General features: G+C 53.9%; 106 protein-coding genes, 1 tRNA gene and 8 pseudogenes (1 of these 115 cut by a window edge). 68 read left to right on the top strand and 47 right to left on the bottom strand.

Going from position 1 to position 115,343, the window contains the following annotated elements:
- The 4 genes from V2S86_RS16655 to V2S86_RS16640 form a co-directional block, all read left to right on the top strand.
- On the top strand, positions 1-167 hold the 3' end of the coding sequence (locus V2S86_RS16655) for an amino acid adenylation domain-containing protein (protein ID WP_330763354.1). It extends 5,212 nt beyond the left edge of the window; the window shows 167 of its 5,379 coding nt (coding positions 5,213-5,379); its start codon lies beyond the left edge, outside the window; it ends in the stop codon at positions 165-167.
- Positions 154-966 (top strand): cyclase family protein, encoded by an 813-nt coding sequence (locus V2S86_RS16650; RefSeq protein WP_330763353.1) that lies wholly within the window; start codon positions 154-156, stop codon positions 964-966. Before V2S86_RS16655 ends, V2S86_RS16650 begins: the two co-directional genes overlap by 14 nt.
- Positions 963-1,700 (top strand): tryptophan 2,3-dioxygenase family protein, encoded by a 738-nt coding sequence (locus V2S86_RS16645; protein WP_330763352.1) that lies wholly within the window; start codon positions 963-965, stop codon positions 1,698-1,700. The genes V2S86_RS16650 and V2S86_RS16645 overlap by 4 nt, the downstream gene beginning before the upstream one ends.
- Before the next feature lie 70 nt (positions 1,701-1,770).
- A complete protein-coding gene (locus V2S86_RS16640) occupies positions 1,771-2,541 on the top strand; it encodes a thioesterase II family protein (RefSeq protein WP_330763351.1) in 771 nt (256 codons plus the stop codon).
- A gap of 3 nt (positions 2,542-2,544) precedes the next feature.
- Here the strand turns inward: V2S86_RS16640 and V2S86_RS16635 are convergent, their stop codons facing one another.
- The gene (locus V2S86_RS16635) at positions 2,545-3,714 is read right to left on the bottom strand and encodes an MFS transporter (RefSeq protein ID WP_330763350.1); all 1,170 of its coding nucleotides are present in this window, start codon (positions 3,712-3,714) and stop codon (positions 2,545-2,547) included.
- A 104-nt stretch (positions 3,715-3,818) separates the two neighbouring features.
- On the opposite strand from V2S86_RS16635, the gene V2S86_RS16630 reads away from it, so the two are divergent.
- Complete coding sequence (locus tag V2S86_RS16630) at positions 3,819-4,586, top strand: AraC family transcriptional regulator (RefSeq protein WP_330763349.1); 768 nt, start codon at positions 3,819-3,821, stop codon at positions 4,584-4,586.
- On the opposite strand, the gene V2S86_RS16625 is transcribed toward V2S86_RS16630, so the two are convergent.
- A complete protein-coding gene (locus V2S86_RS16625) occupies positions 4,583-5,617 on the bottom strand; it encodes a LacI family DNA-binding transcriptional regulator (RefSeq protein WP_330763348.1) in 1,035 nt (344 codons plus the stop codon). The genes V2S86_RS16630 and V2S86_RS16625 overlap by 4 nt on opposite strands.
- A gap of 285 nt (positions 5,618-5,902) precedes the next feature.
- On the opposite strand from V2S86_RS16625, the gene ascF reads away from it, so the two are divergent.
- From ascF to V2S86_RS16600, 5 genes and pseudogenes are all read left to right on the top strand, one after another.
- The gene (gene ascF / locus V2S86_RS16620; protein WP_119804566.1) at positions 5,903-7,348 is read left to right on the top strand and encodes a PTS cellobiose/arbutin/salicin transporter subunit IIBC; all 1,446 of its coding nucleotides are present in this window, start codon (positions 5,903-5,905) and stop codon (positions 7,346-7,348) included.
- Between the two features lie 150 nt (positions 7,349-7,498).
- Positions 7,499-8,929, top strand: coding sequence for a 6-phospho-beta-glucosidase (locus V2S86_RS16615; protein ID WP_330763347.1), 1,431 nt, complete (start codon positions 7,499-7,501; stop codon positions 8,927-8,929).
- Between the two features lie 218 nt (positions 8,930-9,147).
- Positions 9,148-9,198: pseudogene (locus V2S86_RS16610) on the top strand (hypothetical protein); the annotation flags it as partial.
- An 84-nt stretch (positions 9,199-9,282) separates the two neighbouring features.
- Positions 9,283-9,600: a hypothetical protein gene (locus V2S86_RS16605; protein ID WP_041416718.1), complete on the top strand. Its 318-nt coding sequence runs from the start codon at positions 9,283-9,285 to the stop codon at positions 9,598-9,600.
- Between the two features lie 257 nt (positions 9,601-9,857).
- The gene (locus V2S86_RS16600) at positions 9,858-10,973 is read left to right on the top strand and encodes an HNH endonuclease (RefSeq protein WP_330763346.1); all 1,116 of its coding nucleotides are present in this window, start codon (positions 9,858-9,860) and stop codon (positions 10,971-10,973) included.
- A 70-nt stretch (positions 10,974-11,043) separates the two neighbouring features.
- Here the strand turns inward: V2S86_RS16600 and V2S86_RS16595 are convergent, their stop codons facing one another.
- The 5 genes from V2S86_RS16595 to V2S86_RS16575 form a co-directional block, all read right to left on the bottom strand.
- The gene (locus V2S86_RS16595; protein WP_330763345.1) at positions 11,044-12,018 is read right to left on the bottom strand and encodes a hypothetical protein; all 975 of its coding nucleotides are present in this window, start codon (positions 12,016-12,018) and stop codon (positions 11,044-11,046) included.
- Positions 12,008-13,774, bottom strand: a complete 1,767-nt coding sequence (locus V2S86_RS16590) for an ORC-CDC6 family AAA ATPase (RefSeq protein ID WP_330763344.1) — start codon at positions 13,772-13,774, stop codon at positions 12,008-12,010. The genes V2S86_RS16595 and V2S86_RS16590 overlap by 11 nt, the downstream gene beginning before the upstream one ends.
- A gap of 4 nt (positions 13,775-13,778) precedes the next feature.
- Positions 13,779-15,011: a metallophosphoesterase family protein gene (locus V2S86_RS16585; protein ID WP_330763343.1), complete on the bottom strand. Its 1,233-nt coding sequence runs from the start codon at positions 15,009-15,011 to the stop codon at positions 13,779-13,781.
- Between the two features lie 569 nt (positions 15,012-15,580).
- Positions 15,581-16,879: a type II toxin-antitoxin system HipA family toxin gene (locus tag V2S86_RS16580; RefSeq protein WP_330763342.1), complete on the bottom strand. Its 1,299-nt coding sequence runs from the start codon at positions 16,877-16,879 to the stop codon at positions 15,581-15,583.
- Positions 16,880-16,881: 2 nt separating this feature from the next.
- Complete coding sequence (locus V2S86_RS16575; protein ID WP_004953056.1) at positions 16,882-17,130, bottom strand: helix-turn-helix domain-containing protein; 249 nt, start codon at positions 17,128-17,130, stop codon at positions 16,882-16,884.
- Positions 17,131-17,424: 294 nt separating this feature from the next.
- Between V2S86_RS16575 and V2S86_RS16570 the strand changes: the two genes are divergently transcribed.
- Positions 17,425-18,126, top strand: a complete 702-nt coding sequence (locus V2S86_RS16570) for a hypothetical protein (protein ID WP_330763341.1) — start codon at positions 17,425-17,427, stop codon at positions 18,124-18,126.
- Between the two features lie 41 nt (positions 18,127-18,167).
- On the opposite strand, the gene V2S86_RS16565 is transcribed toward V2S86_RS16570, so the two are convergent.
- The 5 genes and pseudogenes from V2S86_RS16565 to V2S86_RS16545 all read right to left on the bottom strand — a co-directional run.
- On the bottom strand, positions 18,168-18,935 hold the full coding sequence (locus V2S86_RS16565) for a hypothetical protein (RefSeq protein ID WP_330763340.1): 768 nt from the start codon (positions 18,933-18,935) through the stop codon (positions 18,168-18,170).
- A gap of 473 nt (positions 18,936-19,408) precedes the next feature.
- Positions 19,409-20,044 (bottom strand): carbonic anhydrase, encoded by a 636-nt coding sequence (locus V2S86_RS16560; RefSeq protein ID WP_330763339.1) that lies wholly within the window; start codon positions 20,042-20,044, stop codon positions 19,409-19,411.
- Between the two features lie 217 nt (positions 20,045-20,261).
- Entirely contained in the window at positions 20,262-20,537 is a 276-nt protein-coding gene (locus tag V2S86_RS16555) for a type II toxin-antitoxin system RelE/ParE family toxin (protein WP_330763338.1), read from the bottom strand.
- A 3-nt stretch (positions 20,538-20,540) separates the two neighbouring features.
- Positions 20,541-20,789 (bottom strand): CopG family ribbon-helix-helix protein, encoded by a 249-nt coding sequence (locus V2S86_RS16550; protein ID WP_330763559.1) that lies wholly within the window; start codon positions 20,787-20,789, stop codon positions 20,541-20,543.
- 99 nt (positions 20,790-20,888) lie between these two features.
- A pseudogene (locus tag V2S86_RS16545) lies at positions 20,889-21,054 on the bottom strand (tyrosine-type recombinase/integrase); the annotation flags it as partial.
- Between V2S86_RS16545 and V2S86_RS16540 the strand changes: the two are divergent.
- Complete coding sequence (locus tag V2S86_RS16540) at positions 21,028-21,465, top strand: YagK/YfjJ domain-containing protein (protein WP_330763558.1); 438 nt, start codon at positions 21,028-21,030, stop codon at positions 21,463-21,465. The pseudogene V2S86_RS16545 and the gene V2S86_RS16540 sit on opposite strands and share 27 nt — an antisense overlap.
- A 457-nt stretch (positions 21,466-21,922) precedes the next feature.
- Here the strand turns inward: V2S86_RS16540 and V2S86_RS16535 are convergent, their stop codons facing one another.
- Together V2S86_RS16535 and V2S86_RS16530 are read right to left on the bottom strand one after the other, a co-directional pair.
- Positions 21,923-22,231, bottom strand: a complete 309-nt coding sequence (locus V2S86_RS16535) for a hypothetical protein (RefSeq protein ID WP_330763337.1) — start codon at positions 22,229-22,231, stop codon at positions 21,923-21,925.
- 76 nt (positions 22,232-22,307) lie between these two features.
- Complete coding sequence (locus V2S86_RS16530; RefSeq protein WP_270101188.1) at positions 22,308-23,285, bottom strand: toll/interleukin-1 receptor domain-containing protein; 978 nt, start codon at positions 23,283-23,285, stop codon at positions 22,308-22,310.
- 214 nt (positions 23,286-23,499) lie between these two features.
- On the opposite strand from V2S86_RS16530, the gene V2S86_RS16525 reads away from it, so the two are divergent.
- The 7 genes and pseudogenes from V2S86_RS16525 (at position 23,500) to V2S86_RS16495 (ending at position 34,599) form a co-directional block, all read left to right on the top strand.
- Positions 23,500-25,206 carry a class I SAM-dependent DNA methyltransferase gene (locus V2S86_RS16525; protein ID WP_330763336.1) on the top strand — a complete coding sequence of 569 codons (1,707 nt, stop codon included), beginning with the start codon at positions 23,500-23,502 and terminating at the stop codon, positions 25,204-25,206.
- Positions 25,196-26,578 carry a restriction endonuclease subunit S gene (locus V2S86_RS16520; protein WP_330763335.1) on the top strand — a complete coding sequence of 461 codons (1,383 nt, stop codon included), beginning with the start codon at positions 25,196-25,198 and terminating at the stop codon, positions 26,576-26,578. The genes V2S86_RS16525 and V2S86_RS16520 overlap by 11 nt, the downstream gene beginning before the upstream one ends.
- Positions 26,571-27,767, top strand: coding sequence for a DUF4268 domain-containing protein (locus V2S86_RS16515; RefSeq protein ID WP_330763334.1), 1,197 nt, complete (start codon positions 26,571-26,573; stop codon positions 27,765-27,767). The genes V2S86_RS16520 and V2S86_RS16515 overlap by 8 nt, the downstream gene beginning before the upstream one ends.
- Positions 27,768-27,782: 15 nt before the next feature.
- Positions 27,783-30,917, top strand: coding sequence for a type I restriction endonuclease subunit R (locus tag V2S86_RS16510; RefSeq protein WP_330763332.1), 3,135 nt, complete (start codon positions 27,783-27,785; stop codon positions 30,915-30,917).
- Positions 30,918-30,962: 45 nt separating this feature from the next.
- On the top strand, positions 30,963-33,419 hold the full coding sequence (locus tag V2S86_RS16505) for a nuclease-related domain-containing DEAD/DEAH box helicase (RefSeq protein WP_330763331.1): 2,457 nt from the start codon (positions 30,963-30,965) through the stop codon (positions 33,417-33,419).
- A gap of 47 nt (positions 33,420-33,466) precedes the next feature.
- Positions 33,467-33,562: pseudogene (locus V2S86_RS16500) on the top strand (5'-nucleotidase); the annotation flags it as partial.
- Positions 33,563-33,855: 293 nt separating this feature from the next.
- Positions 33,856-34,599: a hypothetical protein gene (locus tag V2S86_RS16495; protein WP_330763330.1), complete on the top strand. Its 744-nt coding sequence runs from the start codon at positions 33,856-33,858 to the stop codon at positions 34,597-34,599.
- Between the two features lie 178 nt (positions 34,600-34,777).
- Here V2S86_RS16495 and V2S86_RS16490 read toward each other — a convergent pair.
- From V2S86_RS16490 to lptF, 7 genes and pseudogenes are all read right to left on the bottom strand, one after another.
- Positions 34,778-35,342 (bottom strand): annotated as a pseudogene (locus V2S86_RS16490) (tyrosine-type recombinase/integrase).
- Between the two features lie 351 nt (positions 35,343-35,693).
- Entirely contained in the window at positions 35,694-36,194 is a 501-nt protein-coding gene (locus V2S86_RS16485) for a hypothetical protein (RefSeq protein ID WP_330763329.1), read from the bottom strand.
- A gap of 376 nt (positions 36,195-36,570) precedes the next feature.
- The gene (locus V2S86_RS16480; RefSeq protein ID WP_330763328.1) at positions 36,571-37,446 is read right to left on the bottom strand and encodes a phosphorothioated DNA-binding restriction endonuclease; all 876 of its coding nucleotides are present in this window, start codon (positions 37,444-37,446) and stop codon (positions 36,571-36,573) included.
- Positions 37,447-37,661: 215 nt separating this feature from the next.
- Positions 37,662-38,870, bottom strand: a pseudogene (locus V2S86_RS16475) (tyrosine-type recombinase/integrase).
- A 247-nt stretch (positions 38,871-39,117) separates the two neighbouring features.
- Positions 39,118-39,202: transfer RNA gene (locus tag V2S86_RS16470), tRNA-Leu, on the bottom strand.
- Between the two features lie 250 nt (positions 39,203-39,452).
- The gene (gene lptG / locus V2S86_RS16465) at positions 39,453-40,523 is read right to left on the bottom strand and encodes an LPS export ABC transporter permease LptG (protein WP_311994165.1); all 1,071 of its coding nucleotides are present in this window, start codon (positions 40,521-40,523) and stop codon (positions 39,453-39,455) included.
- Complete coding sequence (gene lptF / locus V2S86_RS16460; protein ID WP_330763327.1) at positions 40,523-41,617, bottom strand: LPS export ABC transporter permease LptF; 1,095 nt, start codon at positions 41,615-41,617, stop codon at positions 40,523-40,525. The genes lptG and lptF overlap by 1 nt, the downstream gene beginning before the upstream one ends.
- A gap of 282 nt (positions 41,618-41,899) precedes the next feature.
- Between lptF and pepA the strand changes: the two genes are divergently transcribed.
- From pepA to V2S86_RS16440, 4 genes are all read left to right on the top strand, one after another.
- Entirely contained in the window at positions 41,900-43,411 is a 1,512-nt protein-coding gene (gene pepA / locus V2S86_RS16455; protein WP_062869416.1) for a leucyl aminopeptidase, read from the top strand.
- A gap of 210 nt (positions 43,412-43,621) precedes the next feature.
- Entirely contained in the window at positions 43,622-44,071 is a 450-nt protein-coding gene (locus V2S86_RS16450; RefSeq protein WP_199637974.1) for a DNA polymerase III subunit chi, read from the top strand.
- A gap of 13 nt (positions 44,072-44,084) precedes the next feature.
- The gene (locus V2S86_RS16445) at positions 44,085-46,961 is read left to right on the top strand and encodes a valine--tRNA ligase (protein ID WP_330763326.1); all 2,877 of its coding nucleotides are present in this window, start codon (positions 44,085-44,087) and stop codon (positions 46,959-46,961) included.
- A 328-nt stretch (positions 46,962-47,289) separates the two neighbouring features.
- Positions 47,290-47,793 (top strand): GNAT family N-acetyltransferase, encoded by a 504-nt coding sequence (locus V2S86_RS16440; RefSeq protein WP_330763325.1) that lies wholly within the window; start codon positions 47,290-47,292, stop codon positions 47,791-47,793.
- A 110-nt stretch (positions 47,794-47,903) separates the two neighbouring features.
- Here the strand turns inward: V2S86_RS16440 and V2S86_RS16435 are convergent, their stop codons facing one another.
- Positions 47,904-48,926, bottom strand: a complete 1,023-nt coding sequence (locus V2S86_RS16435; RefSeq protein ID WP_330763324.1) for an acyltransferase family protein — start codon at positions 48,924-48,926, stop codon at positions 47,904-47,906.
- Between the two features lie 402 nt (positions 48,927-49,328).
- Here V2S86_RS16435 and V2S86_RS16430 point away from each other — a divergent pair, with 402 nt between their 5' ends.
- Positions 49,329-50,936, top strand: coding sequence for a GMC family oxidoreductase (locus V2S86_RS16430; protein WP_330763323.1), 1,608 nt, complete (start codon positions 49,329-49,331; stop codon positions 50,934-50,936).
- Between the two features lie 15 nt (positions 50,937-50,951).
- On the opposite strand, the gene miaE is transcribed toward V2S86_RS16430, so the two are convergent.
- Both miaE and rraB read right to left on the bottom strand, forming a co-directional pair.
- A complete protein-coding gene (gene miaE, locus V2S86_RS16425; protein WP_330763322.1) occupies positions 50,952-51,716 on the bottom strand; it encodes a tRNA isopentenyl-2-thiomethyl-A-37 hydroxylase MiaE in 765 nt (254 codons plus the stop codon).
- Between the two features lie 49 nt (positions 51,717-51,765).
- Positions 51,766-52,194, bottom strand: a complete 429-nt coding sequence (rraB, locus tag V2S86_RS16420; protein WP_330763321.1) for a ribonuclease E inhibitor RraB — start codon at positions 52,192-52,194, stop codon at positions 51,766-51,768.
- Positions 52,195-52,357: 163 nt separating this feature from the next.
- On the opposite strand from rraB, the gene argF reads away from it, so the two are divergent.
- From argF to V2S86_RS16365, 11 genes are all read left to right on the top strand, one after another.
- The gene (argF, locus tag V2S86_RS16415; RefSeq protein WP_330763320.1) at positions 52,358-53,377 is read left to right on the top strand and encodes an ornithine carbamoyltransferase; all 1,020 of its coding nucleotides are present in this window, start codon (positions 52,358-52,360) and stop codon (positions 53,375-53,377) included.
- A 238-nt stretch (positions 53,378-53,615) separates the two neighbouring features.
- Positions 53,616-55,184, top strand: a complete 1,569-nt coding sequence (locus V2S86_RS16410) for an ABC transporter substrate-binding protein (protein ID WP_330763319.1) — start codon at positions 53,616-53,618, stop codon at positions 55,182-55,184.
- Positions 55,185-55,598: 414 nt separating this feature from the next.
- A complete protein-coding gene (gene pyrB, locus V2S86_RS16405) occupies positions 55,599-56,534 on the top strand; it encodes an aspartate carbamoyltransferase (protein WP_330763318.1) in 936 nt (311 codons plus the stop codon).
- 12 nt (positions 56,535-56,546) lie between these two features.
- Positions 56,547-57,011: an aspartate carbamoyltransferase regulatory subunit gene (gene pyrI / locus V2S86_RS16400; protein WP_330763317.1), complete on the top strand. Its 465-nt coding sequence runs from the start codon at positions 56,547-56,549 to the stop codon at positions 57,009-57,011.
- 222 nt (positions 57,012-57,233) lie between these two features.
- Entirely contained in the window at positions 57,234-57,620 is a 387-nt protein-coding gene (gene ridA, locus V2S86_RS16395) for a 2-iminobutanoate/2-iminopropanoate deaminase (RefSeq protein WP_004953012.1), read from the top strand.
- 274 nt (positions 57,621-57,894) lie between these two features.
- Positions 57,895-59,331 carry a circularly permuted type 2 ATP-grasp protein gene (locus V2S86_RS16390; RefSeq protein WP_311994173.1) on the top strand — a complete coding sequence of 479 codons (1,437 nt, stop codon included), beginning with the start codon at positions 57,895-57,897 and terminating at the stop codon, positions 59,329-59,331.
- Entirely contained in the window at positions 59,325-60,254 is a 930-nt protein-coding gene (locus V2S86_RS16385; RefSeq protein WP_330763316.1) for an alpha-E domain-containing protein, read from the top strand. Before V2S86_RS16390 ends, V2S86_RS16385 begins: the two co-directional genes overlap by 7 nt.
- Positions 60,251-61,057 carry a transglutaminase family protein gene (locus V2S86_RS16380; RefSeq protein WP_330763315.1) on the top strand — a complete coding sequence of 269 codons (807 nt, stop codon included), beginning with the start codon at positions 60,251-60,253 and terminating at the stop codon, positions 61,055-61,057. Before V2S86_RS16385 ends, V2S86_RS16380 begins: the two co-directional genes overlap by 4 nt.
- Positions 61,058-61,153: 96 nt before the next feature.
- Complete coding sequence (locus tag V2S86_RS16375) at positions 61,154-61,882, top strand: proteasome-type protease (RefSeq protein ID WP_004953000.1); 729 nt, start codon at positions 61,154-61,156, stop codon at positions 61,880-61,882.
- Between the two features lie 288 nt (positions 61,883-62,170).
- Positions 62,171-62,872, top strand: a complete 702-nt coding sequence (locus V2S86_RS16370) for a hypothetical protein (protein WP_330763314.1) — start codon at positions 62,171-62,173, stop codon at positions 62,870-62,872.
- Positions 62,865-63,341 (top strand): hypothetical protein, encoded by a 477-nt coding sequence (locus V2S86_RS16365; RefSeq protein WP_330763313.1) that lies wholly within the window; start codon positions 62,865-62,867, stop codon positions 63,339-63,341. Before V2S86_RS16370 ends, V2S86_RS16365 begins: the two co-directional genes overlap by 8 nt.
- 62 nt (positions 63,342-63,403) lie before the next feature.
- Here V2S86_RS16365 and mgtA read toward each other — a convergent pair whose 3' ends face one another.
- Positions 63,404-66,112, bottom strand: a complete 2,709-nt coding sequence (gene mgtA, locus V2S86_RS16360; RefSeq protein ID WP_330763312.1) for a magnesium-translocating P-type ATPase — start codon at positions 66,110-66,112, stop codon at positions 63,404-63,406.
- A 417-nt stretch (positions 66,113-66,529) separates the two neighbouring features.
- Between mgtA and treR the strand changes: the two genes are divergently transcribed.
- The 8 genes and pseudogenes from treR (at position 66,530) to V2S86_RS16320 (ending at position 73,373) form a co-directional block, all read left to right on the top strand.
- Positions 66,530-67,477, top strand: a complete 948-nt coding sequence (gene treR / locus V2S86_RS16355; protein ID WP_330763311.1) for a trehalose operon repressor TreR — start codon at positions 66,530-66,532, stop codon at positions 67,475-67,477.
- Between the two features lie 294 nt (positions 67,478-67,771).
- The gene (locus V2S86_RS16350; RefSeq protein ID WP_330763310.1) at positions 67,772-68,905 is read left to right on the top strand and encodes a tail fiber domain-containing protein; all 1,134 of its coding nucleotides are present in this window, start codon (positions 67,772-67,774) and stop codon (positions 68,903-68,905) included.
- 103 nt (positions 68,906-69,008) lie between these two features.
- Positions 69,009-71,135, top strand: coding sequence for an S-type pyocin domain-containing protein (locus V2S86_RS16345; RefSeq protein WP_330763309.1), 2,127 nt, complete (start codon positions 69,009-69,011; stop codon positions 71,133-71,135).
- 1 nt (position 71,136) lies between these two features.
- Positions 71,137-71,394 (top strand): bacteriocin immunity protein, encoded by a 258-nt coding sequence (locus V2S86_RS16340; RefSeq protein WP_004952985.1) that lies wholly within the window; start codon positions 71,137-71,139, stop codon positions 71,392-71,394.
- A gap of 143 nt (positions 71,395-71,537) precedes the next feature.
- A pseudogene (locus tag V2S86_RS16335) lies at positions 71,538-72,062 on the top strand (colicin E3/pyocin S6 family cytotoxin); the annotation flags it as partial.
- A 12-nt stretch (positions 72,063-72,074) separates the two neighbouring features.
- Positions 72,075-72,332 (top strand): colicin E3-like toxin immunity protein, encoded by a 258-nt coding sequence (locus tag V2S86_RS16330; RefSeq protein ID WP_062869385.1) that lies wholly within the window; start codon positions 72,075-72,077, stop codon positions 72,330-72,332.
- A gap of 238 nt (positions 72,333-72,570) precedes the next feature.
- Positions 72,571-73,110: an S-type pyocin domain-containing protein gene (locus tag V2S86_RS16325; RefSeq protein WP_330763308.1), complete on the top strand. Its 540-nt coding sequence runs from the start codon at positions 72,571-72,573 to the stop codon at positions 73,108-73,110.
- On the top strand, positions 73,107-73,373 hold the full coding sequence (locus V2S86_RS16320; protein ID WP_330763307.1) for a colicin immunity domain-containing protein: 267 nt from the start codon (positions 73,107-73,109) through the stop codon (positions 73,371-73,373). The genes V2S86_RS16325 and V2S86_RS16320 overlap by 4 nt, the downstream gene beginning before the upstream one ends.
- Before the next feature lie 109 nt (positions 73,374-73,482).
- Here V2S86_RS16320 and V2S86_RS16315 read toward each other — a convergent pair whose 3' ends face one another.
- A complete protein-coding gene (locus tag V2S86_RS16315) occupies positions 73,483-73,896 on the bottom strand; it encodes an Exc2 family lipoprotein (protein WP_073439998.1) in 414 nt (137 codons plus the stop codon).
- Between the two features lie 521 nt (positions 73,897-74,417).
- Between V2S86_RS16315 and treB the strand changes: the two genes are divergently transcribed.
- Together treB and treC are read left to right on the top strand one after the other, a co-directional pair.
- Positions 74,418-75,833, top strand: a complete 1,416-nt coding sequence (gene treB / locus V2S86_RS16310) for a PTS trehalose transporter subunit IIBC (RefSeq protein WP_006323319.1) — start codon at positions 74,418-74,420, stop codon at positions 75,831-75,833.
- Positions 75,834-75,944: 111 nt separating this feature from the next.
- The gene (treC, locus tag V2S86_RS16305) at positions 75,945-77,609 is read left to right on the top strand and encodes an alpha,alpha-phosphotrehalase (protein WP_330763306.1); all 1,665 of its coding nucleotides are present in this window, start codon (positions 75,945-75,947) and stop codon (positions 77,607-77,609) included.
- 198 nt (positions 77,610-77,807) lie between these two features.
- Here treC and V2S86_RS16300 read toward each other — a convergent pair whose 3' ends face one another.
- On the bottom strand, positions 77,808-78,332 hold the full coding sequence (locus V2S86_RS16300; RefSeq protein WP_330763305.1) for an NAD(P)H-dependent oxidoreductase: 525 nt from the start codon (positions 78,330-78,332) through the stop codon (positions 77,808-77,810).
- 104 nt (positions 78,333-78,436) lie between these two features.
- On the opposite strand from V2S86_RS16300, the gene V2S86_RS16295 reads away from it, so the two are divergent.
- The 3 genes from V2S86_RS16295 (at position 78,437) to nrdG (ending at position 82,328) form a co-directional block, all read left to right on the top strand.
- Entirely contained in the window at positions 78,437-79,342 is a 906-nt protein-coding gene (locus V2S86_RS16295; RefSeq protein ID WP_330763304.1) for a LysR family transcriptional regulator, read from the top strand.
- A 214-nt stretch (positions 79,343-79,556) separates the two neighbouring features.
- Complete coding sequence (gene nrdD, locus V2S86_RS16290) at positions 79,557-81,695, top strand: anaerobic ribonucleoside-triphosphate reductase (protein WP_330763303.1); 2,139 nt, start codon at positions 79,557-79,559, stop codon at positions 81,693-81,695.
- Between the two features lie 168 nt (positions 81,696-81,863).
- On the top strand, positions 81,864-82,328 hold the full coding sequence (gene nrdG, locus V2S86_RS16285) for an anaerobic ribonucleoside-triphosphate reductase-activating protein (protein WP_126527414.1): 465 nt from the start codon (positions 81,864-81,866) through the stop codon (positions 82,326-82,328).
- A gap of 46 nt (positions 82,329-82,374) precedes the next feature.
- Here the strand turns inward: nrdG and V2S86_RS16280 are convergent, their stop codons facing one another.
- On the bottom strand, positions 82,375-83,433 hold the full coding sequence (locus V2S86_RS16280; RefSeq protein WP_330763302.1) for a permease: 1,059 nt from the start codon (positions 83,431-83,433) through the stop codon (positions 82,375-82,377).
- 361 nt (positions 83,434-83,794) lie between these two features.
- Here V2S86_RS16280 and phnF point away from each other — a divergent pair, with 361 nt between their 5' ends.
- The 11 genes from phnF to phnP all read left to right on the top strand — a co-directional run bounded on the left by phnF (position 83,795) and on the right by phnP (position 92,232).
- Positions 83,795-84,520, top strand: coding sequence for a phosphonate metabolism transcriptional regulator PhnF (phnF, locus tag V2S86_RS16275; protein ID WP_330763557.1), 726 nt, complete (start codon positions 83,795-83,797; stop codon positions 84,518-84,520).
- The gene (gene phnG, locus V2S86_RS16270; protein WP_330763301.1) at positions 84,521-84,964 is read left to right on the top strand and encodes a phosphonate C-P lyase system protein PhnG; all 444 of its coding nucleotides are present in this window, start codon (positions 84,521-84,523) and stop codon (positions 84,962-84,964) included.
- A 3-nt stretch (positions 84,965-84,967) separates the two neighbouring features.
- Complete coding sequence (phnH, locus tag V2S86_RS16265) at positions 84,968-85,549, top strand: phosphonate C-P lyase system protein PhnH (RefSeq protein ID WP_330763300.1); 582 nt, start codon at positions 84,968-84,970, stop codon at positions 85,547-85,549.
- Entirely contained in the window at positions 85,549-86,634 is a 1,086-nt protein-coding gene (locus V2S86_RS16260) for a carbon-phosphorus lyase complex subunit PhnI (RefSeq protein WP_330763299.1), read from the top strand. The genes phnH and V2S86_RS16260 overlap by 1 nt, the downstream gene beginning before the upstream one ends.
- Entirely contained in the window at positions 86,627-87,487 is an 861-nt protein-coding gene (locus V2S86_RS16255) for an alpha-D-ribose 1-methylphosphonate 5-phosphate C-P-lyase PhnJ (RefSeq protein ID WP_004952938.1), read from the top strand. The genes V2S86_RS16260 and V2S86_RS16255 overlap by 8 nt, the downstream gene beginning before the upstream one ends.
- Positions 87,487-88,275 (top strand): phosphonate C-P lyase system protein PhnK, encoded by a 789-nt coding sequence (gene phnK / locus V2S86_RS16250; protein WP_330763298.1) that lies wholly within the window; start codon positions 87,487-87,489, stop codon positions 88,273-88,275. Before V2S86_RS16255 ends, phnK begins: the two co-directional genes overlap by 1 nt.
- 15 nt (positions 88,276-88,290) lie before the next feature.
- A complete protein-coding gene (gene phnL / locus V2S86_RS16245) occupies positions 88,291-88,995 on the top strand; it encodes a phosphonate C-P lyase system protein PhnL (protein WP_330763297.1) in 705 nt (234 codons plus the stop codon).
- Positions 88,995-90,131: an alpha-D-ribose 1-methylphosphonate 5-triphosphate diphosphatase gene (gene phnM, locus V2S86_RS16240; protein WP_330763296.1), complete on the top strand. Its 1,137-nt coding sequence runs from the start codon at positions 88,995-88,997 to the stop codon at positions 90,129-90,131. Before phnL ends, phnM begins: the two co-directional genes overlap by 1 nt.
- Positions 90,131-90,700, top strand: coding sequence for a ribose 1,5-bisphosphokinase (gene phnN, locus V2S86_RS16235; protein ID WP_330763295.1), 570 nt, complete (start codon positions 90,131-90,133; stop codon positions 90,698-90,700). Before phnM ends, phnN begins: the two co-directional genes overlap by 1 nt.
- Positions 90,697-91,299, top strand: coding sequence for a DapH/DapD/GlmU-related protein (locus tag V2S86_RS16230; RefSeq protein WP_330763294.1), 603 nt, complete (start codon positions 90,697-90,699; stop codon positions 91,297-91,299). Before phnN ends, V2S86_RS16230 begins: the two co-directional genes overlap by 4 nt.
- Positions 91,300-91,449: 150 nt before the next feature.
- Positions 91,450-92,232: a phosphonate metabolism protein PhnP gene (gene phnP, locus V2S86_RS16225; protein WP_330763293.1), complete on the top strand. Its 783-nt coding sequence runs from the start codon at positions 91,450-91,452 to the stop codon at positions 92,230-92,232.
- Here phnP and V2S86_RS16220 read toward each other — a convergent pair.
- From V2S86_RS16220 to V2S86_RS16210, 3 genes are all read right to left on the bottom strand, one after another.
- Positions 92,183-92,821: an NAD(P)H-binding protein gene (locus V2S86_RS16220; RefSeq protein ID WP_330763292.1), complete on the bottom strand. Its 639-nt coding sequence runs from the start codon at positions 92,819-92,821 to the stop codon at positions 92,183-92,185. The genes phnP and V2S86_RS16220 overlap by 50 nt on opposite strands.
- A 48-nt stretch (positions 92,822-92,869) precedes the next feature.
- Positions 92,870-93,304: a YhbP family protein gene (locus V2S86_RS16215; RefSeq protein ID WP_330763291.1), complete on the bottom strand. Its 435-nt coding sequence runs from the start codon at positions 93,302-93,304 to the stop codon at positions 92,870-92,872.
- 173 nt (positions 93,305-93,477) lie between these two features.
- Positions 93,478-93,636 carry a hypothetical protein gene (locus V2S86_RS16210; protein ID WP_330763290.1) on the bottom strand — a complete coding sequence of 53 codons (159 nt, stop codon included), beginning with the start codon at positions 93,634-93,636 and terminating at the stop codon, positions 93,478-93,480.
- Between the two features lie 449 nt (positions 93,637-94,085).
- Here V2S86_RS16210 and V2S86_RS25490 point away from each other — a divergent pair.
- Together V2S86_RS25490 and V2S86_RS25485 are read left to right on the top strand one after the other, a co-directional pair.
- Positions 94,086-94,314 (top strand): annotated as a pseudogene (locus tag V2S86_RS25490) (hypothetical protein); the annotation flags it as partial.
- 4 nt (positions 94,315-94,318) lie between these two features.
- Positions 94,319-94,366: pseudogene (locus tag V2S86_RS25485) on the top strand (DUF1493 family protein); the annotation flags it as partial.
- 109 nt (positions 94,367-94,475) lie between these two features.
- Here the strand turns inward: V2S86_RS25485 and V2S86_RS16200 are convergent.
- On the bottom strand, positions 94,476-94,640 hold the full coding sequence (locus V2S86_RS16200; RefSeq protein WP_330763288.1) for a pyocin knob domain-containing protein: 165 nt from the start codon (positions 94,638-94,640) through the stop codon (positions 94,476-94,478).
- A 407-nt stretch (positions 94,641-95,047) separates the two neighbouring features.
- Here V2S86_RS16200 and V2S86_RS16195 point away from each other — a divergent pair, with 407 nt between their 5' ends.
- Entirely contained in the window at positions 95,048-95,350 is a 303-nt protein-coding gene (locus V2S86_RS16195; protein WP_330763556.1) for a GIY-YIG nuclease family protein, read from the top strand.
- Here V2S86_RS16195 and V2S86_RS16190 read toward each other — a convergent pair.
- Both V2S86_RS16190 and ubiT read right to left on the bottom strand, forming a co-directional pair.
- The gene (locus V2S86_RS16190; RefSeq protein ID WP_062869342.1) at positions 95,337-95,840 is read right to left on the bottom strand and encodes a GNAT family N-acetyltransferase; all 504 of its coding nucleotides are present in this window, start codon (positions 95,838-95,840) and stop codon (positions 95,337-95,339) included. The two genes, V2S86_RS16195 and V2S86_RS16190, sit on opposite strands and share 14 nt — an antisense overlap.
- Positions 95,834-96,355: a ubiquinone anaerobic biosynthesis accessory factor UbiT gene (ubiT, locus tag V2S86_RS16185; protein WP_004952907.1), complete on the bottom strand. Its 522-nt coding sequence runs from the start codon at positions 96,353-96,355 to the stop codon at positions 95,834-95,836. Before ubiT ends, V2S86_RS16190 begins: the two co-directional genes overlap by 7 nt.
- A gap of 227 nt (positions 96,356-96,582) precedes the next feature.
- Between ubiT and ubiU the strand changes: the two genes are divergently transcribed.
- The gene (gene ubiU / locus V2S86_RS16180) at positions 96,583-97,578 is read left to right on the top strand and encodes a ubiquinone anaerobic biosynthesis protein UbiU (RefSeq protein ID WP_330763287.1); all 996 of its coding nucleotides are present in this window, start codon (positions 96,583-96,585) and stop codon (positions 97,576-97,578) included.
- Positions 97,579-97,589: 11 nt separating this feature from the next.
- On the top strand, positions 97,590-98,468 hold the full coding sequence (locus tag V2S86_RS16175; RefSeq protein ID WP_330763286.1) for a U32 family peptidase: 879 nt from the start codon (positions 97,590-97,592) through the stop codon (positions 98,466-98,468).
- Positions 98,469-98,537: 69 nt separating this feature from the next.
- On the opposite strand, the gene V2S86_RS16170 is transcribed toward V2S86_RS16175, so the two are convergent.
- From V2S86_RS16170 to V2S86_RS16160, 3 genes are all read right to left on the bottom strand, one after another.
- On the bottom strand, positions 98,538-98,741 hold the full coding sequence (locus tag V2S86_RS16170; protein WP_330763285.1) for a hypothetical protein: 204 nt from the start codon (positions 98,739-98,741) through the stop codon (positions 98,538-98,540).
- 47 nt (positions 98,742-98,788) lie between these two features.
- Complete coding sequence (locus V2S86_RS16165; protein WP_330763284.1) at positions 98,789-99,112, bottom strand: hypothetical protein; 324 nt, start codon at positions 99,110-99,112, stop codon at positions 98,789-98,791.
- A 918-nt stretch (positions 99,113-100,030) separates the two neighbouring features.
- Complete coding sequence (locus V2S86_RS16160) at positions 100,031-100,165, bottom strand: hypothetical protein (protein ID WP_330763283.1); 135 nt, start codon at positions 100,163-100,165, stop codon at positions 100,031-100,033.
- A 57-nt stretch (positions 100,166-100,222) separates the two neighbouring features.
- On the opposite strand from V2S86_RS16160, the gene V2S86_RS16155 reads away from it, so the two are divergent.
- The gene (locus V2S86_RS16155) at positions 100,223-100,687 is read left to right on the top strand and encodes an STM2901 family protein (protein ID WP_330763282.1); all 465 of its coding nucleotides are present in this window, start codon (positions 100,223-100,225) and stop codon (positions 100,685-100,687) included.
- A complete protein-coding gene (locus V2S86_RS16150; RefSeq protein ID WP_330763281.1) occupies positions 100,684-100,995 on the top strand; it encodes a DUF1493 family protein in 312 nt (103 codons plus the stop codon). The genes V2S86_RS16155 and V2S86_RS16150 overlap by 4 nt, the downstream gene beginning before the upstream one ends.
- Before the next feature lie 238 nt (positions 100,996-101,233).
- On the opposite strand, the gene V2S86_RS16145 is transcribed toward V2S86_RS16150, so the two are convergent.
- The 3 genes from V2S86_RS16145 to V2S86_RS16135 are packed head-to-tail and all read right to left on the bottom strand — an operon-like array spanning position 101,234 to position 104,477.
- Positions 101,234-102,373 (bottom strand): ABC transporter permease, encoded by a 1,140-nt coding sequence (locus V2S86_RS16145; RefSeq protein WP_330763280.1) that lies wholly within the window; start codon positions 102,371-102,373, stop codon positions 101,234-101,236.
- On the bottom strand, positions 102,370-103,524 hold the full coding sequence (locus V2S86_RS16140) for an ABC transporter permease (RefSeq protein ID WP_330763279.1): 1,155 nt from the start codon (positions 103,522-103,524) through the stop codon (positions 102,370-102,372). Before V2S86_RS16140 ends, V2S86_RS16145 begins: the two co-directional genes overlap by 4 nt.
- Positions 103,506-104,477, bottom strand: a complete 972-nt coding sequence (locus V2S86_RS16135; protein WP_330763278.1) for an HlyD family secretion protein — start codon at positions 104,475-104,477, stop codon at positions 103,506-103,508. Before V2S86_RS16135 ends, V2S86_RS16140 begins: the two co-directional genes overlap by 19 nt.
- 224 nt (positions 104,478-104,701) lie before the next feature.
- On the opposite strand from V2S86_RS16135, the gene V2S86_RS16130 reads away from it, so the two are divergent.
- On the top strand, positions 104,702-105,715 hold the full coding sequence (locus tag V2S86_RS16130) for a luciferase-like monooxygenase (protein ID WP_330763277.1): 1,014 nt from the start codon (positions 104,702-104,704) through the stop codon (positions 105,713-105,715).
- A gap of 44 nt (positions 105,716-105,759) precedes the next feature.
- Here the strand turns inward: V2S86_RS16130 and V2S86_RS16125 are convergent, their stop codons facing one another.
- Positions 105,760-107,202 carry an MFS transporter gene (locus tag V2S86_RS16125; protein ID WP_330763276.1) on the bottom strand — a complete coding sequence of 481 codons (1,443 nt, stop codon included), beginning with the start codon at positions 107,200-107,202 and terminating at the stop codon, positions 105,760-105,762.
- A gap of 121 nt (positions 107,203-107,323) precedes the next feature.
- Between V2S86_RS16125 and V2S86_RS16120 the strand changes: the two genes are divergently transcribed.
- Positions 107,324-108,190, top strand: coding sequence for a helix-turn-helix transcriptional regulator (locus V2S86_RS16120; RefSeq protein ID WP_330763275.1), 867 nt, complete (start codon positions 107,324-107,326; stop codon positions 108,188-108,190).
- A 27-nt stretch (positions 108,191-108,217) separates the two neighbouring features.
- Here V2S86_RS16120 and yedF read toward each other — a convergent pair whose 3' ends face one another.
- The 6 genes from yedF to pnp all read right to left on the bottom strand — a co-directional run bounded on the left by yedF (position 108,218) and on the right by pnp (position 115,103).
- Entirely contained in the window at positions 108,218-108,457 is a 240-nt protein-coding gene (yedF, locus tag V2S86_RS16115; RefSeq protein WP_004952879.1) for a sulfurtransferase-like selenium metabolism protein YedF, read from the bottom strand.
- Positions 108,454-109,668 carry a selenium metabolism membrane protein YedE/FdhT gene (yedE, locus tag V2S86_RS16110; protein WP_330763274.1) on the bottom strand — a complete coding sequence of 405 codons (1,215 nt, stop codon included), beginning with the start codon at positions 109,666-109,668 and terminating at the stop codon, positions 108,454-108,456. The genes yedF and yedE overlap by 4 nt, the downstream gene beginning before the upstream one ends.
- Before the next feature lie 147 nt (positions 109,669-109,815).
- Entirely contained in the window at positions 109,816-111,780 is a 1,965-nt protein-coding gene (locus V2S86_RS16105) for a DEAD/DEAH family ATP-dependent RNA helicase (RefSeq protein WP_330763273.1), read from the bottom strand.
- Complete coding sequence (gene yrbN, locus V2S86_RS25480; protein ID WP_223499600.1) at positions 111,770-111,844, bottom strand: protein YrbN; 75 nt, start codon at positions 111,842-111,844, stop codon at positions 111,770-111,772. Before yrbN ends, V2S86_RS16105 begins: the two co-directional genes overlap by 11 nt.
- Before the next feature lie 122 nt (positions 111,845-111,966).
- The gene (gene nlpI / locus V2S86_RS16100; protein ID WP_065505782.1) at positions 111,967-112,851 is read right to left on the bottom strand and encodes a lipoprotein NlpI; all 885 of its coding nucleotides are present in this window, start codon (positions 112,849-112,851) and stop codon (positions 111,967-111,969) included.
- Between the two features lie 128 nt (positions 112,852-112,979).
- Positions 112,980-115,103 carry a polyribonucleotide nucleotidyltransferase gene (gene pnp, locus V2S86_RS16095; protein WP_330763272.1) on the bottom strand — a complete coding sequence of 708 codons (2,124 nt, stop codon included), beginning with the start codon at positions 115,101-115,103 and terminating at the stop codon, positions 112,980-112,982.
- Positions 115,104-115,343 lie beyond the last annotated feature (240 nt).

Below are 115,343 nucleotides of genomic sequence, written 5' to 3'. Positions count from 1 at the left end.
TCAGCCTGGGCGGCAACTCGCTGCAGATCCCACGGCTATTGCACGCCATTCGCCAAGCGATGCACATTTCCCTCACTATTCGCGAATTCATCCTGCACAGCCAAATTCGCGAGCTGACCGCGCTGGCGCTCACCAAAACCAGGGAGGAAGCGGATGGAGTGCATTGAGGTGACCTACCGCGGCCGGCGGCACCGGGTGCATCACCATGAGCGGATCCCGCTGTCCGCCATGCTGAAATTGGGCGACAACCCAACCAATATCTACGGCGTGGCACCGGCGAGCGCAGCACCCTTGCGCTACGGCGATTCGCTGGCCAGCGTAGAGCATGGGGGGGCGTGCAATGCCTCCCGCATCTCTTTGGTGCCGCATTGTCACGGCACCCACACGGAGTGCGCCGGGCACATCATGCCTGGCGAACATAACGTGGCAGAGTTGGTTTTCGAGCCATTCATTGCCGCCACGCTGATTCGGGTGCCGCTGCAAAGGGCGGGCGAGATGTCGGAAACTTATAATGCGAGCGCCCGGGGAACGGACCTGATCATTACCCGCGCGGCGATCGACGATGCCTTGTCGCAGGTGGCGCCGCATTATCTTCAGGCGTTGGTGATCGCCGCCAAAGCGCCGAGCTGGCGGCTGGCGGATGAAATACCGCCTTATTTCAGCCACCAGGCGATGGCGCGCATCGTCGAGCTTGGCGTACATCACCTGTTGGTTGATGTGCCTTCGATTGACCGATTGCACGATGGCGGCAGGATGGACAACCACCGCCGCTTTTGGGGAATGGGCCTGCCGACGGCGGAGGCGCGCGCAAGATTGCGCTGCTCCGTAACGGAAATGGCGCAGGTTTCGCCGGCAACCCCGGCCGGCAGCTATTTCCTGTCATTGCATTTGCCGGATTGTTCGGGCGACGCCCTCCCCAGCAAACCCATTTTGTTTCCGTTCTCCCGAGGGAATGACGCAGCATGAATTACTCACGTTATTTGCAGTTAAATCAGCTACTCGCTTTGCAGCAACCGGCCTCGCCGCCGAGCGAACACCGCAACGAGAACCTCTTCATCATTACGCATCAGACGTATGAACTGTGGTTCAAACAGCTGATCGATGAGCTCCACTGCCTTATCGATCTGATAGAAAACGGAGACATAGCCGCCGCCAACAACGGGCTGATCCGCATCAACGCCATCACGAAAACCGTGGTGAACCAGATTGAGGTGATTTTCACGCTGAAATTCCATGAGTTCCAAAGATTTCGCGGTTACCTCGGTTCTGCCAGCGGATTTCAGTCCTACCAATTTGCGGGCATTGAGGCGCTGTTGGGTAAAGCGAACGGTAAAAAGTTGCAGCAGTACGGTGAAGATCCGGCCATTCAGAAAATGCTTGGCGCGATCATTCGCCCCATCTCGCTCTGGCAAGCGGTTCAGCGCCACCTGCTGCTGCTCAACGATCGCCAGGGACAGCAAGCCGAGTCCTTCAAGGCCATCATAAAAACCGTGCTGGAGGAAGCTTCCAGCGAGTCGCTGTTGCTGAATCAGTTGCTGGATCTGGACTCGCTGCTGCAGGAATGGCGCTATCGGCACGTCAAGCTGGTAGAAAGAACCATCGGCCAACGTAAAGGCACCGGCGGCTCCGCCGGTTCCGATTACCTGAAATCCACGCTGTTTACGCCGATCTTTGACGAACTGTGGGAGGCGATCAACTGATCGCCTTAGCCGAGAACCCGGGGATCGCGCGATCCCCTTCCCCTTCATCCTGAACGGCGATTAACCTGCCATGCACACCATACCCTTCCGGGGAGCCGAGCGATGCCTGAAAGCGCTGACTCCCACACGCCAGGGCAAATTGCGGCTGATTTGCTTTCCTCATGCCGGCGGCAGCGCCGGCACCTTCCGCGCCTGGAGCGGTTTGCTGCACCCGGACATCGAGCTGTTCGCCATGCAATATCCCGGGCGTGAAGAGCGGGCGGACGAAGCGCCGGCGTGCCAGCACCGCAGGCTGGTGGCCGAACTGCAGCAGGCGTTGGCCCCCCTGCAGGACAAACCCTGCGTCTTTTTCGGCCACAGCCTTGGCGGCCGGTTGGCCCTGGCGACCGCACTCTCAGCCCGGCTGCCGCCCATAGGGTTGATCGTGTCCGCCTGCTCCACACCCTACGCGGCAAAGCACGGTCATTTGCTGCGCCTGACGCGCAGCGCGCTGATTGAAACACTTCACGAGTCCGGGCAAACGGCTGAAATCACCGACGAAAGCGCCGACCTGCTTGACGCCTATTTACCGCTGATCCGCGCCGATCTCCTGCTTGCCAGCCAGCTTATTTTCCCACGGGAAACACATTTGCCGATCCCGCTGGCGGTTTTTTATGGCGAGGACGATCTTTGGGTCGACAGGCAGGATCTGGCGGATTGGCGGTTGCTGGCCGGGGGCGAAATGCATGAACGACGCTTCCCCGGCAGGCACCTCTTTTTGAACGAACAGCGCAATGCGGTGATAGAGGCGCTTCATGCCTGGCTGGCGGGCCCGCTGACCGCCCCGCCAACTCCCCGCTGAGGGTTACGCCTGCTCGCTATGGCGTTTACCCAATGTGGCGGTGCGTTCGCCGCGCACCACGGTCCACGCCAGCAGCAGCGCGCAGGCGCTGCTCGCCATCAGCACGATGCCCGGCCGCTGCGCCAACCCGGCCAGCACCAGCCCCGCCGCCAGCATCAGGTAATACATCAGGCCAAGGATTGCGCCCGCAGTGCCCATGCAATCCTTATAATTCCGCAGCGCCCGCGCCAGAATATTGGGGATCGCGATACCGTAGGCCATCACCACCAGCATCATCGGCAGCACGAACCACAGCTTATCCTCCAACAGGAACACCAGGCCGCCGCCGATCAGCGCCAATACGCAGGCCAGTATCAGCAACGGCGTAAACAGCCACTGTTTGGCGATGAGAAACTTGTTGATGGCCGCGCCGATCCCGACGCCGGCGGCCAGCACCAACCCGGTATAGCCAAACCACTGCGGCGGAATGCCCAGCGCGTCAAACCGAAACGGCGCCAGTTGGTAATAGCTGAACATGCAGACGTTGAACAGGGCCACCAGCCATGCGCTGCGCCAGATATCGCCGTCTTTCGCCATGCGGCCAAACGTGCCGAAGAAAGAACTTTTCACCACCTGCGCCGGGCGCGTTTCCGGCAACTGCCATGCGGCATAGGCCAGCAGCAAGGCGGCCAACGCCGCCAACCCGGCGAACACCCCCTGATAGCCCCAGTAATGGGTCAACAGGGCGCCGCTCAACACCCCCACCGCGGGGCTGACCGCCATCGCAATCCCCATCACGGAAAACACCCGCGCCAGCTCATAGCCGTCGAACCGGTCGCGAATGGCGGTCTGAGTGCCTACGGAGCCCACCGCCGCGCCAAACGCCGCCAGCACCCTGGCCGCCAACAGCAGGGTAAAGCTGGTGCTGAAGATGGCGATGATCGACGCCAGCAGATACAGCGCCAAACCGGCCAAAATGGTGGGACGCCGGCCGATCACGTCACACAAACGGCCCCAAACGACGACCCCGAATGCAAAAGCGAAAAAGTAACAGGACAGGGTTTGCGCCGCGACCTCCGCGCTGACGTGAAAACCGTCGGCAATGTGCGTGAGCGCCGGGCTATAGATCGTTTCCACAATCTGGGGAAACATCATCATCAGTGTCGCCAGGGTGAGGGTCAGTCTGCGTTGCATGGTACATCCCGTATCCAAAAAGAAAGTAGGCCACAAAGTAGCACCTTCCCCGCCCCGACCATTACAATATAAAAGACAAAAAACTTATAAAATCGGACACACTTATGGCATGGCTCAGCGCACAGGACGAATTTGATCCCGATGCGATCAACAATAGCGTGTTAGGCATTGCGGCCGAGCTGGCGCAGCATGATTCCGGGCCGCACTGGCACCACATGGGGCAGTTGCTGTTCAGCCAACGGGGCTGTATGCGCATCACGCTCAATGAAAGCATTTGCCTCCTGCCGCCGGCACGCATTGCCTGGATCCCGCCAAAGGTGGTGCACCGCGTTCAGGTTACCGGCGTGGCGGGCTATCGCTCGGTTTATCTCGACAACCTGCGCTACCCCGGCCTTTCGCCCCATCTGGAAGTGCTGTCGGCCTCTTCTTTGCTGCGGGAAGTGCTGGAGCGGATCGCCCTCGCCGACTTTGCCACCCAGTGGGAAAGCGGCCCCAGCGCCAATCTTCTTGCCGTATGCCTGGACGAAATACGGCATGCGCAGCGCGAGCTGACCTTATTGCCGCTGCCCAAGGACCGCCGCTTACGACAACTGGCCGGCATGGAGGAGGTGCCGCCGCTCAATGAGCTGGCGCGCTACAGCGGCGCTTCGGAGAAAACCATCAGCCGCATCTTTCGCAAGGAGACCGGATTGAGCTACCAGCAGTGGCGCCAGCAATGGCGTTTGATCAAAGCCATCGAGCTGCTGGCGGAGGGATACGGCCTGTCGGATATCGCCGGTAAGCTTGAATTCTCCAGCGACAGCGCCTTCTCAACCTTCTTTAAAAATATGACCGGCAGCTCGCCGCGCGCCTATATGCTGATCCGCCGTTAACGGCACGCCTTTTCTGCCGACAAATGCGGCCCCGCCGCCACCGAATCGCGCAGGATCAGGCTCGCCGGGAAAGTCGGGCGTTTGCTCAGTTCGCCGCCGTCCAGCATCGACACCAGGCGGTTGATGGTTTCCTTAATCATCTCGGTCACCGGCATTTTCATGCTGGAGAGCGAGGGAATGGTGTAAGGCGCCAGCGGGATATCGTCGAACCCGATCACCGACACGGCGGACGGCACCGGGATTTGGCATTCCGCCAGCCGCTTCATGGCGCCGATGGCCATTTCGTCGTTGCTGGCGACGATGGCGCTGAACGCGTGGCCGCCGGCCAGCAGCGCATCGACCGCCGCCATGCCGCTTTGCGCATTCCACTTCCCTTCGGCAATCAATGCGTTATTGACCGCAATGCCCTGCTCCGCCAACGCAGCTTTGTAGCCGGAGAGCCGCTCCAGCCCGGTGGGCGAATCCAGCGAGCCGGTGATGAACGCAATATCGCGGTGCCCAAGTTGGATGAGGTGCGCCACCGCCGCGGCACTGGTGGCGTGCTGATCGCTGAAAATGCAGTAGCTGTCGTTCAGCCTTAAGCGGCGGTTGATGACCAGGATCGGCTGTTTGTGTTGGGAGATGATCTCGTCCATTTGCGCGATAGAGAGAAAACGCGGGTAGATGATCACCCCGTCGCAGCGCAGATCCAGCAGGAATTGAATGGCGGCCATTTCTTCTTCTGCGGTGTGCTTGCCGTCCGCCAGGATCAGCTGTCGGCCGTTTTCTTCCATGATGCGGGCGGACTGGGACATCAGTTCGCTGAAGTAGTTACCGCTGTACAGCGTGTTGGTGACCACCAGCCCGATGGTCTGGGTGGTTTTGGTCGCCAGATTGCGCGCCAGCAGGTTGGGCCGATAACCCGTCTCGGCGATGGCTTTATCCACCAGCTCGCGCTTCTCCGGGCTGACATAGCCGCTGCCGGACAACACGCGGGACACCGTCGCCTTAGAAACGCCGGCCTTTTTAGCCACCTCAAGTATTGTTGCCATCTGTGCGCCGTCAAAATCCATTGGATGAGCGCAGTCTACCCAAGACGCCCCCCGTTTGAAATGTTTTCACGCCCGCCGGCGCGAGCGCCCTTGATCTAAAAGTGACCAACCTCACGAAACGAAAAACCAAAAAATCATAATTCTTGCCAACAATAAAATACATCTTCATGATTTTGTGAAACCGGTTTCTTGTGGGCGTTTCATTGAGATGGAACGGCGGATCGCCCAGGCAGTAAAAATTCGCCTTTGGGCAATCCAAATTCATATCTTAAGAGACGATATTTCATGCCGAAGAACTACACAGAGATCTCGCAGGCAATCGTGAATGCGGTGGGCGGCCTCGGCAACATCGAAGCCGTGACGCACTGCATGACCCGCCTGAGATTCGTTGTCAAAGACAAGGCGCTGATCGACACCCCGGCGCTCAAAGCGATTAATGGCGTGCTGGGCGTGGTGCACAGCGGCGAACAGTGCCAGGTGATCATCGGCAACGAGGTATCGAAAGCCTACCAGGCGGTGCTGGCGCTCGGCCTGCCGGGTAACCCCCCTGCCGCCGCGCCCGCAAAACGCAAAATCACCCTGAAAGGCATCGGCGCCGGCATTCTCGATGCGCTGGTGGGCACCATGTCGCCGTTGATCCCCGCCATTATCGGCGGCTCGATGGTGAAGCTGCTGGCGATGATGCTGGATATGGCCGGCCTGTTCGAAAAAGGCTCCTCGACCCTGATCATCCTGAACGTGATCGGCGACGGCGCGTTCTTCTTCCTGCCGGTGATGGTCGCAGCTTCAGCGGCGCTGAAGTTCAAAACAAACATGTCGCTGGCGATCGCCATTGCCGGCGTGCTGCTGCACCCCAACTTTATCGATCTGATGGCCAAGGCGGCGCAGGGCCAGGCCGTGGAGTTCGCCTACATCCCGGTGACGGCGGTGAAATACACCTATACGGTGATCCCGGCGCTGGTGATGACCTGGATCCTGTCGTATATCGAACGATGGGTTGATCGCATCACCCCGGCGGTGACCAAGAACTTCCTCAAGCCGATGCTGATTGTGCTGATTGCCGCGCCGATCGCGATCGTGTTTATCGGCCCGCTCGGCATCTGGATCGGCAGCGGTATCTCCGCGCTGGTGTACACCGTGCACGGCTATTTGGGCTGGCTTTCCGTCGCCATTATGGGCGCCATCTGGCCGCTGCTGGTGATGACCGGCATGCACCGCGTGTTCACCCCGACCATTATTCAGACCATCGCCGAAACCGGCAAAGAAGGCATGGTGATGCCTTCGGAGATTGGCGCCAACCTGTCGCTCGGCGGCTCTTCGCTGGCCGTAGCGTTCAAAACCAAAAACCGCGAACTGCGCCAGACCGCGCTGGCCGCTGCCGCCTCCGCCATCGTGGCGGGGATTTCCGAACCGGCGCTGTATGGCGTGGCGGTGCGGCTTAAACGGCCGTTAATCGCCAGCCTGATCAGCGGCTTCGTCTGCGGCGCCGTCGCCGGTATCGGCGGGTTGGCGAGCCATTCGATGGCCTCGCCCGGCCTGTTCACCAGCGTGCAGTTTTTTGACCCGACGAACCCGATGAGCATTGTCTGGGTGGGCGGCGTGATGGTGCTTTCCGTGGTGCTGTCTTTCGTGCTCACGCTGATTTTGGGCTTCGAAGACATTCCGGAAAGCGAAGCAACCAGCCCGGCGGCCACTGCGCCTGCAGCGAATACCGCTAACGCGACCCATTAACGCACTATTTTTTACCCTAAATAATTAGAGTTGCATCACGACGGCAAGGCCGTACATCCCCAGGAGCTTAGTCAGCTAAGTGACTGGGGTGTGCGGGCGCAGCCAACACAGAGGCAGCTTCAAGTATGACGGGTAATTATTGAGGATTGCATGTCTGACTTAACATTCCCGCAAGGGTTTTTATGGGGCGGCGCCTTGGCCGCCAACCAGTCTGAAGGTGGTTATCTGGAGGGCGGGAAAGGGCTGACCACGGTCGACATGATCCCGCATGGCGCCAACCGCATGCCGGTGAAGCTGGGCCTGGAGAAGCGCTTTACCCTGCGTGAAGACGAGTTTTACCCGAGCCACGACGCGATCGATTTTTATCATCGCTACCGCGACGACATCGCGCTGATGGCGGAGATGGGCTTTAGCGTATTCCGCACCTCCATCGCCTGGAGCCGGCTTTACCCGAACGGCGACGAGCTGACGCCCAACCCGCAGGGCATTGCGTTCTATCGCAGCCTGTTCGAAGAGTGCCGCAAATACGGCATCGAGCCGCTGGTCACCCTGTGCCATTTCGACGTGCCGATGCACCTGGTGACCGAATACGGCTCCTGGCGCAACCGCAAAATGGTGGAGTTTTTCACCCGCTATGCCCGCACCTGCTTCGAAGCCTTCGACGGGTTGGTGAAATACTGGCTCACCTTCAATGAAATCAACATTCTGCTGCACAGCCCGTTCTCCGGCGCCGGGCTGGTGTTCGAGGCCGACGAAAACCCCGAGCAGGTGAAATACCAGGCCGCGCACCACGAACTGGTGGCCAGCGCGCTGGCGACCCGCATCGCGCATGAGGTGAACCCCGCCAACCAGGTGGGCTGCATGCTGGCGGGCGGCAATTTCTATCCGTGGTCCAGCAAGCCGGAAGACGTGTGGGCCGCGCTGGAGAAAGACCGCGAGAACCTGTTCTTTATCGACGTGCAGGCCCGTGGCGCCTACCCTTCTTACTCTGCCAGGGTGTTCCGCGAGAAAGGCGTTAACATCGCGATGGAGGAAGGCGACACCGAGATCCTGAAGAACACGGTCGATTTCGTCTCCTTCAGTTATTACGCCTCGCGCTGCGCCTCTGCCGATATGAACGACAACAACAGCAGCGCCGCCAATGTGGTGAAATCGCTGCCGAACCCGCACGTGCCGCGCAGCGACTGGGGCTGGGGCATCGACCCGCTGGGTTTGCGCATCACCATGAACATGATGTACGACCGCTACCAAAAACCGCTGTTCCTGGTGGAAAACGGCCTGGGCGCACACGATGAGTTCAATGCCGCAGGCGAGATTGAAGACGATTACCGCATCAGCTACCTGCGGGAGCACATCCGCGCCATGGCCGACGCCATCGCCGACGGCGTACCGGTGATCGGCTACACCACCTGGGGCTGCATTGACCTGGTGGCGGCCTCGACCGGGGAAATGAGCAAGCGCTACGGCTTTGTTTACGTCGACCGCGACGACCACGGCAACGGCACCCTCGCCCGCACGCGCAAGAAATCCTTCTGGTGGTACAAGAAGGTGATTGCGAGCAATGGGGGGGATTTGGGGTAATGGGGCTCGCGGCGGCAAGGGCCGCTGAAGGTGATTGTTGCGAGCTGGATTCCAGATTAAGTAGTAAGCCCCTGTAATTCCATACAGGCTATTTTTTCACCTTTCTGCCAGCGCTATAGTCTCCTGGCTGCGGCACAATCCGCAGCCGGAGTTAGCGTTCCGAACATACACTGAGCAGCATTATGTATATAATGCTGGGGCTTTGAACATCCAGAATCATGGTGGCCCAGGCGGAGGCTTCGCAAGAAGCGCCGGTTTCCTTAGTGTCCGGTAACGCTAACTCCGTTTGGGCTACCACCATGGGTTTAGCGTCTCACGTGGTAGCAACGCACCACACTAAGGAGAACAGCCACATGGAAAACATTTCCACCTCACAATCCGCCACAAGTACCCTCACCCTCTATCGCGAACTGTTCAACCAGCTCGATCTCAGCACCTTAGACTCGTCACAGCTCTTAGATTTAGCCGCACTCTCCGCCGAGCAGGCCGAAGGGTTATGTCATGGCCTGATGCTGTTCGGTGAGCTTATGCAAAAGAACCCGCAGCCCGACGACACCCAGTGGGAACAGCTGAATCACTACCTCAATGCTACAGCTCACTTGGTGCCCGCCCTGTGCAACCTTTATGGCCGTGCACTTCGGGAGATGGAGTGCCAGGAGCTGGCAGGTTAAAAAAAGATAAAAATGAAAATAATAAGGACGGTATTAGTTTGGTGCCGTTCTTATCCTCTCCAGAGAATCCCATAGATTTCGATTACATATCAAGATAAATACATTCACCAAGGTAGGCATTTTCCCCCTAGCCTGGCATAGTTAACGCATTCGATAAATCGATGAGCTAACTGCTGGATGACTACGTATGGCCACCGCCTACTGGCAGTAAGCCCACGCATTGCCCAGAACCTATTCTGCAATGAGAGGGGGATGTTTTGACTATTAAGATAGAGACGTTATCTTCAAAAGAGGCTGTTTTAAAGGCTATTGAAGAATATAAAGCACTGGGTTGTGATGCTCTTCTGGAAAAATATAACGTCAAACGAATTAAAAAATGCGTACTTCGTTATAATAATGAAAGTTACGACATCAGAGTCATCGTCGCGGCCGCTTATATTTATCAGTTTGGAAAGCCACTAGAAAAAATAAAAACTAATAGCGGTCCTAAGATAGCTATTCAAGCACTTAAAAATCTCGGTTTCGATATAGTAGAAACGCCACACCCTATTGAACACTTAGTAAAGGGTAAACTGTACACGCGTAAAGAACTCATCGACCTCTATGGTGGGCAACTCCAGGGCGGCATCTGGACGCCGACAGAGTTCCCCGTCATCTTCATTTTCACTGGTGAAAGTGGTGAGGCTTATGGGTACAAGGATGGATGGTCTGCTGATGGCAGTTTCTCCTACACAGGAGAGGGCCAAAAAGATGATATGAAGTTTATTAGAGGTAATAAGGCCATCCGTGACCACAAAGAGAATGGCGAAGACATATTCCTCTTTGAAGATAATAAGAAAGATAAAGGTGTAAGATTCGTTGGAATGTTTGAATGTGATACTTGGGATTACATTGACTGCCTGGACTATAAAAAAGATAAAATGAGGAAAGGGATAGTTTTTAATCTATTCCCGGTATCTTCTGCTCGAGAAGTTGATAATGATACTTCAGAAGTAGTCCCGAAGAAAGAAACGCTCGAACAGCTACGTGCCAAGGCGATAAAATCATCAATGATGACGGGCCAGCGCCAGCAGGGCGACAGTAAGAAATCTTGGTTCAAGCGCAGTGAGGACGTGAAAAAATACGTTCTGCAACGTGCGAATGGCATCTGTGAGTCGTGCGATCAGCCTGCGCCGTTCAAGAAAAACAACGGTGAGCCGTACTTAGAACCCCACCACACAAAACGACTGGCCGATGAAGGCCCCGACCACCCGCAGTGGGTAGGCGCTATCTGCCCTACCTGCCACCGTCGGATCCATAGTGGGGCTGATGGGATGGACGTTAACAAGAATCTTATGGTGAAGTTGGAATTGAAAGAGGCTGATTTTAAATAGATATCTTTCTCCTTGGCTGGAGGATTTACATTAATGATTTCTATTTCATTTACATCCTCACTTCCAAAAATCAAGTGGATTGAGGATCAGCGGAGCCATTATCAGATATTATTCTAGAAATAACCAACTCCCCACTGTGTACTACATCGAAAGGTTTTGATCTATTATATTCGCTATAAATACAGCTGACATTTTCAAAGTAAATTCCAGCCAAAGTAGATGATACTATATGTGGCTTAGGACCAAATTGGATTATTGAAATGTTATAGTCATCTCTAAGCGGTTGGATTAACTGGCATAAACTCTCAAAAGTAATCGCGACACTTGAAATCGGTAATGTAAGTAAGTTTTTCCCCTCAAACAGTTGATGATCTATAAAGTCCCTATTTATACTAAAAGCCATTTTTTCATAATCTGGTAATGCTCCTGGGGACGCGATAACGCCAAAACTCAACTCAGGTTCTAAAAGATTAAAGAAGCTTTGCGGTCCTAGATTATCAAATCCTAACATGAAAATAGCACATTTCTTTTTCTTAGTAATTGATGATCCTTCGCAGCCAGGTAGAATTTTTATATCACCTAGTTCAAAATCTAAAAACTCATCATTCTTAGGGTACTCAGCTGTAGAATAAACCAAGTCAATTATTACTTTTCTGGGATAAAACTTAATGATGTAATTAAGCATAGCTGAGTACCAATTTCTCGACATAGAGCTATAGTCAATTAGTATGTGTATACACTCCTTTTTTATTGTATCAAAATGGATATTTAACGCCCCGTACACTTCTTTAACGCTAGAGTGTTCAAGTTCTAAGATATGTATTTTATTCTTCCATTTTTTTAAAAATGACTCATAACTTACCATCCTATTATCATTACTATTGCTTTCAATGAATGAAAAAGTAATGATACTACTTACTTTATTTTTTTCAATTATGTTTGAGACATAAGTGCATCTAGGCTCATAGCCTAAACCAAAGAAAGCAATGTCATATTCAGAGTTTAACATTTCCGCTCTAGATATATCAACTATCTTAATTTTCATTATCAAAAAGCTCCATTTGTTCTTCTTTAGAATATGCTCTTGTATTTTTCAATATATGTTCAAAATTCACTGATCTGCCGACCCTAGGAAAAAGATTAAAATTCGGAGCCAAGCAATTAGCTAACGTGAATCTCCCCTCTTTGGAAGGGAATAGTGATTTGGCATTTCTATCCTTTCTTACATATGGGTAAATTAAGCCTAAATCTACAGCTGTCTTTATACTATTCCAATGCTCATCAGAAACTGTATTATCTACAGTAAAAGATTGGGGCGTGTCCGTACCTATTTTATCCACTAAACTTTTATCCCTAAAATACCCCCCTATTTTATTTATAAATTCAAAGGCCTTTAGACCATCCTTTTCGAATTTTATAACCTCTAGTTCTCTATATGAATAACTTTTTAATCGTTCACTTTGACTTGAGTCAGCAATTCTTTTTTTCTGATCTTTCAAGTTACTCATGAGATGATTAAATAACCGAAACAACCGCCTAGGGTTACCATCGGAACATCTAGATATAATTGCAACGCCAGAATATAATGTAGAAGACGAGTTCCCTGATTTATTATTATATTCATCTCTCAATAACAATAATCCACGCAGTTTTCTAACAATTGCGTCATCAAATTTTTCTTTATTTTTCTCATAAAGTCCCTTTGCTCTTTTTACTGTTTCTTCATTGCAATGTATATTTATCAGGTTTATAACATAATCTAACTCAGCAATATTTGGTGTCGATTGACTAAGAATAGATTTCCCTACAAGATCTTCGAGGGAAACTTCATTTTTTCCATGGAACTTCAATCTATTCAAAAATAGCTTTTCTGCAAAATCCTGTATTACTGAGTCGGAAGTTTGTTGATTAAGATGGGAGGTTCCAAGCTTATCAATATAAACATACTCTAAATCATGGCCTATATTAATGTTAGCGTCAACATCAGTATCCAGTGTATGGTGTCTATATGGCATTGTAGTAATCTTAAAAACAAGTTCACTGGCAGAACGCATAAAAGTATTTAATGTTCTATGATGCGATTTAGCCAAAAACTCTGCTTCATCGATACAGATAATCCATTTGCTTTCCTGCGGTAAATTTAATATTCTTTTTGCAACTCTAGCAGCAAATTCAAATGGTTTAAATAATGTAGTATGAAAGCTTTCACCGATTTTCTTTTCAGAAATTGATAATTCAATATTCATTGATTCTTTATTAAAACATAAATTTTTCTTATATTCAATATTCTCAAGCTCATCTCTTATAGAGTTCAAGTTATTAAATATATTATCGGAAAACCACAGCTCAGAAATTTTTTTACATATATTTTTTTCAACAACTAATTGATGATACTCATCTGATATATAACAATCTATACAACTTCTTATTGTATCAAGAAGTTTAGCACACAGGGATAAATTGAGGCTCCAAACAAAATACTCTTCTTTTTTATCCTCAAAATTATTTAAAGAATTTACCCATTCAACTCTCAATGGTACATAGGTTGCAATAAATGTCCTGGAGTCAATTATTTCTTTAGCCTTAGGATAGTTGTCAGCTAGTTGGCTCAAATTATCATGCGAAAGCATTTTAATCAGAGCTGTTTTACCAGATCCTCTGGAACCTAGAATAACTTGGTTTTGGCTTGAAAAAAGAAAGTCAAATGACTCTGTCCATATAAACTCACTCGCAAGCTGTTTGGTATTCAAACTTCTGGCGTTTGAGTTTTCAAAAATCGTACTGAGATCATTATAATTCATAATACTATTCCGCCCATAATAGAACAAAGTCATCATTCCTACTTGGCATCACTTCATACTTTAGCTCTTCAGATAGATCATCAATTGCTATAGATAATAGCCTTCTATTACAGTACATTAAGTTCGGTTCCTTTAAAACCAAATCATTGAATTTAACGTAATTTTTTATAGATTTAAATTCACAAATAACATTTCTTAAAGTGGATTTCAACTTACTTTTAGATACTACGTTACCAAAATACTCTACATGACTAATATAATCGCGATCATATTGTGAACGTTTCCATTTATGATTTGTAAAATATGACCATGAAATCAACTTACCTCTAGAGTAATTATTCTCAGGACAAAAATCATGATGTTCAATTAAGTGAAAAAAATTAGCCACTCCATTATGCCAGTCCTTTAGCTGTGCACTAAAGCTTCCAGCACTAAGTATATTAACGGAATAGCCATCAGAATCCATTTGATAATTAAAACGAGGGATATGCTTGTGACCATGAACAATAAAATCAAATTCATTTCTGCTAGCAAAATGTAGGAAATCTTCTGCATTCTTCATCTGACTTAGATCTGCATCAGGAAATGTTCTATCTGTATATATTTTCGGATGGTGATGAGTGAGTAATACTTTAAATCGACGATCATTACTACTTTTTATTTCAATTAGTTTTTTCTCTAATGCCTCTAAGCACTTAAGATCAACCTCACCAAACTTTACTTTTTTATCACAACTATCATAGGCTGAAGAATTAACACCTACAACAATTATTTCTTTACTCTCCCATATAGCAGAGAATGGATCTTTATAATAAGACGAGAACTTTGAGTTATCTAAAACAGATGAGAAAAAATCATTATTCTTTATATTTGTATACTTTGCAGCTCGAGATTTTTCTATCCCATCTCCCCTGCTAGTAGATTCTCTCTCATGATCCCAATTACCATCGTGATTACCAGGAACAAAGAATACATTTTTAACATCAATATCCAAAATGGTTATTATTTCTTTTATTCTTTCAGCTGCAATCTCGAACTCAAGAGTCTCTCCCGAATTTGTAATATCACCTGCTATTAATAAATGCGTTGCATTAATCTTCTCATTCTCCACCAGCTCTCTAAAATCATCTATAAAATTTTCAGTTATTGCCGAGGACGCATTACCATTCAACGTACAAAAGTCCTTGGCACGGGCAGTAGTTCCTACATGTAAGTCACTGATTATTAATATTTTCATAAATTTACATGATTTTTCCATTTTCTTATACTTTATCATTATCTTTCATATTATCAACAAGAATATATTGAAATAAAAAAATATTTATTTAAGTAGTAGAAAGTTGGAATTAGCTACAATTAAACCATGTATATTAATTCACATTTAAATTATATGATGCGAAATATTAAAAAACCATGGCGCGTGAGATAATATCCATTCAAGTGAAAGTCATTCCATATATTTAATAACCCTTACTGAAATTATGAATCTCATATGTAAGTAAATATTTTAGCGCTCGGTATGTGGACCTATTTTATCAACAAATGCTAAATCGATGACGCCCATGTGGTCGAACGGCAAAACCCATTCCCGTTAAAATCAAAGTTCAATGTATGTTATTTTTCCCTGCTAGAAATTAGCTAATAGACAAACAACCAATTTCTGAAGATGCAGGAAGGTCGCATTTATTTTTCATAACTGTTTCATCACCTGTTTTTTATTTTATGACGAAAACCTAAATCGCAGAGATAAAAAGACACCTAACATGGTGTCTTGATTTTTACGCCATTCAATAACAAACACTCCCCCTACCCCACCAACCTCTCAGCCTGCCGCCGAACCCCAGAGAAAATCGCATCACTCACAGAACGGGGAAAATCGTCCGGCAGCATCGCTTCCACATTGGCGAGAACCTGCTCTGTTTGCGCTTTTAGCTCAGCCATCACCTGCAGCGTTTTCTCTTCAGAATACCCTACGGCTCTCGCGGTAGAGATAAAGTGCCGAGGCAAGATCTGGCTCCAACGGTAATGGCGACTCTGCCCCAATACGGCCATGGCCATTTTTGCTTTCTGCGGCGCGATGCCACGGGCATGCATAAAGGGGTAACCCGAGAGCACATCATAAAGCGGAGTCATTCGATAGGCCGTTTCCTGCTCAATGAACAGGCTAAAGTTTTTGGCATGCCCATCAATGGCCGCCAGCATCCAGAATACGATTTGGCTTTTAAAGAAGGTGTCGCGATCGGGTAATGGCTGCTGAGAACCCATTAGCAGTTGCATCGCAGCCGCAATACCGGGCCCGCCATCAGCCTCATATTTTAGCGCAGGGGCAATGCCCAAAGCCTGGCAGAAATCCTCCTGCGGCAAACGAATCAGCCAACTGTTATCCCGCGCCCAACGCCGGTCAAAACGCTCAACGATCAAAGCCTTTTGTTCACCAAAATGCGCCAACTCAGCCTGCGCTACCGGCAGGCCAAACTGTTCTGCAATGCGCAAACATAACCACTCGTTCTCACAGCTTTCGCTGAGATCCAGATTGTTATGCGCGATATGGCCAATGGGCAGTTTTATGATGTGGCTGGTTGGCGTACTCCCCTGTGGCCGACACCACTGATTGCCGAACCAAAGCAGCGCGGTCTTTTCCTGCGCACCGGCCAGAGAAATACGGAAATCATCACTATCAGGCCCCATGCCCAACGGCGCCTCGCGGTACCCCAGCAGAAGTTGCTCTATTTCTGCGTCACTGACAGGCACGGCATTCACTTGCTTTACCGAAGCCACATCGGCATGTTCAGGGTAAAGCTGGATCGCACCCACGCAGTCGCCGCCAATGCTGGAAAGCAGATCAAAAGGCTGTTTGGTTTCCGTTCTAAAACGCGCCTGTAGGCGGCTGCGAATAAGCTCGCTGTCCGGCAGCAGGTTGTCGAAAAAGTTATACACCACGTCACCGCGGAACGGTTCTGGTTGTAGCGGCAGGGATAACGATATGGCGCGCGCGCCAGCTTGTGCCAGCCACTCTTCGTGGTAAACAAACGACATCGCGCCGCCCGCGTGTTTTTCCAGCGTCCCAACAAGGGTACCATTCAGCGCCACACGTAGCTTTTCCATGCTCACCACTCCTGATCCCAGGTTTTGGGATCGACCGGCTTACCGCGCGGGGTCACTTGTAGCTCTAAGTCCAGCGCAGCAAGCAGTTTGAACAATGTTTCCAGCCGCGTGCCGTCCGGGTTGTTTTCAAACGCGGAAACTGTGGCCTGTTTTAACCCAATGCTGTCAGCAGTTTTACTTTGGCTTTGGTTACGCTTTTTACGTTCATTGCGTAGCGCATGCGCCAACATCTTTGCCGAGGTGATTTTCATTTTATCCTCCCAAGCGGATGAAATGAGTATTATCCTCTATAGCGGATAAAGCAAATGTTATCCCCTATAGGGGATAAAAATGACCATATCCTCTATCGCGGATAACTAAGCTTAATATATTGAATATAAATAGATAAAATTTTTAATATACCGAATTACGGGGGGGAAAGATCGTCCCGCACCAATTTCTTGTATCTGCTGCTTTCCAAACCAATATCCGCGCTATAATCCAGGCACACACACTAAGCGTCTTTCCCCTTATCAACCTATCTTTTTGAAAAGGAAGCACACGGAATGGCTCACATGAAAAGGTTATGGCTAGTTGTCCCCTTTATATCGTGGTTTTCAGGCGCTGAAGCAGGCTTGCTCTCCACTGCCGAGATTGATCAGTCCATTTTCGCCGGCGACAGCGGCTTTTCAGGTCAGTTTTATTTCAAAGGGCCGGGAAACGCACAGCTCAAGGCCACTTCCTGTGCAGACTTTTACCAAAAATACCAACAGTTCGGGGCTCCGGTTGAGCAAACCGAAAATGCGATGGATTTTAATACGCTCAATCAGTATCTGGGGGCCTGCCTGATCAACCACAGCCTGCGCGCTGGCTCATTCACTACCGGCCCAAAAGGGTTGGTTATCGGTACGCCAGCAAGCTTGCCGGAACGTTTGCCCGCTTTGATGTACCAGGCAATTAGCAACGAAGCTGTCGAGCTCAGAGCTAAACAGGTCAGTGCAGGAAAATCATTGAAGGCTGTCGATGGCTCCATCCATTTTGTGGATGAAAAAGACGGAGCCTTTAATCTGGCCGATAACAGTGACGGCAATTATGCGATTGATTTCTTGGGCGTGGGCCGGGCCAGCACTAACGGGAAAAACGTTTATGTCGTTCAGCAGAACTTCAGCGTGCAGAATGCGACCTATCGCAGTACGCGTTATTTTTTGCTGAAGCCGGAAAAAGACGGGCGCTACAGCGTAGAAACTGAAGCCATTGTCTTCCCATAAAAATACCGCCCTGGGAGGGGCGGTATCGTCAGTAAGTCACATCAGCGTTCGGACCGACGGGCAGCTCGATCACGTTGCCATTCGGCGGCATCTTTTACTGCCTGGGCATCCGTGAATGCTTTTTTAGTCGCATCATTGCGCGCTTTATTGGCATCTTTGCGATTCGACTCATCGGCCGCTTTAGTCCAATTTTTGTCGTTCACCGCTTTATTAAAAGTGGCGTATTTACCCAAACCGGCACTCCCTAACTGATAGACCATATCGTGCAGGGCAACCTGGATCCCCAGGCTAAAATCGTAGAAGTCACTATAGCGGTTGTGCAGCGAAATACGGTCGGCATCCACATGCGTACGTACAAGTTCTTTAATGGTGTCTTCTGTTAACGTCAAAGATGTTGGAGAGTGATATGCGGTTGCCGCTTTATTCTTGGTAAATGCCCTTTGGACCCGCTCGAACTCAGCTTTGATTTCCGCAGCAGTCGCACGTACCCCACTGGGCTTATTAAAAGCCAAACGTTGTGCATCAGCAACGGATGGCAACATTGTGCCAATTCCAACCGTCACATGCCCATTGGTATCGACATACATGTAAGGGATCTTGGCTTCATAAGTTTCCAAGTCGGCATAGATAGAAGCAAACTCGGTATCATTGGTTTTATCGTTGCGATTGATGGTGCCAGAGTTACTATCGCGGCCATTATCTGCACCACCATGAGTGGTATCGCCGAAATTGCCACCACCACTACGATCTCCTCTTACGGTGATAGAATCTTCATTGCGCTCGCATAAAACGTACTTAAGAATTTTCATGCTTTTCCCTGCCTTCTTCCTGATTGGCGATAGGCCTATCCTATGCCATGGCTGTATATAAACACAGCAATACGCATAGATGGCCAGCAGCTTGTTGTTGGGTTAACAGCACAACATCGGATGAAATATATCCTTTATAAAACAGCGTGATAAGGCAAATAGGATTTAAACAGAAAAGAGGGACGACCAGATTACAGGCACAAAAAAACCACCTTTCGGTGGCTTCTTGTTCGCACTTTACGAATTCAGCCATCAGCCGGTACTCTTCCGGCGTCAGGTTATTCAGGGACTAATGAGATCGCTCACTGTTCTATTGTATTCATTCAACCTGAGATCGGCTATCTCCCGTGCTTCATTCAGCATTCTGAACAGATAAAGAACATTATTAATTACATTCAACTAATTAGGCCTATCCATAAAAAAATCCACGCCGGAGCGTGGATTCAATATCATCGCCAAGACCAGGCATCACGTTATTCGAAGTGAACGTCGGGGTTATCCGCCAGCGAAACGAAATTCTTGGTATTTTTATCCAGCGTGCGGATCTCGCCACTTTCGATGTCGTACACCCAGCCGTGCAGACGCAGGCCGTTGTTGCGCAGACCAACGGCAACGGACGGGTGAGTCTTAATATTATTTAGCTGGGCTATTACGTTCTCTTCAACCATAGCGTTAACTTTGTCAGTTTCGCTATCCCAGGTTTTCTTCTCTACCACCGCTTTTGCCGCGTCCGCATAGTGCAGCCAGTGGGCAACAGCAGGCATCGGGTCAAGGCACTGGCAAGACGCTATCGCCTTCATGGCGCCGCAGTTCGAGTGGCCGCAAATCACGATATCCGTAACGCCCAGTGCCACCACCGCGTATTCGATGGTCGCCGACACCCCGCCCGGCTCCGGACCAAAGGAAGGAACGATGTTGCCTGCGTTGCGGATAACGAAAAGCTGCCCCGGCTCTTGCTGGGTCACAAGCTCCGGCACCAGGCGGCTGTCAGAACACGAAATAAACAACGCTTTAGGGTTCTGGCTGGAGGCAAGGCTGCGGAAGAGCTCCTGACGCTGAGGGAAAATCTCTTTCTGGAAGCTGAGGAAACCTTCAATGATATGTTGCATAGCACGCTCTCTGGATCTGTAGTCTCGATAACATGATAAGCATCACTTCCCGTTAGTCCAGCACCTCGTTGGCAAAAAAGCGCGTTTCAAGGGCCTGGGGGACCAGCCTGCCAAGTTACAAGGTGCAGTAATCCGTTGATGAAGATAAGTCTGGGTAAGATGAGGGAACTCGCGGGGCAGAATCGCAGGCAATACTCGTTATCGAAAAATTACCCCTTCATCGTTCTTCTTTTGTATGCCAGAGATCCACGATGTAGATGGCAACATCGCGTAGTTCGTAGTGAACCTCGTAGTCATCGAATAACACTTTTCGAACTTCCCGAGGTTCATATCGAGTCTGCTGTATGCCGATTGCCGGGTGCGCCGTAAGGCCAGCGCTGCCGATTATCAAACGGTCTAAAACATCATCGGCATGCTGGCGACTGTACTGCAGGGCAAAACGGTAGATACGTTCCAGGTCATCCTGAGCTTTAAGCGTCCAGTAAATTTCCATTTATCAGGTTTTCTTTAAACGATTGGCAAAATCCACCATGTCCGAATGACTCACTACACGGCCGGCATCCACATCAGCAAGACCGGCCTGGATGCTCTGGTGATGCCGTTCACTTTCGGCCAGCATACGGGTCAAGGCTTCCTTGATAATCCAGCTTTTAGAACGATCCAACTCAATAGCCAGATTTTCGACAGCAACAGCCAACTCAACGGGTATCTGTGCACTGATGGTTTGTTTAGTAAGCGAACCCATAGGGATAACCTCGTTTAATAACATTTAATAACTCCTATTAACTTTAACATAGTTCTGCTTATAAAATCATCACCTTGACTTTTGCCGGCATCATCCCAAGATAGTGATGCGCGTCATCAAGCGACCACGATAAGCGGCAAGCCGTGAAAGAAACTCAGGAAAACGATGAAGGGGTAATGCTGGAGAGTGCCGGGCCTTGGTCGTTGCCAATGCCCGGCCATGTCGCTGGCAGGACAGAATCAATATAGGTGGCCGTAACGCGCTGTTAGTCGCTTACCGACAAAGAAAAGCCAGGGAAGGTAAACGCTGCCATCGCTCTTCAGTTCGCTACGTCTGGGTGCTGAAGCAACCAGAACTGGGCGGCAAGAAGCATTATCACATGGCCCTCTTCGTCAACACAGACACGTTCAATGCTCTGGGAAGCTACGACGAACAGGGGAAAGGTCTGGGCTCTCTTGTTCAGAACGCATGGCTAAGTGCAATGAAGAAGCGTGACTGGCCTGAGTATCTGACGCTGGTGCACTTTGTTGGTAACCCTCTGGCTTTCTTGGATCTCAATAAACCGGAGTTTAGGGACAAACTAGATGCACTGACTTTCCGTCTGAGCTACATGGCAAAGCATCGAACTAAACGCTATAGCAGTGCTGAACGCTCATTCGGCTGTAGTCAGGACTGAGATTCCATACATCGTTTTTTGCTGATGGCGATTTATTTACGCCACAACTTCATAGTGTGACAACCGCACCGCGATACCCTTCTCGATCCTTTTAATCTATACACCAGCATGGCGTCTGCCTGCCCTTCAGGGACGGCAGACGCCTGCCAGCAGGAGTCTGATTATGTTCCGAGGCTATTAACCACACGGGTCGCGCCTAACGACAGTTATATCTGCCTTATCTGTGGCTATACGTTGCAAGATTGTTCTTATGCGAAGCCAGACATCAGTGAAATCCAGCAGATTAATCGTCTGCAACATTTCTTTCTCAATGGTTAACAGAGACAATCGGCACTGTACGCAATCTGGCACTAGTTATTAAGGATCAGTCGCTGCCCGGCCTACCACGCCAGATCTTCAGCACTGAAGTAGAACTGAGATCAACTTTGCTGAATTAGTCTGTTCTATAATCTTCTGGTCACTGGGAATTACTATAATGCTTTCTGCATGCATCTATAGCTGAAAACATATCCCGCGCAGGACGCATCTGGTAAGTAATTGCCATTTGAAATCCCCCTTCCTGGAATCCGAGATGATCCAGACTGATGATTTCATCCGTTTTAGCCCAATACTTATCGCCGTTCACCTCCAATACCTTCTCGCGATAAACCATAATTTTTTCTGGATAGTCTGGTCGCTCTCCTTCTTTTGAAAATATTTCGTAACGGACATATCCATTGCTTTCGTCTCCAAGTAACAGCACCTTGGCAAGGTTAAGTTGTACCATTTCTATATCCTTATCGTAATTTGTCAGTACCGGCTTCGTTCAAATTGGGCTAAGTAAACGATTCTGGGGCGATTAATCATCGAGACATACGTTGCTTGATTACTCCGAAGAACATTCCCCAGAGATGTTCTGACATCCCTTCGTTCGTCAGCAGCTCTTCTCGTGAGTTACCGCTGCTAAATCCTCCCATCAGAGCACGGAAACCGAGAGATTGACCATTATCAGCAAGGCTCAGGCTTTCGTTAATGCTGTTTCGAACAACGTTATCCTGGCTATAACAGATATCCCCCATTCCATGGTGTTGATTGCCACGCCAGATGCCACATTGACCAACCTTGCTACCATTGATATACACTGAGCAAGTGAATGAATTCGCATCAATTCGCTGGAAATCAACGTCTAACCCAGCATGACGATTTTTAAGTTCATCCAGCGAGTTTTCAAAATAACGAGCGACATACTCAAAACCCTCGTGGCGGGCGCGATCTTTATCCAGGTCGGTAAAGCTCTTGGGTAGAGAAAGATTGCTGGAACGCGGTGTAAAAACGGTATCTGCTGCCTGAAGCATCGGATTCACCGGAGCTGCAGCGTGCACACTCTGCTGCGGCTTTTTCGCTTCCAAATTGGCAATGGCTCGGGAGACAGCATCGACGACCTGAACATAGCCTTCATCGTGGCTGGAAAATCGGGTAATCGGCTTACCATCGATTGTCGCCGCCATAATGCTGCCGAACGGCAACTGATGCCAGGCACAATCTCTTAAGATTACCGGAATGACCACCGCTTCACCCCGGTTGTGCCGCTCAAGCGCATTAGCCATTTCAACCTGATAGCAGTAATCAGAATTGATGAAATCACTACTGATCAGTAGCAAGATGATATCTGCTTGGGAAAAGTACAGATCAATCTGGCGCTCAAACTCTTGGCCTGGAACGATACGGCGATCGTGCCATGTGGTAATTTTACCCATCCGCTTCAGAGGGGACAGGTGCTTCTGAAGTTCATTGAGTAGTGCTTCATCTGCATGAGAATAGGAAAAAACGAGAGTGGTCATAGCGCGTAAGATGCTCCGGTAGGAAAATGAAAAACACCGTTATTTTGCGCCTATAAGTGTAAAAGAGTAATCCCCCCTTGCCGCAAGGTATTGATGCGGAAATCAGCCCTTCATCTTGGTATCGCTCTGACGTCAGGGTATGATCCCTAATAATTTCCCCGATTCTACGCAACCTGGGCACCGAACTAGGCATAGATGATTTTTTGAGGTTTTGATGGACAACGCTGAACAGCAATTTCTGAACGATCTGGATACTAAATTCTGGAAAGCCGCAGACAAGCTACGCGCCAATATGGACGCGGCCAACTACAAGCATGTGGTACTGGGGCTTATCTTTCTGAAGTATGTTTCAGATGCCTTTGACGCCCGTCAGAAGGAACTGAAAGGGCTGTTTGAAGATAAGTCCAACCCGGACAACATTTACGCGCTTTCTCGTGACGATTATGACACGGAAGAAGCATATCAGCAGGCGATCGCCGAAGAGCTGGAAGTCCAGGACTATTACACTGAGAAAAACGTCTTCTGGGTGCCCAAACTGGCTCGTTGGGAAACGCTAAAAACCAACGCTGCTTTGCCTGTAGGGACGGTTCTGGGGAAAGACGATAGCGGCAAAAATATCATCATGACGTCAGTATCGAAGCTGATTGATATCGCTCTGGATACTATCGAAAACAGCAACCCGAAGTTGAAAAACATCCTTAACCGTATCGGGCACTATCAGCTTGGTAACGATCTGTTAATCAGCCTGATCAACGTTTTCTCCGATACCAGTTTTAGCGAGCCTAAATACAACGGCGTGAAGCTCAATTTGAAGAGCAAAGATATTCTCGGCCACGTCTATGAATACTTCCTTGGTCAGTTCGCACTGGCGGAAGGCAAGCAGGGCGGCCAGTATTACACGCCAAAAAGCATCGTCACGCTGATTGTTGAAATGCTTCAGCCCTACAATGGCCGCGTTTATGACCCGGCAATGGGTTCTGGTGGTTTCTTTGTTTCCAGCGATCGCTTTATCGAAGCGCATGCTGATGAAAAGCATTACAACGCCGCCGAGCAAAAGCGCAATATCTCCGTTTATGGGCAGGAATCTAACCCTACCACCTGGCGTCTGGCTGCGATGAACATGGTGATTCGCGGGATCGATTTTAACTTTGGAAAACAAAACGCCGATACGTTCCTGAACGATCAGCACCCGGATCTACGTGCCGATTTTGTTATGGCGAATCCACCGTTCAATATGAAAGAGTGGTGGAATGCGAAGCTGGAAGATGACGTCCGCTGGCAGTACGGCACACCGCCACAGGGCAACGCCAACTTTGCCTGGATGCAGCATATGATCCACCATCTGGCACCGAAAGGTTCAATGGCGCTACTGCTGGCGAACGGTTCGATGAGCTCCAATACCAACAGTGAGGGCGAAATTCGCCGGGCGATTATTGAAGCGGACTTGGTGGAGTGCATGGTGGCGCTGCCGGGACAACTGTTTACCAACACCCAAATCCCGGCCTGTATCTGGCTGTTGACCAAAGATAAATCTGGCGGTAACGGTAAGGCGCACCGTAAAGGCGAAGTGTTGTTCATCGACGCTCGCCAGATTGGCTTTATGAAAGAGCGAGTATTGCGTGACTTTTCGGTAGATGATATCCGCAAGATTACACATACTTTCCATGCTTGGCAGACGGATAAAAATTATGAAGATGAAGCTGGTTTCTGCTTTGCCGCTACGCTGGAGGATATCAAGAAGCACGATTTTATCTTAACTCCAGGGCGCTATGTTGGATCGGTTGAAAAGGATGAAGATGATGAACCATTTGCCGAGAAGATGACACGATTGTCGGCGCAGCTCAAAGCGCAACTGGCGGAAAGTGCGGAGTTAGAACAGCAGATCAAGATGAATCTTGAGGGGTTGGGATATGAATTTTAGTACGGAACGTCTTGAGGAACTGTGTGAACTAATAGTTGATTGCCCCCATTCAACTCCCACCTGGACTGATTCAGGTTTTGTTGTATTACGAAACCAAAATATTCGCGATGGCGTACTTGATTTGTCATCTCCAAGTTTCACTGATGAGGAAGGGTTCAAAAGCAGAATTAAACGTGCCACACCTAAAGAGAATGATATAGTTTTTACTAGGGAAGCGCCTATGGGGGAAGTTTGCTTAATACCTAAAGGATTAACATGCTGTTTAGGGCAGAGGCAAGTATTATTAAGGGCCAAGGAGAATATAAATCCTCATTTTTTATTCTGGGCTTTACAATCACCTTATGTTCAACATCAAATATTTTGGAATGAGGGGACAGGTACAACTGTTAGTAATGTAAGAATTCCATTCATCAAGGATCTAAAAATACCTCGTCTTGTTGGCATGGAGGACACTATCGCGTTCACTCTTAACTCATTAGCACAAAAGTTATCAAACAATAATAAAATTAATCGAACTCTCGAGCAAATAGCGCAAGCCCTGTTTAAAAGCTGGTTTATCGATTTTGAACCGGTAAAAGCCAAAATTATGGCACTGGAAGCCGGTGGTTCGCAGGAAGAGGCAACGCTTGCTGCCATGACAGCAATTTCTGGAAAAGACGCTGGTTCTTTGGCCGTATTTGAGCTGGTTTATCCTGAAAAATATGCTGAACTAAGGTCTACAGCAGAGTCGTTCCCCTCTGCAATGCAGGACATTGAATCTGTTAAAATACCTGAAAGGTGGAATTTAGCTCCATTAAGTAGTATAGCCTCATTTGCTTCAGGGAAGATCGATGTATCTGAATTAACTAAAGATACGTATATCTCTACTGAAAATATGCTTGTTAACAAAATGGGAATAGAGTGCGCTACATCATTACCTTCAGCTAGTACAACACCATCTTTTAATCCTGGACATATTTTAATTTCAAACATACGCCCTTATTTTAAAAAAATCTGGCTTGCCAGATTTTCAGGGGGGCGTTCTGCGGATGTTTTAGCTTTCGAGCATAAAAAAAACATTACAGCCGAATATTTATACAACATTCTTTACCAAGACTCATTTTTTGACTTTATGATGCAAACCTCAAAAGGTGTGAAAATGCCTAGGGGAGACAAAAAAGCCATAATGGAATGGTCATGCATAGAGCCTGATACACGATTAGTTAAAGTTTTCTCAAATAAAGTGAAAGAGTTTTATTCTTATATTGAAAGCCATAATAAAGAGAATACTCAGCTTTCACAATTACGCGATACTCTGCTCCCCAAACTCCTCTCCGGCGAAATCACCTTGCCGGAAGCCGAGGAATTAGCAAAGGAAGCCGACTATGTTTAAAGTCGATCAGCCCAGCAATAGCCTGCAACCCCTTCAGGAAACCACCTTCACTAACGCGGGTTTCACTGAGCGTTATCACTTGCAGGAATGGTTGGCGAAGCATCCGCAGGCATTAACCCGCAACAGCGATGATGAACTACTTATCATCCAGAAAGAGTTTGCCGGGTTTGACGATACCAAAGAGCGCCTCGACCTGCTGGCGATCGACAAAGACGGCAATCTGGTGATCATCGAGAACAAGCTCGATGATTCCGGGCGTGATGTCGTCTGGCAGGCGCTGAAATACGCTGGTTACTGCGCCAATTTGCGCAAAGAACATATTGTTGAGATCTTCCAGCGCTATCTTGACCAGAACGAACCTGAAGAAACGCGTCCTGCGGCTGACGTGCTGGCGGAATTTCTTGAGCACGATAGCCTGGAAGAGGTGCAAATTAACCAGAATCGTTCACAGCGTATCATGATGGTCGCAGCAAATTTCCGCAAAGAAGCAACCAATACCGCACTCTGGTTAATGCAGTTCAATATTCGCGTACAGTGCTTTAAGGTCACACCTTACCGTTATGGTAACGATGTGTTTATTGATATCAAGCAGGTTATCCCGACGCCGGAAGCGGAATCTTACATGATCGGTATGGCGCAAAAAGAGGCTGAGGAGCAGTCCACAACTGGAGAATCCAAAGCTCGCCACCATTTACGTAAGGCGTTCTGGACCCAAGCTCTGGAGAAATTCCGCGTTAGTTCATCTTCACTCTACAATAATATCAGCCCGTCAACCGACCACTGGTTAAGCGCAGGTTCTGGCATCAGTGGCGTTTCGTACAATCTTATCTTCAGCAAAAAAGAAATTAGGGTTGAGCTTTGGATTGCCAAACCGTCAGCACAAACCAATACATTCGCGTTTGACTGGCTTCATGAACGCAAATCCGCTATCGAAAATCGCTTTGGGCATGAAATTGTTTGGCAAGCCTTACCGGATAAGAAATCCTGTCGTATTACTTACAGAAAACCCATCAACGGCATCGCAGATCAGGAAAAGTGGCCGGAGATGGTCGACTGGTTGGTAGAACATATGACAGCATTTGAAAAAGCCTTTTCAACATGTCTACCGGAACTTAATCAGTTGATTAAGCGAACCTTTAACGGGCATGATGAAGCTGAAATTATCACTGAAGAAGCCGAACACGTTTAACACAGGACGTTACCGATGCTGACTGAAGACGACTTAGAACAGCTTTGCCTGGGCTGGTTTGCCGAACAAGGCTGGGAAATTCATCACGGGCCGGATATTGCCCCTGACGGCAGTGACCCGCAACGCGCCAGCTATCATGATGTGTTCCTGACACCCGTGTTAACCTCCTGCCTGCAAAAACTTAACCCACACCTGCCCGCAGACGTTTTCGAACAGGTTATCTCCCGTATTACTCGTGCTGAAAGCCCTGATCTTATTGCCAGTAACAAAGCCTTCCATCACTGGTTGCTGGAAGGGGTTCCAGTACAGTACCGTCGCGATGAAGAACTTATCCACGACCACGCACTGCTGGTGGATTTTAATCAGTCGCAAAACAACCGTTTTATGGTGGTCAATCAAATGACTATCAGCGGAACGAAACAACCGCGTCGCCCGGATATCATCTGTTTTATTAACGGACTGCCGCTGGCGGTTGTGGAATTAAAAAGCCCCATCGATGACAAGGTAGATATCTGGGATGCCTACCACCAGTTACAGACTTATAAAGACGAAATCCGCGATCTGTTTATCAGTAATGAAGCGCTGATTGTCAGCGATGGCTATCTGGCGCGTGTGGGTTCTCTGACGGCCACGGAAGAACGTTTTATGCCGTGGAAGACCATCAGCAATGAAAACGATAAGCCTCTGCTGGAATGGCAACTGGAAACTATGGTGCGGGGCTTCTTCAACCGGGAGCTGCTGCTTGACTATATCCGTTACTTCATCCTGTTCGAGAACAATGACGAAAGGCTGATTAAAAAAATAGCCGGTTATCACCAATTCCACGCGGTGCGTGAGGCCGTGCAGGCGACAATTGTCGCTGCTACCGGTAAGAAACTGGCCCTGCACAGCAACATTCAGCCTGGCAGTAAGAAAGCTGGTGTGGTCTGGCATACACAGGGTTCCGGTAAAAGCATCTCCATGTGTTGTTATGTCGGCAAACTGCTACAACAGCCGGAGATGGGCAACCCAACGATTGTGGTCGTAACCGATCGTAACGATCTGGACGGTCAGCTTTACGGCACATTCTGTCAGTCGCAGGAACTGCTCAAACAGATGCCGGTGCAGGCAGATGATCGCGAAGCACTGCGTGAACTGCTTGCAACCCGCGATGCAGGCGGCATTATCTTTACCACCGTACAGAAGTTCTCCCCGGAGGAAGGGGAAAATGCCCATCCGGTTCTCAATGGACGCAGCAATATCGTTGTTATTTCCGATGAAGCGCACCGCAGCCAGTACGGCATGAAGGCCAATCTGGACCGGGAAACCGGCGTCTATAAATACGGTTACGCTAAACATATGCGCGACGCGCTGCCCAACGCCTCGTTTCTCGGGTTTACCGGAACGCCGGTTTCGGCAGAGGATCGCGATACCCGCGCTGTATTTGGTGATTACGTCTCGATTTACGATATTCAGGATGCGGTGGATGATGGCGCAACGGTGCCTATTCACTACGAATCCCGGCTGGCGAAACTCGATCTCAATCATGAAGAACTGGCGGCGCTCTCCGATCAGGTTGATGAACTGATTGAAGATGATGAGCTGGACCTGCGTGAAAAAACCAAAGGTGAATGGAGCCGTCTGGAGAAACTGGTTGGGGCTAAACCTCGTCTCCAGCAGGTTGCCGCCGATCTGATTTCTCACTTTGAGAAGCGCAATACCGTAATGGACGGCAAGGCGATGATTGTCGCGATGAGCCGAGAAATCTGCGTCCATCTTTACGATGAAATTATCGCGCTACGCCCGGAGTGGCACGATGACGATCCTGAAAAAGGACAAATCAAAATCGTGATGACCGGTACAGCGTCCGATAAGGCAATGCTGCAACCGCATATCTACAACAAGCGAACTAAAAAACGACTAGAGTCCCGCTTCAAGAATGTGAACGATCCGCTGAAGCTGGTTATCGTGCGCGATATGTGGCTGACCGGCTTCGACGCCCCCTGCTGTCACACCATGTATATCGACAAGCCGATGCGCGGCCATAACCTGATGCAGGCCATTGCCCGCGTCAACCGGGTATTCAAAGATAAACCCGGCGGGCTGGTGGTGGATTACATCGGTATCGCCAATGAACTGAAACTGGCGCTTAAAACCTATACCGATGCAAACGGCAAAGGCGATGCGACCATCAACGCTGAAGAAGCGCTGGCAATCATGCTGGAAAAGCTGGACATCATCCACGGTATGTTTGCCAAAACAGCAACGTCAGCGGGTTTTGATTACACCGGCTTTGAGGCGCACGCGCAGAAGCTGTTGGTGCCGGTTGCAAACTATGTGCTCGGCCTTGAAGACGGTAAGAAGCGTTTTCTCGATAACGTACTGGCAATTACTAAAGCCTGGTCGCTCTGCTGTACGCTGGATGCGGCGCAGTCTTTTAAGCTGGAGATTGCTTTCTTGTCGGCGGTAAAAGCCGCTATCAGCAAATTCACCAGCGTGGACAAAAAAATTAGCCAAGCTGAGAAGAACTCCGCGCTGAAGCAGATTCTGGATAATGCCGTAATTGCTAACGGCGTGGATGATATTTTCACGCTGGCCGGGCTGGATAAACCCAATATTGGCTTACTTTCTGATGAGTTTTTGCAGGAAGTCCACGATATGCCATATCGCAACCTGGCAGTAGAGTTGTTGGAAAAACTGATTAATGACGGCATCCAGTCCCGTACAAAAAACAATGTGGTGCAGGAGAAGAAGTATTCGGAACGTCTTCAGGCGGTATTAATTAAATATAACAACCGGGCTATTGAGACGGCGCAGGTGATTGAAGAGCTGATCCAGATGGCGAAGGATTTTCAGTCCGCAATGGCGCGTGATGACGCGCTTGGCCTGAATCCTGACGAGATTGCCTTCTACGACGCACTGGCAGAAAACGAAAGCGCCGTCCGGGAGTTAGGGGATGAGGTACTTAAGAAACTGGCGATAGAAGTGACACTGAAGCTGCGGCAATCCACAACCGTGGACTGGCAAGTGCGCGAGAGCGTGCGTGCGAGATTGCGAATCTTGGTTCGCCAGACTCTGCGTCGTTATAAGTATCCGCCCGATAAAACACCGGGGACGGTGGAGTTGATTTTAAAACAAGCGGAAGTTATTTCGAATCACTGGACGATGTAACAAGTGAAAATTTCTGTCAGGAGCAGGTTATAAGGAAATAGTAGTATGGCCAAAATGATTCCGGCATTCGGTCCCATTGATAATGATAGTTATGGAGAAAAAACGGTTTATGCCCTATTAAAAGAAGGGCTGTCCGATGATTTCACCGTGATTCATAGTCTCCCGTGGTTGAGTTCGGCGGCTCGGCATTTGGGTATGAAACTACCTCCAAGTGGAGAAATAGATTTTCTTGTTCTCCATCGTATCTATGGTGTTTTGGCGTTAGAGGTAAAAAGTGGGATATATCGCGTAGATGGCCCTATTTTTTTACATCTCAAAACAAATAATAATGTCGATGTAGTGAAGCAAACACGTAACAATGTCCATGGATTAGCCCGTTGGTTAGGAGGAGCAACAACGTTACGATTGCGTATTGGTTATGGTTTTATTTTTCCTGATAGCTATTTCGATAATAACGTTATAAATACAGCAATGGTTGATGCATCTGTAAGACCATTTAGAAAAATATTCGTTGATAAAAAACAACTCCCGAAAATTTCAAAGTACACTATCGATATAATGCAATATTGGAAATCTGCATTAGGAAATAATGATTTAGGAAGTGAACAACTTCAATTAATAATAAAGTCCATATGCCCACAGTTTGATGGCACTCCTGACTGGGGAACCCGGATTATTTATGATAATCAACTCTGGTTAAGACTCACACATGAACAAATCAAGGTCATTGAACTCCTGTCTGAATATCAACGATTTGTTGTAACTGGATGGCCAGGAACAGGAAAGACCCTGATTGGGATTGAATTTGCCAGACGACTTGTTCAAGAGCAAAAAAAAGTTTTATTTCTTACTTTTAACAACCGCCTTTCTGAATATATTCGACAACAAACTCCAGACTCATTATGCGACGTTTTTACCTGGCACAAACTCTGTCATCAGGCTCGTAATAGATTAGCGCTACCTCCCGATTCGCCAACAGGCTGGTTTGAATCAGGATGTTGCGAGGATTTGCTTAATGCATTAAATAAAAAGGATCTAAAGGATTACGATGCTTTAATTATTGACGAAGCGCAGGCGTTACATCCTTCGTGGTTGGAAACATTATTTTTTTGGTTTGAAAATAAAAACATTATTGCATTTTGTGATGAAACCCAAACGTTCTCTTTTGAAAAAGGAACGAATCATACTGACCTTCAGCGGATAATTAACTCCCAATTTTCCTTCAGCTTAACTATTGTGTTAAGATGCCCCAAAGCAGTTACTGACTATTTAATGGCTATCAGACCTTCTTCATATCAAATTACCTCCCCAAGGAATAACGAACCTGATACGTTAAAAGAATTAGTAGTTATCGATCCACTTTCTACATTGCTTGATGAAATCTTACGGTTGAAAGAAAGCTCTGTACCATCTGATGAGATTACTGTCCTTGTCCCTACGGATTTAGTGAAAAACTTCCTCCAGAAAGACATGAAAATTTTTGATATAAATATTGAAACTGTATCCCGTTTTCGTGGTATGGAATCACCTGTCGTTATTACACTGGATTCCGAAAATATGGAGGATGCTCAATTATTTTGTGCTTATTCAAGAGCCACAACTGCTTTCATTGCAATTTATGATTCGGAGAAACTAGCATGGAGAGAAAATAATAACTTTCTGCATAAACTGGTTAATAGAAAGGAAATTCAGAGAGCAATTAATGAAGCAAGACATAACTCATCTTCCAAAGTTCTTATGGCTAACTTTTTCAGCGAAGGGGACCTGAAACTCAACACTGTAAAATTAGCATGGTCAAAAAACCTTTCTTCGTGGCTTATTGAGTTTTATGAAGAAAATTCTCCAGCGGAAACGTGGGTTGATTATTTATATTCCCACCACACTTACCCAATTATATATTGGTTCAGAGATTCACGGAGAGTTGTTTATTACATTGCTAATCAACAATTCGAATTAAACACATTAGGCGTAGGAACACATTTATCAATAAAAAATTGTGTCATATGTGAAAAGATGATACCTTTTGATTCTGATAATAATTGTTTGCTTTGCAATAATAAAACTGAAGAATCGTCACCAACCAGATATGAAATTGATAAAATTCGCGAACTTGATTTAACAATTTCTCAGGATGATTTTAATTCAGCTGTTCAAAAAGAAAAGAGACGATTATTACCCATACCGTTAGCGGCGGCTAGTGCCCGAAGAGTGGCATTTGAAAAGCCATATAGAAATGAAGTACTAAGCGAATCATTACCTGGCGGAAAACTTCTCTACAGAAGTGCATTAGCTTTTATACAGGCTTGGGTTGCATTATTACCACCAGATAAAACACTAGTATTGGATGAGATAACAGATGCACTACGTAAACGCTATATTCATCTAGAGCAATTAGATCGCTCTGAATTAAGGAGTGCTTTAGCCTGTGCATTGTCAACTTGCTACAATAAAAAGCATCTTATTAAAGTTGAAAAAGGGAAATATTCACCTATTGACGACTAAGAACTCTTATATAATCCTATTTAAAGTCAGGGTGGACATGTTTATGAAGCTTTTTTCTCGGCGGTGTAGAGAATACAAAAGTTCTGAAGGCACTTAAGCCACGCATTTTCTTTGAATATCAGTATGTGCATTTGATCGTGGCTGTGAGCTCCTTATGACAGTAACTCCGAACTTACAGGATGTGAAACATCGTGTATTGTCACTGACAAACCATTTAGTCATAAGACTGCATTGTATTAGCCCAAAATTGACTTGGCAGTTTTCACCGGTAGCATACAAGCTAACCTGACGGTCTGCTTCGAGCGTGAAGCGGACGTTAGTTTAAATTGAAATAATTATCAAAAAAGTAATTAACCGCCAAAAATAAAGAGTTAATTGCATATGCTCACTAATTTATTATTATTAGATGTTTATCAAAAGCTGAAAGGGACAATTTATGTCATCCAATAGTAACAACAGCGCTTCAGCACTTTCGGTACTTGGTTTTGTTGATGGATTATGGAATTTAACCAAAGTAGCAAAAGTAATTTATTTCACATTATGTTTTGATGTTCTATTTTTCTGTCTAAAAGGAAATGGCTTATTTGGCATTAAACTAGGTAAAGAATTCGACCTCTCCCTTGCTGATATGGCCGGAATGATCATCGCCTTAGGTATTTTTTCTTCAGTCATACTGGAAATTACAACATTGTGTTTTAATCTCCTTTTAATAAGGATAAAGTACAGTAAGTTACTGCAAGATAAGGATGAGAGAGTTTGTCGAGAATCCTCAACTGAGGTTTTCATGCATGAACTACGAGATGACGCTCTAGAGAGTGGTGATGATATGTCATTGAAATTATATACTGAAGAGCAAAGCAAAAGAAATATAACTCGTATGGAAGATAGATTGAATGAAATAATCGCGTTTGGGACTGTTTTTGTTTTCTCTATAGAATGGTACTTATCGGTATCAGACGGTTCAAGTAAGATGTTTATTGACTGGCTATGGGAGCAATCAAAACATAGAGATCCAACAACACCGCACTTCCTAATTGGCTTTTTAGTATCATTAGCATTGCTTTTCTATGCAACTACCATATGTTGGCCAACCGAAAATAACCGTAAAATATATTATCCTAAACTTGCTCAGAAACTGAGAAAAAAAGAAGATGAGTGGAAGAAAAAAATTGGTGGTTAGAAATATATGATATTGGACCTCACAGCCTGACGGTTTTTTATAAATAAAGACTGGAGGAGAGGGGAAATTCCCATAAGATAATTGTATCCTACCAAGCATATCGTGCGCTTTCAGGTATCTGATCTAATGTGCCATAACGCTCTTATGGCACAGGGTTGCTTCTGCGGCTCTGGCTAACTCAGACCTCAATTGACTCAGAGATCCCTAACGCATCATCGACTTCAATGCCCAGATAACGGCCTGTGCTTCCCAGTTTCTTATGGCCCAACCGAAGTTGGATCACCCGGAGATTCTTTGTTTTCTTGTATATCAGGTAAGGTTTTGTTCTTCTCATGGAATGTGTCCCGTACAGTAAATTATCAAGACCAAGCTTTGTTGTTCATCCATGAAAAATGCGATTGTATTGTCGGGTTGAGATATGCTGGCAAGAACCGACCCAAGATTGGAGCAAGTAGCCTTTACAGTGCAGATTGCCCAGCTTTATTAGCACTGCAACTGCTTCTCTTGTCCCTTTGGTTATCTCAAATTGGACGGGGCTACCGGTTTTCTGTTGTAACACCGTTGCTCTGCTCGAAACAGAACTGCCATATGTAACATCTGATACTTTAAGTTTTACCAGATCACAGGCCCGTAGCTTACTGTCTAAAGCCATGTTGGACAGGGCTAGATCGCGCGTTTTACCTTCCAGTTCAAGTCTGATTCGCCCCCCAGATATGAGAAATCTGAAGCGGTCTTTGTTCCACGGTGACGTGTTCATACTCAAATCTCCTGCAATGTGGGAGATTTGAGTATGGTTGTCTCTCATGAGCGAACAGTGGATATTGACTTAGCTGTATTACGAGGGATCTCAAAAGTTGGTGGCGCGGTTTTCTGGGATACTCACAGTGACTAATAGCGTACATCAATTAACCGAGGAAGAATATTTTAAACCATTTGATACAGTAAAATTAGCGATTGAAATAATTCTTAATGAGCAGTTTGAGTAAAAAAGCCAAAAAAATAGATATCACATTTAAATCTATTAAGAACCTTCAGTGTTATTTAAAATGGCAGTGTCATTACCAGCCATTTTAAGATAAAAATGTCAAAAGCAGTCACTTTAGATTGTCAATTATTTTTAAAAACAGAGGTTGCATATCAATGTCAGTTTTACTTATTACATGAGCCTCTTTAATAGCATAAGATGCATAGTAATCCAAGATACCATCCGTATACGAAATGTACGCTTTCATTAATTCCTTCCTAACTGCTTGCGGTATAAACAATTCAAGCTTTCCCTTGGCAATTGCTAAAGAATCAATTTTGTCATCACATATGGAATTAATAATTAGTAAGTGTTTGGCATGATTCTTATCATTACAATTTTCCTGACTTAATTCAATAGCCTTGAAATGGAGGGTGTTATCATATTCCTTTATTGCTCTTTTGAATTCCATTATAACTTCGATAGCCCTATCTCTACGCCATTCATTTTGAGACTTAACTCTCCCAATGTGATTATTTAACATTGCAATGAAACATGCGACAGTAGCAGCAATAATAGCACTTAAAACACCCGTAATAAACGGCATCCATTTTATATAGTCACTATCCATACAACTCTCTTCCTTTACTAGATAGAAACATGTTACAGAAAAAATCAAACAAACGCTTTTACTTTTCAGCACCATTGACGGATTCTATCGTAAATTAGAAAAAAGAGTTCATTAATTTATAGGATATATTTGAAAGATGAGTTATTGTGCTTGAAAATGGCTGAACACTCGTCTCTTTCCTTTTTCAGATGTACAAATACTGGGCACAGAAATGGGACTGATATTAAACCATTGCTGTATGCAAACGTCCGTTCCTGGCACAGAACTGCCTTTCAGATTAGGTTTGGCTCTGTGCAATAGATGTGTCAGGTCAAATCTGGGCTAATACAGCTGAATAGTTTGTATACCGCATGCAAAATATCTGCTCTACCTCAGATCAATACTCACCTCTAAACACCTCTTTCCTGTGCCATTCCACAAACTGCTCGCCCGGATAATTTTCTTTAACCGGTGGCAACGCAATCGCCTTTCCTGCAAAATCCCAGAACAGCCGCTGTACTACCCCACCACCATTTACCGCGCCGGAAACCACCACACGCATATTTTCATCCAAGCTAACCGAACCGCGATCAAACGCTTTATGATGGATTGCGCACAATGCCAGGCCATTAGGTACTTCACAAGGGCCATGGTGCTGCTTCCATCTGATATGAGCAGCTTCCAGAGCAATCGGCGCATTGTCGTGGCGCATGTTGAATCCGCAGATCGCACACTGATAATTGTAAGCACGTAGCACCATCTGGCGAAACTTCGGATCGCGTTGACGGACAGAAGTGCGAATATCAAAACCCATCTCCTCAGCGATCTCTTCCTGAATACTGGCCGGGAAATGCGCCTCCAGGAGCTGCTGCGCCAGCGAATCAATTAACATGTAATTTTTTGCCACCAACGCAAAATTATCGGCATCAAATCCACCCGCGACATTATATTCGATGAGTTCACGGCGGGGCGGCTGGCGGCTACCATTGGTTGAGCACAGTTCCGCGTTTTGTAGTACCCAGAAGCCATCGCCCTTCAGACGCCAGAACGGCATGTCCGGGCGCTGGTCACGGCGCTGCGGTCCAAAACGTTCCAGAAGATCCAACAGGGGCTCGTAGATTTCAGAACCATAGTTAAACAGGCGACCATGCCCCTGCCGATAGTGTGAGAGAACGTGCAGCAGCAATAATGGCTTATGTGGCGCACGCTGTTCGCCTTTGCGCCAAATAGTAATATTTGATATCGCTTGCTTTAGGGTTTTGTCAGAGGTCATTGCGTTGAAGAATCCATGAGCACATGTTTGCGATGATGCTCGCAACTATATGTACATTCAAGGCATTATTGCAGACATCCTTTTTGCCTGACGGCTCTGTACCTGGCAGATGGAATTCTGATAACAACGGTAAAAAATACAGCGACCAACCAGTCCTAAGCGGGCTGGTTGGTCATTTTAATTTAAACATCAACCGAGAAATAAAGGCATTCAACTCACACGCCATTACCCCGATTGACTTTCGCATAATCAAACGGCGTAATCCCCATCTCCCGGTTTGCATCCAAAAAATCCGCCCACCACTGCAACATCAACTTGCGTTCATCCAGGTGTTCCGCTTTATGGATATACGCCGCCCTCACCGAATTGCGTTCCATATGGCTCATCTGCCTTTCCACCGCATCCTTCGACCATAAGTCCTGACTCAATTAACGAACTACAGGCCATTGTACGGAAGCCGTGGCCGCAAACCTCAACCTTAGTATCATATCCCATCACCCGTAGCGCACTGTTTACGGTGTTTTCGCTCATTGGCTTACGCGGATCATGATCACCAATAAAAATCAGTTCATGCTCCCCGCAAAACTGTTTTATCTGCTTCAGGATCGCCAGCGCCTGTTTAGAAAGCGGTACCAGATGCGGTGTCCGCATCTTTGATCCCCGATGAGAATGTTTCACGCCGGGAATCGGCTCTCGTTCTGGTGGGATCGTCCACATTGATGCTTCAAAATCGATCTCCACCCAGCGAGCAAAGCGCAGCTCACTAGAACGAATAAAGATAAGAAGAGTGAGTTCCGTTGCCCAACGGGTTAGCGGCCTGCCAGTATAGCCGCCTATTTTCTCAAGTAACTCAGGGATGCACTTTAATTCCAGTGCTGGACGATGTTGTCTATTACCAGAAGCAACCGCCCCAGCCATCTCTTGCGCCGGGTTGTAATCAATTAACCCACTTTGCACCGCATACCGCATGATGGCCGTAGTGCGCTGTTGAAGACGGGCAGCAACCTCAAGACGTCCAGACATCTCTACGGCTTTAATGGGTGTTAATAAATCACGAGTTTTTAACTCAGCGATGTTACGCTCACCAAGCGCTGCGAAGAGATTGTCTTCCAGACGTTTAGCACACGATAGGCGTGATCTTCAGACCACTTTTTATTGGTACCATGCCACTCGATCGCCACCTCTTTGAAGGTGCGTGCTTTACTCTGCTCAACCTTATCATTTTTCTTTTTGTCTCCCGGATCGACGCCATTCGCTAGCAGCTTACGCGCCTCGTCACGACGTGCTCTGGCATCAGCCAGTGTGATTTCAGGATAAACCCCAAGCGCCAGCATCTTTTGTTTCCCGCCAAAGCGGTACTCCTGACGCCAGTATCTTGAACCATTTAGGTGGACGAGAAGATGCATACTGTTGCCATCGGTCAGCTTGTATTACTTATCTGTTGGCTTGACTGTTCTGACTTTGATATCTGTTAGAGCCATGCTTATCCCTCTCTGTTGGTACAAGCATTATCGAACCGGAAATACCATCATCTGTACCAACATGTGTTGGTAGATGTACGTTGAGGTCGGTTGAACTTGAGAGAGTTAATATAGCGAGAAAGGAAGGTAAATGCTGGATTTCAGGCACAAAAAACCACCTTTCGGTGGCTTCTTGTTCGCGCTGTACTAATGGTGCCGAAGGCCGGACTCGAACCGGCACGTATCTCTACGGTTGATTTTGAATCAACTGCGTCTACCGATTTCGCCACTTCGGCACTGCAAGTAGTATGCGGAAAACGGGTGAATTATACCTTTCAGCGATCCGCATGCAACACTTATCCGTTGTTCAATGAGTTAAGTGCTGAAAAAATCGTCGTCGGGGTCACATTGTGCCCATTTTGTGGGCGCAGCATGCCGCGCGCCAACGTCTGACCCGCCGTAATCACGCTCCGCGCCGCACCAGGCCCCAGAAACAAAAAAGGCGCAACCCAATGGCTGCGCCTTTTTAAATCGTCTGTCGCGCCGCTACTTGCGTTTCAGCAGCATATAAACGCTGATTAACAAGAACAGCATGCTCGGCAGCAGCGCGCCCAGCACCGGCGGCATGTTGTACACCAGGCTCAGCGGGCCGAAGATCTGGTCCAGCACGTAGAACAGGAACCCGAAGCTGATGCCGGTCACCACGCGCACGCCCATCGGCACGCTGCGCAGCGGCCCGAAGATGAACGACAGCGCCATCAGCATCATCACCGCCACAGAAAGCGGCGAGAACACCTTGCTCCACATGTTCAACTGGTAGCGGTTGGCTTCCTGGCCGCTCTGCTTCAGGTACTTCACGTAGTTGTGCAGGCCGCTGATGGAGAGTGAGGTTGGGTCCAGCGCCACCACGCCCAGTTTGTCCGGGGTCAGGTTGGTTTTCCATTCGCCGGTCAAGGTTTGGGTGCCGGTAACCTGCTTTTCGTTGGTCAGGTCGGAAGTATCCACCTGCGAAAGCTTCCACACGCCGTCTTCAAAGCTGGCGGTAGCGGCGTAGCGCACCGTCTCCAGCCTGCGCTGGTCGTTGAAATGGTAGATATTCACGCCGGAAAGCTCTTTCTCGCCCGCCACGCGCTCGATGTAGATGAAGTCGTTGCCGTCCTTCGCCCACAGGCCGTTTTTGGTGGAAAGCAGCGAGCCGCCGTACATCTGCTGCGCACGGTAGTTGCGCGCCATCTGGTCGCCCTGCGGCGCCACCCACTCGCCAATCGCCATGGTCAACAGCACCAGCGGGATAGCGGTTTTCATCACCGAGCCGGCGATCTGCATGCGGGTAAAACCGGAAGCCTGCATCACCACCAGTTCACTGCGCGTCGCCAGTTGCCCCAGGCCGAGCAATGCGCCCAGCAGGGCCGCCATCGGGAAGAAAATCTCGATGTCCTTCGGTACGCTCAGCAGGGTAAACATCCCCGCGCTCAGCGCCGAGTACTCGCCCTGGCCCACTTTGCGCAGCTGGTCGACGAACTTGATGATGCCGGAAAGCGACACCAGCATGAACAGCGTCATGATGATGGTGTTGAAAATCGTCTTACCGATATATCGGTCTAAAACGCCAAACATCAGGCCGCTCCTCTCAGGCGTGCGCGCAGCTTGCGCATCGGCACGGTATCCCACAGGTTTAGCGCCAGCGAGATCGCGAAGTACGCCGCATTGACCACCCACAGCCAGATCATCGGGTCCAGCTTGCCCTTGCCGCCGTTGGAACGCAGCGAGGTCTGCAGCAGGAAGAAAATCAAATACAGCAGGATGGCCGGCAGCATGCTCAGCACGCGGCCCTGGCGCGGGTTCACCACGCTGAGCGGTACCACCAGCAGCGCCATAATGGCCACGGAAAGCACCAGCGTCAGGCGCCAGTGGAACTCGGCGCGCGCGTCCGGGTCGTCCGACTGCCACAGCGTCTGCATCGACATCTGCTCGGCCTGATTGCCGTCAATGGCGACCGCACGGTGGCCCACCACCGCTTTATAGTCGTTGAAATCGGTAATGCGGAAGTCGCGCAGCAGCGCGGTGCCTTCAAAGCGGGTGCCTTTGTCCAGCGTCACCACCTGCGAACCGTCTTTCATTTGGTTGATCTTGCCGTGCTCGGCCACCACCACGGAAGGGCGCTGGTTGCCGTTCGGCCGCAGTTGCGCCAGGAACACGTCGTTGAAGGTGCTGCCCTTGACGTTGCCGATAAACAACACCGCGTTGCCGTCTTGCGAGGGTTTGAACTGCCCTTCCGCCAGGCCGGCGATGCTCGGGTTGGCTTTCGCCTCGCTGATCACCACGTCCTGATAACGGGAGGCCAGCGGGCCGGCCCAGAACACGTTTACCGCCGCCACGGCGGAGGTGATCAGCGCCAGCACCATCGCGGCGATGATCAGGGTGCGTTTACCCAGCCCGCAGGCGTGCATAACGGTGATTTCGCTGTCGGTATACAACCGCCCAAGCGTCATCAACAAGCCGAGAAACAGGCTTAATGGCAGGATTAGCTGCGCCATCTTCGGCACACCCAATGCAAGCAGAGAAAGGACTAAATTTGTCGGGACATCGCCGTCCACCGCGTCGCCTAACACCTTGACCAGGTTCTGACAAAAGAAGATCAGAAGCAGGATGAAAAGGATCGCGATTTGGCTCTTTAGCGTTTCCCGTACCAGATATCTTATGATGATCACGCTTATTACGCCTGTGAAAACTTGTCTTTTTGCAGGAAAATCGATAGTTTCATCGCTAATCCGCCATTTATTCTCATCATATGGCAACCGTCATAGCTAAAATAGTATTACAACATCTAGCATTTGGGTGTCCTATAGGAACTTGCTTATAGTCGCCAAAACAGAGCAATTTACGCCGTTCAGGTTAACATAGTTAGTTAACTCAATGGCGGGAGTTGATTACGGCGTTTGGGTCATTCTAGCCGTAGCTTCCGCCTTTGTCTTTAAGATTCAGGAGAGTGCATGGAGTTCAGTGTAAAAAGCGGTAGCCCGGAAAAACAGCGCAGTGCCTGTATTGTAGTCGGCGTTTTCGAACCGCGCCGCTTGTCCCCTATCGCAGAACAACTCGACAAAATCAGTGATGGTTATATCAGCGCATTGCTGCGCCGTGGCGAACTGGAAGGTAAAGTCGGGCAGACATTACTGCTGCACCATGTGCCTAACATTCTCTCCGAACGCATCCTGTTAATCGGCTGTGGCAAAGAGCGCGAGCTCGATGAACGCCAGTACAAACAGGTGATTCAAAAAACCATCAATACCCTTAACGATACCGGCTCCATGGAAGCGGTCTGCTTCCTGACCGAGCTGCACGTGAAAGGCCGCAACACTTACTGGAAGGTGCGCCAGGCGGTAGAAACCGCCAAAGAAACGCTCTACACCTTCGATCAGCTGAAAAGCAATAAAGTGGAGCCGCGCCGTCCGCTGCGCAAAATGGTGTTCAACGTGCCGACCCGTCGCGAACTGACCAGCGGCGAACGCGCTATCCAGCACGGTCTGGCGGTGGCTTCCGGCATTAAAGCGGCGAAAGATCTCGGCAACATGCCGCCGAACATCTGTAACGCCGGTTACCTGGCCTCCCAGGCTCGCCAACTGGCGGACGCCTTCAGCACCAACATCGTTACCCGCGTCATCGGCGAGCAGCAGATGAAAGAGCTGGGGATGAACGCCTATCTGGCGGTCGGCCATGGTTCGCAGAACGAATCATTGATGTCGGTGATGGAATATAAGGGCAACCCGAACCCGGACGCTAAGCCGATCGTGCTGGTGGGCAAAGGGCTGACCTTCGATTCCGGTGGTATCTCGATCAAACCTGCCGAAGGCATGGACGAGATGAAGTACGACATGTGCGGCGCCGCCACCGTGTACGGTGTGATGCGCGTAGTGGCGGAGCTGAACCTGCCGCTGAACGTGATCGGCGTGCTGGCCGGCTGTGAAAACATGCCGGGCGGCAGCGCTTATCGTCCGGGCGACGTGCTGACCACCATGTCCGGCCAGACCGTCGAGGTGCTCAACACCGACGCCGAAGGCCGCCTGGTGCTGTGCGACACCCTGACCTACGTCGAGCGTTTCGATCCGGAGCTGGTGATTGACGTCGCCACCCTGACCGGCGCCTGCGTGATCGCGCTGGGCCACCACATCACCGGCCTGATGTCGAACCACAACCCGCTGGCGCACGAACTGATCGGTGCGTCCGAGCAGGCCGGCGACCGCGCGTGGCGTTTGCCGATGGCCGACGAGTACTACGAGCAGCTGGACTCCAATTTTGCCGATATGGCGAACATTGGCGGCCGTCCGGGGGGTGCCATCACCGCCGCCTGCTTCCTGTCGCGCTTTACCCGCAAGTACAGCTGGGCGCACCTGGACATCGCCGGCACCGCCTGGCGTTCCGGCAAGGCCAAAGGGGCGACCGGGCGTCCGGTAGCCTTGCTGTCTCAGTTCTTGCTCAACCGTGCAGGCCTAAACGGCGACGATTAAATCTGAGCGGTAATTCAGGTATAATCCCTCAAGGGTACAGCATGCTGTACCCTTGTATTTTTAGTAATGGCGCACAATTTTATAAACCCGATAGCTTTCGAGTTGCAGCAAGGCGGCAACCGAGAGAATCCCCAGGAGCTTACACCGGTAAGTGACTGGGGTGAGGGAGGGCAGCCAACACAGCTGCAGCTTGAAAGATGAAGGGGTTATATGAAACAGGCAACGTTCTATTTAATCGAACAGGCAGAACCGGCAGGCGCGCTCAGCGCGCATGAGGCCGTGGCCTGCGCCGTTGCCGCCGAACGTTGGCGTTCCGGCAAGCGGGTGTTGATCGCCTGCGAGAGCCAGGAACAGGCCCAGCGGCTGGACGAAGCGCTGTGGCAGCGCGATCCGCACCAGTTTGTGCCGCACAACCTGGCTGGCGAAGGCCCGCACTACGGTGCGCCGGTAGAGCTGTGCTGGCCCGGCAAGCGCGGCAACTCCCCACGGGATCTGCTGATCGCCCTGCTGCCGCAGTTTGCAGATTTTGCTACTGCTTTCCATGAAGTGGTAGACTTCGTCCCTTACGAAGACACCCTGAAACAGTTGGCGCGCGACCGATATAAAGCCTATCGCAGCGTCGGCTTCCATTTGACCACGGCAACGCCGCCAACTCACTGAACAACGATATAAAATGGAAAAGACAAACAGTCATCTCGATACCGCATACGACCCGAAAGAGATCGAACAGAAGCTGTACGATCACTGGGAAAACCAGGGTTACTTCAAGCCAAACGGCGATACCAGCCAGGAAAGCTTCTGCATCATGATCCCGCCGCCGAACGTCACCGGCAGCCTGCACATGGGCCACGCCTTCCAGCAGACCATCATGGACACCATGATCCGCTACCAGCGCATGCAGGGGAAAAACACCCTGTGGCAGGCCGGTACCGACCATGCCGGTATCGCCACCCAGATGGTGGTTGAGCGCAAGATCGCCGCAGAAGAAAACAAAACCCGCCATGACTATGGCCGCGACGCGTTCATCGACAAAATCTGGCAGTGGAAAGCGGAATCCGGCGGCACCATCACCCGCCAGATGCGCCGTCTGGGCAACTCCGTCGACTGGGAGCGCGAGCGCTTCACCATGGACGAAGGCCTGTCCAACGCGGTACGCGAAGTGTTTGTCCGCCTGCACAAAGAAGATCTGATCTACCGCGGCAAGCGCCTGGTGAACTGGGATCCGAAACTGCGCACCGCCATCTCCGATCTGGAAGTGGAAAACCGCGAGTCCAAAGGCTCGATGTGGCACCTGCGCTACCCGCTGGCCGACGGCGCGAAAACCGCCGAAGGCAAAGAGTATCTGGTGGTCGCCACCACCCGTCCGGAAACCGTGCTCGGTGATACCGGCGTGGCGGTGAACCCGGAAGATCCGCGCTACAAAGACCTCATCGGCAAAGAAATCATTCTGCCGCTGGTTGGCCGCCGCATCCGCATCGTCGGCGACGAACACGCCGATATGGAAAAAGGCACCGGCTGCGTGAAAATCACCCCGGCGCACGACTTTAACGACTACGAAGTCGGTAAACGTCACGGCCTGCCGATGATCAACATCCTGACTTTCGACGGCGATATCCGCCAGGAAGCGGAAGTGTTCAACACGCTCGGCGAAATCTGCACCGACTACTGCAACGAAATCCCGGCCCAGTTCCGTGGCCTGGAGCGTTTCGCGGCGCGTAAAGCGGTAGTTGCCGCCTTTGAAGAGCTTTGTTTACTGGAAGAGATCAAACCGCACGACCTGACGGTGCCTTACGGCGACCGCGGCGGCGTGGTGATCGAACCGATGCTGACCGACCAATGGTACGTGCGCACTGCACCGCTGGCGAAAGTGGCGGTGGAAGCCGTTGAGCAAGGCGAAATTCAGTTCGTGCCGAAACAGTACGAAAACATGTACTTCAGCTGGATGCGCGACATTCAGGACTGGTGCATCTCCCGTCAGCTGTGGTGGGGCCACCGCATTCCGGCTTGGTACGACGTGAACGGCAAAGTCTACGTTGGCCGCAGCGAAGAAGAAGTGCGCCGCGAAAACAACCTGGGCGCGGACGTGGTGCTGAACCAGGACGAAGACGTGCTGGACACCTGGTTCTCTTCCGGCCTGTGGACCTTCTCTACCCTGGGCTGGCCGGAGCAGACCGACGCGCTGAAAACCTTCCACCCGACCAGCGTGATGGTCAGCGGCTTCGATATCATCTTCTTCTGGATTGCGCGCATGATCATGCTGACCATGCACTTCATGAAGGACGAAAACGGCAAGCCGCAGGTCCCGTTCAAGACGGTCTACATGACCGGCCTGATCCGCGACGACGAAGGGCAGAAAATGTCCAAGTCGAAAGGCAACGTGATCGATCCGCTGGACATGGTCGACGGCATCTCGCTGGAAGACCTGCTGGAAAAACGCACCGGCAACATGATGCAGCCGCAGCTGGCGGAAAAAATCCGCAAGCGCACCGAGAAGCAGTTCCCGAACGGTATCGAACCGCACGGCACCGACGCCCTGCGCTTCACCCTGGCGGCGCTGGCCTCTACCGGCCGCGACATCAACTGGGACATGAAGCGCCTGGAAGGCTACCGCAACTTCTGTAACAAGCTGTGGAACGCCAGCCGCTTTGTGCTGATGAACGCGGAAGGTCAAGACTGCGGCTTCAACGGCGGCGAGAAAGTGCTGTCGCTGGCGGACCGCTGGATCCTGGCCGAATTCAACCGTACGGTGAAGGCTTACCGCGAAGCGCTGGACACCTATCGCTTCGATCTGGCCGCCAACATTCTGTATGAATTCACCTGGAACCAGTTCTGCGACTGGTATCTGGAGCTGACCAAGCCGGTGGTGAGCAACGGCAGCGAAGCGGAACAGCGCGGCACCCGCCACACGCTGATCACCGTGCTGGAAGCCCTGCTGCGCCTGGCGCACCCGGTGATCCCGTTCATTACCGAAACCATCTGGCAGCGCGTGAAAACCCTGACCGGCGAAACCGCAGACACCATCATGCTGCAGCCGTTCCCAGAGTACGACGCCGTGCTGGAAGACACGCAGGCGCTGAACGACCTGGAGTGGATCAAGCAGGCGATCACCGCGGTGCGTAACATCCGCGCCGAGATGAATATCGCCCCAAGCAAACAGCTGGATGTGCTGCTGCGCAACTGCAACGCCGACGCCCAGCGCCGCGTGCAGGAGAACCAGAGCTTTATCGAGCGTCTGGCGCGCCTGGCGTCCATCACCCTGCTGCCTGCGGGCGAGAAAGGCCCGGTTTCGGTCACCAAGCTGGTGGACGGCGCCGAGCTGCTGATCCCTATGGCCGGCTTTATCGATAAAGACGCCGAAATCGCGCGTCTGTCGAAAGAGATGGGCAAGCTGGATGCGGAAATCGCCTCGATCGAAGGCAAGTTGTCGAACGAAGGCTTTGTGGCGCGCGCACCGGAAGCGGTGGTCGCCAAAGAACGCGAGCGTCTGGCGGCCTGCAAAGAAGGCAAAGTGAAGCTGCTGGAACAACAGGCGACCATCGCCGCGCTGTAACGGCTGCGGGTTGGTGGCAACAGCTGAAAACAGCGGGGATCTCCCCGCTGTTTTTTTATCGCCGTTGCATCCGACATGCAAATACCCGATAGATTTCAAGGTGCAGGAAGGCGGCAAGTGAACGAAGCCCCAGGAGCTTACATAATAAGTGACTGGGGTAAGAAAACGCAGCCAACACACCTGCAGCTTGAAAGATGAAGGGCATAGATGTTATTACAAGGTATTAATGCCGCATGGACGCCGCCGGGATATAACCCCGGCGCGTTTTTGTCTGCAACAAAAGTGAAATTCCGGGGTTGTGATGACCCCTTCTATGGCGAGTGTAAACATGACAACAGCAACCCCAGTGCGTCTTCTGGTGCGCCCAATAACGGCCGACGACAATGCCGCTATTGCTAACGTCATTCGCGAAGTCTCCGCCGAGCACGGTTTGACGGCGGATAAAGGCTATACCGTTTCCGACCCCAATCTGGACGCCTTGTATCAGCTCTACAGCCTGCCGCGCAGCGCTTATTGGGTGATAGAAGTCGACGGCCAGATTGCCGGCGGCGGCGGCATTGCCCCGCTGCAGGGCGGTGAAGACGATATTTGCGAATTACAGAAAATGTATTTTCTGCCGGTTTTGCGCGGCAAGGGCCTGGCGAAACGCCTGGCGTTGGAAGCCCTGGAGTTTGCCCGTCAACAGGGCTTCCGCTGTTGTTATTTAGAAACCACCGCCAGCCTGACGCAGGCCATCGGGCTGTATGAGCATCTGGGCTTCGAACATATCGACTGCGCCATGGGCACCACCGGCCACGTCGACTGCGAAGTGACCATGCTGAAAACGCTTTAATCAGAGTTGGTTGTAAGCCCGAGATACTCGGGCCTAGCGCACCGAGGGGCGCTCCGACGGCCAAGGCCGTTACGACCCCTTCGGCACGCTCTCCCTAATAACGGACTTTGTCAGCCTTCTGGCAGATCCCGCCTTGAATCTGTTTTCCCCCTCATTCCCCCCTTGATCGCCCACTCAATCCGGCTCAGCGCCAGGCTGGTGAGGTACGACACCAGGATCAACAGCAGCAGCACCAGCGGCGTATAGCGCGGCGCAAAAATCAGTTTCTGGGTGAAGTAATAACAGTAGAAGCTGTGGGTCAGCCACATGTACATCGAATGCTTGCCCAGCTCAACCACCACCTTGTTCACCCTGCTGCCCAGCCCGTCGGCGGTTTTCATCATCGCGATGATAAACAGCGGCGTCACCAGCAACAGCCCCGGATTATGGGCAACGATAAACACCGCCACGGTGACCACCAGCAAGATCAACGGATGGGTGCGCCCCAGCGTGGCTATCAGCTTCGCCAGCCACGAGTCTGCCGGGGCCTGTTGAGTGCGGCCAAACACCATGCCAAAGCCAAAAGGCAGCAGCCAGGTGCAATATTCGATCAACACCTGCGGTGCCCAAGGGAAATACTGCAATCCCCTGCCGCACAGCGCCGCAGCAAACAGCACGCCCAACAAGGCCGTCGTATTCAGTTTCGACAACAGCGGCAACGAGAGCACGTACAGAACATAAAGTTTGAAGAACCACCACTCGCTGTTATAGGTGGATTTGAGGCCAATGAGGTTTTCAATAAACAGCGACGGCGAAAGGGAATATCTTTCACCCGGAAAGAAAATGATGCCGAGCGGCACAAAGATAAACAACACTATCCAGTAGCTGATATATAAATTCTTCAGCTTGCCCCAGATATATTTAAAAGAAATGTCTTTTTTAAGTGAAAAGCCATAACCGGACAAGAACAGGAACATCGACACGCAAATCTTGCCGAAAAGGCCAAGATACATCTCAATGTCTATCCCGCTAACAATATGATATACCGGAATATCGGGGCTAATTCGGCTTGGATAAGCGAACAGGTGATGGACCAACATCAGAATGATGGCAATCCCTTTTAAATAATTAGACTTATTAATTGAAATTTCCATATTTCTTAATATATTATCCGCTATCAGGTGTCGTTATCATATAGCAGCCCCCATTTTCTGACACTTCCTTTCTAATCGGATTAATCCCATATTTAATTTCCCGGTAAAAAACAAAGGCACAGCGTTTTTATTAACGCGTTTCTCCCGCTGTGGTTGCCTTTTTTTGTTATCCCACGGCATCCAAACCCTGCCCGAAACCAATCACTCAAAACCATTAACATAGTCATATTTTAATTGTTTTAAATAAAAACAATAAAATCAAAATGATAAAAGAAGATCACAAACCAATCATCATATTTTTTGTGATATTCATTAACAAATTAACGATCACAAATTGACCTCTTGCCGCCTTGCGATACTCTGCTCTGACAGGCTTATGCCGCATTCGCACGGAGAAAGGTCATGTCGGAAAACGCTTTTGATTACATCATTGTCGGCGCAGGCTCCGCCGGCTGCGTGCTGGCGGCGCAGCTGATCCGCCGTACCCAGGCGCGGGTACTGCTGCTGGAAGCCGGCGGCGACGACAATAACCTGTTCATCAAGATGCCGGCCGGCGTGGCGAAAATCATCGCCAAAAAAAGCTGGCCGTATGAAACCGAACCTGAGCCGCACGCCAACAACCGCCGCATGCAAATTGCCCAGGGCAAAGTGCTGGGCGGCAGCAGCTCGGTCAACGGCATGATCTACATTCGTGGCCAGCGGCAGGATTACGACGAATGGGCCGAACGTTACGGCTGCGTCGGCTGGGGCTATCAGGACGTGCTGCCCTACTTCAAACGCGCCGAGGCCAACGAGAGCCTGTCCGACGCTTATCACGGCGGCGAGGGGTTGCTGCCGGTCAGCGAGAACCGCTACCGCCACCCGCTCAGCATGGCGTTTATCCGCGCCGGCCAGGAGCTGAACCTGCCTTATCGCAACGATTTCAACGGCGACAGCCAGCACGGCGTGGGGTTTTACCAAACCACCACCCATAACGGCGAACGCGCCAGCACCGCCCGCACCTATCTGAAAGCGGTGCGTAACGACCAACGGTTGGTGGTGAAACTGAACGCGCTGGTGCATCGGGTGGTGTTCGACGGCAACATGGCCACCGGCGTGGTGTATAGCCAGAACGGCGGCGGCGAAGTTACCGCCCATGCCGCGAAAGAAGTGATCCTCAGCGCCGGCGCGGTAGGCTCGCCGAAGATCCTGATGCTGTCCGGCATTGGGCCACGCGAGCACCTGCAACAGTTGGGGATCGAACCGCGTGCGGACTTGCCGGTGGGCAAGAACTTTCACGATCACCTGCATATGTCGATCAACGTCAGCACCCGTGAACCGGTCAGCCTGTACGGGGCCGATCGCGGCCTGCAGGCGCTGCGCCACGGCGCTGAATGGCTGGCGTTCCGCAGCGGCGTGCTCACCTCCAACGTGCTGGAAGGCGCCGCCTTCACCGACAGCCTGGGCGACGGCCGGCCGGACGTGCAGATCCACTTTCTGCCGCTGCTGGACAGCTGGGACGACGTGCCCGGCGAGCCGCTGCCGGATATTCACGGTTTCACGCTGAAAGTCGGCTACCTGCAACCGAAGGCGCGTGGCGAAGTGCTGCTGCGCAGCCGCGATCCGCGCGATCCGGTCAAGCTGCACGCCAATTATCTCGGCCACCCGGAAGATCTGGCCGGCAGCGTGCGCGCGGTGAAATTCGGCCTGCGCTTCCTGCAAACCGCCGCCCTCAAGCCGATCGTCAAAGATCTGCTGATGCCGCAGCCGGCATGGCTGAACGATGAGGCGCAACTGGAGGAGTTCGTGCGTAACTTCTGCAAAACGGTGTATCACCCGGTAGGCAGCTGCCGCATGGGCCAATCGCCGCAGGACTCGGTGACCGATCTGCAACTGCGGGTACACGGCTTTGAACGGCTGCGGGTGATCGATTGCTCGGTGATGCCGCAGGTGACCAGCGGCAACACCAATGCACCGACCATCATGCTGGCGGAAAAAGCGGTGGATTTGCTGCTGGGCGCGCCGCAATAAGGGAACGCCCGGCAGTCAGGCGGCGGCGGGCACGCCGCTGTGGAAACGCAGCTCGCTGTCTGGCGACAGGATCAGCTCAGCTTCAATGCGGCCGAAGTGGGCCACCCGCTCGCTGATGTCGCCGCCGGCAATCTGCTCGGCCAGCGTCAGGTAATCCTGATAATGCCGTGCCTCGGAGCGCAGCAGCGAGACGTAGAAACGGTTTAACTCGTCGTCCAGATGCGGCGCCAACCGGGCGAAGCGTTCGCAGGAGCGTGCTTCGATATAGGCGCCGCAGATCAGCTTGTCGATCAGCGTGGCCGGATCGTGGGTGCGAACCTCGCGGATCATGCCTTTGGCATAGCGGCTGGCGGTGATTTTCTTGTAGGGGATGCGCCGCGCCTGCATGATCTCCAGCACCTGCGAGAAGTGGTGCAGCTCTTCTTTGATCAACAGCACCATCTTGTCCGCCAGTTCCTGGCCGTAGGCCGACCCGTTTTTCGGCAAGATTTTCCTGGTGAACTGGCCCTGGCGGAACAAGGCTTCCGGCTCGCCCTGCGCTTCATGCAGAAAAGCCTCGTAGGGCCTGAGCAACGCCAGCAAGGCATCGCCGCTCTCTTTGTCCGCCACGTAGCGACGGATCAGCCACATGCCGGTCTGCGCCGCTTTCAGTTCGCACACCATATGGTCGGTCAGTAACAGCGGCAGGTTTTCCGGACGGCGCGCAGCGTCGATCCAGGCATCAGGCGTTTCACAGTGCAGGAAGTTTAGAATCGGGGATAACAGGGATTGGTATTTCATCAGCTTAATTATAAGGGCCGGCTTGCGCCGGCTCCTGTGCAAAAATTAATCAGTGGCGTTTGCCGTCGTCATCTTCGTCGATCAATTCACCGTCGTCTTCATCATCCTCACCGTCTTCACCGTTCGGATCTTCATAGTAGGTGCCCCAACCGTCGTAGTTAACGCCGCAACGTTCCGCCAGCGCCAACAGTTGCTCTACCTGGGTGTCGATCAGTTCGGCGTTCAGGCCGACTTCGCTGATCACGTCACAGCACATCACCAGCGTGCCGTCTTCCACTTCCAGCTCTTCGGCGTCGGTCACTTCGTAGCCCAGCTTGAAGGCTTCGACAGCGGCCTGCTCCAGCACTTCAAACTTTTCAGCAGAGAAATGGTGTTCGATGGTGTAGAGCGCATCCGGATCGCTGCCGTCTTCCAGCAGTTCTTCGATGATCAGGCGGGTCTCTTCACGTTGTTCTTCCAGCTGTTCGCGGTTTGCCATGCCTATATCCTCAAGTCAAATGGCCTGTATTCCTTCTATTTTCACACACCGCCGTCATGGCTGCCACGATAAACGTGAAAGATTTCTTTCGCGGGGTTGAAATTGAATATTCATACATATAAAGTGAATTTTAATTCAATTAAAACGATCAGGACATGCGGAAATGAGTACGATGAACCCGTTCTACAAACGTCACTTTCTGAGGTTAATGGATTTCACGCCGACAGAGCTGCTGGCGCTGCTGCGGCTTTCGGCCGAATTGAAGCAGGCCAAAAAGCAGGGTAAGGAAACGCGGCGTCTGCAGGGCAAGAACATCGCGCTCATCTTCGAAAAAGACTCGACACGCACCCGTTGCTCTTTCGAAGTTGCCGCTTTCGATCAGGGCGCCCAGGTCACCTATCTCGGCCCAAGCGGCAACCAGATCGGCCATAAAGAATCGATGAAAGACACCGCCCGCGTGTTGGGCCGGATGTACGACGGTATTCAATACCGCGGTTACGGCCAGCATCTGGTGGAAACCCTGGCCACCCACGCCGGCGTGCCGGTGTGGAACGGGCTGACCAATGAATTCCACCCAACCCAGCTGCTGGCGGATCTGCTCACCGTGCAGGAACAGCTGCCGGGCAAACCCTTGAACGAGGTGAAATTCGCTTACCTCGGCGACACGCGCAACAACATGGGCAACACCTTGCTGGAAGCTGCCGCGTTGGCAGGCATGGATCTGCGCCTGGTGGCGCCGAAAGCCTGTTGGCCGCAGTCGGAGCTGGTGGCCGAGTGCCAGGCGCTGGCGCAACAGACCGGCGCCAAGATCACCCTGACCGAAGACATTGCCGAAGGGGTGAAGGACGCGGATTTCCTGTACACCGACGTGTGGGTGTCGATGGGCGAACCGAAAGAAACCTGGCAGGAGCGGATCGCGCTGCTGAAACCCTATCAGGTCAATATGGCGATGGTGAAACTGACCGGCAACCCGAACGTCAAATTCCTGCATTGCCTGCCGGCGTTTCACGACGACCAAACCACCCTCGGCAAACAGATGGCGGAACAATACGGGCTGCAGGGCGGCATGGAAGTCACCGATGAAGTATTCGAATCCGCGCACAGCGTGGTGTTCGATCAGGCCGAAAACCGCCTGCACACCATCAAGGCGGTGATGGTCGCCACGCTGAGCGAAACGATTTAAAGCATATTGCCGGGGCGCGTCACGCACAGGCAATGGGACGCATGGCCATGCTGGCTGTGCGTCCCAACCCCTTCCTCGCTCTGGCAACCCCCGGCCGGCGCGCCTAATATATTCTTGTCATATCAAATAGCCGATTGACCTTTGCCAGCGTTGGGCAAAGGTTCTACCGTGGTGCGAAAACCAACGATAACAAACACTTCTCAGCGCCATGCGTGGCGCCCTCAGGGGATATACACCGATGAAAGCCAACGTCCTGCCGCTGTTAATGCTTGCCGCCCTGTCCGCCTCTGCGCTCGCCGCCACCCCGCCCAACACGCTGGTGGTGGTGCAATCGCTGGACGATATCGTCAGCCTGGATCCGGCGGAAGCCAACGAGCTGTCCAGCATCCAGACCGTGCCCAGCCTGTATCAGCGGCTGGTGCAGGCGGATCGCGATGATCCGGCGAAAGTGGTGCCGGTGCTGGCGGAAAGCTGGCAGGGCGATGCGGCGGCAAAAACCCTGACGATCAAGCTGCGCCCGCAGGCGGTGTTCGCCTCCGGCAACCCGCTGACCGCCGACGACGTGATCTTCTCCTACAGCCGCGCGGTGAAAATGAACAAATCGCCGGCGTTTATCCTCAACGTGCTTGGCTGGCAGCCGGACAACATCGACGCGCAGCTGAAGAAAATCGACGAGCACAGCCTGCAACTGAGCTGGACGGCGGACGTCAGCCCGTCGGTGGCGCTGAACATTCTCTCCACGCCGATCGCCTCGATCGTCGACAGCAAGGCGGTGCAGCCGAACGCCAAAGACGGCGACTACGGCAATGCCTGGCTGAAAATGCACTCCGCCGGCAGCGGGCCGTTCAAAATGCGCGTCTACCAGCCGCATCAGGCGATCGTGCTGGACGCCAATTCAACGTCACCGGGCAGCAAGCCGCTGCTGCACAGCATCATCATTAAAAGCGTACCGGACCCGGCCACCCGCCGCCTGTTGATCCAACAGGGCGACGCCGATGTGGCGCGTGAACTTGGCCCGGACCAGACTCTGGCGTTAAAAAATCAGCCGGGCGTGAAGGTGTTGGAAATCCCGTCCGCCGAGCAGAACTATTTAGTGTTCAACACCGGCAACGCCGCCAATCCGCTGCTGAAAAACCCGGCCTTCTGGGAAGCGGCACGCTATCTGATCGATTACCAGGGCATCACCAAGGATCTGCTGAAGGGCCAGTATTTTGTGCATCAGAGCTTCCTGCCGGTCGGGCTGCCGGGCGCGCTGGAAGACAACCCGTTCAGCTTCGATCCGGCCAAGGCCAGGGCGATCCTGGCCAAGGCCGGCATCACCAACGCGGCCCTGACGCTGGACGTGGAGAACAAGCCGCCGTTTATCACCATCGCCCAGGCGTTGCAGGCCAGTTTTGCCCAGGGCGGCGTGAAGCTGGATCTGTTGCCGGCCGCCGGCAGCCAGGTGTATTCGCGGGTGCGCGCCAAACAGCATCAGGCAGCGATCCGTCTGTGGATCCCGGACTACTTTGACGCTCACTCCAACGCCAGCGCCTTCGCCTATAACGACGGCAAGGCCAGCACGGTAGCGGGCCTCAATGGCTGGCAGATCCCGCAGCTCAGCAAGCAGACGCTGGCGGCGGTGGCCGAAGCCGATCCGGCCAAACGCACTGCGCTGTACACCGCCATGCAACAGGAGCTGCAACGCAGTTCGCCGTATGTGTTTATCGATCAGGCCAAAACCGAAGTGGTGCTGCGCGATAACGTCAAAGGCTACCAGCAGGGTCTGAACGCCGACATGGTCTACTACGATCGCGTAAGCAAATAACCGGCGGGCGGCCATCGCCGGCCAATCGATTGCGAAGCGGCAAAAATCGGCGTTTTAGCGCTTGCAGTGGCGAAAAGCGCGAGTATAATGCGCGACAATTTGCCAGGAGAAAGCATGAAAAACGCCATGTGTTTTGTTAGCCGCAACCGACAAAACCGACCGCCAATCGGCGGCCAGCTGCCGTTGTTTCTCCTGTTGCTAAACCGATCGTTTCAAGCCCCTCGTTGAGGGGCTTTTTTTTGCCTTAAAAATTATGCCCAAGAGATTTCGGGGCGCAGCCAGGCGGCAACCGATGGAATCCCCAGGAGCTTAGTCAACCCAGTGACTGGGGGGAGAGCGGGAAGCCAACACCGCGGCGGTTCGAAAGATGACGGGCATCCCCGTGCCACGGGCATACGTCGAGGAGAGTGAAAAATGGCCAACCCGCTGTATCACAAACATATCATCTCTATTAACGATCTCAGCCGCGAGGATCTGGAGCTGGTGCTGCGCACCGCCGCCAGCCTGAAAGCCACCCCGCAGCCCGAGTTGCTCAAACACAAGGTGATCGCCAGCTGCTTCTTCGAAGCCTCGACCCGTACCCGCCTGTCGTTTGAAACCTCGATGCACCGCCTCGGTGCCTCGGTGGTCGGCTTTGCCGACGGCAGCAATACGTCGCTGGGCAAGAAAGGCGAAACGCTGGCCGACACCATCTCGGTCATCGGCACCTACGTAGACGCCATCGTGATGCGTCATCCGCAGGAAGGCGCCGCGCGGTTGGCAACGGAGTTTTCCGGCGGCATCCCGGTGCTCAACGCCGGCGACGGTGCCAACCAGCACCCGACCCAAACGCTGCTCGACCTGTTCACCATCCAGGAAACCCAGGGCCGCCTGAACAACATCAATATCGCCATGGTCGGCGACCTGAAATACGGCCGCACCGTACATTCGCTGGCGCAGGCGCTGGCCAAGTTCGACGGCAATCGCTTCTACTTTATCGCTCCGGATGCGCTGGCGATGCCGGCTTACATCCTGAAAATGCTCGAAGAGAAAGGCATCGAGTACAGCCTGCACAGCAGCATTGAAGAAGTGGTGCCGGAGCTGGATATTCTCTATATGACCCGGGTGCAGAAAGAGCGTCTGGATCCTTCGGAATACGCCAACGTGAAGGCGCAGTTCGTGCTGCGCGCGGCGGATCTGGCCGGCGCGCGCGCCAATCTCAAAGTGCTGCACCCGCTGCCGCGCATTGACGAGATCACCACCGACGTGGACACCACGCCGTACGCCTACTATTTCCAGCAGGCAGGCAACGGCATCTTCGCCCGCCAGGCATTGCTGGCGCTGGTATTAAACGCAGATTTGGCTCTTTAAGGGGGAACCGTCATGACTCAGGATAACAAACTGCAGGTTGAAGCGATCAAGTGCGGTACGGTGATTGACCATATCCCGGCGCAGGTGGGCTTTAAACTGCTGACGCTGTTCAAATTGACCGCCACCGACCAGCGCATCACCATCGGCCTGAACCTGCCCTCCAACGAGCTGGGCCGTAAAGACCTGATCAAAATCGAGAATACCTTCCTGACCGAGCAGCAGGCCAACCAGTTGGCGATGTACGCGCCGAAAGCCACGGTGAACCGCATCGACAACTACGAAGTGGTGCGCAAGCTGACCCTCAGCCTGCCGGACCATATCGACGGCGTGCTGACCTGCCCGAACGGCAACTGCATCAGCCGCAGCGAGCCGGTGGCGTCCAGCTTTGGCGTGAAATCCCGCGACGGCGACGTGCACCTGAAGTGCCGCTACTGCGAGAAAGAGTTCGACCATCAGGTGGTGCTGCAGGCGGATTGAAATATGCCCATTTGCCGGGAACGACGCTGTTAATCCGCGCGTCACTCCCTATAATGAGTCCCTGAAGATAATCTACCCACGTTGCTACCCAATGGATTTCGAGCCGCAGCCAGGCGGCAAGTACGAGAGTCCCCAGGAGCTGACTCAAGTCAGTGACTGGGGTGAGCGTACGCAGCCAACAACGCTGCGGTTTGAAAGACGAAGGGTATATCAGGAGAAAAAATGTCACGTAACATCAGCACTGAACTCGCCCCGGCAGCCATTGGTCCTTACGTGCAAGGCGTTGATCTGGGCAGCATGATCATCACTTCCGGCCAGATCCCGGTGGATCCGAAAACCGGCGCAGTGGCCGACGATGTTTCCGCACAGGCACGCCAGTCGCTGGAAAACGTTAAGGCGATCGTTGAAGCCGCCGGCCTGAAAGTCGCCGACATCGTGAAAACCACGGTCTTCGTGAAAGATCTGAACGATTTCGCCACCGTAAACGCCGCTTACGAAAGCTTCTTCACCGAGCACAACGCGCCGTTCCCGGCCCGTTCCTGCGTCGAAGTGGCCCGTCTGCCGAAAGACGTGAAAATCGAGATCGAAGCCATCGCCGTTCGTCGTTAATGCCACGACCCCGCGCCTAACGGTCAGCCATCGGCTGGCCGTTTTTATTTGCCCTGCCTGAAGCAACGATCCGTCAAGGTGCGCTATCAAGGATCATAGTGCCCCCAACGCCCCCCATTTTCGCCCCATTTTAAGGCAGCGCTCGCCGCTCCTGCACCCAAATCGCGCTTTCCCCTGCCTTTTTCCCGCTTTTTACGCCGGTTTTCGTCCCTTTCACATTTTGGCACATTTTATGCTCGATCCTGTTACAGCCTGCAATGTCAACGAGGTGACGATGCTAAATATCGATCTGTCCGCTTCACCGTTTTTTGATGAGATGCTTCTGGCTGAGGGTAAACACCGAGGCCACTACGAAGCTTACTGGCATTGGCTGCAACAGGCCGACCAAAAGGCCATTCAACGCAAAAGAGAAGAGGCTGCACTGCTGTTTCACCGGGTGGGCATTACCTTTAATGTTTACGGAGAGGATGACGGCGCCGAACGGCTGATCCCGTTCGACAGCGTGCCGCGCATCATCCCCGCCGGCGAATGGGCAATGCTCGATCGCGGCATTCGCCAGCGCGTACAGGCGCTCAACGCCTTCCTGCACGATATCTATCATCAACAACATATTCTGAAAGCCGGGATTATTCCGGCGGAACAGGTGCTGGCTAACGATCAGTATCAGCCCTGCATGCAGGGGGTCGATCTGCATCGCAATATTTACGCGCATATCGTCGGCGTAGATATGGTGCGCAACGGCGACGGCCAGTATTACGTGCTGGAAGACAATCTTCGCACCCCGTCCGGCGTGTCCTACATGCTGGAAAACCGCAAGATGATGATGCGCCTGTACCCTGAGCTGTTCGCCCAGCAGCGCATCGCCCCGGTGGAGCGCTACCCGTCGCACCTGCTGCAAACCCTGCGCGAAAGCTCGCCGATTAACGATCCTACCGTGGTGGTACTGACGCCGGGCCGTTTCAACAGCGCCTATTTCGAACACAGCTTCCTGGCGCAGCAGATGGGCGTGGAGCTGGTTGAAAGCGCCGATCTGTTCGTCAAGGACGGCGCGGTGTTTATGCGCACCACCGCCGGGCCGTGCAAGGTGGACGTTATCTACCGCCGGGTGGACGATGCCTTCCTCGATCCGCTGGCGTTCCGCCCGGACTCGATGCTCGGCGTGCCGGGGCTGCTTTCCGTCTACCGCGCCGGCAACGTGGTGCTGGCGAACGCCATAGGTACCGGCGTGGCCGACGACAAGTCGATCTACCCTTACGTGCCGGACATGGTGCGCTTCTACCTGCAGGAAGAGCCGATCCTCAACAACGTGCCCACCTGGCAGTGCCGCCACAAGAATGAGCTGTCGTACGTGCTGGCGAACCTGGAGCAAATGGTGGTGAAAGAGGTTCACGGCGCCGGCGGTTACGGCATGCTGATCGGGCCGGCGGCGACCAAAGACGAAATCGCCCACTTCCGCGCCCTGCTGCTGGCCAAACCGCACAACTACATTGCGCAGAACACGCTGGCGCTGTCGACCTGCCCGACCTTCGTCAACGACGGCCTGGCGCCGCGTCATATCGATCTGCGGCCATTTGCCCTGAGCGGCGCGGAAATTCGCCTGGTGCCCGGCGGCCTGACGCGCGTAGCGCTGGCGCAAGGCTCACTGGTGGTCAACTCGTCACAGGGCGGGGGAACCAAGGATACCTGGGTGTTGGAGGATGACGCATGCTGAGCCGAACTGCCAGTGAACTCTATTGGATGGCCCGCTATCTGGAGCGGGCGGAAAGCATCGCCCGGGTGCTCGACGTGACCAACAAACTGTCGATGATGCCGATCCGCGGCAGCGAGGATCATGATCTGCAGGTGCCGCTCAACCTGACCGGCACCGGGCAACTGTACGCCGCCGCCTATCCCGATCTGACGATGGCCAATTTGGTGAGCTTTTTTGCGCTCGACAGCCGCAACCACAGCAGCATCTACAGTTGCCTGCAAATGGGCTGGAACAACGCCCATGCGGTGCGCGGCAGCCTGTCTTCCGAAGTCTGGGAATGCATTAACGCCACCTGGATCGAAATGAAGCTGATCCGCCGCCAGGGCATAGGGTCGGTGGGTGCCGACGCCTTCTTCGACTGGGTCAAGGAGCGCTCGCACCTGTTCCGCGGTGCGATGTTCGGCACCCTGCTGCGCAGCGATGCGATGTGCTTTATCCGCCTCGGCACCCTGCTGGAGCGGGCAGACGGCACCGCACGCCTGCTCGGCGTCAAAAACGAGTTGCTGGATAACGACAGCGATCCGGTGCGCGAGTATTACCGCATGGACACCTTGCTGCGGGCGGTCAGCGCACGCGAAGCCTATCACAGCATTTACAAGCAACAGCTCAGCCGGGAAACCATTGCCGAACTGATGATCCTACGTAACGAAATCCCGCGCTCTCTGCTGGCCTGCGTCGGCGACATGGTGCAACAGCTGGAGCAAATTGGCGGCAACAGTGCCAATGAGCCGCGCCGGCTGGCGCACACGCTACACGCCGCACTGCGTTTCAGCAGCATGAAGGATCTGAACAAGGTGGGGCTGAATGATTGGCTGGGTTTATTCCTTGGGCAGATCAACGGCATCGCGGAAAGCATCCATCACACTTACCTGGAGGCGCAATGAAACTGAACATTGAGCACAATACCCACTACACCTACGCCCAGCAGGTGAAGCGCAGCACCCAATATCTGCGTTTGACGCCGCAGGATTCGCAACACCAGCGCATCATCTCCTGGCAATTAACGCTGCCGGAAGACGCGGTGTGCACCACCGACGCCTTCGGCAATGTGCTGCACGTACTGACGCTGGATCACCCACATCAGGCGATCACCATTCAGGCCCACGGCGTGGTGGAGATTGAAGACGGCGTAGAAGACCCGACGATGGGGCATCTCTCGCCGCTGGTGTTCCTGCGCCACAGCCCGCTGACCCAGCCCGACAGCGCCATCCAGGCCTTCGCGCTGCGCTATTACCAACCCGAAACGCTGCTTGCCGGGTTGGAAAAACTGATGGGCGATCTGTTGCTGAAGATGCCTTACACGCCGGGCGCCACCGAGGTTACCGACAGTGCCGCCCAGGCGTTCGCTTCCGGCAACGGCGTCTGCCAGGATCATACCCATGTTTTTCTGGCCTGCTGCCGCAGCCTGAATATTCCGGCGCGCTACGTCAGCGGTTACCTTTACAGCGAAGATACCGCCCACGTCGCCACCCACGCCTGGGCGGAAGCCTGGGTGGACGAACGCTGGCACAGCTTCGACGTCACCAACAACACCCGCCTGCCGAACCAGCATCTTAAGCTGGCGGTGGGGATCGATTATCTGGATGCCTGCCCGGTACGCGGCATCAGGCTCGGCGGCGGCAGCGAGGATATGCAGACGGTGGCCGCGGTGCAGATGATGCCGGCCGGCCAGGCGCAGGGGCAATAACATCCCCTTGCCGAATGCCGCGGTTTGCGGCACGCTGGGTTTTTCCGGCGTGCCGTCATCGAGCACGGTGTTATTTCGCGTTTGAAGGATTTTGGTATGACCTATTGTGTGGCCATGCGCTTGTCATCCGGATTGGTGTTTGCTTCCGACTCCCGCACCAATGCCGGAGTGGACCATATCTCCACCTTCCGCAAGCTGCACGTGTTCCAGCAGGACGGTGAGCGCACGCTGGTGCTGCAAAGCGCCGGCAACCTGGCGACCACCCAGAGCATCATCAGCCTGCTGCTGCGCCGCAGCAAGGATGCCGATCGCCCCAACCTGCTCAACGTGCCCAACCTGTATGAAGCCGCCACGCTGGTGGGCGAAACGGTGCGCGAAGTGATCCTGCGCGACAGCGAAGCCCAGCAGAGCGGCAGCACCACCGATTTCAGTTGCAGCCTGCTGCTCGGCGGCCAGATTGACGGCGAAGAGATGCGGCTGTTCCATATCTACCCGCAGGGCAACTTTATCGAAGCCACCCGGGATACGCCCTATTTCCAGATTGGCGAAAGCAAATACGGCAAGCCGATTATCGATCGGGTGCTGAATTACGATACCCCGCTGGAGCAGGCGATGCAGTGCGCGCTGATTTCTCTCGACTCCACGTTGCGCAGCAACCTGTCGGTCGGCCTGCCGCTCGACGTGATGATCTACCCGCGCGACAGTTTCAGCAGCCAACAGCAGTACCGCATTACCGAAGATCACCCGCACTTCAGCGCCATTCGCAAAGGCTGGGGCGAAGGGCTGGTCAGCATTTTCAAACAGCTGCCGCCGTTGCAGCTGTAAGTTGTTTTAGGGCTCAGCATGCCGAGCCCTAAATCCCCCTTTTATCCGATCGCGCAGGCGCGCAGCAGCGCCTCCAGCGGGTAAACCGCCGCAATCACCACTTCGTCTCTCTCTACCAGAGAAACGGGATCCGGCATCAAACCTGTTTTTTGCACAGACTGACATCCGATAACGTGTAATGAATGGATGCTACTTCGGCCACTTTTCTTAACAGGATATCCCCGCCATGTAATGACCGGCTGACATGTTAAAATTCATCAGTTAATCAAACAGGAAAAAGGGTCAAGGATGAGTAAGCGTAACGACATCATTGATGGCCGGGAATATGGCAGTCCCTATGGCTTGATCTACACAGAAGTTCTTGGATGGATTGATCTGGGCCATGCACAGGGTACTGACATCAAAACCGTGTTGAGAAGTATTGAGGCCGGGGAATTTTCTGGTCAGGATTGGTACGATATTACCTATTCGCAGTCTATGGTTGATCCGTTTTACACCATGAAAATGGGTAAATTTATTACCTGGCGTATTAAAAGAGGCCGTTCGTATTTCGAACGCCAGAGCATTGCACTTGCGATGATGATGTCGTTAGCCCGAAAATTTGAAGGACTTCAGGCATCATTCCCGATCAACGTCGTTACAGACAGTGGATTCAGCGGAGAGGATTTGGTTTCGGATCTGCTGGGCTTTTATCGCGTTGTATCCATTCAAAATCCCTTTGAAATGTTGCGGCCAGTCAGTAAGGCCCAAGCGCTAAAAAGATGGGATCACTACGGGAAGATCGGCTCCTGGAAAAACGATTCCTTTTCACCGCTATTATTCCCCGCCCCTGAGAAGTTCCCCAACGCCAAGCCACGTAGAGGCATTCTGCCGAATTTTATGAAGACAGTCAGACCCTGGAGTGACTTCCGTTCGGGAATCGTTGGCATCGCCAGCGCTGATGGCTCATACATTGATAAAGCGAAAGGGGGAACATTACCCTATGCGTAAATCACTTAAGCTGCTCAGCGTCGTTGCTATCATGAGTGCTGCTGCGCTCGCGTATATCTGGCCCTATATGCAGATGGAGTTTGCCGGCAGCGCGCACTATACCGAACAAAATAAACGGGAATATGATTTTTATACGCCCGAGATTCTGAGAAAAATTCCCCGTATTACCCCCCGTTATGACTTCGATTTCGCCAACATCACGGGCCCTGCAACGCATGTGTATGCAGTGAAATTTTACGGTACCGAGGATACCCATAAAATTGACGATTACCTGACATCAATCGGCTACGAACGCCAGGGCAACTGCAATATTGACAATGTATGCTGGCGCGGTGCAGATCTCACGGAAACCGTGATGGTAAGAACCTTAAAGAGCGAAAAAGGTGTCATTGTGCAGGTTGTCTACAACTTCACATCGCAATTGGACGCTAACAAAATGACGGTGAATGGCAGCCGAAAAAGCGAATGAATGTGAGCCGACGGAGTGGATCACAGAGGCCCTCTCTTGCATCGCAGAGAGGGTTTGAGGGATTACTGCCAGCCGTAGCGGCGCACGAACCAGCCTTTCACGCACTGGGTCAGCACCATATAACCGGCCAGGATCAGCACCAGCCACGGGAAATAACCGAGCGGCAGCGCCTGCAATTGCAAGAAACCTGCCAACGGCGAGAAGGTCAGGCCGATGCCGGTGGCGATCACCGCCAACGTCATGATGCACAGCGGCCATGAAGGGCGGCTCTGGATAAACGGAATTTTGCGCGTGCGGATCATATGCACAATCAGCGTTTGCGACAGCAGCCCTTCCACGAACCAGCCGGACTGGAACAGCGTCTGCATTTCCGGCGTATTGGCCTTGAATCCCCACCACATCAGGCAGAAGGTCAGCACGTCAAAGATCGAGCTTATCGGCCCGAAGAACACCATAAACCGCCCCAGATCGCTGGAGTTCCAGCGCTGCGGCTGAGTAATTTGATCCTCGTCGACGTTGTCGAACGGAATGGCGATCTGAGAAATGTCGTACATCAGGTTCTGGATCAGCAGATGCAACGGCAGCATCGGCAGGAACGGCAAGAAAGCGCTGGCGATCAGCACGCTGAACACGTTGCCGAAGTTGGAGCTGGCGGTCATCTTGATGTACTTCAGCATGTTGGCAAAGGTGCGGCGCCCCTCGATCACGCCCTGCTCCAGCACCATCAGGCTTTTTTCCAGCAGGATGATGTCTGCCGCTTCCTTGGCGATATCCACCGCCGAATCGACGGAAATGCCGATATCCGCCGCCCGTAGCGCCGGGGCGTCGTTGATGCCGTCGCCCATAAAGCCGACCACGTGCCCCTGCTGACGCAACAGCTTGACGATACGCTCCTTGTGCATCGGCGTCAGTTTGGCGAACACCGTGGTGCGCGCCGCCGCCTGCGCCAGTTGTTCGTCCGTCATCTGTTCGATTTCACTGCCGCGCAGCACGTGATCTGCCGCCAGCCCGACGTCTTTGCAGACCTTGGCCGCCACCAGCTCGTTATCGCCGGTGAGGATCTTCACCGTCACGCCGTTTTTCTTCAGCGCCGCCAGCGCCGGTTCGGTGCTCTCTTTTGGCGGATCGAGGAAGGCCACGTAGCCTTCGAGGATCAGATCGGATTCGTCGGCCACGCCGTATTCATGCGCCTGCGCCGGCAGGATCTTGTTGGCCACCGCCACCACCCGCAGCCCCTGCTGGTTAAGATCGTCGGTAATGCGCCGAATGCGCGCCAGCAGCGCATCGCTGAGCGGGATGACGTCATTTTCCTGACGCACGTGGCTGCAAATCGCCAGCATTTCCTCCAGCGCGCCCTTGCAGATCAACTCGTGATATTGCGCGTCTTTGGCGACCACCACCGACATGCGGCGGCGTTCAAAATCAAACGGGATCTCATCCACCTTGCGGTAATGCTGTAGCGCATCCGGCTGCTGGTTCTGCTCCGCGCAGCTCAGCACCGCCACGTCGAGCAGGTTTTTCAGCCCGGTCTGGTAGAAGCTGTTCAGCCAGGCGTAACGCAGCACCCGGTCGCTGTTGGCACCGAACACGTCAGTATGGCGTTCCAGTACGATTTTATCCTGGGTCAGGGTACCGGTTTTGTCGGTGCACAGAATGTCCATGGCGCCAAAGTTCTGGATCGCGTCCAGGCGTTTGACGATCACTTTCTGCTGCGACAGCTTCACCGCCCCTCTGGCCAGGGTGGTGGTCACGATCATCGGCAGCATTTCCGGCGTCAGCCCCACCGCCACCGACAGCGCGAACAGCGCCGCTTCCCACCAGTCGCCCTTGGTGTAGCCGTTGATCAGCAGCACGATCGGCGTCATCACCAGCATAAAGCGGATCAGCAGCCAGCTGACCTTGCTGATGCCGCTCTGGAAGGCGTTCGGTTGTTCATCCTGGCTGGTGACGCGCTGCGCCAACTGGCCGAAATAGGTGTCGCCGCCGGTGCCGATCACCATCGCCAGCGCGGTGCCGCTCACCACGTTGGTGCCCATAAAGCACAGGTTCCGGCACGCCAGCGGATCCTCCTCCACCCCATTCGGTTCGGCGATCTTCTCCACCGGCAGAGATTCGCCGGTCAGCGCCGCCTGGCTGATAAACAGATCCTTGGCCGACAGCACGCGCAGATCCGCCGGGATCATGTCCCCCGCCGCCAGCTTGATGACATCGCCCGGCACCAACTGGGCAATCGGAAGTTCAAGGTGTTCGCTTTTACCGGTCAGCGCGTCGCTGCGTATGACCGTGGCGGTATTGCTGACCATCGCTTTCAGCGCGTCCGCCGCCTTGTTGGAACGCGCTTCCTGAACGAAATGCAGCAGCGTGGAGATCAGCACCATCAGGCCGATCACCAGCGCGCCGGTCAGGTCTTCGGTGGCGTAGGAGATAAGCCCCAGCACCGTCAACAGCAGATTGAACGGGTTGCGATAGCAGTGCCACAAATGGCGCCACCAGGACTCCGCCTGCTGGTTCTCAATCACGTTGGCGCCAAAGCGCTGGCGCAGTTGCTCCGCCTCATGGGCGGTAATGCCTTCCGGGTGGCTATGGAAACGTTCGTAAAGCTGGGTCGCGTCGGCGACGGCGCATTCCAGCCGCTGCTGGGCCATGCCTGCGGGCAATTCATGCGCTGTGCCGCTGACGCCTTCCAGCAGAGGATCGCGCCGAATCAGCCGGCGCGGCAAATTGCGGCTGAGCAGGCCCAGCAGCTGACGGGGGATATTTTTAAGTTTCATTATTCGCACCTCGTCACCCGCAGCCTCACGGCGGCGGGTAAACGCACAATTCGCCCGGGCGACGCTTTCGGACACGCCAAAAAGCCTCTGCCGGGGCAGATTCTTGTATTTTTAAAAGCAGCAGGAGCGAACGACAGAGCGCGCGCGACCGGTTACCGTTTATTTCACCGGTAAAACAGCAGCGCAAAGCGGAGAGGTTTTACCGGAACACCGAATGGGGGTCTATTGGGGTCGGATCGGGATCCATACGGGTAATAACCTCCGGTAAATAAAAAGATCGAACGACAAGAGCGGCCGTTCAGCGCAGTACGAAGACCCCGTATTGCACCAAGATCCGTACTGGAAAATAGGCTATGCTGACGGGCATTCATCGTAGGCCGCCAGATTACGCCTTTTAACCTAAACGATAAGTAAACCATGCAAAACCGGCTGACCATCAAGGACATCGCCCGCCTGAGCGGCGTGGGGAAATCCACCGTATCGCGCGTATTGAACAACGAAGGCAGCGTGAGCCCGCAAACCCGTGAACGGGTAGAAGCGGTGATCCGCCAGCAGGGGTTTACGCCGTCCAAATCGGCGCGCGCCATGCGCGGGCAGAGCGACAAAGTGGTGGGGATTATCGTTTCCCGTCTCGATTCGCCGTCGGAAAACCAGGCGGTGCGCACCATGCTGCCGCTGCTGTATCAGCAGGGTTATGACCCGATCGTGATGGAAAGCCAGTTTGAAACCCGCCTGGTGGAAGAGCATCTGCACGTGCTGCAACAGCGCAACGTCGACGGGGTGATCCTGTTCGGTTTCACCGGCCTGACGGCGGCCATGCTCAGCCCCTGGCAGGAAAAAATGGTGGTGCTGGCGCGCGAATACGAAGGTTTTTCCTCGGTTTGCTACGACGACGATGGCGCAGTTCGGCTGCTGATGGAACGCCTGCAGCAGCAAGGCCACCGGCATATCAGCTATCTTGGGGTGCAACTTGCCGATGCCACTACCGGCCTGCGCCGCCATCAGGCCTATCTCGACGCCTGCCGCCAGCAGCGGATCACCCCGAGCGTCGCCTTGGGCGAACTGAGCTACCAGAGCGGTTTTCAACTGGCCGCCGAAGTGATTGGCCCGCAGACCACCGCGCTGGTGTGCGCCTCCGACACCATCGCCCTCGGCGCCATCAAATACCTGCAACAGCAGCACATCGCCCCGCTGCAAGTCTGTGGCATCGGCAATACGCCGCTGCTTAACTTCCTGTTCCCCGAGACGTTTTCGGTAGAACTGGGCTACGGCAGCGCCGGGTTGCAGGCCGCTCAACAACTGCTGGGCCAGCTCAGCGGCGAACAGGGCATCCGCCACATCATCGTACCCAGCAAACTCGCCTGACGGCGGGGCTTTGCCCGCATAATTCCCCTACCCGCATCCTCGGTTCTTGCCCACACCCGGTGGGCATAAACCCATCGCCATTTTGTATCAGCCACCACACAACAACGGATAGCCTTTCCTGATTGACCTCTGTCGTCCACAGCACCAATATACTGGTTAAACATACAGTAATTTATTGTGTGTTCCAGCGGTTTGGCAGCACACGGAACGTGAACACCAATAGCCAGAATGGGCGGAAGGATACCGGATGCTGTTAGCCATCAAATAACAGAGTGTCAAAAAGGAAGATTCATCATGGCTGAAGAAAAGAAAAATGCTCAGGTGCTTAACGGCATTAATGAAGACATCACTGAACTGAAATCACTGTCCACATTGCGCAAACGCGTTGTCAGCGACGGTGAGATTGTCTCCAAATCACCGAACGGTTTTCGCCTGGCATGCGGCAATACTGGCGTAATCTTGCGTAATGATGGCAAAGATTTTTACGCCCTGAGCACACCGGACGGACAGGCGCAGGACGGGCAGTGGAACACGCTGCGCCCCTTCTCCTTTAGCCTCTCTACCGGCCGCGTGTCGCTGCGTAACGGCTTGGATGTCTCGGGCGGCGCGTTGGTGTCGCATAACGCCGGCATTGGCGCGGTCACCACTGGCCCCGCTTCTCTTATCAGCGGGCAGACGTACGGCGCACCGCCTGTGCATTCCGATTTCATCAGCGACAACGTCACCACCACGATGATGATGGGGTCACGGATTATCCCGGGCAAAGAAGATTGCGGCCTGATTTCATACCGCGACAGACTGGGCAACTGGAACGAAATTCAGGTAAGAGCCAACGCTGAGCTTTCGGTAGGGCAACTGGTCAAGCGCAATATCAATGGCTGGATTTTGGCGACAGGTACCCAACACGTTAATAACAATTCAGCTCGATATACAAAAGGGGTACGCATTCAAGGGGATAATGGCCTGTATTCAGAACTCTACCATTATGAACGCATTGGGAAGAGTAACCTTATGGGGATCCATGTTGCCAGTAGTAGTCGGGAAACCTGGTATGAATTCCTGGATACAGGTTATGCGTACGCGAATGGGGGCTGGAACAGCAGCTCAGATATTCGCATGAAAACTGAGATCGTGAAAATTGACGGTGCGCTGGATAAGTTGGGAAAAATCAGTGGCTATACCTACCTGAAACAAGGCGTTCCTGAGGCCGGCGTAATCGCCCAGGAAGTGGAAAGCGTATTACCTCAATCCGTCACCACCACTGAACTGAAATTAAATGACGGCAGCGTTCTGCAAGATGCCCGTGGAATTAATATTAACGGCGTAGTCGCCCTTTTGATCGAAGCGTTAAAGGAAGAACGCGATGCCCGGCTTGAGTTGGATTCCCAACTTCATGCATTGAAGATAACCATGCTGCCAAACAAATAAAACAGTGAACAGATCACTACCGAATTTCTCAGAGCGAAATGCACTGAACGAATAGCATTACCGCGTATGGATAAATAAAGAGAATTATCTACAAGGAGTTTTTATGGCTATTGACGTAGGAAAGCTAACTGCTGCAGGTTATTACCTTAATGAATACGGTAGCTGGCAGCGAGGTTTTATACCAGGAGACAATTCAGGTGCGACAGAGCCGGCCATGGGCGTTGAGGCTTATGAAGGTGGAACAATCAGTGGAAATTTAAACACCATCAATAACGGATTAGGGATGTCGCTGGTATTCAGGCCAGACTCGGTCTCTCAGACGGTGAATGCTTTAGATATGGCCAGAAACGTGGCTAAAATCCACCAATATGAGCTCACCATAGCCGTTGATGAAGCTCATCAGAAGCAACTGACCCTTGATGAAAGTCTGAGTGGCTTTCAGAATAAGAGGATAGATGCTGAGATAGCACTTAATAACAGCAAGAACTCTCCGGCACAAGAAAGGGCTAAGTTACTACTGGCATTACAGAATGCGATTAAAGATGAAATAAATGCGAGAATTTCCGCAGAGGAAAACGCAGTTAAATACATCGAATCCGATATTATACTCAATAATGGAAGAATATGGTGGCCTGTTAATGAAAACGATGCAAATGATGCCAAGAATTATATAAAGAAAAGGGAGGTAGATAAGGAGAAAACGAACCAACTGATATCCGAAGATAAAAATAATCTTGCGATATCTATTGCCAATATTGAAAATACTAAAAAGGATATTGAAAGGATAAACCGCGGAGAGGTACTGGAAAAATATCGTCCAGAAAATGAGAAGGTAGCAGAGGCCAGGGCAAAAGCCAACGCAGAAGCCAAGGCAAGAGCCGAAGCGGAGGCTAAAGCAAGAGCCGAAGCGGAGGCTAAAGTAAGAGCCGAAGCGGAGGCTAAAGTAAGAGCCGAAGCGGAAGCTAAAGTAAGAGCCGAAGCGGAAGCTAAAGTAAGAGCCGAAGCGGAAGCTAGAGCGAAAACAGCGGAGTTAATGACCAAAGCTGGAGTAAAGCCTACTCCGGTCTACACACCTGAAATGGTTAAATCGGCTCAAGCGTCCCTTGCAGCTGTGGGAGCTATGGTGCTAAATCGTGCCCCAGGGATGTTACAGCTATCAACTGCCGCCGAAGGCGTTCTCACCACTACCAGTGAGTTAGCGGGCTCAATAGCCGGGGCTGTGTGGCGAGGAGCTATTGCGTTAGCTGAGGCCGCAACCGTCAGCACCGCAGGGGCAACTGTTAGCGCTTTAGTTATGGGCTTCTGGCCCACAGAAGCAGGGAAAGGCAGCGACAAGCTTTACGGACGCGATATTGTCATGTTTGGCTTTCAGGCTAATCTAATTGCTGCCGGCAAAGTCAGCATTTCGCCGGAAATGCACTCTGTCGACTTACCGGTCCGTGGCTCTTTAGTTATGGAGAATGGTCAGCAACAGGTCAGGCTGGTTAAAACGAGTATAGGTGGCGTACCCGCGAGCGTGCCTGTTCTAAAGGCGGTACGTGATGAGAAAACCGGGCTGGATAGGATTACGCTTCCTGCGGTGGGAGGTACACCGTCGCGAACCATCCTGATTAACCCAGCTCCGGTCGGGCCGACAGCACCTCCCCATACCGGAAACAGTTCGCCTGCCCCCGTCACGCCAGTACATACTGGCACGACAGTAAAACAGGCTGATAGTATAGTTACCACCAGCTTCCCGGCGGATGACCTTAAAGAGCTGCAGGACTTCATCTACTGGCAGCCGGATGCCACAGGGTCGGGTGTAGAAGCAATTTATGTGATGCTGAGCAGTCCGCGTGATATGCCGGGGAAGGTCAGTGGCAAGGGACAACAAGTAGGTGACGGCTGGCTGAGCAAAGCGGGTCAGGAACTGGGCTCACCGGTTCCTAGCCAGATAGCTGACAAACTGCGTGGCCGGGAGTTTGCGAGCTTTGATTCTTTTCGCAAGGCTTTCTGGCAGGAGGTGGGGAACGACCCTGCACTAAGTAAGCAATTTAAAAACCAGAATAAAACGAACATTAAAAATGGCAAGTCACCATTTGTTCGAGAATCGGAGCGAGTTGGTGGTCGTCAACGTTTTGAACTTCACCATGTTAAGCAAATAAAAGATAATGGTGCTGTTTATGATGTTGATAATTTAAGCATAACTACGCCGAGGCGTCATATTGAGATCCATAAAGAGGGTAAGTAATATGGAGAAGAAAACGATTTCTGATTATACCGAGGCTGATTTTTTAGAGTTTGTCAGGAAAATTTGCCTAGCGGCGGGAGCAACAGAGGATGATGATGATAAGTTAGTTGATGAATTTCGTCGACTAACTGAACATCCTGATGGTTCTGACCTTATTTATTATCCACGGGATGATCGCGAAGATAGTCCTGAAGGTATTGTAAAAGAAGTCACAGAATGGCGCGCCAAAAACGGTAAGCCCGGCTTCAAGCAGGGGTAACCGTGCATTGAACCGCCTTATGACTGTTAAGTATTAGTGGTCATTTAAGCAACGTCCAGCAAACGAAAGTTTGTTGGACGTTTTTATTCTGCACATTGATGTTCAAAGAGCGTTTTTAACACTGAGCACGTTATTCGTGGGCACTGATAAACCCGGTACCGACGGGCCCAGCAGCACCTTCGCATACCGGTAACGGTTCACCGGGCCCCAGGACGCCGATACATACCGGCACCAATGTCAGGCAGGCTGATAGTATAGTGGTCACGACCTTCCCTACGGATGTCGTTCAGGATCTGCAAGATTTTATCTTGTGGCAGCCGGATGCCACAGGGTCGGGTGTAGAAGCAATTTATGTGATGCTGAGTAGCAATCGCAAAGGCGTGAAAGAAAAAGGTCATGATTATCATCCCGCACCTAAAACCTAAGATATTAAAGGGTTAGGTGAATTAAAAGACACCAAACCTAAGACACCTAGGCAAGGTGGAGGTGGTAAACGTGAGCGCTGGTTGGGGGATAAAGGCCGAAAAATTTACGAGTGGGATTATCAGCACGCAGAGGTGGAAGGTTATCGTGCCAGTGACGGTCAGCATATTGGGGCGTTTGATCCGAAAACAGGTGAGCAGCTGAAACCTGCTGATCCGAAGCGTAACATCAAAAAGTATTTATAAGGGATTAACATCATGGGATTGAAATTAAAAGTTAATTGGTACGATAAAAAATCAGAGCTGTTGGTCGGTCAAGAATACTCCAAAGATTTTGGCGATGATGATTTTCTTATCAATGAAACAATCAGCCCGAAAGAAGATAACATCATCAATAACGGGATATTCGACTTGGTGAACGAATGGGTTACTCCAGTTCAAAATCACATTACTCATAAAATTGACATGGGAAAATATGATTATTTCATTGCATTTGAGTATAACGATACATGGTGACCAAGACAGTTAAGGCGATCTGAGTTCTGAGTATAACGCTATCCGTCAGGGTAGCGTTTAAGCCTGTTTATAAATTTGTTTACCTGCCTGATTTTGAGATGTTGAGGGAAGTTTATATTTCGGTGACCATCGGAGCGATCACCTTTAATATGGTGGCAATTACACAGAATTAAAGACAGACTCAAAATTAATTTAAAAAAATGCCCAGCAGACGCAAGTTTGTTGGGCGTTTTTGTTGATGGCATCTGTCTCGTACGTATTATTTATCGCCGTGGTGAGTACCGGAAACAGTTCGCCTGCCCCCGTCACGCCAGTACATACCGGAACCAATGTCAGGCAGGCTGATAGTATAGTGGTCACGACCTTCCCTGCGGATGTCGTCCAGGAGCTGCAGGACTTCATCTACTGGCAGCCGGATGCCACGGGCAGCGGCGTCGAGCCGATTTATGTAATGCAGAGTGATCCGCTTGATTCGGGACGATTTACCCGCAAACAACTGGATAAAAAATTCAAGCATGCCATTGATTTTGGTATCAGTGACACAAAGAAAAATCGTGAAACGCTGACAAAATTCCGTGATGAAGTCAATGCGCATTTGGCAGATAAAGAGACCGTTGAGAGGGGAACATACCGACGGGAAAAAGGGTCTAAAGTTTACTTCAATCCCAAGAGCATGAGGGTTGTTATCCTCAAAGCCAACGGCGATTTCCTCTCAGGATGGAAAATAAACCCCGATGCGGATAATGGCAGAATCTATTTAGAAACAGGTGATTTATGAACAAGATGGCGGTAATCGAATTAGCAAGGAATTTTTTGAATTCAAAAGTTAATGCGCTTCAATTTTCTGAAGATATATGCATTGAAAGAAATAATTTGTACGGTATTAAAGATCAAGACAAGGACGTTTTGAATTGTGGTGAAGAATTATTTATGGCAGCTGAAATTTATAATCCAGATTCAGACCGTGTTGATTATGAACTGGATGAAGCCGGGCTAAGGAAGGAAGTGAAAGCGATTCTGGAGAAATTCAATCTGCTTTAATTCCCCTGCCCTTCTGATGAGTTGAATTTAAAACAACGCCCAACAAATTCTCGTTTGTTGGGCGTTTTCATTAATAGCCTCTTACTATGCTATCCATTATCTATGCCCTTCAAGGCCGCCCTTCGTAACCATCCCAGTAGGTGGCAACGGCTGAATCCAGCAGGATCTGCCGTTGTTTCTGCGGGTTATCCGTCGAATATTTGCGATTGATAAATATGCCTTTTTGCCCTACGTCACTGAGGAATTCAGGGCTGCGGAACTCGGCCTCCCTCTGCTGTGCCTGCTGGCGCGTCATGCCATTGGCCCGATCGGTTTTCCCTATCTGATAGAACTGGTCAAAAAACGGAATGGACGATTTTATCGAGTCCGAAATCTGCGTACGGGTATTGGGATCAAAGTGCGCCTGGGCCAGTTGGTGAATGGCATGCCGGGCGTGACGTTCAGGGCTGGTTTGCTGGCTGGCGCAAGCGCTCAGGAACAGCGCGGAACACAAGATAAGGGTACGGCGGGCTATCAGATTCATTATTCTTCCTTGAAAAGTGTATTGCGATACCGCCACCGGCATCACGTTGAAAAAGCATTGAGTATCGATGTCTGCAACCGACCTCTTGCCCAATAAGGGAAAGGTAACTGAGTTTGATGACAAAGTTGTCTTTGAACCCGAGATACCCGGGCCTAGCGCACCGAGGGGCGCTCCGGCGGCAAGCCGCTACGACCCCTTCGGCACGCTCTCCCTAATAACGGGCTTTGTCAGCAGTCTGCAACCGACCTCTTGCCCAATAAGAGAGGTAACTCTTTGTTATTCCGGTACAGGATAATACAACCCGCCGGAGTCTGCAGGATATTTTGGCGGCTTTGCCGGCGCACCCTCGATCCGAGATTGTTGCCCCCCGGGCAGAACGCATAATGCGGTCATTTTTTATCGTTTTGTGATCGTCGCCCCAAACCGGGAACGTTCCCATTCCATAAAAAAAAGGGAATGACTAAGCTTTGATCATTACTCAGCCAACACCTCTGCGCCTTACCCAAAAAAGGTACTTTATAATGAGCAAAGTTAAGCAACAGGATATCGACCGCCTGATTGTGCTGGTGGGCGGACGCGATAACATCGCCACCGTCAGCCATTGCATTACCCGGTTACGTTTCGTCCTTAACGACCCCGCCAAAGCCAACCCGAAAGAAATAGAAACCCTGCCGATGGTCAAAGGCTGCTTCACTAACGCTGGGCAGTTCCAGGTGGTGATTGGCCCGGAGGTCGGCGATTACTATCAGGCGTTGATCGCCACCACCGGCGTCAACGAAGCCGACAAGGAACAAGCCAAGGTAGCGGCGCGCCAGAACATGACCTGGAGCGAGCGGGCTATCTCCCACTTCGCCGAAATCTTCTTCCCGCTGCTGCCGGCGCTGATCAGCGGCGGTTTGATCCTCGGCTTCCGCAACGTGATCGGCGACATCCCGATGTCCGGCGGCCAGACGCTGGCGCAAATGCACCCGGCGTGGAAAACCATCTACGATTTCCTGTGGCTGCTCGGTGAAGCGATCTTCATGTTCCTGCCGGTGGCCATCTGCTGGTCGACGGTAAAAAAAATGGGCGGCACGCCGGTGCTCGGCATCGTGCTGGGCGTCACGCTGGTCTCCCCGCAGTTGATGAACTCTTACCAACTCGGGCAGCAAGTACCGGAAGTGTGGAACTTCGGCTGGTTCGCCATTCAGAAAGTTGGCTATCAGGCGCAGGTGATCCCTTCCATGCTGGCCGGTATGGCGCTGGGCTGGATTGAAACCCGCTTGAAAAAGATCGTGCCCGATTACCTGTATCTGGTGGTGGTGCCCGTCGTTTCACTGCTGCTGGCGGTATTCCTGGCGCACGCGCTGATCGGGCCGTTTGGCCGTATGATCGGCGATGGCGTAGCCTGGGCGGTGAAAGCCGTCATGACCGGCAGCTTCGCCCCGATTGGCGCCGCGCTGTTCGGCTTCCTGTATGCGCCGCTGGTGATTACCGGTGTGCATCAGACCACGCTGGCTATCGACATGCAGATGATCCAGAGCATGGGCGGCACCCCGGTATGGCCGCTGATTGCGCTGTCCAACATTGCGCAGGCTTCTGCGGTATTGGGCATTATCATCATCAGCCGCAAGGCCAACGAGCGTGAAATCTCGGTACCGGCGGCAATTTCCGCTTACCTGGGCGTCACCGAGCCGGCGATGTACGGGATCAACCTGAAATACCGCTTCCCGATGCTGTGCGCGATGATCGGCTCCGCCTTCGCCGGCCTGATTTGCGGCCTGGACGGCGTGATGGCCAATGGCATCGGCGTCGGCGGTTTGCCGGGTATTCTGTCCATCAAACCGCAGTTCTGGCTGGTTTACTCGGCGGCAATTGTGGTGGCCGTGGTGATCCCGATGCTGCTGACCATCATGGTCTACAAACGCAAAGCCGCCCGCGGCGAACTGCCGGTCTGATTGAAATGTAGGGGTCGCAAATATCCAATAGCTTTCAGGCTGCAGCCAACAACGCTGCAGTTTGAAAGATGAAGGGTATCGGGCCCGTTGTCACGATTCAAAGGTATAACTATGAGCAATCCAATCCCCTGGTGGCAGAACGGTGTCATCTACCAAATCTATCCGAAGAGTTTTCAGGACAGCACCGGTAACGGCTACGGCGATCTGGCCGGTGTGACCCAGCGGCTGGACTATCTGCAGGAACTGGGCGTCGACGCCATCTGGCTGACGCCGGTGTATGTCTCCCCGCAGGTGGACAACGGTTATGACGTGGCGGATTACTGCGCCATCGACCCGGCTTACGGCACCATGGAGGATTTCGATAGTCTGATCGCCGCCGCCCACCAGCGCAGCATCCGCATCGTGATGGACATGGTGTTCAACCATACCTCGACCGAACACCCGTGGTTCCAGGCCTCGCAAGACCCTGACAGCCCGTTCCGCCAGTTCTATGTCTGGCGCGACGGCGAAGGCGATGCGTTGCCGAACAACTGGCGTTCCAAATTCGGCGGCAACGCCTGGCAGTGGCACGCCGACAGCGGCCAGTATTACCTGCACCTGTTCGCCACCGAACAAGCGGACCTCAACTGGGAACACCCGCCGGTGCGCGAGGAGCTGAAAAAAGTCTGTCAGTTCTGGGCGGACAAGGGCGTCGACGGCCTGCGTCTAGACGTGATCAACCTGGTCTCCAAGCAGCAGGATTTTCCGTCCGACCCCGAGGGCGACGGCCGCCGTTTCTACACCGACGGCCCGCGCATTCACGAATTCCTGCAAGAGATGAGCCGCGACGTGTTCCAGCCGCGCGGCCTGATGACCGTCGGCGAAATGTCTTCCACCACGCTGGAACATTGCCAACAGTATGCGGCGCGCAGCGGCGAAGAGCTGTCGATGACCTTTAACTTCCACCATCTGAAAGTGGACTACGCCGGCGGCGAAAAATGGACGCTGGCGGCGCCGGATTACGTCGAACTGAAGCAGATTTTCCGCCACTGGCAGCAGGGTATGCATAACCGCGCCTGGAACGCGCTGTTCTGGTGTAACCACGATCAGCCGCGCATCGTCTCGCGCTTCGGCGATGAGGGCGAACTGCGGGTGCCGGCCGCCAAAATGCTGGCCATGGTGCTGCACGGCATGCAGGGCACGCCGTATATTTATCAGGGCGAAGAGATTGGCATGACCAACCCGGGCTTTAGCGCCATCGGGCAATATCGCGATGTAGAAAGCCTGAACATGTATGCCGAACTGAGCGCCCAGGGCAAGAGCGACGCCGAGCTGCTGGCGATCCTGGCCGGTAAATCGCGCGATAACGGCCGCACGCCGATGCAGTGGAGCGCCGCGCCGAACGCCGGTTTCACCCAAGGCACGCCGTGGATCGGTTGCGCGGAAAACTACCCGCAGATCAACGCCGAAGCTGCGCTGGCCGATCTGGATTCGGTGTTTTACGCCTACCGCCAGTTGATTACCCTGCGCAAGCAGTATCCGCTGCTGACCCACGGCGACTATCAGGATCTGGCGCCTGAGCACCCGGCGCTGTGGTGCTACCAGCGTAGCTGGAACGGGCAGCGTCTGCTGGTGGCCGCCAACCTGAGCCGCGAACCGCTGGCCTGGGAAGCCGAAGGCGTGGAGCCCTCCGCTCAGTGGCGCCCGCTGATGGGCAACTACGCCGATGCGGCGGACCAGCCGCAAGCGATGACCCTGCGGCCGTTCGAAGCGGTATGGTGGCTGCTGGAGGACTGAAATACCGCTACATCCTAAGCTTGAGGCTGGTGGGCGTCATGGCAGGTTAGCCGACCGTTGAGCGCAGGGATGCGCGAGATGCGCCCCCAGGGACGGGTTCACGGCGTGTCGGCGCTCTGCATGACCCTACCTGTAGCACTATTCGGCGCAGCGATTTAGCAGCCACAATGTGGGCGCAGTGCGGCAACCCGCTGCGCCCTACAATTTTTGCAGCAGCTTCACCACCCCGGCAGCCTCTTGCGCCAGGCGTTCATCGCTCATATCAAACACCCCCTGCACCAGATGCGGCGGCAGATAATCCATGCCGGTCAGGTTGGCCATGGCATTGAACGGCCGCAGCAGATCCGCCACCGGATAGCGGTTGTAACCTTCCGGCGTATAGGCCTGCGGATTGCCACCGGTGGTCACCACCAGTTGCAGCGGTTTGCCGTGCAGTTTGGTACCTTCGCTGCCGTAGGCGAAACCGTAGGTTAATACCGCGTCTTGCCATTCGCTGAGGATCGCCGGCGAGCTGTACCAGTAAAATGGGAACAGCATCACCACCGCGTCATGGCTTTGCAGCAGCTCCTGCTCGCGGGCCACGTCGATACGGTAATCCGGATAGGCGCGCATCAGTTCATGCACGGTAACCTTGGGCAGCGGGTTCAACGCCTCAATCAGCGCCTTGTTGACGCGTGAATCATCGGGAAAGCGGTGAGCGGTTAACGCTAAAATGCGTGACATAAGAGATCCTCGGTTGAAAATTGATATCGCATTTTTCCATTTCCTTAGCCCTGGGTGTAGGCTGTTCTTTGTCACTTCAATTTCAACTGAAAGTATCAACCATTATGTCGCTGCCCTTTGACGTGCATCGCCTGCTGCCGGCTTTTCTCAGCGCCGCCCAGGCGCAAAACTTTTCCGCCGCCGCCCGCCAGTTAGGCGTTACCCCGGCGGCGGTCAGCAAAAATATCCGCGTGCTGGAAGAGAAGCTGGCGCTGCGTCTGTTCCAGCGCAACACCCACAACGTGGTGCTGACCGACGAAGGCAAAGCGCTGCTGGCGCAGGTGGCACCGCTGTGGCAGGCGTTGTCCGCCACGCTGGAAAACGCCGGCGGCGCGCAGCAAGATCCCTCCGGCACCGTGCGCGTCAGCATGATCCCCGGCTTCGGCCGCCAGATGCTGATGCCGTTGATCCCGCAGTTCCTTGAGCGTTATCCGCAGATCGACCTCGATCTTTCGCTGGATGCGCGAGTCGTCAATCTGGTGGGCGAAGGCTTTGACGTGGGTATCGGCAGCCGGGTCGATCCCGACAGCCGGCTGGTGGCGCGGCCGCTGTATCAGATGCAGATGGTATTGGCGGCGTCACCCGGTTATCTGGCGCAGCGCGGCACGCCGCAGGATCCGGACGATCTGTTGCGGCATAACTGCCTGCTGCACCGCAATCCGGCCAACGGCCGCAGCGTAAAATGGCCCCTGCGCCGGCACGGCGAAACCAGAACCCTGGAGCTGCATGGCCGCCTGGTCGCCAGCCGGCCGGAGATGCTGCTGGATGCCGCGTTGGCTGGGCTGGGTATCGTCTGCCTGGCGCGCTGGTATACAGAGCCCCATTTTGCGCAGGGCACGCTGCAACCGGTGCTGCCGGCGTGCTGGCCGCAACCGACACAGCTATGGCTGTATTACGCCTCTGCGGATCTACCTCCACGGGTGCGCGCCTGGGTCGACTTCCTGCTGGCACATTTTCGCGATCGTCCCTGAGCAGATTGACGTCTGTACAGCTTGCGCACGCTCTTCCGCTTTCCTTGTTCTACATCAAAAGAACCCTGCCAATATCTATATATAGTGCGTAAAGAAATCAAATTACCTATATATAGTAGTTATCCACAAAGTCATCCACACGTCGCCGTAGCCCTTGCGCGCTGCGGTGCTACCCTGTGGATAACCTATCCTTCGGGGAACAAGGAGTCGCAACGTGAAACCAGTAGTGATTAAACGGGACGGTTGTCAGGTCTCTTTTGACGAGGCGCGTATTGGGCAGGCTATCGAACGGGCCGCGCTGGCCGTCGGGATTGTCGATGCCGATTACTGCGCAACCGTGGCCCGCGTGGTCGCTCAACGGATGGCCCAACAGCCGCGCGTAGATATCCATGACATTCAGCAGGCGGTGGAAAATCAGCTGATGGCCGGCGAATACAAGCAGCTGGCGCGCGCCTATATCGAATACCGCCACGATCGCGACGTGGCGCGCGAATTACGCGGGCGGCTGAACCAGGAGATCCGCGGGCTGGTCGAGCAAAGCAATATGGCGTTGCTGAACGAGAACGCCAATAAAGACAGCAAGGTGATCCCGACCCAGCGCGATCTGCTGGCCGGGATCGTCGCCAAACACTACGCCAAGCAGCACATTCTGCCGCGCGACGTGGTGCTGGCGCATGAGCGCGGCGAGATCCACTACCACGATCTCGACTATTCGCCGTTCTTCCCGATGTTCAACTGCATGCTGATCGATCTGAAAGGCATGCTGACCAACGGCTTCAAGATGGGCAACGCCGAGATCGAACCGCCGAAGTCGATCTCCACCGCCACCGCCGTGACCGCCCAAATTATCGCGCAGGTGGCCAGCCATATTTATGGCGGCACCACCATTAATCGCATCGACGAGATCCTCGCGCCCTTCGTCAGCGAAAGCTTCGAAAAACACCGCCAGGTAGCCGAGCAGTGGCAGATCCCGGACGCGCAGGGCTATGCGATGGCGCGCACCGAGAAAGAGTGTTACGACGCCTTCCAGTCGCTGGAATACGAGGTCAACACCCTGCACACCGCCAACGGCCAAACGCCGTTCGTCACCTTCGGCTTCGGCCTGGGCACCTGCTGGGAATCGCGGCTGATTCAGCGTTCAATCCTGAAAAACCGCATTGCCGGGCTGGGCAAGAACCGCAAGACGGCGGTATTCCCCAAACTGGTGTTCGCCATCCGCGACGGCCTGAACCACCAGTACGGCGACCCGAATTACGACATCAAACAGTTGGCGCTGGAATGCGCCAGCAAGCGCATGTACCCGGACATTCTCAATTACGATCAGGTGGTGAAGGTCACCGGCTCGTTCAAGACACCGATGGGCTGTCGCAGCTTCCTCGGCACCTACGAGGAAGATGGCGAACTGGTGCACGACGGCCGCAATAATATCGGCGTGATCAGCCTGAACCTGCCGCGTATCGCGCTGGAAGCGGCCGGCGACGAGACACGTTTCTGGCATCTGCTGGACCAGCGGCTGCTGCTGGCGAAAAAGGCGCTGATGACGCGTATCGCTCGGCTGGAAGGCATCAAGGCGCGGGTAGCCCCGATCCTGTATATGGAAGGTGCCTGCGGCGTAAGGCTGAAGGCGGACGACAATATCGCCGACATCTTCAAAAATGGCCGCGCGTCGATTTCGCTGGGCTATATCGGCCTGCATGAAACCATCAACGCGCTGTTCGGCAACGGCACTCACGTTTACGACAATGCCGCGCTGCGCGCCAAAGCGGTCGCCATCGTCGAACGTCTGCGCACGGCCACCGACAGTTGGAAAGCAGAGACCGGCTACGGTTTTAGCCTGTACAGCACGCCAAGCGAGAACCTGTGCGACCGTTTCTGCCGGCTGGACACCGCCGATTTCGGCGTGGTGCCGGGCGTTACCGACAAGGGCTATTACACCAACAGCTTCCATCTCGACGTGGAGAAAAAGGTCAATCCGTACGACAAACTGGACTTTGAGGCGCCCTATCCCCCCTTGGCCAACGGCGGTTTCATCTGTTACGGCGAATACCCCAACCTGCAACACAATTTGAAAGCGCTGGAAGACGTGTGGGATTACAGCTACAGCCGCGTGCCTTATTACGGCACCAACACGCCGATCGACGAGTGCTACGAGTGCGGCTTTACCGGCGAATTCGCCTGTACCAGCAAAGGCTTTACCTGCCCAAAATGCGGCAATCACGAGCCGTCCAAGGTGTCGGTCACCCGCCGGGTGTGCGGCTACCTCGGCAGCCCGGACGCCAGGCCGTTCAACGCCGGCAAGCAGGAAGAGGTGAAGCGCCGGGTGAAACACCTCGGCAATGGGCAGCTCGGCTGAAAAGCGCCGTGCAGCCTATGCAGAAGCCTGTTCATCAGGCGTGATTGTCGCAGCCAGTTTGTCTTCGGCCAGCGCGCACAAACCGGAGCGTACAGGCAGTACGTGAGGATTTGCAGCACTGCCCGGAGGCAAAATGGCAAGTAAAATAGCCTGATGGGCAGGCCTCAGATGAATTATCACCAGTACTACCCGATCGACGTGGTCAACGGCCCCGGCACCCGCTGCACGCTGTTTGTCGCCGGCTGCGTGCACCAATGCGTCGGCTGTTACAACAAAAGTACCTGGCGGCTGAATTCCGGCCGGCCTTTTACTCAGGAAATGGAAGACCGGCTGATTGCCGATCTCAACGACGCGCGCATTCCGCGCCAGGGGCTGTCGCTGTCCGGTGGCGATCCGCTGCACCCGGCCAATGTGCCGTCGATTTTGCAACTGGTGAAACGGGTACGCGCCGAGTGCCCCGGCAAGGATATCTGGCTATGGACCGGCTACCGGCTGGCGGAGCTGGATGCGCAGCAGATGCAGGTGGTGGACAGAATTAACGTTTTGATTGACGGCAAGTTTGTGCAGGATCTGAAAGACCCGGCGCTGATCTGGCGCGGCAGCGCTAACCAGGTGGTGCATAAGCTGCGTTGAATACTTCAAACAAAGGCGCAGCCTGTGAGCCGCGCTTCTTTTTACCTTACATCAAATACATCCCCACCAGACCCGTCGCGATCCCGCACAACACCACCAGCAATGCGGTCAGGCACAGCGCTTTGGTGGAGAAGACTTTGTTCAGCATCAGCAATGAAGGCAGACTGACCGCCGGCAGGGTCATCAACAGCGCCAGCGCCGGGCCGGTGCCCATGCCCGCCAGCATCATGGTCTGTACAATCGGGATTTCCGCTGCGGTCGGGATCACGAACAGGCAACCGGCGATCGCCAGGGCGATAATCCACAGCAGGCTATTGTCTATCGCCCCATCGGCGTGCGGGAACAGCCACACGCGCGCCGCGCCCAGCGCCAGCACCGCCACAATGTAAACGGGAATGGTCGCCCAAAACAGCGCCCACAGCGCTTTCAACCAGCGGCCGAGGAACGGCCGCTCCTCGGTTTTCACCCGCGGCGCCGCCGGCGGTTGCAGCGCGGCCGGCTGCGGATCCCTGGCGGTGACCCGTTGCACCAGCCAGGCGACGCCCAGCACCATAATCACCCCGGCCACCAGCCGGATAGCGGCAAACGGCCAGCCGAGAACAAAACCCATAAAAATCAAGGTTGCCGGATTCAACACCGGGTTGCTCAACCAGAACGCCATCGCCGCGCCGCTGGAAACCGACTGACGCCGCAGCCCGGCGGCCACCGGTGCAGCACAACAGGTACACATCATGCCCGGCAGTGCGATCGCCGCGCCCAGCAGGGTGCCGGAGAAACGCGGGTGGCCCAGGGTGCGCACCAGCCAATCGCGTGGGATCAGCACTTGCACCAACGAGCCCAGCAACACGCCGAGCACCGCCGCCTTCCACACCGCAGTGAAATACACCAGCGCATAGTGCCAGGCCGCCTGCCATGGGCTGCTGTCGGCATTGGCCAGAATCGATTTGCCGATGGAGTGCGTGTCCGCCGCCAGAAAAGCCTTGCCGTAATAAGGCTGCCATTTGACGTAGTAGAGGCCGATAGCCACCACCAGCAGGAACAGAATCGGTTTCCACAGCGGCCAGGCGCGAGCGGTATTTTCAGGAGCGGTCAAAGGTTGCGGCATAGGGTTGGCTCAGGTCAGTGCATCAATAGCGCTAGCTTAGCGCGCCGTCGGCCCCTGCGCATCATCGGCCTGTCCAAAATAGTTCATCTGTTCGCCACCGGCACGTAACGCGATTGTCATCTGGCGGCGGCAACATAATGCCAACTTGAAAGCCACAGGACATACCCGTCGCCTTTCAAGCCGTAGCGTTGTTAGCTGTACTCACTCACCCCGGTTACTTGACTTTAGTAAGCGCCTGGCGATGAGCGAGCTGGCCGCCTGGCTACAATTTGAAAGTCATAGGGTAAGCACCAGTACTGTAATAAATCCTGATAAATCATAAAGTTTAATAGGTATCCGGCACGCCGAGGTTTTTATTATGATGAACTTATCTAGACATCCGACCAGCTTCCCCACCCGTTACCAGCAGATCGCCGCGCAGCTGGAGCAAGAATTACGTACCCAATACCGCTGTGGCGACTATCTGCCTTCCGAGCAACAGTTGGCGGATCGCTATCAGGTCAATCGCCATACCCTGCGCCGCGCAGTGGATCAGTTGGTGGATCGCGGCTGGCTGCAACGCCGGCCCGGCATCGGCATATTGGTGCTGATGCGCCCGTATGACTATCCGCTGCATGCCAATACCCGCTTCAGCCAGAACCTGCTCGAGCAGGGAAGTCACCCCACCAGTGAGCGCTTACTCGCTGTATTACGCCCGTGCAATGGGCATATCGCCAGCGCACTGTCGCGTGAAGAAGGCGAAACGGTGATCCACCTGCGCACCCTGCGCCGGGTCAATGGCGTGCCGATGAGCCTGATCGACCATTATCTGCCCGATTTGGACTGGTGGCCGGCCCTGCAACAGTTCCACAACGGCTCGCTGCACGAGTTTATCGAACAGCATATTCACCAGCCGCTGACCCGCAGCCAGACGCGTATCAGCGCCCGCCGGGCGCAGGCCAAAGAGAGCCGGCTGCTGGAGATCGCCACCCACGCGCCGCTGCTGTGCGTGCGCACCCTGAACGTCTGCACCGGCGGCGCCAACGTGGCGGAATACTCCGTCAGCCTGGCACGCGCCGACATGATTGAACTGACGATGGAGCACTAAATGCAAGCCTTACAGCCGAGACAACGCTGGATGTCGGTACTGGCGCACAGCCAGCCGGCCCAGTTGCGCAGCCACTGGCAGGCGCTGAACCTCAGCCCGCGCTACCAAAGCATTCGCGCGCCGGAGATTGGCCTGGCGCAGCTGCAAGGGCGCATGGGCGCCACCGGCCGCCGCTTTGTGCTGGGCGACATGACCGTCACCCGTGCGGTAGTGCAGCTGGAAAACGGCGGTTATGGCTACAGCTATATCGCCGGGCGCGACAAGGCGCATGCCGAACTCTGCGCGCTGGCGGACGCCCTGCTGCAACAGCCTGATCAGGCCGAATTGCTGCAACAGCGGCTGATTGAACCGCTGGCCGCGCTGCTGCACGAACAACGCCAGTTGCGCGCCCGCTCGGTCGCCTCCAGCCGGGTCGACTTCTTTACGCTGGTGCGGGGGGATTAACCGATGAGCCTGTTAACCGGATTTGAACAGCCGATAGAACAATCACAGCACGCTTTCCGCTTAATCCTCAAGGCGTTAAGCGAACCCGGCCATACCGTCACGCTGCAAGGCGGCCCGGCCTGGGGCGCATTGAACGCCGCCAGTACCGCCGCGTTGCTGACGCTGGCGGATCAGGAAACCCCGATCCAGCTGTGTGAAGCCTTTAAAAGTGAGCAAGTGCTAACAAACATACGCTTCCACAGCGGTGCGCCATTGGCGGCACAGCCTGAAGAAGTCTGTTTTGCCCTGTTCGATACACAGTTGCAGGCCGCCGATTTGCTGGCGCTGCCGCACGGCAGTGAAATCTCGCCGGAATTCGGCGCCACGGTCATCGTGCAGCTCAATGGGCTGGAACAAGGCACCCCGCTGCGCCTCACCGGCCCCGGCATTGAGCGCCAACGCAAGGTCTCACCGCAGTTGCCGCCGGCGCTGCTGGATTTTCTCATTAACCGCCCGCTGCGCTTTCCGCTGGGGCTGGATATTTTGCTGACCTGCGGCGATCGCCTGCTGGCGCTGCCGCGGACCACCCGCGTGGAGGTGTGCTGATGTACGTAGCCGTTAAAGGGGGCGAAAAAGCCATTGAGGCCGCCCATCAGTTACAGGAACAGCTGCGGCGCGGCGACGACAGTGTGCCGGCGCTCGGCATCCGGCAGATTGAACAACAACTGGGGCTGGCGGTGGATCGGGTGATGACCGAAGGCGGCATTTACGATCCCGAACTGGCCGCGCTGGCCATCAAGCAGGCGAGCGGCGACCTGGTCGAGGCGATTTTCCTGCTGCGCGCCTACCGCACCACCTTGCCGCGTCTGGCGGTCAGCGAACCGCTGGCGACCGAAAACATGCGGCTGGAACGCCGTATCTCGGCGGTTTACAAGGACTTGCCCGGCGGGCAGGTGCTGGGGCCAACCTACGATTACACCCACCGGCTGCTGGATTTTGCCCTGCTGGCGGAAGGTGAAGCACCGCGCGCGCCGCAGGCCGACGAACCGCTGCCGGAAAATTGCGCCCACGTGTTCGATTTGCTCAGCCAACAACAGTTGGCACTGGCGGAATGCGACGACGGCAGCACGCCGGACGACATCACCCGCAACCCGCCGGTTTACCCTTGTTCACGCTCGGCGCGGCTGCAACAGCTGGTGCGCGGTGACGAAGGTTTCCTGCTGGCGCTGAGCTACTCCACCCAGCGCGGCTACGGCCGCACCCACCCGTTCGCCGGTGAGATCCGTACCGGCTACGTTTCGCTGGAGATCGTGCCTGAAGAGCTGGGTTTCGCGGTAGATATCGGCGAAATTCTGCTGACCGAATGTGAAATGGTCAACGGCTTTGTCGACCCGGAAGACCGGCCGCCGCACTTCACCCGCGGTTATGGCCTGGTGTTTGGCCGCGCCGAGCGTAAAGCGATGAGCATGGCGCTGGTGGACCGCGCACTGCAAAGCCCCGAGTACCAGGAAGGCGTCGCCAGCCCGGCGCAGGATGAAGAGTTCGTGCTGGCCCATGCCGACAACGTCGAAGCCGCCGGCTTCGTTTCCCACCTCAAACTGCCGCACTACGTTGACTTCCAGGCCGAGCTGGAGCTGCTCAAGCGCCTGCGGCGGGAGTTCAGCGAGCGTCAGGAGGCCCGCAATGAGTGAAGTATTGACCGGCTATAACCTTGGCTATCTCGACGAGCAAACCAAACGCATGATCCGTCGCGCCATCCTCAAGGCCGTGGCGATCCCCGGCTATCAGGTGCCGTTCGGCGGCCGCGAGATGCCGATGCCTTACGGCTGGGGCACCGGCGGCATTCAGCTGACCGCCAGCGTGATTGGCCGCGCCGACGTGCTGAAGGTGATCGACCAGGGGGCCGACGACACCACCAACGCGGTATCTATTCGCCGCTTCTTCCAGCGCGTTGCCGGGGTAGCCACCACCGAACGCACGCCGGAAGCCACGCTGATCCAGACCCGGCACCGCATTCCGGAAACGGCGCTGCACGAAGACCAGATCCTGATTTATCAGGTGCCGATCCCGGAGCCGCTGCGCTTTATCGAACCGCGCGAAACCGAGACCCGCAAAATGCACGCGCTGGAAGAGTACGGCGTGATGCAGGTGAAGTTGTACGAGGACATTGCGCGCTACGGCCATATCGCCACCACCTACGCCTATCCGGTGAAGGTCAACGACCGTTACGTGATGGACCCTTCGCCGATCCCGAAATTCGACAACCCGAAAATGCACATGATGCCGGCGCTGCAGCTGTTCGGCGCCGGGCGCGAGAAGCGTATCTACGCCCTGCCGCCGTTCACCAAGGTGGAAAGCCTGGACTTCGACGACCATCCGTTCAGCGTGCAAAAGTGGGATGAACCCTGCGCGCTGTGCGGCTCGCGCCACAGCTATCTGGATGAGGTGGTGCTCGACGACCAGGGCAACCGCATGTTCGTCTGCTCCGACACCGACTACTGCCGGCAGCAGCTGGCGCAACCTTCGCAAGAGGCGCAGCACTGATGATTTCCCAACCCCTGAGCACCACGCCGCTGTTGTCGGTGGCCAACCTCACCCATTTGTATGCGCCGGGCAAAGGTTTTAGCGACGTCTCTTTCGATATCTACCCCGGCGAAGTGCTGGGCATCGTCGGCGAATCCGGCTCCGGTAAAACCACGCTGCTGAAATCCATCTCCGCACGGCTGGCGCCGCAGCACGGGCAGATCCTCTATCGTCCGCAGGCCGGGCAACAGCACGACCTGTACGCGATGGCGGAGAGCGATCGCCGCCGCCTGCTGCGCACCGACTGGGGCGTGGTGCATCAGCATCCGCTCGACGGGCTGCGGCCCAAGGTGTCCGCCGGCGGCAATATCGGCGAGCGGCTGATGGCCATCGGCCAACGTCACTACGGCGATATCCGCCGCCAGGCCGCCCAGTGGCTGGAAGACGTCGAGATCCCGGTGTCGCGCCTTGACGATCTGCCGACCACCTTCTCCGGCGGCATGCAGCAGCGGCTGCAGATCGCCCGCAACCTGGTGACCCACCCGAAATTGGTGTTTATGGACGAGCCGACCGGCGGGCTGGACGTCTCGGTGCAGGCACGGTTGCTCGATCTGCTGCGCAATCTGGTGGTGGAAATGCAGCTGGCGGCGGTGATCGTCACCCACGATCTGGGCGTGGCGCGCCTGCTGGCGCACCGGCTGCTGGTGATGAAAGAGGGCCAGGTGGTGGAAAACGGCCTGACCGACCGGGTGCTGGACGATCCGCACCATCCTTATACCCAGTTGCTGGTTTCTTCGGTGCTGTCGTAACGCAAGGGGACAATAATGACGATTCAAATCCGGGTTGAACACCTGAGCAAAACCTTTGTGCTCCACCAGCAGCACGGCACGCGCCTGCCGGTGCTGCACGACGCCAACATGACGGTCAGCAGCGGCGAATGCGTGGTGCTGCACGGCCACTCCGGCAGCGGTAAATCCACCCTGCTGCGTTCGCTGTACGCCAACTACCTGCCCGACAGCGGCCATATCTGGGTCAATCATCAGGACGAATGGCTGGACATGGTGCAGGCCGAAGCGCGCCAGATCCTGGCGGTCCGCCGCCACACCCTCGGCTGGGTCAGCCAGTTTCTGCGGGTGATCCCACGCATCAGCGCGCTGGAGGTGGTGATGCAGCCGCTGTTGGAACAGGGCGTCGGGCGCGCCGAATGCCGCGAGCGCGCCGAGACGCTGCTCAACCAGCTCAACGTGCCGCAGCGCCTGTGGCAGTTGGCACCCTCGACCTTCTCCGGCGGTGAACAGCAGCGGGTGAATATCGCGCGCGGCTTTATTGTCGACTACCCGATTTTGCTGCTCGACGAACCGACCGCCTCGCTCGACAGCCGCAACAGCGCGGCGGTGGTCGGCCTGATAGAACAGGCCAAACGGCGCGGCGCGGCGATCGTCGGCATTTTCCATGACGAAGGCGTTCGCCAACAGGTCGCCGACCGGTTATACGACATGCAAGCGCCCCAAGCGCTGGAGATCTTCTGATGATCATCAATAACGTGAAGCTGGTGCTGGCAGACCAGATTGTCGAAGGTTCGCTGGAGATTAACGACGGCGTGATCCGCAGCTTCGCCGATACGCCGAGCCAGCTGCCGCAGGCGCTGAACGGTGAAGGCGGCTGGCTGCTGCCGGGGCTGATTGAGCTGCACACCGACAATCTGGACAAGTTTTTCACCCCGCGGCCCAACGTGGACTGGCCGGCGCATTCGGCGATGAGCAGCCACGATGCGCTGATGGTCGCCAACGGCATCACCACGGTGCTGGACGCGGTGGCGATCGGCGACGTGCGCGACGGCGGCCACCGGCTGGAGAACCTGCAAAAAATGATCGACGCGGTGATCCACAGCCAGCGCGCCGGGGTCAACCGCGCCGAGCATCGGCTGCATTTGCGCTGCGAGCTGCCGAACGAGAGCACCCTGCCGCTGTTCGAACAGTTGATGGACAAACCGGGGGTATCGCTGGTGTCGCTGATGGACCATTCGCCGGGCCAGCGCCAGTTCGCCTCGCGTGAAAAATACCGTGAGTATTATCAGGGCAAATATCATCTCAATGACCAACAGATGAGCGAGTACGAAGAGCAGCAGATCGGGCTTTCCGCCCGCTGGGCCACGCCGAACCGCGAGGCGATCGCCGCCCACTGCCGGGCACGTAAAATTTCCCTCGCCAGCCACGACGACGCCACCGCCGAACACGTGGCCGAATCCTGCGCGCTGGGCAGCGCGATTGCCGAGTTCCCGACCACCGAGGACGCCGCCCGCGCCTCGCACCGGCAGGGCTTGCAGGTGCTGATGGGCGCCCCGAACATCGTGCGCGGCGGCTCCCACTCCGGCAACGTGGCGGCGCACCATCTGGCGGCGCTGGGGGTATTGGATATTCTGTCTTCCGACTATTACCCCGCCAGCCTGCTGGATGCGGCATTCCGCATCGCGGCCGACGAACGTAACGCCTACAGCCTGCCGCAGGCGGTGCGGATGATCACCGGCAACCCGGCGAAGGCGCTGGATCTGCACGATCGCGGCACCATCGCCGAGGGACTGCGGGCGGATCTGGTGTTGGCGCGGCCGCACGGCGAGCACATCTACGTGCAAAACGTCTGGCGCCAGGGCAAGCAGGTGTTCTGATGGCGCAACTTATCTATTTGATGGGGCCTTCCGGCTCCGGCAAAGACAGCCTGCTTGCGCAGCTTAGGGTCGATACCGACAGTGCGCCGCTGGTGGCGCACCGTTATATCACCCGGCCGGCGGATGCCGGCTGCGAAAACCATATTGCGCTCAGCGAACCCGAGTTTCTGCGCCGCCGCGCCAAGGGACTGTTCGCTCTCGACTGGCAGGCGCACCAGCAGCATTACGCGTTTGGGATCGAAGTAGATCTTTGGCTGTTGCAAGGGATCGACGTGGTGGTCAACGGTTCCCGCGCTCATCTGCCGCAGGCGCAGCAGCGCTACGGTGCGCAGCTGTTGCCGGTCTGCCTGCAGGTCAGCACCGAAGTGCTGCGCCAACGCCTGCAAAACCGCGGGCGTGAAGACGCCGCGCAGATTGAACAACGGCTGGCGCGGGCGGCGGAATACCAGCAAAAACTGCCCGCCGGTTGCCGCCTGCTGGCGAACGATGGCGACCTGCAAGACACCCTGACGGCGCTGCTGGCGTTGTTACCGGCTTCAACCAAACACCCCCAGGACGCCACGCAATGAATGATTTTGCCCAGCCGAGAATCGGCGACAACGTGATCCTTAACCGTACCCGGCTCGGCCGGTACGTGCATCTGGCCGACGATGCGATCCTCGAAGAAGTGGAGATGGGCGACTATTCCTATACCGCCGGGCACAACCAGATTTTTTACGCCACTCTCGGCAGGTTCGTGTCGATCGCCTCTTACGCGCGCATCAATCCCGGCAACCACCCGACCTACCAGCGCATCGCCCAGCACCACTTCACCTACCGCGCTTCCGAGTACGGCCTGGGAGACGATGACAAGGCCTTCTTCGACTGGCGGCGCGAGCACCACGTCACCGTCGGCCACGACGTGTGGATCGGCCATAACGCCATCCTGATGCCCGGCGTGAGCGTCGGCAACGGCGCGGTGATCGGCAGCGCGGCTGTGGTGACCAAAAACGTCGAGCCTTATGCGATTGTCGCCGGGGTGGCGGCTAAAAAGATCGGCATGCGCTTTGACGATGCCTTGATAGAACGCATCGAACGCAGCCAGTGGTGGCACTGGGATCATCAGACATTGCAGGAGCGATTGGCGGATTTCAGGGATATCAACGCCTTTGCGGAGAAGTATCTTTAAGACCCTTATTAATCTTACCCAATGAATTTCGCGTTGCAGCCAGGCGGCAAATGCGTGAATCCTCAGGAGCTTACTCAAGTAAGTGACTGAGGTGCGCGTATGCAGCCAACAACGCTGCGGCGTGAAAGGCGAAGGGTAAAGGAGCAACTCATGCAATTGACGTTTCTCGGCACCGGCGGTGCCCAGCAGATCCCGGTTTTCGGTTGTGATTGCCTGGTGTGCCAGCGGGCGCGGCGCGAACCGGCATTCCGGCGGCGGCCATGCAGCGCGATGCTCAAATTTCAGGGGGAAACGACCTTGCTGGATGCGGGATTGCCGTCGCTGGAACGGCGCTTTTCGGCGGGGGAAATTCAACGTTTTTTACTGACACATTACCACATGGATCACGTTCAGGGGTTATTTCCTTTGCGCTGGGGGTGCGGAAATTTCATTCCCGTATACGGCCCGGCGGATGAACAAGGCTGCGACGATCTGTTTAAACACCCCGGTATTCTGGCGTTTCAACCGCCGTTAACCCCCTTCGAAAGGGTTGAAATGGGTGGGCTGCATATCATCCCGCTGCCGTTGCAACATTCCAAACCGACGCTGGGTTATTTGGTCCAGGCGGAAGGCTACGCGCTGGCCTATCTGACCGATACCGTCGGCCTGCCGCCGGACACCGAGGCTTTCCTGCGCAATATAACGTTGGATCTGCTGGTGCTCGACTGCAGCCTGCCGCCACAACCCCAGGCACCGCGCAATCATAACGATCTGACCCGCGCTCAGGAGACACAACAACGTTTGCAGCCCGGCCGCACGCTGCTGACGCATATCAGCCATCATCTCGATTTATGGCTGATGGACAACGAACTGCCGCCAGCCCTGGAACTGGCTTTCGATAATCTCAGTGTACATTGCCATAGCGATGCAGTTGGTCGGACTCCAGCACCGTAACGCCGCTGCCGGGGCTGAACGCCTGCTCCAGCAGGGTCTGCGCCACGTCTTTGGCGGCAACTGAGCGCCACTTGCCCGGCAACAGGCTAAACAGCGGCGCGGTGAGCCGCTCCAGTAAACGCGGCGATGGGCGATTACCCAACAGCATCGACGGACGCACCAGCGTCAGGCGCGGCCAGTTCTGCTCACGCAGCGCCTGCTCCATTTCGCCTTTGGTACGGTTATAGAGGAATGACGAACGCGGGTTAGCCCCCACGGCGCTGACGACCAGACAATGCTGCGCCCCCAACCGCCGCCCGGTCAGCGCGCTTTCGACGACTAACTGATAATCGACATAGCGGAAATTGGCATCGCTGCCGGCCGCTTTACGGGTCGTGCCCAGGCAGCAGAAAATAATATCGATGGGTTGCTGCAGGCCACTCAGCAACGCGAACAGATCCTCACCCACCGGGTTATCTGTTTTTTCGTTTGGGGACAGCGGTTGACGCGTCGGCGCCACAATCGCCGTCACCTGCGGATCGCCCTGCAACAGTTGCAACAGCTCGTTGCCCACCAGCCCGGTCGCCCCTACGATCAATACCCGTGCCATACACTCTCCCGCCGATTGATGATTCTGAAAAAGTATAGTGTGTTGTGCTCAGGCCCGCGTCCAATGCAGTTTTTTACCAAATCCCAGGGTATTGTCCGTCATCTTCACTTCCTGCAAATTCAGCTGCCACACCGGCGCTTTCATCACTTTGGCAATCGGGAACCGCTTGCAGTAACGGGCGCGCGCCAGCGCCTCTTCATCGCCGCTCAGCATCACCGCCTCGGCGCGGTACTGCACGCCGCGGATCAGCGCGATGGTCTTTGGCTTTGGCGCAATAGTGCCTGCCACACGGGCATTTTGCAGCATCAACTCGCCGTGGCGAGTGTGGGTTTCGGTCATCAACCACAACGCCATCTGCTCGGCGTCAAACACGTAAAAACAGTTGGCGCACCACATGTCCACGCCGTTGCCGGCGCACAGCGTCAGCACATGCTGCTTGCCGATAAAATGAGTAATAAGCTGCTGTTGTTCAAGATTGTTCACATCACTTCTCCCCTTCAGTGGCGCTATCTTATATCGATTATGGAAGGGCTGCAGCGTCGACAAAAACAACAAAGCCATCAACTCGGCGTATCAAGTTGATGGCTTTGAAATTGTGTCTGACTCGACAACCTCAGGATGCTGCCGAGTGAGGCACAAGCTAACGCATTATATTATTATGGGTGGTGACCTGGATCATCAATATCGATACATTGACCATTTGGGAAACAAATAATATTTTCTTTATGCTCTACACGGTCAAACTTAGACAGCTCAACAGCGAAAGCAGAGCCGTTAGCGGCTAACAGCAAAGCGCCCATCAGAAAGTATTTCATAGTGATTCCATTTAATTGAGTGGTTAATTAACTTGCTCTCATACTCTGAGAGTGAAGCTAATTTATTACCTTGTGACTTAATCCTCAATAAAAACATTATTAAATTAATGTGTTTTAATAACTTCAATTAAAAAAACATATCTTAATTTCATTAAATTACATAAAAATCATAACATTAAAAACAAGTCATACATATAAAAAACAAGCCTTATCCTACCTTATTTTTCAGATTATTGTTAAATAAAAATATCCCCACAAAAAAGACCGACAGATTTATTTTAATTTATGCAATTCAATTATCGTGCTAATTAATAAATAGTCATGGGATTTTAATGCATTGTCTTTCGTAATCTTGAGCTTTTCAAGCCACAGTATAAATACGTCCAACTTAATGAAAAATAGCAAAATGCAATTCCATTCCCATCGGTTTTGAAACTGCCAGTGCGGCAGTGCACTATTGGGTTGAGGAAGCGCAGAGGGCTTCCCATTTCGAAACTGTCTACTTTTATAGAGGCATTTCAAATCTTTCAGCGGGGGGAGCTCTTCTTTTGAGTTTTCCTCGACGCCGTAAATGAGCGATTCGGAGCATCCGATATTGCGGCTGCAGCCAGCATCATTCTTGGGCAGCCAACCCGCCCAACAAGAGGGAAGTTCGCCGGAGCCACTAAAAAAACCGCTAACCGTCAGAATGTTTGCTGAATCCGCAAAAGCTGGCGGTTGGTTGTATTAGGCCGGCAAACGCCGCACCTTTATTCAATATGTCTTCCACTCAGAGAACACCGGTGGATCACCAAAAGCATAACACCGATACTCTACGGTAAAGTTATAGGCATATACGCCTAGCGACAAGCACCAGCATCCACGCCATTCAGTGCGCTGGCCACGGCTTCGGGATAATTCAGTGCCAACGTTGCGTTGCCGGTCACATTCTGGAAGTACTCGCCGAGTTCGATGATGGTGTTTAAATCCGTGCCGGCAGGCAACGTCTTATCGGCAACCGACACTGCTCTTGTATCCTCCGCCGTTAGCGTATTCTTAGTTGCCAGATCCCCCAACCCCCAGATTTTTCTGCGATTCTGTTTGTGCTACCTCGCCTGAGTCGGCGATCTCAGAAAGATTGTTTTTAATGGACAGAACATCAGATTCCACCGGCAAAGCAGTGAACATGGGGTATCTCTGTGGGGAATGGGGAATATTTTCTAAGCTGCCTATACGGCAGTGCACCGTTGAAGATTAGCGCTAATCCGCTGATTATTGAAGAGTAACACTACGATTCCGCCAAAAAGGCTTTTTTAAGCCCGCCTATTCAGCATATTTAAAATCAATGAGTTAAAGCATGTCGAAAAAAAAGGGTTCAGCGACTGCCTGACGTTGCCTATAGTAACGCTCAACTCTCTACAGGGACCCAATGATGGACATTCCAACCTGGCACCTCTACATGCTGCGTTTGCCGAACGGCATGCTGTATACCGGCATCACCACCGACGTAATACGGCGGCTGGCGCAGCATCAGGCGGGCAAAGGCGCCAAGGCGTTACGAGGAAAGGGGGAACTGACTCTGGCGTTTCACTGCCGGGTGGGAGATCGTTCGACGGCGCTGAGGCTGGAATATCGGGTAAAGCAACTGAGCAAAATACAAAAAGAGCGGCTGGTGAGTCACCCGCCGCCCTCATTGGATTATTTACTGCCGAGCGCTGAGGTTAAAACCGGTTAAACGGCTCGGAGTATTCAACCGCCCCGCTGACGTCGTTCAGAGCGTCTTCCGCCAGCGGATAGACCTGGAACGCGGCTTCGGCACCCGGCCAGCGGCAACGCAGGCCATAGGCGGCGGCCGGTTTAAAGCCGAAGCGGCCGTAGTAAGCCGGATCGCCCAGCACCACCACTGCCGCGTAACTGAACTCGTTCAGGGAATCCAGCCCTTCGTAAATCAGCTTTTCGCCCAACCCCTGGCGACGCAGGCTTTCATCCACCGCCAGCGGTGCCAGGCCGACCCACTGCCGGTCTTCTCCGGCAACATCGACCGGACTGAACGCGGCGTACCCCACCACGCCCCCTTCGTCGTCGGTAGCGACAATGCCCAGAGTCAGCAGGCCGTCTTCGCGCAGTTGTTGCACCAGATCGGCCTCGTCATCACGCCCGAAGGCGCGGCGCAGCAAGGCATCGATCCCCGCCGCATCTACCGGAATTTCTACGCGGATCAGCATGCTACCGGAACACGGGAAGTCTGCACCGTGCCCTCCTGCAATCCTGCTTCCACAAACTCGGCCAGTTGCAACAGGCCAATACGCAACGGCGCAGGCATGGCTTCCAGCTCGATGGCGTCCATCAGATTTTTTACATACAGGCCCAATTCGGTGTCCCCTTCAATCTGCAGCCGACGCTGAAAGAACAGCGTATCGGGATCTTGCTTACGCGCTGCGATCAGAATCAGATCGTTGGCGTCGCCGCTGAAGCTGACATCAGCTTCGGCGTGGTGGCTGACAACCAGTTTGTCGTTTTCTACCGTCATAAACCAGTGTAGCGCCAGATCGCGAACTTCGATCTTCAACCAGCGCGATTCGAGAAAAGCCAAATCGCCATCCGCCAGCGCCTGGCGGAATTGCCAGCCCAGCACCTGTTCCAGAAGCTGCCGCTGCAAGGCAAACGGCGTGAATTTTAGCGGTACGCGCAGCAGCGACGGCCCTTGGCGCACAATGCGTGCTCGTAGTTGTTCCAACACTGTCGTTCACTCCTTTCAACACAGATTAGCGCTATTTTGCCATATCGGCGCGCACCTGAAGCGGTCTATATCAACAAATAGTGCATTTCACCGCCAGCTTTATCAATACGCCAGAAGCTGCCCCAAATCAAAACCTGTTCGCCGCGCTTTCACTAAAATTGCTTCCCCGATGGGCGCTTGCCGGTTGAATACCGCCACCGGCAACCCTTGTTAACCAGGATAAATCTATGGAGCTGCTTTGTCCCGCCGGTAACCTTCCGGCCCTGAAAGCCGCGGTGGATAACGGCGCAGACGCCGTGTACATCGGCCTGAAAGACGATACCAACGCGCGCCACTTTGCCGGCCTCAACTTCACCGAGAAAAAGCTGCAGGAAGCGGTCGAGTACGTGCACCGGCACCGCCGCAAACTGCATATCGCCATCAATACCTTCGCCCACCCGGACGGCTATGGCCGCTGGCAACGGGCGGTGGACATGGCGGCGCAGCTGGGTGCGGATGTGCTGATCCTGGCCGATTTGGCGATGCTGGAATACGCAGCCGAACGTTATCCGCAGCTGGAACGCCATGTCTCGGTGCAGGCTTCCGCCACCAACGAAGAGGCGATCCGTTTCTATCAGCGCCATTTCGACGTCAGCCGGGTCGTGCTGCCGCGCGTGCTGTCGATGCATCAGGTCAAACAGCTGGCGCGCACCAGCCCGGTGCCGCTGGAGGTGTTCGCGTTCGGCAGCCTGTGCATCATGGCCGAAGGGCGCTGTTACCTCTCTTCCTATCTGACCGGCGAATCGCCGAATACCGTTGGCGCCTGCTCCCCGGCGCGCTTCGTTCGCTGGCAGCAAACCGCACAGGGCATGGAATCGCGCCTGAACGACGTGCTGATCGACCGTTATCGGGACGATGAAAACGCCAGTTATCCGACGCTGTGCAAAGGGCGTTATCGGGTAGACGACGTGCGTTATCACGCGCTGGAAGAACCCACCAGCCTCAACACGCTGGAGCTGTTGCCGGAATTGCTGGCCGCCAATATCGCTTCGGTGAAGATCGAAGGGCGCCAGCGCAGCCCGGCGTATGTCAGCCAGGTGGCGCGCATCTGGCGCCAGGCGATAGACCGCTGCCAGGCCGATCCGGCCACCTACCGGGCCGACGCAGATTGGATGGAAGCCCTCGGCGCGATGTCCGAAGGCACGCAAACCACGCTCGGCGCCTATCACCGTAAATGGCAGTAGCAGGAGAGACCATGAAATACGCATTAGGCTCGGTGCTGTACTACTGGCCGAAAACCGAGATTGAGGAGTTCTACCGGCAGGCGGTGAGCAGCAGCGCGGAGATTATTTACCTCGGCGAGAGCGTCTGCACCAAGCGGCGCGAGATGAAGGTGGGCGACTGGCTGACGCTGGCGCAGGAGATCGCCCGCAGCGGCAAGCAGGTGGTGATTTCCACTCTGGCGTTGCTGCAAGCGCCGTCGGAGCTGAACGAACTGAAACGCTATGTGGAGAACGGCGAGTTTCTGATTGAAGCCAACGATCTGGGCACGGTGAACATGGCGGCGGAGCGCGGCCTGCCGTTCGTCGCCGGGCATGCGTTGAACTGCTACAACGCCTATACCCTGCGCCTGCTGCACCGCCAGGGCATGGTCCGCTGGTGCATGCCGGTCGAGCTTTCGCGGGACTGGCTGGCCAATCTGCTGGCGCAATGCGACGAGCTGGGTTTCCGCCATCAGTTCGAAGTGGAAGTCTTGAGCTACGGCCATCTGCCGCTGGCCTATTCGGCACGCTGCTTCACCGCTCGCTCGGAGAACCGTGGCAAGGACGAATGCGAAACTTGCTGCATCCGCTACCCGCAGGGGCGGATGATGCGTTCGCAGGAAGAACAACAGGTGTTTGTGCTCAACGGCATCCAGACGATGAGCGGCTACTGCTATAACCTCGGCAATGAGTTGCAAAACATGCAGGGGCTGGTGGATATCGTGCGCCTTTCGCCGCAAAGCGCAGAAACGCTGGCGCTGATCGACAGCTTCCGCGCCAACGAACAGGGTACGCAACCGCTGGTTTTGGCCGATAAAGCCGACTGCAACGGTTACTGGCGCCGGGTAGCGGGGTTGGAGCTGGTGCAGTAGCGGGATAACGCGAAGGGATGCCGGTAACTTTTCCGCTGCCGGCATCTTATTTTTTCACGTTAAATCGCATTACTTTCCGTTGTACCAATGATAAAAACGCACGCACATCAAGCCAAAACTTCTGACGCCCAACCCCATAAAAACAGCAATAGCCGCATTCGCTACATGTTCTCTTGGGGAACCTGCGAGTAATACCGGGTGATAAAGCAACTGCATGGTCGTTATCAGCCCGATAAAAGTAGCAATAGACTTGGCGAACTTACCTGGCCCCATAGTCAGCACCTATTCTTAAAACTTAAAAAAATAATATAAATGAGCGATTACCAGCGGCACTGACCATTTACGCTATTAGCATTTCTATTACCATCCAATGCGCCTTTATTGTCACTGTTATTCTTTGACTGACTATTTCTATCACAACCAACAACTCCAGTTAAGCCGCCAGCGAAAGCCATACCAAGTATCCCTGGCAGGCCGCCAGGCATACCCGTAAATGCCCCAACAATCATGTAGGCGCCTGTTTTGTTTGCGCAGGTGTCAGGCGCACCGCGGCTGGTTCTGTCACGGTCACCGCCGTTATTTTCATCCCCGCAACCGCCAATCAACTTCATCTCGTCTAACGTCAATTCCCTTATCGTTGACATAGTAATGTTCCCTTTAATAGAGTGTTTTATTTATTCGACTAATGCGACCGTAAATCAACCCGTCATAAAAACCATCAACCGGCCAATAAAACAATATCTACCGATAAATAATAAAAAATAAAAAATCAAGAAAAAATAATAATAACGTGTTTATTTTAATTTTTTATTTAAAAATAACGGCTAATAAAAAATACAAGCGCCATATGCGGCGCCTTGCTCAATCAGGGCTCGCCGTTTACGGAACAAGTTGCGCAGAAAGCCCACGTCACCGCCCTGCTGGGGGGTAATACTGCCCCACACTTCGTTAAGTAACGGTTGACGCTGGCGATCTCCGTGGTGGCCAGGTGGAGAGAAATGCTATCGGTTTCTTTGAGCCTACGGTCCATCTCCGCTAGCGCGGGGAACACGGCATAAGTCAGAAAAGATGACTGAGAAATACCTTAATGAAAGAGAAGCAAAATATGTGATATTAAGCATATAAAATCACCGAGGGCGTTAGCTATGTGGTCTTGGGTTTGGGATGTTTGCGCAATCTACGGCGCATACAAATTGGTGGTTGGCGCAATGCATGCCATAGGTAATCACTTCTCTATGCTGGATGCTGGCAGAAGAAGTGCGGTATAAAAAGAAAAAATGAGTTATCAAAAATGGTCGTCAGCATGATGTTTTAGAAAAAGACCGGATATGGGAATTTGGAGAATTTCGGAATTATCGAGATAACCAATTGAATCATATAAAAAATAAAAAGACTGCATGCGATTCCCGTTCCCGCACTATATTATTTAATTCATTAAATATCATGAAGTTAAATCAAAAATCAATTAAAGCACGCCCAAGAAAGCATGCGAAAACACGTCAAAATAATCAAACACCTATCAATTTTTTCGGGGATGCTCGGAAAAGATTCGAAAGGAATTTTCAATAATTGCCTCCCCAGAAACCAACTTTTACACCGCCGGGCATAACTTTTTTTTTCTCGAACCAAAGCTGCAGCATCCCGCAAGACACCTCAAAATGAAAACCGGGCAATTTTCCTAAGTCAGTACCTGACATAGAAATTTTCGGTCCAGTTGATATATTGGGCAGCAACTAAATGGACAAGGAAAAGTTATGGATACGGTTGAGGAACTGAACGGAGCGTATTTCTATAAGGGTTATAGCAACTTGAACCCACAGCAGCTGTTTTGGCTCGGTTGGGTCTATGCATTCAGCCAACATGCAGGTTTAGAAATATCTTCATCAGCTATGATTTTGTCAGGATACCCTGTGCTCCCTACACGAAGGAAGCCTATTGGTGCCACGAAAGGAACGTCTGTGGCATCAGTGATATCCCGAAAACTTCTTCCAGACGTTCGCCTGCCGTCTGGGGTTGTCATTCCAACCCTGGTGGGTCGATCACTTAAAGATCTGCATGTAAGTTTCACCAACAAGGTGAGGACGGCGGTAGGGAGAAATGTACCCTGGATCGGTTACGCAATGGCAGCCTACACCGTGCATGCTATCAGCCGCGACGTCAAAGAAATCTATAATCGTATCGCTAGGCCTGAACATAAAATAGCGTGGACATATTTTTGAACATCGAACGCGAAATTTTAAGTTTCATCAAAAAAAATTACAGCCGCAAAAAGTTTCTTTTTTGGGGTGCTGTAAATCCCGTCTCCTTAGAAACAGACATTAGGGAGGATTTGAAGGTTCTGTATGAAGACGCTGGAGATCTCTTCACTTACTTTTTTCACAACTGGAAAGTTGAATTCAATGATTTCAGTCTAGACAGGTATTTTTCGCCAGAATATCTCGGATCCCCTTCACCTAAAAACCCCTTGGAACCGATCACCATTAACATGCTCGTTGAATCAGCCAAAGCAGGTCAATGGTTATATTAGGCCGGCACTCGCCGGCTATCTTCATCAATACACCGGTTTATCCCCGCTGACGCGGGGAACACTCTAAAACTATCTAACTGAATTCATTGTATTTTTTAAGGCTATAAAATTCCACCAACAATTAGGTCATTTTAAAAAACTAACCATTTGATATTTAATAAATAAAAAGCTACGTATGTGCAAAAATACAAATTCACCGAAAAGCTCTGCTATTGCGACGATACTGCAACCCCACACGCTATGCACTCCGCTTGCGAAACAGGCTGCGCAGCGCCACGCTGTTGCGTAGAAAGCCCACGCCGACACCCAGCAAGGTGTAGATAATCCCCAGTACCAGCAGCATCACCACGTCGCCCCATACTTCGTTAAGCGACAAGCCCATCTGGTTAACTCCGGCTATCGCCTTGGTAGCCCAGGTGGAGGGGATGCAATAGGAAATGGCCCGCACCCAGCCCGGCATCGCCTGCAGCGGCCAGATGGTGCCGGAGAGGTAGAATATCGGCGTGGTGATAAACGCCAGCGTCAGGTAGATCATCTCGACGCTGCGCAGGCACTCGGTCACCAACTTGCCCAACCCCAGCACCGCCAGCAGGAACGGGAAGGTCAGCAGCAGAATTTCCGGAATGCCCGCCGTCTGGCGGTAACCCAGCACCCACGGCCACAGCACAAACAGCACGATCGACAGGAATAACCAGATCGGCAACAGCGCCGTCAGCCCGCCCAGATGCGCCGCCAACGGTGCCTTACCGCCCGGCGTACTCTTCATGGCGATGCTGACGCGTATGCAGGCGATCAACAACGAGTGCTGCAACAGCATGACCAGCAGGCCGGGGAAGATGATTGCCGCAAAGCTGATGCCGGGGTTGAACACGTCCAGCGTCTGCCCCACGATCGGCGTCAGGATCACCTGTGCCTGGCGTTCGCTGAAACCGCTGCGCAGCAGCAGCCCGGTGTTGTACTGCCCCAACAGCTGTTGGTAAGCCGCCACGACATCCTGTTGGATCTGGCCGTTGGCCAAACGATTGGTCGCGTCGCCGTACACCGGCACCACGATATTCTGCCCGCTCAGGATCTTCTTCTCCAGATCCACCGGCATGATGATCACCGCAAACAGCTTGCGCCAGCCAAGGTCGCGCTGAGCCTGCTCCTGGCTGTCGTAGGTCTGGATCGCGATTTTCGAGGTGGCGTCCAGTTGGCGGATCAACTGGCGGCTGGCGGTGCTGTGGTCCTGATCGACCACGCCCACCGGCAGATCCCACACCGTACGGTTGGCATACACCATACTCATGATGCACAACGACAGGATCAGCATCAGCCACATCGGCCGTTCCAGCATGCCAAGCAGCACCCGGACAAAGGTTTGCCAATAGATCTTCATCCCGCGCCCCCTTCCTTCAGCAACCGCTGCAACAGCCGGTTACGCACCAGCAGCGCGGTAACCAGCGGATAGACCGCCAGCAGCGCACAGACGCTGAAGATGGCGCTGGCCGGCACCTGTCGCAGGAACACGTCGAACATGGCATACAGCGCATGGGTCAGCGGTTCGATATTGGAGATAATCCGCGCCGGCAGCGGCATCGACAGCTCCGGCACCGCCATGCCCGAGAAGGTCAGCGCGATACTCACGAGGATGCCGATCAAGCTGTAGGCGGTGATGGTGCTGCCGGTAAAGGTGAACAGCAGCAGGCCGACGCTCTGCGCTGCCATCACGTAGAAAAAGCCGATCATCAGCATAAACAAGGGATTGCCGCTGACGCGGGCGTCAAAAATGCCCACCAGCGCCGCAATCTCCACCATCAGCAGGCTGGTGAAGCACAGGGTGTAAGGCGCCAGTTTGCCAAGCAACGCCAGGCTGAACGGCCTGGCCTTCAACAGCGACTTGCTGCGCGCCAGCACATAGATCATGCAGGTCACCACAAACAGCTGCAGCAGGTGGATGGTGGCCGCGAACTGCTGGTAGTAAATATAGCTGCCGCTGGCGTTGAACAAACTGCCGTACAACAACGTGACGTCCGCCAACGGCGGCAACGTTTTGCCCATCTCGCCGGCGATAATGCTGCGGGTGCCGGCGTTGATTTCGGTCATCAGGCCGCTGAAATCCTGAGTGGAATACAGCCCGGCGCCGTAAAACAGCGCGTTGTAATACATCACCACGCTCGGCTGCTTGCCCGCCAGCGCATTGGCTTCGAAATCCGGCGGCACGTACAGCAACGCATAATCCTGCGCGCTGCGCAGGCGGTGCAGCGATTCATCCAGCCCGCCATCGTAGGCTTCGACGTGGGCGTGGGAGCCGGCATCCAGCCTGCGGATCAACGATTTGGACAACGAGCTGTGATCGCTGTCCACCACCGAGACCGGCAGATCGAGCAAGGTGCCTTCCGAAAAGTTGCTGCTGATCAGGCCAAACAGCATCAGCGGGAAGATCCAACACAGCCAGTGCACCACCGGGCTGCGAAAGGCGATGCGGCACTCGTTGTCAAACGCGTGGCTGAAGCAGCGCCAACCGGCCTTTACTCTTTCCATAGCCATAGGCTGCTCATCCCCGGACGCAAACCGTTCACCGGCTGTGACGGATACAGACGCACTTCAAAGGTTTTCAGATCGAAATCACCGGTGGCGCGGGTAGCGCGCTTGGTGGCGTAATCGCCCAGCGGCGCGATGTAGCGCACCTCTGCCTCGATCATTTTGTTCTGCAGCGCCGGCACCCGCATTTGGATCTTATCGCCTTTGCGCACATGGGCCAGAATGTCTTCGCGCAGATTAAACACGAAGTAGGCGTCCGGTACGCGGATCAGCGTCACCAGTGGGCTCCCGGCATTCAGCAGTTCACCCACTTCCGCGGGGATCGGCCCCACTTCGCCGTCCACCGGCGCTAAAACGCGCAGATCGTCGGTCTGGGCCTTCACTTCCAGCAGATTCTCTTCCGCCGCCCGCAGCGCCGCGGCGTATTGCTGCCGCAGTTCGATACGGTCGCCGTTGACGCCTTCGTCCAGATTGGCCTTGGCGGCCTGCACCTGCTGGAAAGCGGTATCGCGCGAACGGCGCGAGCTGTCCAGTTCGGATTTCGAGATATAGCCTTTCCCGGCTACGCTCAGGTTGCGATTGTAATCATTCTGCGCATTGCGGTATTCCGCCTCGGCCTGCGCCAGGCTGGCGCGCAGATTGCGGATGCTCTCTTCACGCGTGCCATGCAGCGACTGATCAAGCTGCGCTTTGGCCTCATCGCGCGTCGCCTGCGCGGAACGCAGCTGCGCCATCAGTTCCGGGCTGTCGAGCTGAATCATCGCCTGCCCGCCCTTTACGTCGTCGCCGCGCTCCACCAGGCGTTCGATCACCCGCCCCTTGGCTTTCGAGGCCACTATCACTTCCGGCGCATCCACCTCGCCCTGCAACAGCAGATCCTGATTATGCGCGCGGAACAATATCGCCAGAGCGATCGCCACCACCATCAACAACAGGGTAAACAGCGTCTTTTTTTTCATTATTCAGGCTCCCGGAGCGGTAAGCGGCAGGTGGGGATTATCACGTCCATATTTTAATACACTCTAAAAAGGCCATTCTTCTCATAAGGATATCACAAGCACATATATCCTCTTTTATATCCCTAAATTGGATTATGCTTTTAATGCTAAAGCACATTTGACTTTGTAGTTTGCAGACTCCTGCAATCGCCCTTTAAGCGATCACTCCTCTGATGGACGATGTCATGACTGAAAAAACCGTGGTACCGCTTTCGGTACTGGATTTATCCCCCATCCCGCAAGGGGCAAAACCGCGCGATGCGTTTCACGCCTCTTTAGATTTAGCACAGCATGCCGAAAAGTGGGGCTATCAGCGCTATTGGTTGGCGGAACATCACAATATGACCGGGATCGGCAGTGCGGCCACCTCGGTGCTGCTGGGCTTTTTGGCCGCCGGCACCCAAAGTATCCGCCTCGGCTCCGGCGGCGTGATGCTGCCCAACCATGCGCCGCTGGTGATTGCCGAACAGTTCGGTACCCTGGAGTCGCTGTATCCGGGGCGTATCGATCTGGGCCTTGGCCGTGCGCCCGGCACCGATCAACGCACCATGATGGCGCTTCGCCGCCACCTGTCCGGCGAAGTGGATAACTTCCCGCGTGACGTACAGGAGCTGCAGCATTATTTCTGCGATGCGCAACCGGGTCAACCGGTACAGGCCGTGCCGGGCCAGGGCTTGCATGTGCCGATTTGGCTGCTGGGCTCGAGCCTGTACAGCGCACAACTGGCGGCACAGCTCGGCCTGCCGTTCGCCTTCGCCTCCCACTTCGCGCCGGACATGCTGTTCCAGGCACTGAAGCTGTATCGCGAGAACTTCAAACCTTCCGAACAATGCGCACAGCCGCATGCCATGGTGTGCGTCAACGTGGTAGCCGCCGACAGCGACGAAGAGGCCCGCCGGCTGTTCACCTCAATGCAGCAGCAATTCATTAACCTGCGCCGCGGTTCGCCGGGCCCATTGCCGCCGCCGGTGGACAATATCCACGCGCTGTGGACCGCCGGAGAGCAATACGGTGTCGATCAGGCGCTGCGCATGTCGATAGTCGGTAATGAAGGCACCGTACGCCACGGGTTGCAGGCGCTGCTGCGTGAAACCGGCGCGGATGAAATCATGGTCAACGGCCAGATCTTCGATCATCAGGCGCGGCTGCATTCGTTTGAGATTGTCGCCGGAGTGAAAGGCGATGTGGTGAAAGGCTAAATGAAGGATGGGGGAAAAGGCTTCCCCCACGTTTAACCGGGCCGTCAGGCCTGTTTTACCGCCTCCCGTGTCTGCCGGCGGCGATCGGCCCGCAGAAACAGCAGCGTGCGGCTCAGCAACACCAGCATCAGGCAAAATTCGGCCGCCACCGCCACCAGCACCGCATTAAGGTAATTGCCGGGGGCCAAATGCAGCATCTGCACCAGCAGCGTGCCCAACAGGATCGGCCCCAGCCCCAACGCCGTCTGTTGCACCGTAGCCAGCATGGCACTGCCTGAGCCGGCGTGCTCGGCCGGTACGTCAGACAGGCCGATGCGGAAGAAGCTGCTGACGATAAACGCCTGCCCGAAGCCAATCAACACCGTCGCCGGGATCAAATTCCACACCCCCGGATGCGGCCAAACCAGTTTCAGCGTCAACATCAGCGCCAGTAGGCCCACCATCTGGATCAGGCAACCAAACATCAGCGTCCGCACCTTGCCGAAGTGTTCCACCACCGTGCTGCTCAGCAGCGACGAAATAAAATAGGCCGCCCCGAGCGCGATAAACGCATTGCCTGACTGGAATGAGCTCAACCCCGCGCCGGACTGCAGCGTCAGCGCCATCACAAACATAAAACCGCTCCAGCAGGAGAAGAACAGGATGGCGATCACCAGCCCGAAGCGTACGCTCGTCAAGCGCAGCAGCGCGGGCGGCAACAGCGGGAAATTACGCCGTTGCTCCTGCCGCCGTTCGACCCGCCACAGTAGCCACGACAGCGGCATGCTGGCCGCCAACAGCACCAGGCAAGGCCACGGCCAATGCCATACCGGCCCCAATGCCAGCGGGAACAGCAGGCAGGCGATGGTCAATCCAAGCAACAGCGTGCCCGGGAGATCGACATTCACCCGCTTCTCCCCACGGGTATTCGGCACCCAGCGATGGGCGCAAGCCAGCACCAACAAGCACACCGGAATATTAATCAGGAATACGCTGCGCCAGCCGCTGCCGGCAATATCCAGGGTGATCAACAGCCCGCCCAGCACCTGGCCGACGATAAACGCCAGCCCACCGATAGCGCCGTACATTCCCAATGCCTTGGTATGTTCGCGGCCCCGCAGGCACACGTGTATGGTGGCCAGGATTTGCGGCACGATAAACGCCGCGCCAACCCCCTGCAGTACCCGAGCTACCAGTAACAACCAGACGGAGTTCGCCAACCCGCACATCAATGAAGCCACGGCAAATATTCGCACGCCCCACAGGAACAGGTTGCGCCGCCCCAGGTTATCCCCCAGGCGGCCGCCCATCGCCAGACAGACAGCGAACGCCACGCCATAGACCGCCACGATCAATTCCAGCTGTGCCGGGCTGGCCCCCAGCGACTGTGCTATCGCGTCCAGCCCGACATTGACGATGGAAAAATCGATCATCGGCAGCAACTGCCCCGCCAACAAAATAATCAACCCCGCGCGGCCCAGCCCGGCCGCCGTTGATGGTGCGCTCATTGTTCTCATCCATTGTGTTAACCCAGGAATGTGATTAGCATCACCTTTAAAGTAAACGGGTACCAGTTCTTGATTATCATGGTATAAAAACTACCGGTCTCGTTGCAGGAGGAAATTATTCATGCCCGTAACTACCCGCATTACCGCTACCCTTCACGCCGATAACCGCAAGCTGTTGGGCGCTTTTCTGCGCACGCGCCGCGAGAGCCTGGACCCCAACCGGCTGGGGCTTGCGCGCATGCGTCAACGGCGCACACCCGGCCTGCGCCGTGAAGAAGTGGCGCAGTTGGCCGACGTTGGCATCACCTGGTACACCTGGCTGGAACAGGGGCGGCCGATTCAAGCCTCACCGAAAACGCTGAGCGCAATCGCCAATGCGCTGCAATGCAACGAAGCGGAAACTCACCACCTGTTCAGGCTGGCGGGGCAAAGCTTGCCGGCGGCCGCGCAAAGCGGCGGCTGCGAGCAGCTATCGGCGTACGGGCAAAAAATTCTTGATCAGCTCGGCCCGCTGCCGGCGATCATTTCCAACGCACGCTTCGATATTCTGGGGTTCAACCGGGCCTATTGCCTGCTGATGGGCGTCGAGCTGGCCGAACTGCCGCCGGAAGATCGCAACTGTATCTATTTGGCGTTCACCCACGAACCCTGGCGTGCCAGCCAGCTGGACTGGGATGAGGTCATGCCGAAAATGGTGGCGCTGTTCCGCGCGCAGATGGCGGAGCATTTGGGCGAACCGATCTGGGAGGCGCAACTGGCGCGCTATATGGCGGTTTCCGAGGATTTCCGCACTATCTGGGAACGGCATGAAGTACGCAGCATCGACAACAACGTCAAACGCTTTCGTCATCCTTTGGTGGGGGTGATGAGCCTGAGGCAAAATAACTGGTGGTCGGCGCCGCGCAACGGCGACCGGATGCTGGTGTACGTGCCGGCAGATGAGCAGAGTGAACGCCGCCTGCATCAGTTGACCGGCGTCGCAGGGTAACCTTGGGCAGCACGAGCCGCCCTGGCGTCAGCGTTGGATAAGGTAGCGGATGGTCGGGCCGTCCTGCTGGATATCCAGCACCTTGTAACCGTGATTGCGCGCGTCGAGCGGGATATTATTGATCGACTGCGGGCAATCGCTGATCACCTCCAGAATTTCCCCCGGTTTCAACTGCGGCATCGCTTCCAGCGTCGCCACCGCCGGGTAGGGACAAGGCTCGCCGAGCATGTCCAGCCGGTAATCCGGCACTATCGCCGCCTGTTTCATGACACTCTCCTTAAATTAACCACCTGCGCGTCCGGCCTGGCGCGGAAAAAGCGTTTCTCCCACCACAGCATGGCGAGAAACGCCAGCGCCAGCAGCAGGTAAGTGACCAGCAGGCCACCGATCGGCCCAAAGGTATTCAGCAGGTTGACCTTGTCGTAATCGGTGGCCAACGCAGGGGCCAAATCATCCCAGTAGTAAGCCAGCAGCGTGGCACCGATGATATTGCCCAGCCCGACCCACCAATAATGCACCTGCCCTTCTACCGCGCGGTACATCCAGCCGGTTTCGCAGCCGCCGGCCAGTACAATGCCGAAACCGAACAACAGCCCGCCAATCACCGCATTGGGACCGGCCCACATGATTTTAGGTGCGACGCCGAGCTGCACGTAACTGAAAATGCCGATGGCGCTGACCGCCATACCGATAATGATCGCTTTCGCCATGTGGGTGCGGCCGGTGATCCACAAATCGCGGAACGCCGAGGTGAAGCAGATCTGCGCGCGTTCGATCAGCAGGCCAAAGCCGATGCCAAACAGCATGGCGATACCCAGCGTCGGTGCATCAAACAGCGTCCAGAGCGACCAGGCAAGCGACAGGCAGAAAATCACCATGCCCAGCCGGAAACGGCGGCGCGCCTGGTCTGGTTTTTGCGTCAGCGGCGCGGCCGCCTGCACTTTTTGCAATTTCACCGGGATACGGAACAGCGGCAACAGGGTAAATTTGGCACCAAAGTAAGAGCCGGCGGCGGTCGCCAGCGCGAAGAACCAGGCGTGAAGCGAGAACTGCGGAATGCCGGTAAAAAATGCCGCCAGGTTACACCCCATTGCCAGCCGCGCGCCAAAGCCGGCGATAATGCCGCCCAACAGTGCCTGCACAATACGAATACGATGCTGCGGCCGGCGTAGCTTGATGTTGTTGGCCCACAGCGCGGCGGCGATGCAGCCGGCGAACATACCGATGATCATCCGGCCGTCGATGCGTTGCAGCGGCGTACCCTCAAGGCCGATAACCTTAAAATAACCCCATTGCTCAGGGTGCAGGCCGAACGCCTGCAACAGGTGGCCACCCCAACGGGTAAATTCGCCGGTGACCGCCCAGAAGGTGCCGGTCATGCCGAAGTAGTAAGTCGAGAGTATCCCGGCGGCAATCACCGCCGGCAGTGGCGCCCAAAAGCGCACCAGGTATTGAGATTTAAATTGCTGCCAACTCATGGCATCTCCTGTGCGTAGTATCCATAAGAAAAAACCTTATAAATGATACGCCATTTAACCGCACTTAACGGCAAATTTCAGGCATAAAAAAACCAGCCCGAAGGCTGGTTTTTCAGTGTGATTGACCGCGAACGGCTAAATCAGACGTTATGCATCGCCGAAACGGCGACGTGGTGCAGCCGGAGCGGCATCATCACGACGCGGTGCGCGTTGGCCGTCACGGTTGAAGTTACCGCCACGACGCTCGCCACCGGCGTTGGCGTTACCGCCTTCGCGACGCTCATTGAAAGAACGACGTGGAGCACCGGCGCCGGCACCTTCGCGACGTTCGCCGTTGAACGGACGAGCACCGCCACGACGCTCGCCACCGGCACCAGGAGCCCCGCCTTCGCGACGCTCACGACGTTCATGCGGCTGTGCATCGCCCAGCAATTGCATGTTCATCGGCTTGTTCAGGATACGGGTACGGGTGAAATGAGACAGGATCTCGCCCGGCATACCTTTTGGCAGTTCGATGGTGGAGTGGCCGGCAAACAACTTGATGTTACCGATGTAACGGCTGCTGATATCACCTTCGTTAGCGATCGCGCCAACGATATGACGAACTTCCACACCGTCATCACGGCCCACTTCAATGCGGTACAGCTGCATTTCGCCAACGTCACGACGTTCGCGACGCGGACGCTCAGCGCCACCGTCACGGCTGTCTGGACGCGCTTCACGACGACGGTCGTTACCACGATCGTCACGGTCGTTGAACTCACGACGTTGACGCGGCTTGAACACCGGATCCGGTGGCAGAATCAGAGGACGTTCGCCCTGCGCCATTTTCAGCAGTGCTGCGGCCAGGGTTTCCATTTCCAGCTCTTCTTCCGGCTGCAGTTTAGCCAGCAGTGCGCGGTACATGTCCAGATCGCTGCTTTCCAGCTGTTGCTGTACTTTAGCGGCGAACTTGGCCAGACGACGCTCACCCAGCAGCTCTGCATTTGGCAGCTCAACTTCTGGAATGGTCAGCTTCATGGTACGTTCGATGTTGCGCAGCAGGCGGCGTTCGCGGTTTTCCACGAACAGCAGCGCACGACCGGCACGACCGGCACGACCGGTACGGCCGATACGGTGAACGTAGGACTCGGAATCCATAGGGATGTCGTAGTTCACAACCAGGCTGATACGCTCAACGTCCAGACCACGAGCGGCAACGTCGGTCGCGATCAGGATATCCAGACGACCGTCTTTCAGACGCTCCAGGGTCTGCTCACGCAGCGCCTGGTTCATGTCACCGTTCAGTGCGGCGCTGCTGTAGCCGCTGCGCTCCAGCGCTTCAGCCACTTCCAGGGTCGCGTTTTTGGTACGCACGAAGATGATCGCCGCATCAAAGTCTTCCGCTTCCAGGAAACGCACCAACGCTTCGTTCTTGCGCATGCCTTGCGCAGTCCAGTAGCTCTGGCTGATGTCCGGACGGGTAGTGATGCTGGACTGAATGCGCACTTCCTGCGGATCTTTCATAAAGCGACGGGTAATGCGACGGATCGCTTCCGGCATGGTTGCAGAGAACAGCGCGGTCTGATGTTCAGCCGGGATCTCCGCCATGATGGTTTCCACGTCTTCGATAAAGCCCATGCGCAGCATTTCGTCGGCTTCATCCAGCACCAGACCGCTCAGGTTAGAGAGGTTCAGCGTGCCGCGTTTCAGGTGGTCCAGCAGACGGCCTGGGGTACCCACTACGATTTGTGGGCCCTGACGCAAGGCGCGCAGCTGCACGTCGTAACGTTGGCCGCCGTACAGGGCAACAACGTTAACGCCAGTCATATGTTTAGAGAAATCAGTCATCGCTTCCGCAACCTGAACCGCCAGTTCGCGGGTCGGTGCCAGCACCAGAATCTGTGGTGCCTTCAGGGAAGCGTCAAGGTTGTGCAGCAGTGGCAGCGAGAACGCTGCAGTTTTACCGCTACCGGTCTGCGCCATGCCCAGCACATCACGGCCGTTCAACAGGTGAGGAATACACTCAGCCTGGATCGGTGACGGTTTTTCGTAGCCCAGATCGGTCAGGGCAGAAATGATAGGAGCGGACAGCCCCAGGTCAGCAAAAGAGGTTTCAAGCTCAGTAGTCATGTACACGTGCCTCATTAATAATGGCAGCCAGTCTACATAACTCGTCGAGAAAATTTTCAGTCATTTTCATTGAAAAGTGTGAACCGGCTCAAATTAGATTATAAAACGAACAAAGAAGCCCTCGCCCGTTAAGGCGATAACTTTGGCAAAAAACCAATGTATATCAGGCTGATAGTTGTTCGTCAGCTATTGCTGGTCCGATTCCGATAGGTCGTCTTGTTCTTGGCCCAACAGCGCCAATTCCAACAATGCATAGCGGTGCTCAACGAAATTATGAACGTTGTTAGCAACCGTCAGTTTGAACAGCGCCGAAGCGGTGTCCTTGTCCCCCAGACTCAGGTAGTGTTTACCCAAATAGAAGTCAGTTTCACTGAGATGCTCAGCGAGCGAAGTGTTATCCGTTGCCTCTGCCTTGAGCCTTTCCATCAGCGTTTTTTCGCTGATGTTGCCCAGGTAGAATTCGACAATATTCCATCCCCATTGCCCTCGGTTCGCTTTGTCATAACGCTGCTGGAGCGCTACGTCAGCCTTCTTGGGATCGATTTCTCTTTCCACAAGATACAGCCACAACGAACGGAAGGGATCGTTTGGGTCGTCTTGATAAAACGCCTGCAGATCATCCTGCGCCAACGGGAAGCGGCCGCCATAATACAGTGCGATGCCCCGGTTTAAACGCGCGTAATTGTAAGTTGGATCAAGCTCTAGTACAGAATCAAACGCTTCATAGGCAGCATCAAAATTGCCTGCCTGCGTTAAGTAAATGCCCAGGTAGTTGAAAACTTCTGGCATATCAGGACGTATCGCCAGCGCTTGCGAGAAATCATTGCGCGCCAGTGCACGTAGCCCGAGGCTATCATACAGCACACCGCGCTCATATAAAAGCTGCGCACGCTCATCGTCCGTCAGTGCCCGGCTGGCAAGTATTTGTTCCATGCGCGCCAGGATCACTTCCTGCTGCAGAGTTGGCTGCAACGGGATCGCCAAAACTTCGTCTTTACGCCAATCATGGTTGCTGCATCCTGCCAGCATGAGTGCTGTCGCAACGTAACACCAGCGCAAGAAAGGCTTCATTTCCCACTCCCGAAGACAAACATTGGATGAACGTCCTGTCATCCGTTTGCTAATACGCAGGCATCCTACCCGCGCGATACGAACAGCTCCCAACCCCATGGCAGGGAGCTGTAAATCTATCTATACAGTTATTCTGCTTCAGGCGCAGGCGCAGATGAATCTGCTTCTGGCGCTGTAGCTTCTTTAATGCTCAGACGCACACGGCCCTGACGGTCAACTTCCAGCACCTTAACCGGTACTTCCTGACCCATCTGCAGATAGTCGGTCACTTTCTCAACGCGCTTGTCAGCGATTTGAGAGATGTGCACCAGACCTTCTTTACCGCCGCCGATCGCCACGAATGCGCCGAAATCAACGATACGGGTCACTTTACCCTGGTAAATACGGCCCACTTCGATCTCTGCGGTGATCTCTTCGATACGGCGGATAGCGAACTTCGCTTTCTCACCGTCGGTAGCAGCAATTTTAACCGTACCATCATCTTCGATTTCGATGGTAGTACCGGTCTCTTCAGTCAGCGCACGGATGACAGAGCCGCCTTTACCGATCACGTCTTTGATCTTGTCCGGGTTGATCCGGATTGTGTGGATACGTGGTGCGAACTGAGAGATATCGCCACGCGGGGTGCTGATAGCCTGTTCCATTACGCCCAGGATGTGCAGACGCGCGCCCTTGGCCTGGTTCAGTGCCACCTGCATGATTTCGCGGGTGATGCCTTCAATTTTAATGTCCATCTGCAGCGCGGTAATACCGTCACGGCTACCGGCTACTTTGAAGTCCATGTCGCCCAGGTGATCTTCGTCACCCAGAATGTCGGACAGAACGACAAAGTTATCTTGTTCTTTAACCAGGCCCATTGCGATACCCGCAACGGCTGCCTTGATTGGCACGCCTGCGTCCATCAGCGCCAAAGAGGCACCACAGACAGAAGCCATTGAAGAAGAACCGTTGGATTCGGTGATCTCGGAAACCACACGCACCGTGTACGGGAAATCTTCTGGTTTAGGCATCATAGCCAATACGCCGCGTTTCGCCAGGCGACCGTGACCAATTTCACGACGTTTAGGCGAACCCACCATACCGGTCTCACCTACGGAGTACGGAGGGAAGTTATAGTGGAACAGGAAGCTGTCGGTTTTCTCACCCATCAGCTCGTCCAGATTCTGCGCGTCACGGGCGGTGCCCAGCGTTGCGGTAACCAGAGCCTGAGTCTCGCCACGGGTGAACAGTGCGGAACCGTGGGTACGCGGCAGTACGCCGGTGCGCACGTCCAGGCCACGGATCATGTCTTTTTCGCGGCCGTCGATACGCGGCTCGCCACGCAGTACGCGGCTACGTACAACGTTTTTCTCAACGCTGCCCAGGATGTCCTGAATTTCAGACGCGTCCAGGGTCTCGTCCTGCGCCAGCAGGGCTTCAACTACGCTGCTCTTGATCGCATCTACCTGAGCGTAACGCTCTTGTTTTTCGGTGATGTGATAAGCGTCGCCCAGACGGCTTTCTGCCAGTTCTGCAACGCGCGCGTGCAGCGCTTCGTTGATTGCAGGTGCCTGCCAGTCCCACTTAGGCTTGCCGGCTTCGGCAACCAGGGAGTTGATGTTTTCGATAACAATCTGCTGTTGCTCGTGGCCAAAGACCACCGCGCCCAGCATCTGATCTTCGCTCAGAACGTCAGCTTCGGATTCAACCATCAGTACTGCGCCAGCGGTACCGGCAACCACCAAGTCCAGGCTGCTTTCTTTCAGCTCGTCGGTGGTTGGGTTCAGCACGTACTGATTGTTGATGTAACCCACGCGTGCAGCGCCGATTGGGCCGTTGAACGGAATACCGGACAGGCTCAGGGCTGCAGAGGCACCGATCATCGCAACGATGTCCGGGTTTACCTGCGGGTTAACGGAAACTACGGTCGCGATCACCTGAACTTCATTCAGGAAGCTGTCCGGGAACAGTGGACGGATCGGACGGTCAATCAGGCGCGAGGTCAGGGTTTCGCCTTCGCTCGGACGGCCTTCACGACGGAAGAAGCTGCCCGGGATACGACCAGCAGCGTAAGTACGCTCCTGATAGTTAACGGTCAGCGGGAAGAAGCTTTGGCCTGGCTTGGCTTTTTTCTGGCCAACTACGGTAACGAATACTGCGGTGTCATCCATGCTCACCATAACGGCGGCGGTGGCCTGACGAGCCATCATACCGGTCTCGATGGTGACGGTATGCTGGCCATACTGGAATTTGCGAATGATCGGTGTCAGCAAAATTATATCCTTGATTAACGGCGCGCAATCGTATTGACGACTCGACACGCCAGTGACTCGATTTGCCTTCTCACTACATCCTCGCGACTAATGACAATCCTTATCTCAAGCCTGAGACAAAGCCTCTCATTAGCCGCGCGAACCTCTGTAACGGAAGAACCTGTTTGGAAACATCAGTAATACATTAACCTGATTTGCTTATGCTTCCTAGAAGAAAGGGGCCAAAATAGGCCCCTTTCC

Source organism: Serratia sp. C2(1), from assembly GCF_036352655.1.
Taxonomy (GTDB): Bacteria; Pseudomonadota; Gammaproteobacteria; order Enterobacterales; family Enterobacteriaceae; genus Serratia; species Serratia inhibens.
The sequence above is the reverse complement of the archived record's forward strand: the minus strand, read 5'-3'. Positions and strand labels throughout refer to the sequence as shown.

Bases quoted from the DNA above. Each gene is read 5' to 3' on its own strand.
- V2S86_RS16255 (WP_004952938.1), top strand. From the start codon at position 86,627: ATGAGTGAAGTATTGACCGGCTATAACCTTGGCTATCTCGACGAGCAA.
- nrdG (WP_126527414.1), top strand. From the start codon at position 81,864: ATGAATTATCACCAGTACTACCCGATCGACGTGGTCAACGGCCCCGGC.
- V2S86_RS16155 (WP_330763282.1), top strand. From the start codon at position 100,223: ATGGATACGGTTGAGGAACTGAACGGAGCGTATTTCTATAAGGGTTAT.
- rraB (WP_330763321.1), bottom strand. From the start codon at position 52,194: ATGGCAAACCGCGAACAGCTGGAAGAACAACGTGAAGAGACCCGCCTG.
- V2S86_RS16445 (WP_330763326.1), top strand. From the start codon at position 44,085: ATGGAAAAGACAAACAGTCATCTCGATACCGCATACGACCCGAAAGAG.
- phnP (WP_330763293.1), top strand. From the start codon at position 91,450: ATGCAATTGACGTTTCTCGGCACCGGCGGTGCCCAGCAGATCCCGGTT.
- V2S86_RS16375 (WP_004953000.1), top strand. From the start codon at position 61,154: ATGACCTATTGTGTGGCCATGCGCTTGTCATCCGGATTGGTGTTTGCT.
- V2S86_RS16370 (WP_330763314.1), top strand. From the start codon at position 62,171: ATGAGTAAGCGTAACGACATCATTGATGGCCGGGAATATGGCAGTCCC.
- V2S86_RS16160 (WP_330763283.1), bottom strand. From the start codon at position 100,165: ATGTCAGGTACTGACTTAGGAAAATTGCCCGGTTTTCATTTTGAGGTG.
- ubiU (WP_330763287.1), top strand. From the start codon at position 96,583: ATGGAGCTGCTTTGTCCCGCCGGTAACCTTCCGGCCCTGAAAGCCGCG.
- V2S86_RS16315 (WP_073439998.1), bottom strand. From the start codon at position 73,896: ATGAATCTGATAGCCCGCCGTACCCTTATCTTGTGTTCCGCGCTGTTC.
- V2S86_RS16520 (WP_330763335.1), top strand. From the start codon at position 25,196: ATGAATTTTAGTACGGAACGTCTTGAGGAACTGTGTGAACTAATAGTT.
- V2S86_RS16340 (WP_004952985.1), top strand. From the start codon at position 71,137: ATGGAGAAGAAAACGATTTCTGATTATACCGAGGCTGATTTTTTAGAG.
- V2S86_RS16165 (WP_330763284.1), bottom strand. From the start codon at position 99,112: ATGTCAACGATAAGGGAATTGACGTTAGACGAGATGAAGTTGATTGGC.
- V2S86_RS16550 (WP_330763559.1), bottom strand. From the start codon at position 20,789: ATGGGTTCGCTTACTAAACAAACCATCAGTGCACAGATACCCGTTGAG.
- V2S86_RS16440 (WP_330763325.1), top strand. From the start codon at position 47,290: ATGACAACAGCAACCCCAGTGCGTCTTCTGGTGCGCCCAATAACGGCC.
- argF (WP_330763320.1), top strand. From the start codon at position 52,358: ATGAGTACGATGAACCCGTTCTACAAACGTCACTTTCTGAGGTTAATG.
- phnG (WP_330763301.1), top strand. From the start codon at position 84,521: ATGCAAGCCTTACAGCCGAGACAACGCTGGATGTCGGTACTGGCGCAC.
- V2S86_RS16495 (WP_330763330.1), top strand. From the start codon at position 33,856: ATGTCATCCAATAGTAACAACAGCGCTTCAGCACTTTCGGTACTTGGT.
- treB (WP_006323319.1), top strand. From the start codon at position 74,418: ATGAGCAAAGTTAAGCAACAGGATATCGACCGCCTGATTGTGCTGGTG.
- V2S86_RS16560 (WP_330763339.1), bottom strand. From the start codon at position 20,044: ATGCAACATATCATTGAAGGTTTCCTCAGCTTCCAGAAAGAGATTTTC.
- V2S86_RS16390 (WP_311994173.1), top strand. From the start codon at position 57,895: ATGCTAAATATCGATCTGTCCGCTTCACCGTTTTTTGATGAGATGCTT.
- V2S86_RS16145 (WP_330763280.1), bottom strand. From the start codon at position 102,373: ATGAAGATCTATTGGCAAACCTTTGTCCGGGTGCTGCTTGGCATGCTG.
- phnL (WP_330763297.1), top strand. From the start codon at position 88,291: ATGACGATTCAAATCCGGGTTGAACACCTGAGCAAAACCTTTGTGCTC.
- V2S86_RS16515 (WP_330763334.1), top strand. From the start codon at position 26,571: ATGTTTAAAGTCGATCAGCCCAGCAATAGCCTGCAACCCCTTCAGGAA.
- treR (WP_330763311.1), top strand. From the start codon at position 66,530: ATGCAAAACCGGCTGACCATCAAGGACATCGCCCGCCTGAGCGGCGTG.
- V2S86_RS16635 (WP_330763350.1), bottom strand. From the start codon at position 3,714: ATGCAACGCAGACTGACCCTCACCCTGGCGACACTGATGATGATGTTT.
- V2S86_RS16130 (WP_330763277.1), top strand. From the start codon at position 104,702: ATGACTGAAAAAACCGTGGTACCGCTTTCGGTACTGGATTTATCCCCC.
- V2S86_RS16480 (WP_330763328.1), bottom strand. From the start codon at position 37,446: ATGACCTCTGACAAAACCCTAAAGCAAGCGATATCAAATATTACTATT.
- V2S86_RS16535 (WP_330763337.1), bottom strand. From the start codon at position 22,231: ATGGTACAACTTAACCTTGCCAAGGTGCTGTTACTTGGAGACGAAAGC.
- V2S86_RS16585 (WP_330763343.1), bottom strand. From the start codon at position 15,011: ATGAAAATATTAATAATCAGTGACTTACATGTAGGAACTACTGCCCGT.
- V2S86_RS16175 (WP_330763286.1), top strand. From the start codon at position 97,590: ATGAAATACGCATTAGGCTCGGTGCTGTACTACTGGCCGAAAACCGAG.
- nlpI (WP_065505782.1), bottom strand. From the start codon at position 112,851: ATGAAGCCTTTCTTGCGCTGGTGTTACGTTGCGACAGCACTCATGCTG.
- phnH (WP_330763300.1), top strand. From the start codon at position 84,968: ATGAGCCTGTTAACCGGATTTGAACAGCCGATAGAACAATCACAGCAC.
- mgtA (WP_330763312.1), bottom strand. From the start codon at position 66,112: ATGAAACTTAAAAATATCCCCCGTCAGCTGCTGGGCCTGCTCAGCCGC.
- V2S86_RS16555 (WP_330763338.1), bottom strand. From the start codon at position 20,537: ATGGAAATTTACTGGACGCTTAAAGCTCAGGATGACCTGGAACGTATC.
- ridA (WP_004953012.1), top strand. From the start codon at position 57,234: ATGTCACGTAACATCAGCACTGAACTCGCCCCGGCAGCCATTGGTCCT.
- miaE (WP_330763322.1), bottom strand. From the start codon at position 51,716: ATGAAATACCAATCCCTGTTATCCCCGATTCTAAACTTCCTGCACTGT.
- V2S86_RS16605 (WP_041416718.1), top strand. From the start codon at position 9,283: ATGGAAAACATTTCCACCTCACAATCCGCCACAAGTACCCTCACCCTC.
- V2S86_RS16170 (WP_330763285.1), bottom strand. From the start codon at position 98,741: ATGGGGCCAGGTAAGTTCGCCAAGTCTATTGCTACTTTTATCGGGCTG.
- V2S86_RS16385 (WP_330763316.1), top strand. From the start codon at position 59,325: ATGCTGAGCCGAACTGCCAGTGAACTCTATTGGATGGCCCGCTATCTG.
- V2S86_RS16320 (WP_330763307.1), top strand. From the start codon at position 73,107: ATGAACAAGATGGCGGTAATCGAATTAGCAAGGAATTTTTTGAATTCA.
- V2S86_RS16505 (WP_330763331.1), top strand. From the start codon at position 30,963: ATGGCCAAAATGATTCCGGCATTCGGTCCCATTGATAATGATAGTTAT.
- V2S86_RS16430 (WP_330763323.1), top strand. From the start codon at position 49,329: ATGTCGGAAAACGCTTTTGATTACATCATTGTCGGCGCAGGCTCCGCC.
- V2S86_RS16105 (WP_330763273.1), bottom strand. From the start codon at position 111,780: ATGACTACTGAGCTTGAAACCTCTTTTGCTGACCTGGGGCTGTCCGCT.
- V2S86_RS16330 (WP_062869385.1), top strand. From the start codon at position 72,075: ATGGGATTGAAATTAAAAGTTAATTGGTACGATAAAAAATCAGAGCTG.
- phnM (WP_330763296.1), top strand. From the start codon at position 88,995: ATGATCATCAATAACGTGAAGCTGGTGCTGGCAGACCAGATTGTCGAA.
- V2S86_RS16280 (WP_330763302.1), bottom strand. From the start codon at position 83,433: ATGCCGCAACCTTTGACCGCTCCTGAAAATACCGCTCGCGCCTGGCCG.
- V2S86_RS16120 (WP_330763275.1), top strand. From the start codon at position 107,324: ATGCCCGTAACTACCCGCATTACCGCTACCCTTCACGCCGATAACCGC.
- V2S86_RS16220 (WP_330763292.1), bottom strand. From the start codon at position 92,821: ATGGCACGGGTATTGATCGTAGGGGCGACCGGGCTGGTGGGCAACGAG.
- phnF (WP_330763557.1), top strand. From the start codon at position 83,795: ATGAACTTATCTAGACATCCGACCAGCTTCCCCACCCGTTACCAGCAG.
- V2S86_RS16645 (WP_330763352.1), top strand. From the start codon at position 963: ATGAATTACTCACGTTATTTGCAGTTAAATCAGCTACTCGCTTTGCAG.
- V2S86_RS16190 (WP_062869342.1), bottom strand. From the start codon at position 95,840: ATGCTGATCCGCGTAGAAATTCCGGTAGATGCGGCGGGGATCGATGCC.
- V2S86_RS16565 (WP_330763340.1), bottom strand. From the start codon at position 18,935: ATGAAAATTCTTAAGTACGTTTTATGCGAGCGCAATGAAGATTCTATC.
- treC (WP_330763306.1), top strand. From the start codon at position 75,945: ATGAGCAATCCAATCCCCTGGTGGCAGAACGGTGTCATCTACCAAATC.
- V2S86_RS16625 (WP_330763348.1), bottom strand. From the start codon at position 5,617: ATGGCAACAATACTTGAGGTGGCTAAAAAGGCCGGCGTTTCTAAGGCG.
- pyrI (WP_330763317.1), top strand. From the start codon at position 56,547: ATGACTCAGGATAACAAACTGCAGGTTGAAGCGATCAAGTGCGGTACG.
- V2S86_RS16300 (WP_330763305.1), bottom strand. From the start codon at position 78,332: ATGTCACGCATTTTAGCGTTAACCGCTCACCGCTTTCCCGATGATTCA.
- V2S86_RS16525 (WP_330763336.1), top strand. From the start codon at position 23,500: ATGGACAACGCTGAACAGCAATTTCTGAACGATCTGGATACTAAATTC.
- V2S86_RS16615 (WP_330763347.1), top strand. From the start codon at position 7,499: ATGTCTGACTTAACATTCCCGCAAGGGTTTTTATGGGGCGGCGCCTTG.
- V2S86_RS16125 (WP_330763276.1), bottom strand. From the start codon at position 107,202: ATGAGCGCACCATCAACGGCGGCCGGGCTGGGCCGCGCGGGGTTGATT.
- V2S86_RS16650 (WP_330763353.1), top strand. From the start codon at position 154: ATGGAGTGCATTGAGGTGACCTACCGCGGCCGGCGGCACCGGGTGCAT.
- pepA (WP_062869416.1), top strand. From the start codon at position 41,900: ATGGAGTTCAGTGTAAAAAGCGGTAGCCCGGAAAAACAGCGCAGTGCC.
- V2S86_RS16595 (WP_330763345.1), bottom strand. From the start codon at position 12,018: ATGAAAATTAAGATAGTTGATATATCTAGAGCGGAAATGTTAAACTCT.
- phnK (WP_330763298.1), top strand. From the start codon at position 87,487: ATGATTTCCCAACCCCTGAGCACCACGCCGCTGTTGTCGGTGGCCAAC.
- V2S86_RS16140 (WP_330763279.1), bottom strand. From the start codon at position 103,524: ATGGCTATGGAAAGAGTAAAGGCCGGTTGGCGCTGCTTCAGCCACGCG.
- V2S86_RS16570 (WP_330763341.1), top strand. From the start codon at position 17,425: ATGGCTCACATGAAAAGGTTATGGCTAGTTGTCCCCTTTATATCGTGG.
- V2S86_RS16575 (WP_004953056.1), bottom strand. From the start codon at position 17,130: ATGAAAATCACCTCGGCAAAGATGTTGGCGCATGCGCTACGCAATGAA.
- yedF (WP_004952879.1), bottom strand. From the start codon at position 108,457: ATGAAACAGGCGGCGATAGTGCCGGATTACCGGCTGGACATGCTCGGC.
- V2S86_RS16530 (WP_270101188.1), bottom strand. From the start codon at position 23,285: ATGACCACTCTCGTTTTTTCCTATTCTCATGCAGATGAAGCACTACTC.
- V2S86_RS16435 (WP_330763324.1), bottom strand. From the start codon at position 48,926: ATGGAAATTTCAATTAATAAGTCTAATTATTTAAAAGGGATTGCCATC.
- V2S86_RS16630 (WP_330763349.1), top strand. From the start codon at position 3,819: ATGGCATGGCTCAGCGCACAGGACGAATTTGATCCCGATGCGATCAAC.
- V2S86_RS16350 (WP_330763310.1), top strand. From the start codon at position 67,772: ATGGCTGAAGAAAAGAAAAATGCTCAGGTGCTTAACGGCATTAATGAA.
- V2S86_RS16380 (WP_330763315.1), top strand. From the start codon at position 60,251: ATGAAACTGAACATTGAGCACAATACCCACTACACCTACGCCCAGCAG.
- V2S86_RS16345 (WP_330763309.1), top strand. From the start codon at position 69,009: ATGGCTATTGACGTAGGAAAGCTAACTGCTGCAGGTTATTACCTTAAT.
- V2S86_RS16230 (WP_330763294.1), top strand. From the start codon at position 90,697: ATGAATGATTTTGCCCAGCCGAGAATCGGCGACAACGTGATCCTTAAC.
- V2S86_RS16410 (WP_330763319.1), top strand. From the start codon at position 53,616: ATGAAAGCCAACGTCCTGCCGCTGTTAATGCTTGCCGCCCTGTCCGCC.
- V2S86_RS16210 (WP_330763290.1), bottom strand. From the start codon at position 93,636: ATGAAATACTTTCTGATGGGCGCTTTGCTGTTAGCCGCTAACGGCTCT.
- pyrB (WP_330763318.1), top strand. From the start codon at position 55,599: ATGGCCAACCCGCTGTATCACAAACATATCATCTCTATTAACGATCTC.
- V2S86_RS16135 (WP_330763278.1), bottom strand. From the start codon at position 104,477: ATGAAAAAAAAGACGCTGTTTACCCTGTTGTTGATGGTGGTGGCGATC.
- ascF (WP_119804566.1), top strand. From the start codon at position 5,903: ATGCCGAAGAACTACACAGAGATCTCGCAGGCAATCGTGAATGCGGTG.
- lptG (WP_311994165.1), bottom strand. From the start codon at position 40,523: ATGTTTGGCGTTTTAGACCGATATATCGGTAAGACGATTTTCAACACC.
- V2S86_RS16450 (WP_199637974.1), top strand. From the start codon at position 43,622: ATGAAACAGGCAACGTTCTATTTAATCGAACAGGCAGAACCGGCAGGC.
- yedE (WP_330763274.1), bottom strand. From the start codon at position 109,668: ATGAGTTGGCAGCAATTTAAATCTCAATACCTGGTGCGCTTTTGGGCG.
- V2S86_RS16295 (WP_330763304.1), top strand. From the start codon at position 78,437: ATGTCGCTGCCCTTTGACGTGCATCGCCTGCTGCCGGCTTTTCTCAGC.
- V2S86_RS16325 (WP_330763308.1), top strand. From the start codon at position 72,571: ATGGCATCTGTCTCGTACGTATTATTTATCGCCGTGGTGAGTACCGGA.
- phnN (WP_330763295.1), top strand. From the start codon at position 90,131: ATGGCGCAACTTATCTATTTGATGGGGCCTTCCGGCTCCGGCAAAGAC.
- V2S86_RS16510 (WP_330763332.1), top strand. From the start codon at position 27,783: ATGCTGACTGAAGACGACTTAGAACAGCTTTGCCTGGGCTGGTTTGCC.
- V2S86_RS16640 (WP_330763351.1), top strand. From the start codon at position 1,771: ATGCACACCATACCCTTCCGGGGAGCCGAGCGATGCCTGAAAGCGCTG.
- V2S86_RS16590 (WP_330763344.1), bottom strand. From the start codon at position 13,774: ATGAATTATAATGATCTCAGTACGATTTTTGAAAACTCAAACGCCAGA.
- V2S86_RS16365 (WP_330763313.1), top strand. From the start codon at position 62,865: ATGCGTAAATCACTTAAGCTGCTCAGCGTCGTTGCTATCATGAGTGCT.
- V2S86_RS16195 (WP_330763556.1), top strand. From the start codon at position 95,048: ATGGACATTCCAACCTGGCACCTCTACATGCTGCGTTTGCCGAACGGC.
- V2S86_RS16580 (WP_330763342.1), bottom strand. From the start codon at position 16,879: ATGGAAAAGCTACGTGTGGCGCTGAATGGTACCCTTGTTGGGACGCTG.
- V2S86_RS16260 (WP_330763299.1), top strand. From the start codon at position 85,549: ATGTACGTAGCCGTTAAAGGGGGCGAAAAAGCCATTGAGGCCGCCCAT.
- V2S86_RS16485 (WP_330763329.1), bottom strand. From the start codon at position 36,194: ATGGATAGTGACTATATAAAATGGATGCCGTTTATTACGGGTGTTTTA.